We start from the raw sequence: 115,343 nt of genomic DNA, 5'->3' as shown, positions 1-115,343 counted from the left end.
CAAGCGCTGGTTGACCGACCTGCAAGAGGGAAAATGGCTGCAGGGTACTAAAAGCAACCGGCAAGCCCAGCAGGTTCTTACCGATGAGCCGGTGGCGAGCGTTGAGGCCACCAGCCTGTTATCGGCTGACGGCTATATCACCATTCTGGATCAGCAAACCTTAGATGCCTGGGTGGAGAAGCTGAAAAACAGCGAGGTCTTTGCGTTCGATCTCGAAACCGATGGGCTGGATACGTTAACGGCTAATATCGTCGGCCTCAGTTTTGCGGTAGCGCCAGGTGAGGCGGCTTATCTGCCTGTGGCCCATGATTACCTCGATGCGCCGGAGCAGCTCGACCGCGATGCCGTTCTTGCGCAACTCAAGCCGCTGCTCGAAGATCCTGACGCCAGTAAAGTGGGGCAAAATCTCAAATACGATCGTGGCGTGCTGAAAAACTACGATATTGAACTCGCCGGTATCAAATATGACACCATGCTGGAGTCATATATCCTGAACAGCGTAGTGGGCAAGCATGATATGGACAGCCTGTCTGCGCGGTGGCTGAATCATAAAACCATTACCTTTGAAGAGATCGCCGGTAAAGGGAAAAATCAGCTCACATTTAATCAAATCGCTTTAGAGCAGGCTGCACATTACGCAGCAGAAGATGCCGATGTCACTCTGCAACTGCATTTGAAAATGTGGCCTGAGCTTGAAAAAGAAGCCGGCCCTAAAAAGGTTTTTGAACAAATTGAAATGCCCCTGCTTAAGGTGATTTCACGTGTCGAGCGTAACGGCGTATTGATCGATCAAGCCATTCTGGCGCAGCACTCTAAAGAGCTGACATCGCGCCTGGCTGAGCTTGAGCTTAAAGCGCATGAGCTGGCGGGCGAGCCCTTTAATCTCTCATCGACCAAGCAGCTGCAGGTCATCCTGTTTGAAAAGCAGGGCATTAAGCCGACGAAGAAAACACCCGGAGGCGCGCCTTCTACCAGTGAAGAAGTTCTGGCTGAGCTGGCACTGGACTATCCGCTGCCAAAGGTCATTCTGGAGCACCGTGGGTTGTCGAAACTGAAGTCAACTTACACTGATAAACTGCCGCTGATGATCAATCCTGTCAGCGGTCGCGTGCACACGTCCTATCATCAGGCGGTAACGGCTACCGGTCGCCTGTCTTCAACCGATCCTAACCTGCAAAACATCCCGGTCCGTAACGATGAAGGACGCCGCATTCGTCAGGCCTTTGTTGCGGGCAAGGGGAACCGTATCGTGGCGGCGGACTATTCACAGATTGAACTGCGTATCATGGCGCATCTGTCACAGGATAAAGGCCTGCTCGATGCCTTTTCCCAGGGAGAAGATATTCACCGTGCTACTGCGTCAGAGGTCTTTGGCGTGCCGCTGTCTAAGGTCACGGGTGAACAACGTCGTAGCGCCAAGGCCATCAACTTTGGTCTTATCTACGGCATGAGCGCGTTTGGATTATCTCGCCAGCTGAACATTGGCGCAGGCGAAGCGAAAAAGTATATGGATTTGTACTTCGAGCGCTATCCTGGCGTGCTGCGCTATATGGAAAACACGCGCCAGCTTGCAGCCAGTAACGGGTATGTTGAAACGCTGGATGGACGCCGTTTGTGGTTGCCCGACATCAAGTCCAGTAACGCCATTCGTCGTAAAGCTGCTGAACGTGCGGCGATTAATGCCCCCATGCAGGGAACGGCCGCGGATATCATCAAACGCGCCATGATTGCGGTCGATGACTGGTTACAAAAGCAAACCGATGATGCGGTCAGGATGATCATGCAAGTGCACGATGAACTGGTGTTTGAAATCAAAGCTGAAGCCGTCGATGAAGCCAGCAAGCAGATTCGCGCGCTGATGGAGGGCAGTATGGCGCTGGATGTCCCCTTACTGGTCGAAGTCGGCGTAGGCGACAACTGGGATCAGGCGCATTAAGGCTCTGGCTGGTGGCGTTAATGCGCCACCGCTGGCGCATTATCACGTGATCAGGCATGAAGCCGGCACACCGTGGTACCGGCGCTGCAAAACGATGCAGTAACTTATTATGGTCTAAGCACTTTTTTTGTAATTTAACTACATGCCATCCTCATTTTTGTGACGAGCATGGTAAAAAAAGTGACTAAAAATGAAAGAGAGCAACAAAAAATCCTTTGTTGCTCACAAAAAATCAGGTAAAGTTCGAGGCGTAGGGTACAGAGGTAAGATGTTCTATCTTTCAGACCTTTTACTTCACGTAATCGGATTTGGCTGAATTTAGCCGCCCCAGTCATTCTGTGACTGGGGCGTTTTTTATTGGGCTGACGCTAAAAAACGGCAGCCTGTGAGGTTTGTCAGGCTTCAGTGCCCTGATCTTCAACAGCAGGTTCGAGTTCACTAAACCAGCTATTCAGCTTATGGCGCACTTTGTCGACGCCGATTTTTTTCAGCGATGAGAAAACCTCAACCTGCACATCACCCATAAACGCCATTGAGGCTTCTTTCACCATATTGAGCTGGGCTTTACGTGCGCCGGAAGCGAGCTTGTCAGCTTTAGTCAGCAGCAGGAGTACAGGGATCTCGCTCTCAACCGCCCACTGAATCATTTGCTGATCCAGATCTTTAAGCGGGTGGCGGATATCCATCAGTACCACCAGGCCTTTAAGCGCCTGCCTTTTTTGCAGATATTCGCCCAATGCCCGTTGCCATTTGAGTTTCATCTCTTCTGGCACTTCAGCATAGCCGTAACCCGGTAAGTCTACGAGGCGCTTGCCTTCTGCAACTTCAAACAGGTTAATCAGCTGCGTACGACCGGGTGTTTTACTGGTTCGCGCCAGGCCTTTTTGATTGGTGAGCGTATTTAAGGCGCTGGATTTACCCGCGTTTGAACGACCAGCAAACGCAACTTCAATGCCGGTATCAGAGGGCAAATGGCGGATGTCCGGTGCGCTAAGAATGAAGCGGGTGACATGGTAATTCAGTTCAGACAAGGGAATACTCCAGAAACGCATTAGGGCAATGGCGCTGATTATACGCGTTATGGCGCGAAAGTGCTCAATACCATTGGTGAGGCGCCTTTGTAAGATATTTGCCATAAATTTTGCCCGTTATGTCTCTTTTTAGTTAAATAATTAAAAAAATAAACCATTAAAATTCAGTGAATTATACTTAAGTACAGGTTTTTTCGCCTAAAGACTGACATGTGTTACTTGAGCCTTTTACCATATGGTCTACATTATTCAGCAGTGCAGGACGCACTCATCAGGATGATGCGCTCAGGAATGTTGGGATAACGAAGAGCGGCTGGAATGGAAATGGCTATGGATGGGAGCCGGAAAAGGAAAGGGATACGCTCAGGAGTTGAGCAGGCGCAGGATTAACCGGGACGTTGTGAGCCGAAACGGATTTGAAACATGATTCCTTCTGCTGAAGGTATGAAATAAGGCGACAGCTTGAGCTGTCGCCTTTTTTCTTTGTCTGGTTTCTGCTAGATTTCGCCGCAATTCTATACTGAATAAAAAACACCGGGACCGAACATCATGAAGCAACCTGCAAGCGCTGCGAAAGGTAAGCCTGTCGCCAAGGCTAAACGTAAATCGCGTGAAGATATCAATAATGAAGCGCGCGATCGTAAACGCGATAAAAAGCATCGTGGCCATGCGTCAGGCAGCCGTGCTAATCCGCAAACGCAGAGCAACAACGGCAAGCAAAGCGCCGCCGCGAAAGACCCGCGTATTGGCAGCAAGAAGCCAGTGGCATTGATCGCTGACGAAAAGGCCGCACCGGCAAAAGCGAAAAACGTCGCGGCCAAACCGGCGAGGGAGAAAAAAGTGTCTCTCGCGCCTGAAGAGGAGCTGGCGCAGCTGGAGAACAGTGAGCGCCTGGATGCGCTGCTCGATCGTCTTGAAAAGGGTGAAACGTTGTCATCAGAAGATCAGGGCTGGCTTGACGTGACGCTGGATCGCATTGATGAACTGATGGAACAGCTTGGTATTGAAATGGACGAAGAGGAAGACCAGGAGGCGGAAGAGGATATGTATCGCCTGCTAAAAGGTAACTAAGCTGTATTGATCGGCATGCGCGCATGCGCATGCCATGCTTAACAGGTAAACGACAATGTTTTGGCCTGGATCAATTTTCGTGTTGTTGATGACATGTTATCTGCTGTGGTTATTGTTTAAACTACGGCGACTGTCGCGTCTGAAGCAGCGTTTACGTCGGGTTTCCGCCCGCTCACCTCTCTTTCCTTCTGGATCGCGACCTTTACGACGGCAACGTAAGCGGAAGGAGTGAGCATGTCAGCAATGCAGATCAAGTGGGACCAGGCGTTAATTGAAAAATATAACTCTGCCGGTCCGCGTTACACGTCTTATCCCACCGCCTTAGCGTTCAACGATAAGTTTACCGATAACGACTTCAGACACGCCATTGAACGTTATCCGCAACGTGCCTTATCGCTGTATATCCACATCCCGTTCTGTCATCGCCTGTGCTACTTCTGTGGCTGCAATAAGATTGTCACGCGTCAGCTGCATAAAGCCGACCGTTATCTGAATGCGCTTGAGCAGGAGATCACTGCCCGCGCACCGCTGTTTAAGGGTCGTCAGGTTAGCCAGCTGCACTGGGGCGGCGGAACGCCCACGTTCCTTAATAAACAGCAAATCAGCCGGCTGGTGGCGCTGTTGAAGCAGCACTTTACCTTTATCGACGACGCAGAGATGTCGATCGAGGTCGATCCACGTGAAATTGAACTGGATATGATCGATCACCTGCGCGCGTGTGGTTTCAATCGCCTGAGCATGGGCGTGCAGGATTTCAATAAAGCCGTGCAGGAGCGGGTGAATCGGGTACAGGATGAAGCGGTCATTTTTGCCTTGATGGCGCGGGCGCGCGAGCAGGGATTTCGTTCAACCAGCATCGATTTGATTTACGGGTTGCCGCTGCAAACGCCTGAAAGCTTCGCTTATACCTTGCAGCGCGTTATCGCATTGGATCCTGATCGCCTCAGCGTCTTTAACTATGCCCATCTCCCCGCGCTGTTCGCCGCACAGCGTAAAATTAAAGAAGATGAGCTGCCCTCAGCACAGCAGAAGCTGGATATCCTCCAGCAGACCATTACCACGCTGACCCAACAGGGCTATCAGTTTATTGGTATGGATCACTTTGCTAAACCGCAGGACGAGCTGGCAGTCGCGCAACGTGAAGGAAAACTGCACCGCAACTTTCAGGGTTATACGACACAGGGCGACAGTGACTTGCTGGGGCTTGGCGTATCTGCGATTAGCATGATCGGCGACAGCTATGCGCAAAACCAGAAAGGGCTTAACGACTGGTACAGTCAGGTTGAAAAACAGGGCCATGGCCTGTGGCGCGGATTACTGCTGAGTGAAGACGACTGCTTACGTCGCGACGTGATTAAAAGGCTGATCTGCAATTTCTCACTTGATTTCAGCACGGTCGAAGCGCAGTGGAATATTCAGTTTGAACGCTATTTTGCGGAAGACATGGCGCTGTTAAAACCGCTGATTAGTGATGGGCTGGTGGAGCAGCATGCAACGGACCTGAGAGTGACGGGAGCCGGACGCTTGCTGATTCGAAATATCTGTATGTGTTTTGATGCGTATCTACGTCACAAGGCGCGGCAGCAGCAGTTTTCACGCGTCATATAAAAAAGCCGGAGCAGCCTGCGCTGTTCCGGCGGTGGATTTCTTATTCCATGCCCAGTTCTTTGAGCTTACGCGTCAGGGTATTTCTCCCCCAACCCAGCAAACGTGCCGCTTCCTGTTTGTGGCCCTGAGTATGACGGAGCGCCGTGGTCAGCAACGTACGCTCCATCTCCGGCTGGGCTTCAGACAGTAGATTTTGATGACCGGAACGCAAGGCGCGGTCAGCCCACTGCGCCAGCAGGGTTGCCCAGTTATCCGGCAACGACTGAGTAGGGCTTTCCGGGGTACTGGATTCAAACAGCTCTGGCGGAAGATCCTGGATCAGCACTTCCTGTCCCGCCGCCATAACGGTTAACCACCGACAGGTATTCTCCAACTGGCGCACGTTACCCGACCAGTGCAGACGTGTCAGCGCGGTTTCGGTTTCCGCGTGCAGAATCTTGGCCTCAACCCCCAGTTCCCGTGCCGCAACCTGGAGGAAATAACGGGCCAGACGCGGGATATCCTCACGGCGCTCACGCAACGGCGGCAGATGCACGCGGATGACGTTCAGACGATGGAATAAATCCTCACGGAACTTGCCTTCCTGCACCCGCAGTTCAAGGTTCTGATGCGTTGCGGCAATAATACGGACGTCAACTTTTACCGGCGCATAGCCGCCGACGCGGTAAAATTGCCCGTCAGCCAGAACGCGCAGCAGTCGTGTCTGAACATCCAGCGGCATATCGCCGATTTCGTCTAAAAACAGCGTGCCGCCATCAGCCTGTTCAAAACGGCCCTGACGGATCTGATTGGCACCGGTAAACGCCCCTTTTTCATGACCAAACAGTTCTGACTCGATCAAATCCTTGGGAATCGCGGCCATATTCAGGGCAATAAACGGCGCTTTGCTGCGAGGGCTGTGGCGATGCAGCGCATGCGCAACCAGTTCTTTACCCGTACCGGATTCCCCGTTGATCAGGACGCTGATCGACGAGCGAGAGAGACGGCCAATAATACGAAACACATCCTGCATGGCGGGCGCTTCGCCGATAATATCGGTGGTCGGGCCGCTGACAGGCTGATTACGTGGCTGCTGCTGTTCCTGATAGTGGCTGATGGCGCGCTCGACCAGCGCAACAGCCTCATCAATATCAAACGGCTTGGGCAGATAATCAAAGGCCCCTTGCTGATAGGCACTGACCGCGGCATCCAGATCGGAGTGCGCCGTCATGATGATGACCGGGAGCATGGGATGGCGCTGTTTAATCTGTTTTAGCAGCGTCAGCCCGTCCATTCCGGGCATACGAATGTCTGACAATAAAACGTCCGGCGTTTTTGTCGCTAATGCGTTCAGCACGTCGTTCGCACTGTCAAAGGTCGCACAGCTCAAACCGGCTCCAGTGAGCGCGCGTTCAAGCACCCAGCGGATGGAGCTATCGTCATCGACGATCCAGACTATCCCTCGTTGCATAGAAACCTCACTGGCGAATAGGCAGGTAAACCGAAAATTCGGTATGACCTGGCCAACTGTTAAACTCAATTTTTCCTGAATGCTGATCAATCAGGCTACGGGCAATAGAAAGACCTAAACCGGTTCCGCCTTCACGTCCGCTTACCATCGGATAAAACAGCGTATCCTGAAGCTGAGCCGGAATGCCGGGACCGTCATCTTCGATATCAATACGGGCGACCAGGCGATACCGCGTACCGTGCAGCGTCAGCTGAAAGGCGGTACGGGTGCGAATGACTATCGTGCCACCGTCCTCGCCCAGCGCCTGCAGCGCATTACGCACCACATTCAGCAGTACCTGTTCGATCTGGTCGGGATCGTGGGGCAACTCCGGCAGGCTGGGATCGTAATCGCGGACCAGAGACACATTTTCTGGCAGCTCCATCGAGACCAGGTTGACCACCCGTTCGGAGACCTGATGAATACTCTGGGTAATGTGCATCCCGGGCTGTTGCGGCCCTAATAAGCGATCCACCAGATTCCGCAGGCGATCGGCCTGTTCAATAATGACTTTGGTATATTCATTCAGCGCGGGATCGGGCAGGGCGCGAGACAGCAGCTGGGCCGCACCGCGCAGTCCGCCTAACGGATTTTTAATCTCATGAGCCAGCCCACGCACCAGATCGCGTGCCGCAACCTGCTGAGCATGCTGGAGTTGTTCCTGGCTCAGGCGACGTTGATTATCCATGGGCGCCATTTCCAGCAAAATCAGGCCATCAGGCAAGCGCTGCGCTGTCAGCGACATAATATGTGCCCGACCATCGACCACCAAGGTAACTTCACTGTCCGTAAAGCCCTGGCCCGCCTCAAGACTCTCGCGCATTACCTCGACATTCAGCGAAAAGTAGCCGGTCAGTTCAGGTAACGGCGTGCCGAATAATTTACGCGAGCTTTGCGCCAGTAATTGCTGTGCCGCGGGGTTGGCGTAGTGAATAACCAAATCGTTATCCACCAACAAAATACTGTTGATTAAGGTATTGAGAATCTGCCCGGCATCGGGCAGTGAGGCAGTTGCCATACAGCGTTCCTCTGCACTGATTTAGTGCATTGTAATCTTTAAGCCGGAATTAAAGCGAATGAACGATGAATTCGCGGAGAAAAAAGCCCATCCGAAGATGGGCTAAAGTTTCCACGGCAACAAAAAAACGTTTCAGACTATCGGTGCCGCCTTTGCAAGATCTGTCTGCGGCACCCATTTGCTTATTCTGAAATTAAACGCTGTAGTACAGTTCGAACTCAACCGGGTGCGGCGTCATGCGCACACGATCGTTTTCGGATTTACGCAGTTCGATATAGGCATCGATCGCGTCATCAGTGAACACGCCGCCACGGGTCAGGAACTCGCGGTCTTCGTTCAGGGCAATCAGCGCTTCTTCCAGTGAACCTGCAACTTTTGGAATTTCAGCTTCTTCTTCCGGTGGCAGGTCATACAGGTTTTTGTCCATCGCATCGCCAGGATGGATCTTGTTGATGATGCCATCAAGACCCGCCATCAGCAGTGCGGTAAACGCCAGGTATGGGTTAGCCGCTGGATCCGGGAAGCGCGCTTCAATACGACGTGCTTTCGGGCTGGCAACAACCGGGATACGGATTGAGGCTGAACGGTTACGCGCTGAATAGGCCAGCATCACCGGCGCTTCATAACCCGGCACCAGACGCTTGTAGGAGTTGGTGGTTGGGTTCGCCAGGGCGTTAATAGCTTTAGCATGCTTGATGATGCCGCCAATGTAGAACAGCGCCATTTCAGACAGGCCGCCGTACTTATCGCCAGAGAACAGGTTCTGACCGCCTTTAGACAGCGACATATGGCAGTGCATACCTGAACCATTATCACCAAACATCGGTTTTGGCATAAAGGTCGCCGTTTTGCCGTAGGCATGAGCCACGTTGTGAACGACATATTTGTAGATCTGAATTTCGTCAGCTTTTTTGGTCATGGTATTGAAGCGAGTAGCCACTTCGTTCTGACCTGCTGTTGCAACTTCATGGTGATGGGCTTCAACAACCAGACCCATTTGCTCCATGGTCAGACACATGGCAGAACGGATGTCCTGTGATGAGTCAACCGGTGGAACCGGGAAGTAACCGCCTTTCAGGCCTGGACGGTGGCCTTTGTTGCCGCCTTCGTATTCTTTGCCGGTGTTCCAGGCTGCTTCGATATCGTCGATAGCAACATGAGAACCCGAAGTTGAAGAACCAAAACGAATATCGTCAAACAGGAAGAACTCTGGCTCTGGGCCAAACAGAACGGTATCCGCAATGCCTGAAGAACGCAGGTAATCTTCCGCGCGCTTAGCGATAGAACGTGGATCGCGGTCATAGCCCTGCATGGTGCCTGGCTCAAGAATGTCGCAACGAATGATCAGGGTAGAATCTTCAAAGAAAGGATCCATTACCGCCGTGGTTGCATCCGGCATCAGCACCATGTCTGATTCGTTAATGCCTTTCCAGCCGCCGATGGAAGAGCCATCGAACATCTTGCCTTCTTCGAAGAAGTCAGCGTTAACCTGGTGAGCCGGAATAGTAACGTGCTGTTCTTTACCTTTGGTATCGGTAAAACGCAGGTCAACAAACTTAACTTCATGCTCGTTCATCATCGAGAGAACGTGTTCAGCGGACATACTCAACTCTCCTGGAAATGGTCATTGTCTACATGGCGAGAACCGGGTTACGGAATAGACGACTGTTAACTGTCTTTCCTGAATCTGATCCTGACCAGCTCTGTAACCGTTGTCTTACATCGTTTTCATCTGGATAATACAAAGCGAATTCTGTGCCAACTTTATTTCTTTGCACAAAATCGCGCTGTCATGCACCTTTTTGTCATAAAGGTCATGCACCATGATAGTTGCATTGCACTGTTTGTGTGCGGTTGGGTTGAAAGTGAGCACTTTTTTGGTGCAAAACATCGACGCAGTGCAAATTTTGCACGCCTATTAGTGCGATTTTGCGACAATGCAATAAACTTTCAGTGAAAAGTGTGATCGTGTTCAGTCTCCCGCTTAATCCGTGTACAATACCGCGTTATTTCTAATGCCTGAGGCAAAAAAGCTGTGATCGAAAATTTGCGTAACATCGCCATCATCGCGCACGTTGACCATGGAAAGACCACCCTGGTTGATAAACTGCTGCAACAGTCCGGTACTTTCGATGCCCGTACTGAAGCCACCGAGCGCGTGATGGACTCCAATGATTTGGAGAAAGAGCGTGGGATTACCATCCTCGCAAAAAATACCGCCATTAAATGGAACGACTACCGTATCAACATCGTTGATACCCCAGGACACGCCGACTTCGGTGGTGAAGTTGAACGCGTAATGTCTATGGTGGATTCGGTACTGTTGGTTGTAGATGCGATGGATGGCCCTATGCCGCAAACCCGCTTCGTAACCAAAAAAGCGTTCGCGCATGGTTTGAAGCCGATTGTGGTTATCAACAAAGTTGACCGTCCTGGCGCGCGTCCTGATTGGGTTGTTGATCAGGTATTTGACCTGTTCGTTAACCTGGATGCGACTGACGAGCAGCTCGACTTCCCTATCATTTTCGCCTCGGCGCTGAATGGTATTGCCGGTCTTGAGCACACAGACATGGCTGACGATATGACCCCGCTGTATCAGGCTATTGTCGACCATGTATCGCCTCCACAGGTTGAAGCGGATGCCCCGCTGCAGATGCAAATCTCTCAGCTGGACTACAACAACTACCTGGGCGTTATCGGTATCGGCCGCATCAAGCGCGGTAAAGTGAAGCCTAACCAGCAAGTCACTATCATTGATAGCGAAGGTAAAACCCGTAACGGTAAAGTCGGTAAAGTGCTGACTCACCTGGGCCTGGAGCGTATTGACAGCGACCTGGCAGAAGCAGGCGATATCATTGCGATTACCGGTCTGGGCGAGCTGAACATTTCTGACACCATTTGTGATCCGCAGAACGTGCAGGCGCTGCCAGCACTGAGCGTGGATGAGCCAACGGTTACCATGTTCTTTAACGTCAACACCTCTCCGTTCTGCGGTAAAGAAGGTAAGTACGTGACGTCTCGTCAGATCCTTGAGCGTCTGAATAAAGAACTGGTTCACAACGTAGCACTGCGTGTTGAAGAAACCGAAGATGCTGACGCGTTCCGCGTATCGGGCCGTGGTGAGCTGCACCTGTCTGTTCTGATCGAGAACATGCGTCGTGAAGGTTTCGAACTGGCGGTATCCCGTCCGAAAGTTATCTTCCGCGAATTCGAAGGCCGTAAGCAAGAGCCTTTCGAGAACGTGACGCTGGATATCGAAGAAACGCATCAGGGTTCAGTCATGCAAGCCATGGGCGAGCGTAAAGGCGACCTGAAAAACATGGATCCAGATGGCAAGGGCCGCGTACGTCTTGACTACGTGATCCCAAGCCGTGGCCTGATCGGTTTCCGTAACGAATTTATGACCATGACCTCAGGTACCGGTCTGCTGTACTCCACCTTCAGTCACTACGATGATATTCGTGCGGGCGAAGTGGGCCAGCGTCAGAACGGCGTGCTGATCTCTAACGGTCAGGGTAAAGCGGTTGCGTTCGCCCTGTTCGGTCTGCAGGATCGCGGCAAGCTGTTCCTGGGTCACGGTGCAGAAGTTTATGAAGGCCAGATCATCGGTATTCACAGTCGTTCTAACGACCTGACTGTAAACTGCCTGACCGGTAAGAAGCTGACTAACATGCGTGCTTCCGGTACTGACGAAGCGACGACGCTGGTTCCACCTATCAAAATGACACTTGAGCAGGCTATCGAGTTCATTGATGATGACGAACTGGTCGAAGTGACCCCTCAGTCAGTGCGTATCCGTAAACGTCACCTGACTGAAAACGACCGTAAGCGTGCTTCACGCGGCGGTAAAGACGCATAACTGCGCTGTAGGAAGCCCCGTTTAAACGGGGCTTTTTTTTTCCTGCGCGATTGCTACCCAGAGTTAAATCTACCCTAAACCAGCCCGTAACTTCTTCTCTCCGCCCTTTCAACGTTGTGTCGTCGTGCCTTAATTTACTGTTTCTGTTTTTCTCGTCCAGGCTGCCTGTTCAGGCTGCGCTTTTACCGCTAGAGTGAATGATCCAGGGAACCCGAGGAGGCACCATGCTGTATATCTTTGATTTGGGCAATGTGATTATCGATATCGACTTTAACCGCGTACTGGGCGTCTGGAGTGACCTCAGCCGCGTGCCGCTGGCCTCGCTTCAAAGCCACTTCCATATGGATGACGCATTTGAACAGCATGAGCGCGGCGAAATTAGTGATGAGGCCTTTGCAGAAGCCCTGTGTGAGAAGCTGGATATCGCGCTGAGCTATGAACAGTTCGCGGCAGGTTGGCAGGCGGTTTTTGTGGGTGTCCGGCCGGAGACGCTGGCCGTAATGCACCAGCTAAGACAGGCGGGACATCGGGTGGTGATTCTCTCCAACACCAACGCCCTGCACTGTACCTTCTGGCCAACGCAATATCCTGACGTACAGCAGGCGGCTGACAAGATCTACCTGTCACAGGAGCTGGGCATGCGTAAACCTGAAGCGAGAATCTATCAGCATGTGTTAGATGCTGAAGGGGTGAGCGCCGATCAGGCCGTGTTCTTCGATGACAATGCCGCGAATATTGAGGGCGCGCGGGCGCTGGGAATTAACAGCGTGCTGGTAACCGACAGCACAACCGTGCCGGACTGGTTTGCAGGTCAGCATTAAGCCATGAAGTTACGTCATTTTCGCCCCGGGCTTCATGCGTTCTGGTTGTGGCTTAAGCTGCTGTGGAAGCGCATTGATAATGATGCCATGACGACGCAGGCAGGCAACCTGGCCTTTGTCTCGTTACTGGCGCTGGTGCCGTTGATTGCCGTGGTCTTTGCGCTGTTTGCTGCGTTTCCTGTGTTCTCTGATATTAGCGTACAGCTTAAGAATTTCATTTTTACCAACTTCATGCCCGCTGCGGGTAACACGCTGCAACGTTACCTTGAGCAGTTTGTGGCAAACGTGCACCGGATGACGGCCGTGGGCGCGGTGGGGTTGATCGTAACGGCGCTGTTGCTCATGCATTCCGTGGATTCGGCGCTGAATGCGATCTGGCGCAGCGACAAAAAGCGGCCGCTGGTCTATTCCTTTGCGGTTTACTGGATGATATTAACGCTCGGGCCCTTGCTGGCGGGTGCCAGTTTAGCCATCAGCTCTTATCTGCTGTCGCTGAAATGGATCAACGTGACGGGCGTAACCAGCCTGGTCGATCAGATGCTGCGTTTCTTTCCGCTGCTCTTATCGTGGCTGTCGTTTTGGCTGTTATACAGTATTGTCCCGACACAGCGGGTTCCTTCGCGCGATGCGTTGACGGGGGCGCTGGTCGCCGGACTGTTGTTTGAGCTGGGGAAAAAGGGCTTTGCGCTCTATGTTACGATGTTCCCGTCTTACCAGCTGATTTATGGTGTGCTGGCGGTGATCCCCATTTTATTCCTGTGGGTTTACTGGACCTGGTGTATCGTACTTCTCGGTGCGGAAATTACCGTGACCTTAGATGACTACCGCCAGTTCAAACGGCAGGAAAGAGAAAAAGAACGAGAGGACGGATGATTGCTTTAATTCAACGCGTTCAGCGTGCCAGCGTTAGTATTGATAACGCTGTTGTGGGTGAAATCGGACAGGGATTGTTAATACTGTTGGGCGTTGAAAAAGGTGATGATGACAAGCGCGCCGAGCGGCTGGCGGAGCGCGTGCTGGGCTATCGTATTTTTAGTGACGACCAGGGCAAGATGAACCTGAACGTCAAACAGGCGGGCGGCAGTGTGCTGGTAGTGTCTCAGTTTACGCTGGCTGCCGATACGCAAAAGGGCATGCGCCCCTCATTTTCCGGCGGGGCTGAGCCACAAGAAGCAGAACGGCTGTATGACTATTTCAGCGCGTGTTGCCGTCGCCATGACGTGATGACCGCGAATGGCCGTTTCGCCGCGGATATGCAGGTCGCGCTGGTCAACGACGGGCCAGTGACATTCTGGTTACAGGTATGACGCCGCATACCGCGCGGCTAAACCTCCGCCATCCCGCATCAGACCGAGAGAAACATTTTATGTATCATCTTCGTGTGCCACAAACGGCGGAAGAGCTGGATGTCTATTATCAGTTCCGCTGGGAAATGTTACGAAAGCCGCTGCATCAACCCCAGGGTTCTGAACGGGATGCCTGGGATGCGTTAGCGCATCATCAAATGGTAGTGGATGAGCAGGGTAAACCCGTTGCGGTGGGGCGACTTTACATCAATGCGGATAATGAGGCGGCGATCCGTTTTTTAGCCGTACACCCAACCGTTCAGGGGAAAGGCCTGGGCACGCTGGTGGCGATGACGCTGGAGTCGGTTGCGCGTCAGGAAGGCGTCAAACGTGTGACGTGCAGTGCGCGTGAGGATGCGGTGGCGTTCTTTGCCAAGCTCGGATATGTCAATCAGGGCGAAATCACCGCTCCACAGACCACGCCGGTACGCCACTTTCTCATGATTAAGCCGGTTGTTACGCTGGATGATATCTTACACCGCGCGGACTGGTGCGGGCAGCTACAGCAGGCCTGGTACGAGCACATCCCCCTGAGTGAAAAAATGGGCGTGCGGATTCTGCAATATACCGGGCAAAAATTTATTACCACCATGCCGGAAACAGGTAATCAAAACCCGCATCATACCTTGTTTGCCGGAAGCCTGTTTTCGCTGGCCACGCTTACCGGCTGGGGGCTGATCTGGCTGCTACTGCGTGAGCGCCATCTCGGTGGCACCATTATTCTGGCCGATGCGCATATTCGCTATAGCCGTCCGATCACCGGCAGGCCGGGTGCTATTGCCGACCTTGGCTCACTGAGTGGCGATCTCGATCGCCTGGCACGGGGTCGCAAAGCCCGTGTTCAGCTGGACGTGCAGCTATTCGGTGATGATGAGTGTGGTGCGGTATTTGAAGCGGTGTACATCGTGTTGCCTGTGGATCCGGACGGGCCGCTCGAAGAGGGCGGCTCAGGGGCGCGCATCAATTAAACGACAGGGCCGCGATTGCGGCCCTGTGTGTTTTACCTCACCTGACCTGCCTGCATGGTCTGCTGCAGTTGCTGGCTGTCTGTATTCACCGACAGCGTAGCGTTAACCGACGGTGCCAGCGGCTGATCGGCCTTCAGGGAGGCATTCAGGCGCAGCTGGAAATTGCTGTCGCCTTCCAGAGGAAGGGCGGGCCAGCCCCAGTTTTGCAAGACATTGACGGGTACGCCGCGACCAGTCAGGTTAAGGCTAACCGGGCGGTCGGTTTGCTGACCTACGGTTGCCGTGCCTTCCAGTAAACCCTTAGCGCTAAACGCGCTGAGTTCCGTCACCCTGATCTGCCGATCGTCAGCCTCCAGCGCAATGGACGGATGGCGTAAATCCGTGCGGTTAAAAGTAGACTCCGCTGCATTCAGGCTCAGTTTCCCTGACCAGATCCCCCATTGATGCTGACGGGCCAACTGCAGATTCTCACCATTGCCATCCAGTGAGGTAAGCTGGAAAGGAAACGCAGGATTGATGTCGATAATCAAATTGCGGTTTGAGGTGAAACGGGTCACGGTAATCCCATCCAGCCAGTCAGGAAGGGGATCCTGCCATAACGCCCGCCAATTCTGTGGCAGCGTATATTCCAGGCCCGCGACGGCCAGGTTATTCAGTGTTAAGCGTCTGTCGTTACGTGACCAGTTACCGTCAGCCCGGATCACGCCGTTGGCCCAGCGTGAGCTGAACTGGGTCAGGGCAATCCCCTGTGGCGAGAAGTCCATATTGATAATGGGATCGTTGAGCTCGAATTTGCCATTGATAAAGTTGCCTGCGTTCATCGCCAGTGAGCCATCCTGACTCTGCCAGTCCCGGCCTTTCCAACTGATATTTTTCAATGTCAGATCGAGATCGGTTACCGCCCAGTCAGGGCCCTGCAGCCGGGCATCGGTAATATCGACGCGGTTCAGCGTAACCGAGGGCACCTCTTCAAACGGCTTCAGGAAATCGACAAGCGAGCTGGCGGTTTGCAAACGGATATCGTTCAGGCGGAGCTGATTGATCTTCCAGTTTCCCTGCGCATCGCGCTCTCCGTTACCGGTCATCGAGCCCCGGGCTAAATCCGCGCCGATGTTGCTAAACGTCATACGGCCCTGGGACACGTTGCCCTGAATCAGCACGTTTTCACCTGCCACGCTATTGAGCGTCATCTTGCCTGCACTCATCTGGAACTGTGCATCTCTACCCAGCACATCGTCGGGCAAGGGTTTCCACGGCAGAATGCCGCCATTCACCTGCAGTGCGGAAAGCGGTAAAACGGAAGCGGGACTGTCGATGCGCATGTTGTTCAGTTGCAGGCGATCGGCCTGCACGGGTAAGGCGCTATTCCTGGCCAGATTGGTCAGGTTAACCTCACCGTCACGGAGCTCTATGCTGGCAAAATGGAAGGGATCGCTGAACTGCATCAGGGCGATGCCAAGATCGACGCGTTTGGCGACCAGCACGGCCGGTTGTCCGTCATGGCCAAAACTGAAGTCATCCAGAATAATGTGTGTAGGTGATGAAAAGTTATGTTCGATTTTGCTCAGCGACAGATGCCATTCCGTTTTGTCGCTCACCCAACGGCTAAACCAGCCCGCGCCCCACTGTGTTTGCAGCAGTACATACAGCACCACTAACGCAAACAGTAGTAGTAACAATAAGGTAAGGAAAAACTTTCCTATAAATTTCATCGTATCCTTCCCGGGTTCAGTCCGCTGAAAGGTTGTTATGCCTGAATTATCGTTATAGCTCAACCGCCTGGATGTAAATCAGCATAAATAGCAGGCAGGCCGCAGCCTGCCTTAAAACGACTTTTCCGGTGGAAAGACGAGATTAAGCACAATCGCTGTGATGCCCCCTGCGGCAATGCCGGAAGACAGTAAGGTTTTCAACCAGTCCGGTGCAAACTGCAAAATCAGCGGTTGCTGTGACACGCCAAGTCCTGCGGCCAGTGAGAGGGCGATAATCATGATTGCACGCCGGTTGAGCGGCTCTCTGGAGACAATACGTACGCCGGATGCGGCGATGGTACCAAACATCACGATAGTTGCGCCGCCCAGAACCGGCTCAGGAATATGCTGCACCAGTCCACTCACCGCCGGAAACAGACCCAGCAGGATAAGCATCAGCGCTACAACAAAACCAACATAGCGGCTGGCAACGCCGGTCAGCTGGATAACGCCGTTATTCTGCCCAAAACAGGAGTTAGGAAAGGTATTAAACAGGCCAGAGACAAAGGAGTTCAGGCCGTTAGCGAGCACGCCGCCTTTCAGGCGCTTCATATAGATGGGGCCGCTCACCGGTTGTTCCGATACATCTGAGGTTGCGGTGATATCACCAATCGTTTCCAGTGAGGTCACCATAAACACCAGCATGAGCGGGATGAGCAGATTCCAGTCAAAACCCAGACCGTAATAAAGCGGAGTCGGCAACGCAACGATCGGCTGATCGGCCGGTGTGCTGATGGATGGCAGCATATTCATCGCCCAGGCCAGCAGGTAGCCCACCGCCATTGCAATCACCAGGGAGGCAACGCGGAGATAAGGATTTTTTTGACGGTTCAGAAGGATAATCACGACCAGAACGACGCCGGCCAGCAGCAGGTTTTTCGGTGCGCCGAAACTGTGATCGTTCATGGCGGCAAAGCCGCCGCCGACGGAGGTGAGGCCAACCTGAATAAGCGATAACCCAATGATCATTACGACAATACCGGACACCAGGGGCGTGATGATACGGCGAGCCAGGTGCAGCACCCGTGACAGTACCATTTCCGTGCAGGATGCGACCATCAGCGTTCCAAACAGCGCCGCCATCATCGTGGGCACATCTGCGCCGCCGTTCTTCAGCGCCATCCCACCCATAATCAGCGGTGTGACAAAGTTAAAGCTGGTGCCCTGAATAGACAGCAAACCTGAGCCAACCGGCCCCCACGTTTTAATTTGCAGCACTGAGGCTACGCCAGAGGCAAACAGGGACATGCTGATGATGTGCTGTGTGTCCTGCGCCGGTAAACCCAATGCCTGGCAGATGAGCAGCGCGGGCGTAATCACCGCAACGAACATGGCCAGCAAATGCTGACCGGCTGCAAACAGGGTTTGCGCAAGCGGCGGGCGATCTTCCAGGCGGTAGATCAGTTCACTTTTACTGACGGATGAGGAGGCTGGCTGCTGATTGGTCGACATTGTAACGGTTCCCAAAAAAAGTGAGGCGATTGTAATCTGCAACGGCTCAAAAGCAAACGTTTGCTAACGGTGGCAAAAAAAGTGTCAGGCGTTGCTGTAGCGGCCGGTTTCCGGCAGCCAGCGCTCGATTAGGGCCTGTGCCTGTTCAGGATAGTGCTGGTGGATATGCCGTGCGACGCGTTGAACTTCAGGAATCACGGCCTGATCGCGCAGGAGATCGGCAACCTTAAACTCAGCATTACCGGTTTGGCGCGTTCCCAACAGTTCACCCGGCCCCCGAATCTCCAGATCGTGTTGGGCAATCACAAAGCCGTCGTTGCTGTCGCGTAGCACCTGCAAACGCTTCTGCGCCGTTTTGCTCAGCGGCGCTTTGTACAGCAGCACACAGTGAGAGGCAACCGCACCCCGTCCCACGCGTCCGCGTAGCTGGTGCAGCTGAGCCAGCCCAAGCCGTTCCGGGTTTTCAATAATCATCAGGCTGGCGTTTGGCACGTCCACGCCGACTTCAATTACGGTAGTAGCGATTAACAGCTGGATCTCGTTCGCTTTGAAAGCCTGCATGACTGCCAGCTTTTCCGCCGGTTTCATACGACCATGCACCAGTCCCACCCGCAAATCAGGCAGCGCCACGTTGAGTTCTTCCCATGTGGCTTCTGCCGCCTGGGCTTCCAGCAGGTCCGATTCTTCAATCAACGTACAGACCCAGTAAGCCTGACGGCCCTCGTGACAGGCCTTTTGTACGCGCTCAATAATCTCACTGCGACGGCTGTCCGGAATGGCAACGGTCGTGACCGGCGTCCTGCCTGGCGGCAATTCGTCAATGGTTGATGTATCCAGATCGGCATAGGCGGTCATGGCCAGCGTGCGCGGAATGGGAGTGGCGGTCATGATCAGCTGATGGGGATGAAAACCCTGCTCCTCCCCCTTTTCCCATAGCGCGAGCCGTTGATGAACACCAAACCGGTGTTGCTCATCAATAATCACCAGCGCCAGCCCGTTGAACTTCACCTGCTCCTGAAACAGTGCATGTGTGCCAACGACCATGGCGACACTACCGCTCGCGATGGCATCCTGCTGCGCCTGACGCGCTTTGCCTTTTTGTTTACCTGCCAGCCAGCCAACTTCCAGACCCAGTGGCGCGAGCCATTGACGAAAATTGATTGCATGCTGTTCGGCCAGCAACTCTGTCGGTGCCATCATCGCCACCTGTTTGCCATGAGCAATAACGTTCAGGGCGGCGAGCGCCGCGACCAGCGTTTTACCCGATCCCACGTCGCCCTGGACGAGCCGCAACATGGGATAATCGTGCGCTAAGTCTTTTTCGATTTCCGCCACGACGCGTTTCTGAGCCGACGTGGGCGAAAAAGGCAGAGCGGCCAGTAACTGGTCACTCAATGTATGTCGGGCAGGCATGGGCAGAGCATAATGGCGCTGTGCGCCAGCCCGAACCGCCAACATACTCAGGTTATGCGCCAGCAGTTCTTCCAGAATCAGCCTGCGCTGCGCAGGATGGTGCCCGCTTTCAAGTTCGCTGAGTTTCACATCTGGCGGTGGCCGATGCAGCGTATGTAAGGCCTCGGGCAGGCTGATCAGTCCGCCGCTTAACGCCTGCGGCAACAGCTCCGTAATCGGGCAGTTTTCCAGCAAAGTTAACGCCTGGTCGGTAAGGTTGCGCAGCGTCGCCTGACGAATGCCATCAGTTGTGGGATAAACGGGCGTCAGGGTTTCTTCCAGCGTCACGGTGCTGTGCTCGCCCTGTACACGGTATTCCGGATGAATGATTTCTGCACCGCGCTGGCCACGTTTTATTTCACCATAGGCGGTGACACGTCTGCCCGGCGCGAGGCTGTTTTTCATCCCGGCATTAAAGTTGAAGAAGCGCATGCTCAGCACGCCGCTGCCGTCACTGATTTGGCACACCATCATGCGCCGGCGGCCAAAAGTAATCTCGGTATGCAGGACATCGCCTTCAACAGTTGCCCAAATGCCCGGTAACAGGTCATTAATGGCATAAAGTTGGGTACGATCTTCATAACGCAGGGGAAGGTGAAGCAGTAAATCCTGAATGGTATGCAGGCCAATTTTAGCCAGCTTTGCCGCCTGACTGGCGCCGACGCCGGTCAGGGTACTGAGCGGGATGGCATCCAGCAGACGGCCTTTCATTTCTTACTTCTGCCTGTAGATTGCATCGTTGCCCACCAGGTTTCATCGGCTTCTATCTCGCCCTGAGCATTGATATAAGGATACGGCATGCGCTTGTGCTTTGCCACGCGGGCCAGAACGGGATAGCCACCCTCAAACAGCAGGCGCTGTTGCTCTTCCGGGGCTAAAAGGCTGGCCTGACGTTGATACATACCGGCATTTTGACGCTGGCGCTGCGCTTCATAAAGAATCAGGGCAGATGCAACGGAAACGTTGAGTGACTGAACCATACCGACCATCGGAATAATGATATGACGATCGGCCAACGCCAGAGCTTCATCAGTAATACCGGTTTTTTCCTGCCCCATCAAAATGCAGGTGGGTTTGGTGTAATCAATCTCACGAAAATCCACGGCGTCAGCAGAGAGGTTGGTCGCCAGTATCTGCATGTTTTGCGTTTTAAGATGGCTAATGGCGTCGTTGATTGAGCGGTGCGTTACCACGTTCACCCAGCTGTTACTGCCGGCCGATGCCGACGCCTGGGTGCGCATGCGCTGGCTGGGCCATACGGCATGGACCTCATGAATCCCTACAGCGTCGGCGGTACGAATGACAGCGGAAACGTTATGAGGCTTATGCACCTGCTCCATGCAGACGGTAAGGTCGTGCTGGCGCAGGGCCAGCATTTCCTGGATACGAGCAAAGCGTTGAGGATTCATGCACTAGTTACGGTTGCGGTGAACTTTGATCACATCCGGCATCACACGAATCTTACGCATGATATTCGCCAGGTGGACGCGATCGCGTGCGGTCAGACGGATAAAGGCACTGTAAACGCGGCCATCGCGCTCTTCGGTATTCAGACTCTGAATATTGGATCCGGCGGTATTAATGGCTGCCGTGAGATTAGCCAGTGCACCCTGGTGGTTAAACATATCCACCTTGATCTCAGCCACAAACTCCTGTTCGGTGACTTTATCCCACTCTACCGGCATGAATTTTTCTGGCTCTTTTTGGTAGCCGCGAATATTTCGACAGGATTCATGGTGAACAACCAGGCCTTTACCGGGGCTGACGTGAGCGACAATGGGATCGCCAGGAATAGGGCGACAGCATTTCGCAAAGGTAATCAGCACACCGTCTGCACCTTTGATGGGCAGCTTGCCTTGTTTTTTGTTATTGCTGAGCGTGCTGGTGTCGGTCTGGAGCAGGTTCTTGGCCACGACCACGCTCATTGCATTACCCAGACCGATTTCCGCTAACAGATCGTCCAGTGACGTCAGTTTCATGCGATCAAGCTCATGCTTGATGTTTTCAGCCGGTACTTCCGCCAGTTTACGACTGCCGCCTATTGCATGGCTGAGCAGGCGACGTCCCAGGTTTACCGAGTCTTCGCGCTTGAGGTTTTTCAGTAGCTGACGGATCTTAGCGCGAGCTTTGGAACTGACCACGAAGTTGAGCCAGGCGGCGTTAGGACGCGCGCCGGGCGCGGTGATGATCTCGATAGTTTGGCCGCTGGTGAGCGTCTGAGACAGCGGATAAGGCTGACGATCAACGCGCGCGCCTACACAAGCATGACCAATATCGGTATGTACCGCGTAGGCGAAATCGACCGGCGTGGAGCCTGTCGGCAGTTCGACGATACGGCCTTCTGGCGTAAAGACGTAGATCTCATCCGGGAAGAGATCGGATTTCACGCTTTCGATGAATTCAAATGAACTGCCGGCGCTCTGTTGCAGTTCAAGCAGGCTTTGCAGCCAACGCTGAGCGCGGATTTGCGCCGTGGTACCGCTTTCGCCTGCCTGCTTATAGGCCCAGTGCGCGGCAACCCCCATTTCAGCCATCTGATCCATATCTTCGGTACGGATTTGCACCTCAACCGGTACGCCATGTGGCCCGATCATCGAGGTATGCAAAGATTGATAGCCGTTAGCTTTGGGGATTGCAATATAGTCTTTTACCCGGCCCGGACGCGGCTTGTACAAGCTGTGCATCTGACCCAGCACGCGATAACAGGTATCTAAATCTTTGACGATAACGCGAAAGGCATAGATATCCATGATCGAGTGAAAACGCTGCTCTTTGAGCGTCATTTTGCGGTAGATAGAGTAAAGGTGCTTTTCGCGCCCACTTACCCGGCAGGGGATACCGGCTTCCTGCAGGCGGCCATCGATTTCAGAGAGGATTTTTTGAATCATCTCTTTACGGTTGCCGCGGGCCGCTTTCACGACCTCTTTAATCACCCGAAAACGATTGGGATAGAGCGCTTCAAAACCGAGCTCTTCCAGTTCTGTTTTTAGGTGATGAATACCCAGGCGGTGCGCCAGTGGACTGTATATTTCCAGCGTTTCGAGCGCGATGCGACGACGTTTATCGGGACGTAACGACCCGAGCGTTCGCATGTTGTGGGTACGGTCAGCCAGCTTGATGAGAATGACACGGATATCCTGCACCATTGCCATAATCATCTTGCGGAAGTTCTCTGCCTGCGCCTCTTTCTTGTCACGGAATTTCAGCTTATCCAGCTTTGAAACGCCTTCAACCAGTTCGGCAACGCTCTTGCCAAACAGCTGTTCCATATCCTGATAGGTGGCTGGCGTGTCTTCAATAACATCGTGCAAAAGCGCGGCCATGAGCGTTTCATGGTCGAGCTTCATTTCTGCCAGAATACAGGCTACTGCAACAGGATGGGTGATGTAAGGCTCGCCGCTGGAGCGTGTCTGTCCCTCGTGGGCATCACGTGACACAAGATAAGCTTGCTTGAGGCGCTTAATCTGGTCCTCAGGCAAGTATTGTTCAATCAGTTGATTGAGACTTTCAAACAGATACAAGGTTGACCTGCAGCTAGCTGTTAACGACGACCTTCAGCGATAGCGGTAACGGCCTGTAACTCAGCGGCTTCCTGCTCTTGCTGCTCCTGACGATCACGCACATCTAAAATCTGATTGGTGACCAAACCTTCTTCGATTTCGCGCAGTGCGATAACGGTAGGTTTATCGTTCTCTTCCGGAACCAGCGGATCTTTTCCGCCTACCTGCATCTGACGTGCACGACGTGCAGCGACCAACACCAGGTCAAAACGATTACCAACTTTTTCTACTGCGTCCTGAACGGTTACGCGTGCCATAGGTGTGCTACTCCACAGATGAAGAAATGACTCGGCATCATACTGAAACTGGGTTCAGACTGCCAACAGTTTGCTGATTAAAGCATCATGGCGCGCTTTCTGACGGGCCATGCGCAGACGTTCTGCGCGAATAATGGTTTTCAGATCCGATAACGCCAGATCAAAATCATCATTCACAATTAAATAGTCGTATTCGGCGTAGTGGCTCATTTCTGCCACGGCCTGTGCCATCCGACGTGCAATGACCTCTTCGCTGTCCTGACCGCGACCACGCAGGCGACGATCCAGTTCTTCTTTCGAAGGCGGCAAGACAAATATGCTGCGCGCTTCTGGCATCTTAGCGCGAATTTGCTGCGCGCCCTGCCAGTCAATATCAAGAAAAACGTCCACGCCGGTCGCCAGGACCTGTTCAATTGCCTTACGCGAGGTGCCGTAATAGTTGTCGAAAACTTTCGCGTGCTCCAGAAAAGCATCTTCCGCGATCATTTTTTCGAACTCATGCTGTTGAACAAAGAAGTAATGTTCACCATGCGCTTCGCCCGGACGCATACCACGGGTGGTATGGGAAACAGACACTTGCGTATCATACAGCGGCTGCGTTTTTAACAGTGCCTGAATCAGACTGGATTTTCCTGCACCACTGGGCGCAGAAACAATATAGAGCGTACCTTGGGCCATGATTTTCTTGAATTGATTAAGTGCGGAGTCGGTTTCCTGCACAGTATACACAGCTTCCCCGCCCCACGCAGCGTTTGCGCCATCCTCAAAGCGAAAAGTTTATGCGACATGCTACGCAGCCCAGTCCGCAGCAGCTGAAAACACAACTCTTTGTTCGCCTAACCCGTTCCAGAACACCGGAACAGGGCTGGCTCAGCCTGATGTTCAGAGATTGAATGGTTCAAAATCAGGAGGTGACGAATGAGAGGGATGTTTATTGTTGGGCTGCTACTGGTATTCAGCACGTTTTCTTCCCTTGCGGCTTTGTGCCCCGCCTGGACGTCAGCGCGTGCCGTCAGTGAGATCGCGCATTTGCAACAGCAACTTCGGCAGTGGGATAAGGCGTATTTCCAGCAAGGGCGCTCGCTGGTTAGTGACGCAGACTACGATAGCTTGCAGCAGCGGCTTAACCACTGGCAGCGCTGTTTTACTCAGGCTGCGGATGAATATGTGCCTGCCTTGCCTGAGGACGGTACGCAGTGGCATCCCGTTGCGCACACCGGCGTTAAAAAAGTACGGGATAAACGTGCGCTGGGTTACTGGATGCAGGCACGAAACGATCTTTGGGTACAACCAAAAATCGATGGCGTTGCCGTCTCCCTGATCTATCGACAGGGAAAACTGGTCTCGCTAATCAGCCGCGGCGATGGGTTACACGGCGAGCAGTGGCTGGCGAAAGCCCATCATATTCCTGCCATTCCATCGGTTATCGACAGTCAGCAAGGCAGCATCGTCCTGCAGGGCGAGCTTTTTTTGAAGATGACCGGTCATCAGCAGGCTGTGGACGGCGGCAGGAATGCCAGAGCCCGTGTGGCAGGGGCAATGATGAGCCAGGCTGACTCGCCGCTGCTGGCACAACTGGGTATTTTTATCTGGAGTTGGCCTGACGGGCCGGCGAGTATGCCTGAACGTCTGGCCCGGTTGAGCTCATGGGGCTTTGACCTCGCCAGCCACTGGACTCAACCCGTTCAGGATGAAGAGGATGCGGCAAGCTGGCGCGAGCGCTGGTTTCACGCGCCCTTGCCTTTTGTTACCGACGGTATTGTTGTGCACCAGGCTGCCCGCCCGGCAGGAAAGTACTGGCAGCCCGGTGAGGGTGAGTGGGCCATCGCCTGGAAATACCAGCCACCGGAGGTGAGCAGTGAGGTACGATCCGTAGATTTCTCAATAGGACGAACGGGAAAGGTGGCGGTCGTACTGAATATTCAGCCCGTTCAGCTTGATGACAAAACCGTCAGGCGTGTCAACATAGGGTCGTTAAAACGCTGGCGAGAGCAGGATGTCATCGCGGGAGATCAGGTGACGGTTAGCCTGGCAGGACAGGGAATTCCCCGGCTGGAGCGCGTTATCTGGCGCGTGGCGCAGCGTGATTACCCTGAGCCACCGGGTTCTGAGCACTTCACTCATCTGAGTTGTTATACGTTAACGCCGGATTGCCATCGCCAGTTACTGGCTCGCCTGAGCTGGCTGAGTCAAAAGTTCGTGCTGAATATTCCCGGCGTTCAGCGCAGCACCTGGCAGCGACTACTGGATACCGGTTGTATTACGCACCTGTTTTCCTGGCTGACGATTACGCCAGAACAGATTGCCGCTGCAGCAGGCATCTCCTCTGAAAGAGCACAGCAAATCTGGCATAGGTTCGAATTGACCCGCCAGCAACCTTTGCGTCGCTGGGTTAACGCATTGGGCATCGCGTTGCCCCAAAAGGCACTTCGCGCCTTGGCCGATAAAGAGTGGGAACCCTTGCTTGCTCGTGATGTGCAAACCTGGCAAGCGCTGCCCGGCGTGGGCGCAAGGCGTGCTGAACGCATTGCCGCACAATTTCAGGATGCCGGGCTGCGGAAGTTGATTACCTTTTTGCAGCAGCAGGGCATCCCGGCATCATCAGTGTTCAGGGTGGGGATAATTGAAGATGGGCAAGCCGAGTCGAAACCGCAGTGCCAGCAGGCGGGCAAAGAAACCGAAAAGTAAGGTGATGATGATCACCAGCTCATGTGCCAGAGGCGTTTTCAGTAGCAGGATGTACATCCAGCCAGAAGCGAAAGCGATACCGGCGTAAAGCTCTTTTTGAAAAACCAGCGGGATACGATTACAAAACATATCACGCAAAACCCCACCAAATACGCCGGTGATGACGGCACTTATCGCGGCAATGATCATGGCATGACCTGAATCCAGCGCAACCTGAGCGCCAATGATGGAGAACACCACCAGACCCAGCGCATCCAGAACCAGAAATACCTTGCGCAGATGTGTCATCAACGGCGCGGCAAAGGTGGTCACCACGGCAGCCGCGGCGACGATCATGATGTACTCAGGATGCTTTACCCAACCCAGTGGATAATGGCCAAGCAGAATATCGCGTACTGAACCCCCGCCTATCGCGGTCACAGAAGCAATAATGATCACGCCAAACAGGTCCATTTTACGACGGCCGGCGGCAAGTGCACCCGTCATCGCTTCAGCGGTGATACCAATGATATAGAGAACAGTAAGTAACATAGCAGGCTCCAGGAAGACGGCGGCAAGGCTACGCCACTGAAGAGCACGGCGCGACTGAGATTTTCTGTTAGTGACGTTAAAAGTATTAGTAAAAATTATCCCGTTCGGGATAAGGCATTAATAATCAATAAGGTGCATGGGGGAAGACACCAGCAGAGATGAAATTTTTTATTGGTTTTAATTCAGACACGCCAGGGGGCGCTGACGCATTGCCCTGATCTTGCACTCTGCCATGACATTATGTTGGTCTAAACAGGGAAAGGAAACAACGCAAGAAAGCTATGCAGGGTGAAACCCTGTTGGGTTAATGGCAGCCCGCATGCAGAGGCCGGTGAAAAGCAGGACAGAATCCGCAGGAATAACCAATAACGGAAAGGGCTGTGTGTTCTCAAAAAAACGTGCTGACTGGCAGCACGTGAAGACCTTTTTTCAGATGCCTGAAGTCCAAATACCTTCTTATCGCGGTACGTTCCTGATACAAACCTGGAAAAAGGTTTTCAGATTAAATTGATACTCGGGTTGAAACCAGACCCGGCCATAACAGCAGTAAGCCAGCATCCTTACTGAAATCATTGCCAGATAGCCCCATAACGCGCATAACACTGAAGGCGTGCTCCACACAGTCAGCAGCGTAATGATCAGTCCAACGAATACGGATGATATTTCACAAAAAGCGATATCGGAATACTGCTTTTCGCGCTGCAAGATCGCGCGGTAATGTTGACCCTGAGGGATGATAATAAAGATGACCGCTGCCATCTCCAGCATCATGGTAATCTCTGGCTGGTTAAAAAGATGATCGGCAACAATGCCGGAAATAAAAAGCGCAGAAAAAATCAGGAGGCCCATTAACACATTCCCCCAATATATGACGGACAACGTATTGTCGGAGAGGGGAGAATAGCGAATCACTTTGTTTGAAAAACCGCGATCCGCCAGTGTATCTATGACTAAAAGGCCGGCAATCACGACAGCCAGAAAATTGAATGCTTCTGCCTGCAGGATTTTACCCAGCAGGGAAAGTTGCAACACGCCAATGCTTAAGATTTTTATTGATGAAAGAAAGGGCCATTTAGCGTCAATAATATTTATTTTACGTATAGCCATGGTTTTTTCCATCGTGTAAATAATTATAGTGGTAAGCGGAGGTGAAATCCTGGCTTAGCGTTTGGTCTGTTTATACAGGTTATATTAACGGTCAAGCTGATGCTGTCGCGAACGGATCTATAGTGCGCATATTTCCCCTGGTGATGCTGAATCCCTGTTGTTGTTTTAATTATCCAGACGTCATTCATAATTATAACATTCATGATGCCATAATGAACATTACTGAACGCCTTTATTATATCGTTATATAAGTATTGCTGTGTGTAGGTGATTTATAGCGCTTTTTATTAGAAATAACATCATAAGGAAAATCTGATATACGATTTGAGATAGGCGTTAATATTGAGTGGCTGCATGATTTTTTTTGACTGACAGATAAAATCTACATATTTATTTGTGCCAGAATTCGGTGTGACTATCCAGCATAAAAGAGTGTGGAATAAAAAAGGCTTTTAAACACTGTACATAGGCACGCTGTGAAAGCGTGAGCCAGGATTTTTCCGCTATAAAATGCTTAAGCAGCGGCAAAGCATAAACACGTTTGTTACGCGCGTGAGGGGTAAATACTTAAACATTCTGAACATAAAAACCAGAGCGTAAGAATGACTCAACCGCTGTACTGGCAAAACAGCCTTTGGCAGTGATTAAAGAAAGCAGGGAAAGGCGGGGCTGGATAGGGGTTTCTGCTTTCAGGCTGAACCTGCCTTGTTTGCCGTAACGGTAAAACAAATCTCGCCTGAAAAAGTAAAGCAGGCCAGAGCCTGCTTTGTCTTTATACGTAAAGAGACGCTTCACCCGGTGGGCGCGTTTTAAACCGGCGATGTAGCCAGAGGTACTGCTCCGGCGCGCGCATAATCTGGCTTTCGATCACCTTATTCATGTAAGCAGCAGCGGCTGATTCATCTTTGTGAGGATAGTTTTCCAGAATCGGTTCAATAATCAGTTTATAGCCATCGTTGCCGGGATTACGAATCAGCATGATTGGCACCATAGCTGGCTTGGCCAGGCGAGATAAAACATAGGTACCGTTCGTTGTCGCTGCTTTCTCAACGGCAAACAGTGGCGCAAATGTACTGCCTTTAGGGCCGTAATCCTGGTCCGGTGCAAACCAGACGGATTCGCCCTGCTTAAGTGCCTGCACCATGCCGCGCAGATCGCGACGGTCAATCATCGCCTTGTTGGAACGCATCCGGCCTTTGGTTTGTACGTATTCCATCGCGCGGTTGTTATGCGGACGGTACATAGCCATCATCGGCTGACACAACCCGCTGATGCGGCCACCCAGCTCTAAGGACATAAAATGGATGCCGATTAACATCACGCCACGGCCTTCATTTTGAGCTGAATAGAGGTTTGCAAGGCCAGAGACGTTGAATAAACGTTTAACCGCATGATCAGGCCAGAACCAGGCAATACCCGTTTCAACCAGTGCCATACCGAGAGAGGCAAAATTACCCGCGATCATGCTTTCTTTTTCTTCGTCGCTGATAAAAGGAAAGCAGAGTTCAATATTACGACGGGTTATGCGCTCTCGACGCTGAAGGAAATGACGGGAAAGTTTACCGGCACCTGCACCCAATCTCATCAGAACAGGATAAGGGAGTTGAACCAGAAGCCAGAGAATGCCTAGACCGAACCATGTAAACCAATAACGCGGGTGTAAAAGTGTGCTGCTGAACTGCCTGGTGTTTTTCATCATTGACCTTAAAGGATTGATGGATGTAACGCAAAAAGACCCATTCCTTAAGTTCCCAAGCGGTACGGCTGTACTAACTACGACCAGCACTTTATCAAAAAGTGCCCTCTGTCACAGTGAGCTTTCGTCATCCTGTGGAGTAAGACGATCGATGTAATGGCTTACTGAACGAACAAAACAGGGTGGTGTTTTATTTTTTAATGATTTAAAAACAACGTCTTAAGTATGCTCTTGTAAAGCCAGAACGTTAAGGGAAGCGTAGGGAAATTAAGACAGTTCTGTACTCACAAGCTAAAATCTTTTCGAAAAACTTACATTCAGAGTGGCAAAATTCTAAAAATTGGCTAAGGACGAGTATGCGCCGGGATGTGATGAAAAGCGACATGATCCGTGCGATAAGTGATTTCGGCAGATCATAAGAGGAGAGAGTAAGGACATGCGTCTTCACAGGCTATACACGTCTGTCCCTGTACGTCACATCATAGCCTGAAAGAACATGCTGTACAAAAAAGGAGCGCTAGTAGTAATTCACAGTCATCATGCGGTAATTACCGACTTTTTTTAACTGCATCGTGCCCAGCTTGAATGGCAAAGATTGCTGGCTGTCATTCAACCCTAGGGTGGCAGCTTCGGTTTTACCTCCTCTTGTGCAGCTTTGCTTAATCTGAGAATGCACAATCAGGGTATCACATCCGGTCTCCACAATAGCACCACGAAAAGTGATTTGGCCGCCAGTTGCAAATGACGAGGATGATAGTGCCATTAAGACAAATACATAAGTTAGTTTTTTCATGGCTTCACACTCTGTGTTGATTTTCATAAACAAAGAACGGCACCAAATAATAAAACTTTAGTCAATCGTGCTTTTTTATTTTTTAAAAATTATTTTATACGATAGTGTGAGTGATTTAGCACTTACAGACTCTTATTAATGCCGATTTCTGGAAGAAGCTTAGTGGATTATAGTTCAACACCTTATGGGCATTTGTTTTCTTAGTAAGATTTTCTCTTTTTTAACAAATTCGCCTGAATACTGGGCGGTCAATCACAAAACAACCCGTTTCAATAATGCGTATGAAAATTGGGGTGCAGGTAGGCTGAAATGCGGCATACAGGTCATGTATCACCCAGATGAAAACATGTTCATTATCCGTACTTGGATTGTTGTGCGTCTGGGCTTCTTCGCGTTTTAGTTTCCGGCCTGCTTATCACATCTCACTATTGGGTTAGCGAAGGTTCTTCGGTGAGGACGGTTTACTTAAGAAATAAGGAGGCCTTGCCGAGAGGGCTGCATAATACTGACGATAAAAATCAATTCCATGTTCCGTTAAAAAAGGGAGAACCGAAAATGATAAGTTAACACTAAAGGGTTACAGATTTTATCTGTCTGACCAGAAAGCATCAGTAAAACGGGCGCCCAGTGCGCTTACAGCAGGTTGTTGAGCCTTTTTACGCGCCTAAATTTGCTGAGTAGCAATGAGAAAAGTCCGCTATTACAAGGACTTAATAATGATGAGGTGACGTAGTAAACGCTATAAAGCGAAATTATCTATTACTCGATATTTTGGATTTGAATGTTGATTAAAATAAAATAAATGCTATTTATCATCATCTTAATGAGTTGATCTGTGACGGGGTTACCATTTTACTCCCCAATCAACTCCCCATTTATAACAGTGGCAAGCTGTTCAGCTCGCCAGGTTACAGATTACATCTGTCATTGAATGGTTGTCTTTGATCTTTCACCTTTCATGAGTTCACCAGAAGGTTTCCGATAGTAAGATTCGGTTCCTATCCGGTAATAGGTATAGCCATCCTTTGTCTTAGTTATGTCCATGATCCAATTAGACTTATCAATACAATTTTCTTCTGTATTCATGTCATCGAAGCATAGTAAATAATCTGTATCATGATCTGGAAAAATACCTGAATTTTTAGGGGCAAGCTTTTGATATCTTCCGTCAAACTTCCAGATTGAAACAAAGTAAGTTTCAGCGGATGAGAGGGTTTTAGCTCCATTATTATCCCACCACTCAATTTTACTACTATCACTGAAAGGCATGTTTTTAACTAAAAATTCTTTATTAGAGCCAGTGCCGTGAACGGCAAGGACCTTAGTGGAATTAAAAAAATTCAAATAGAAGAATACAAGAATAATAGCTGCTAATATAAATATTATAATTTTTCTGGCTTTCATCCATTCCTCCGGCTACTAATTTCAAACTCGGCTTTCATATTTGTAAAAAAAGGTTTAAATGCAAATTTTTCCCATCGTTGGAGCACAAACCAGATGCGGAATGCCCTAATATAGTGAAACTTCATATTCATAATGTCAGTTTTGTCGAGACCAAAATGATCTTGTCCCGTAAAAGTTACTTTCGCTACATAACCACTCTCAGTGATATCAATTTTAGTGAGTTGTATCTTTGTGGCATATATGTCATGTATAGACATTCCTAATCCATTAAAGCTATCTGCCCATCTGTTAAACTTAGGAAGTATTGAATTTCCTATTGCTTTAGTTATTGAATCTTTGTCGGCATCAGATAAGCCATTTTTTACATCAATGGCAACCTTATCGAGCATAGACTGGATTATTTTTAGCGAAGATAACGGAGAGGATTGTTCGTTTAATATCAAACTTTTATATGCACTATCAAGAAAAGGGCTGGAATAGCTTTTTCCATTGCCATGATAAAAATGCTTTACAAGATTATTAAATAAATTATGTTGCCCTAAGTAATATGTAGGCAATGACACTCGAAGAAACTCATCGAAAAGGATTTGAGCAATTACCGTTTTTGATTTTGGTTGGGATTTACGGAAGGAACTAAATATTGAGACTTCCTCTCCAGTCCACGGATCAACGACATCAGAAACATCATCAAGACCTAAGTCGCTTCTAAGCTGTTTTTCAGTAAGATCGCCACATTGCATATCATCAGAGCTGTGGTCATTGAACTGATGCTTAGTCTGATAAAGTGTGACTGGGAACACCATAGCTGACATAATAACTTCCTTATGATATTAATTTTCAGACCAAACTCTTACTTGTGAAGGTAGATCCAAATCTTTAAATATCGTCATGTCTGTAAACTCAGTTCCTTGTCATTACAAGATATTCATTTCTGACTCTTAACCTATAGCTGATTAGTGTAATAATAAACTTCATATACGGGAAAGGGAAGTGCTGAGAATCTCATCTTTTTCTCAAATTACTGTCATAGCCTGGTCTCAATACTTTGACGTGCTCACCGCTTGGATGAAACAAATTGAAACGTACAAAACAGGCTGGAAATAAAAAGCCCTGATAAATCAGGGCGTTGATAAATATTGAAAAGCTTTGGAAAACAAGAGAAAATTATTCAATATTCTGGATCTGCTCGCGCATCTGTTCAATCAGCACTTTCAGCTCAATGGCTGAATTGGTGATCTCTGCATTAATCGATTTCGAGGCCAGAGTGTTCGACTCGCGGTTGAACTCCTGCATCATGAAGTCGAGCCGACGTCCGACGGCTTCTTTTTTCTTCAAAATGTTGTACGTCTCTTTAACGTGCGCATCCAGGCGATCCAGCTCTTCTGCTACATCCACACGTTGCGCCATCATCACCAGTTCCTGCTCCAGGCGGTTGTTTTCCAACTGCACTTCGGCGTCCTCCAGTTTGGCGATCAGCCTTTCACGCTGCCACTTAATGACATCAGGCAGTTGAGCTCGCACTTTACTGACTTCATGCGTTACCGCTTCCAGACGCTGCTCGATCAGGGATTTCAATGCGCTACCTTCGCTCTCACGTGCAGCAATGAAATCATCCAGTGCGCCATCTAGTGCCTGAATCAGCTGTGTATTAATCGCGTCCAGATCCTGTTCTGGCGCAGACATCACGCCAGGCCAGCGCAAAATATCCAGTGGATTGATCTGGCCTTCGTCGCTCTGCATCTTCACCCAGTTAGCGGCCTGAACCAGCTGTTTAGCCAGCGACTCGTTCAGCATCAGCTCGCCTTGTGCGCCGGGATCGGCATCAAAGCGCAGATTACATTCGATTTTACCGCGCGTCAGACGCTGGCGAATGCGTTCCCGAATCATCGGCTCCAGTCCGCGGAACTGCTCTGGCAGACGAATATAGGTTTCAAGATAACGTTGGTTAACGGAACGCAGCTCCCAGGCGGCGCTGCCCCATTCGCCTTTAACTTCACGGCGGGCGTAGGCGGTCATACTGCGGATCATAAGCGTTACTCATTTTCAGAAAGATTAAAGTCAGTATAACGAGGCAAAGCTAACCATAACAGGTGTAAGCAGCAGCAGGATGAGAGAACAAATTATTTCCGCTTTCAGCAACAGGCACTTATGCTGTTTACTGGCTTACTCGTTGAGGACCCCGTTTATGTCTCACGTATTACGCTTTCCTGTAATGCTGACCTTACTGCTGGCTGGCTGTCATTCGCCATCACCGCCACCTGTGCCATCAACCCGACCTGTTCCCATATGTGCTGGCGGTGAGGTGATGATGCAAACCACATTGTGGTTTGGTCTCAGTAAGCCACAAGGCGGTAGCGTGAGTTCGCTGGACTGGATGAATTTTATCGATAAACAAGTGACGCCTCGCTTTAAAGCCGGGCTCTCGGTTTATGATGCGCAAGGGCAGTGGTTGGGTGAAAACGGTCAGCTTGCGCGTGAGAAAAGCAAAGCGCTGGTGCTCATCTATAACTTTGACAGCGATAACAACAGCCGTGTCGAAGCACTACGCGAGCAGTATAAAAAACAGTTTGGTCAGGAATCGGTCATGCGTGTCGATTCGCCTTCCTGCGTGAGTTTCTGATGCCATTAACGGCGGCCCAGGCCGCCGTAAGATGATCAGATAAACAGTCCGGCGAACGCAGCCGAAAGCAGGCTTACCAGGGTCGAACCATAAACCAGTTTCCAGCCAAATCGGGAGACGACGTTCCCCTGTTGTTCGTTCAGCCCCTTAATCGCGCCTGCCACAATACCAATCGACGCAAAGTTAGCAAACGAGACCAGGAATACCGACAGGATGCCTAATCCACGCGGCGTCATGCCTGCCGCCACTTTCTTCAGTTCGATCATGGCGACGAATTCATTGGCCACCAGTTTAGTGGCCATAATGCTCCCAGCCTGAAGGGCGTCGACGGCGGGGATGCCGATTAACCAGGCAAAAGGGTAAAAAACATAGCCCAGGAGCTGCTGGAAACTGTAGCCAAATAGCGCTGCGAACAGCGCATTGACGGCCGCGATCAGCGCAATAAAACCGATCAGCATTGCCAGAATGATCATCGCCACTTTAAAGCCCGCCAGGATGTACTCTCCCAGCATTTCGAAGAAACTCTGCTCCTCATGCAACTTATCCAGGGCTACAGGCTGTTCCTCGCTTTCCTTACCGGGATTAATAATCGACAGAATGATAAAGGTGCTGAACATATTGAGCAGTAGCGCCGCCACGACATAGCGAGCCTCAATCATCGACATGTATGCACCGACAATGGAAAGCGAGACGGTAGACATAGCGGTTGCCGCCATGGTGTAAAGGCGCTTCGGCGGGATATCCGCCAGAATACCTTTATATGCGATGAAGTTTTCAGACTGACCCAGTACCAGCGTACTAACCGCATTAAAAGATTCCAGCTTTCCCATGCCGTTGATTTTAGACAGGACAGTTCCCACCAGGCGGATTAGCAACGGCAGAATGCGCCAGTGCTGCAAAATACCAATCAGGGCGGAAATAAAAACAATCGGGCAAAGTACGCCAAGAAAGATAAAGGCCAGGCCCTGCTGACTCATGCCGCCAAAAACAAACTCTGTGCCTTGTGCAGCAAAACCCAGTAATGTTTCAAAGAAGCTGCCCACCGCTCCCACGAGCGCCAGTCCACTGGCAGAATGAAGGAAAAACCAGCCCAGCGCGGCTTCAACGATAATGAGCTGAATGATATAGCGCGGACGAATGTGTTTACGGTCATGACTGACCAACAGCGCAAGGGCGAAAATCACCACCAGCGCCAGCAGGAAATGTAAAATAGCGGCCATAGTTTAATCTGTTCGTAAAATGCGGCAAAAGGTAGGGCATTTAGCCATACTCCCACATGAATTTCATCCTGAGCCTTACAGCCCACTGCAAGAGACAGCGGGCCAGGAAGTCCGTATAATACGCAGCCAATCATTTGCAAGCCGGAGATAACCATGCGTCCAGCAGGCCGTAGCGCACATCAGGTGCGTCCAGTCACATTGACCCGCAATTACACTAAACACGCAGAAGGTTCCGTTCTGGTGGAATTCGGTGAAACCAAAGTGCTCTGCACTGCCACGGTGGATGAAGGTGTTCCGCGCTTCCTCAAAGGACAGGGACAGGGCTGGGTCACTGCCGAATATGGCATGTTGCCGCGTTCAACGCATAGCCGCATGGCTCGTGAAGCCGCGAAAGGCAAACAGGGCGGCCGCACGCTGGAAATTCAGCGTCTGATCGCCCGTTCACTCCGCGCAGCCGTCGATCTTAAAGTGCTGGGTGAATATACCATTACGCTTGATTGCGACGTCATCCAGGCTGATGGTGGCACCCGTACCGCATCTATCACCGGCGCCTGCGTGGCACTGGCGGATGCACTAAACAAACTGGTTGCCAGCGGTAAGCTCAAAGCGAACCCGATGAAAGGGATGGTCGCGGCGGTATCTGTGGGCATTGTTAACGGTGAAGCCCTGTGTGACCTTGAATATGTTGAAGACTCCGCTGCTGAAACCGATATGAACGTCGTGATGATGGAAGACGGCCGTATGATCGAGGTGCAGGGCACGGCGGAAGGCGAACCTTTCAGCCATGAAGAGTTGCTGGCACTGCTGGCGCTGGCCCGCGGCGGCATCGAAGAGTTAATTCAGGCGCAAAAAGCGGCGTTGGAAAAATAAAGTAACAGGCGACCGCAGAGTCGCCTTTTTTTATCTGAGGAGTAAGACATGAAAGCCTGGCAGCGGCAGTTTATTGAATTCGCACTGAATAAGCAGGTGCTTAAATTTGGTGAGTTTACGTTAAAATCTGGTCGTAAAAGTCCCTATTTCTTTAATGCCGGTCTGTTTAACAGCGGGCGAGACTTAGCGCTGCTGGGGCGTTTCTATGCGCAGGCGTTAGTGGACAGCGGCGTGGATTTCGATTTGCTGTTCGGGCCCGCTTATAAAGGGATTCCTATTGCGACCACGACAGCGGTTGCCTTAGCCGATCATCATGACCGGGATGTGCCTTACTGCTTTAACCGTAAAGAGGCGAAAGATCACGGTGAGGGCGGTCTGCTGGTGGGAAGCCCGCTACAGGGTAAAGTTATGTTGGTCGATGACGTTATCACGGCAGGCACGGCAATCCGCGAGTCGATGGATATCATTAATGCCCATGATGCGAGTCTGGCTGGCGTCATGATTTCACTGGATCGTCAGGAGCGTGGCCGGGGAGAGCTTTCCGCTATTCAGGAAGTGGAACGTGACTATTCCTGCAAGGTTACCGCCATTATCACGCTCAACGACCTGATCGACTATCTGGCTGAAAAAACGCATATGGCCGATCATTTAGCGCAGGTGCGTGCATATCAAAAAGCGTACGGCGTCTGATTACAGGCGGGCGCTGCCCGCCTGCCTGTTACACCAGCTGTGCCGCAATCAGCGGCCAGCGGGTGTCAAAGTCAGCGGTGGGACTAAAGCGGAACTCCGAGCGAACGTAACGCGACAGTAATCCTTCACACAGAGCCAGTAGCTGACTGGCTAATAATGCTTCATCGGTTTGAAAGCCTTCACCCTCTCGCATTTTCCGCTCACGCATCACCTGACGTAGCTGGACTTCAATGCGCTCAAACAGCTGGTTAATGCGCCCTTGTAAACGATCCTGTTCAAACATCAGCGCGTGACCCGTTAAAATACGTGTCAACCCCGGATTACGCTCACCAAACCCCAGAATCAGCTGCACAATAAGACGCAGGCGCGCCATTGTTTCTTTTTCATCTTTAAGAATGAGATTGATGCGGGTAATCAGACTGTCTTCAATAAATTCGATCAGGCTGTCAAACATCCGTGTTTTGCTGGGAAAATGACGATACAGCGCCGCTTCCGAAACACCGACGTTGGCCGCGAGCTTCGCGGTAGTGATTCGTTGGCTGCCATCGCTGGACTCAAGCATCTGCGCCAGCGCCTGCAAAATCTCTTCGCGACGATTCCGCTTTACGACTTTTTTTTCTGCCATGCCCTTAAAAACCCCTGAATTTCACCATAAACAGGCAACACCTACGCATCAGCCACAAGATAAACACCTATGGCGATGAGAAATAAAATGATGAGCGTAAGTGAAAATAGGTAGTGCTGGTTACTGACGACCTGAGTGACCGAAGCCGCCTTCACCGCGCAAGCTGGCATCAAACTCTTCTACCAGATTGAATTCGGCCTGAACGACAGGAACAAAAACCAGCTGGGCCATGCGGTCGCCCGGCTGTAGCGTAAAGCTTTCCTGACCCCGATTCCATACCGATACCATCAGTTGACCCTGATAATCGGCATCAATAAGCCCCACCAGGTTACCCAGTACGATGCCATGTTTATGGCCCAGTCCTGAGCGTGGGAGGATGACAGCAGCAAGGCTCGGATCGGCAATATGGATAGCCAGGCCGGTAGGGATTAATGTTGTAGTCCCGGGGGCGATTTCCATCACGTCATCAATACAGGCACGAAGATCTAACCCAGCGGAACCCGGTGTCGCATAGGTCGGCAATGGAAAATCTTTGCCGACGCGCGCATCCAGAATTTTAACGTCTATTTTTTTCATCATAACGGCTGACAATCTCGTCTATTAAAAGTTGACCAAGGAGTGACTTATCGCTGAGCGGTAAGGTCTTTTCTCCTTCCTGCCAAAAAAGGTGAAGAGCATTGGTGTCGCTATTGAACCCTTGTCCAGCTTTCGACACGTCGTTAGCACAGATCAGGTCCAGCTTTTTACGCGCGCGTTTTTTTCGGGCGTATTCTTCCACATTCTGGGTTTCAGCCGCAAATCCAACCACAAAAGGCCGGCCCTGCGTTAATGCGGCAACGCCCGCGACGATATCGGGATTTTTAATGAGCTGCAGGGTGACATTATCATCGTCATCCTGTTTCTTGATTTTCTCATCCGCAATGTCGGCTGCCCGGTAGTCTGCCACGGCTGCGCTTGCAATGAAAATATGTTGTTTATTTATCTCATCCATCACCGCAGACTGCATCTCCCGTGCCGACGTTACATCCACCCGCTTAACGCCCACGGGCGTTGCTAAGCTAACCGGGCCACTAATCAGTGTGACGCTGGCACCGCGTCTGGCGGCCGCGGCCGCAATGGCAAAACCCATTTTTCCTGAGCTGTGGTTGCTGATATAGCGCACGGGATCGAGGGCTTCACGAGTCGGGCCGGCGGTAATCATAATGTTGAGATGTTGCAGATCGTTGACGGGGCTGGCCCACTGAACCGCATGGTCAACGATAGCCAGTGGGTCGAGCATGCGGCCCGGCCCGACATCGCCGCATGCCTGGCTGCCGCTGTCAGGCCCCCAGATGAATACGCCGCGCGCCTGGAGCGTCGTCAGGTTCGTTTGCGTAATGGCTGCGCGGTACATCTGTTGATTCATCGCCGGCACAATCGCGACAGGCGACGCGGTAGCCAACACTGCGGTTGTCACTAAATCGTTCGCCATACCGGCTGTCACGCGCGCGATTAAATCCGCGGATGCGGGCGCCAGCAGAATCAGATCGGCCCATTTGGCCAGCTCAATATGGCCCATGGCGGCCTCGGCTGCCGGGTCGAGCAGATCGTCCATTACCGGGTAGCCCGATACGGCCTGGAGGCTGAGGGGCGTAATAAACGCTTTTGCTGCTTGGGTCATCATCACGCGCACATCGGCACCGCGATCGCGCAGACGGCGCACCAGCTCGGGGGTTTTATAGGCTGCGATGCCACCGCTTACACCTAAAAGCACTTTTTTACCGGCTAATCCCATCATGCAGTTGACCTCGTTTTCAGTTGCCGTACAGCCACGGCGGAATGGGCGAATTTTATCACAAAACCTTGCCGTCACCTGTTCTAAGGCTGCGTTTGCGAGAAGTGCCGAAGAATCACATTTGCTCACTGGTCGCGTGTTAACTGACAGAGGATGATACAGGGGGCGACAGGGAGAGCAGCAATGAATCATTTTCTACCACGGGAAAAACTTAAGCGACTGGGCGCAGATGCATTAAGCGATGCAGAACTGCTGGCCATCTTTTTACGTACGGGTTCAAGAGGCGTACCGGTGATGAAGCTGGCGCAGCAGATGTTGCAAGAGCTGGGGTCGCTTTACAACATCGTGAACGCCAGTGCGGAGGATTTCAAAGGAATCAAAGGGGCGGGGGAAATTAAGCTAATTCAGCTACGTGCCGTTGCTGAGCTGGCTAAACGGTTTTTCGCCAGCCAGTTGGCCCGTGAAAATACCCTCGACAGCCCGCTTGCGACACGCCAGTATCTGCAAACGCTGTTAGCAGAGCAGGAACGTGAGATTTTCGTCGTGATGTTTCTGGATAATCAACACAGGGTGATAACCGCCCGGCAAATGTTCTCAGGCTCGATTAACAGTGTGGAAGTGCATCCGCGCGAAATTGTGCGCGAGGCGCTTAAAATTAACGCCGCAGCGTTAATCATCGCACACAATCATCCGTCAGGAAGAGCCGAGCCGAGTCAGGCTGACCGCGACATTACCGTTAAAATCTGCGAAGCTTGTCGGCTGGTCAATATTCGCGTGCTCGATCATTTAGTGATTGGACGGGGTGAATCGGTCTCATTTACCGAGCGGGGATGGCTCTGAGCCTGAAAATCTGGTCCAGGTGGCGGATTTTTACACGATCATTCGGGATCTTTATCTGTTCGGGACTTGAGCACTTGGGCCGAGCGGCGTATACTACGCCACCTTTGAGAATCTCGGGTTTGGCGGTTAGGCCAGCTTAGCGGGTTCCATGGAACTCGCCTGGCGGGCTGTAAGCCTGACGAGGCGGCCAAAACCTAATTTTTAAAGCTCGAGCTGATTTGATTTTTGGAGAATAGACATGTCACGAGTCTGCCAGGTAACTGGAAAGCGTCCGGTGACCGGTAACAACCGTTCCCACGCAATGAACGCGACGAAACGCCGTTTCCTTCCGAACCTGCACTCACACCGTTTTTGGGTTGAGAGCGAGAAGCGCTTCGTTACTCTGCGTGTATCTGTAAAAGGTATGCGTATTATTGATAAAAAGGGCATTGATACGGTGTTAGCCGACATGCGTGCCCGTGGTGAGAAGTACTAAGAGTACTAAGGAACTGAATCATGGCTAAAGGTATTCGTGAGAAGATCAAGCTGGTTTCCTCTGCTGGTACAGGTCACTTCTATACCACCACGAAGAACAAACGTACTAAACCAGAGAAACTTGAACTGAAAAAGTTCGATCCGGTTGTACGTCAGCATGTGATCTACAAAGAAGCCAAAATTAAGTAATTTTGGTTTTCTGCAAAAAACCCGGCTCAGGCCGGGTTTTTTGTTTGTGTAATGCGCAGGGGAGAGGTTATGCCTGAGTTGCCAGAGGTAGAAACCAGCCGACGCGGCATTGAGCCACATCTGGTTGGTCAGACAATTCTTCACGCAGTCGTGCGCAATGCGCGTTTGCGTTGGCCAGTGTCACAAGAAATCCTGGCGTTAAGCGATCAGCCTGTGCTGAGCGTTCAACGTCGTGCCAAATACCTTTTACTCGAATTGCCGCACGGCTGGATTATTATCCACCTGGGTATGTCAGGCAGTTTACGTGTCCTTTCAGAAGAGTTGCCCGTAGCCAAACACGATCATGTCGACCTGGTCATGAGCAACGGTAAAGTCCTGCGCTATACCGATCCCCGGCGTTTTGGCGCCTGGCTGTGGAGCAGCGACCTGGCCGGCAGTAGCGTACTGGCACACCTCGGCCCAGAGCCGCTGAGTGAAGCGTTCAGTGGTGACTATCTGTTTGAAAAATCCCGCGGAAAGCGAACGGTGATTAAGCAGTGGCTAATGGACAATAAAATTGTCGTTGGCGTGGGTAACATCTATGCGAGTGAGTCACTGTTTACGGCAGGGATCATTCCTGATCGACCCGCAATGAGCCTTTCCCATGAAGATGCGGCGATATTAGCGAATACCATCAAAGCGGTACTGTTGCGCTCAATCGAGCAGGGCGGAACAACATTACGCGACTTTTTACAAAGTGATGGCAAACCGGGCTATTTTGCACAAGAGCTACAGGTTTATGGTCGCGCGGGAGAGCCCTGCAGAGCATGTGGCACACCGATTGTCAGTGGCAAGCATGGGCAACGCAGCACTTACTGGTGCCCCAACTGTCAACACTAAGGCAGTTTTGCCAGCAGAGCCTGGTGGACAGGCGCGGGCAGGAAGGCCGAGACGTCGCCGCCGTGCCGCGCCACTTCTTTTACCAGGGTAGAAGAGATAAAAGAAAAGTTTTCCGATGGCATCAAAAACACGCTTTCCAGCGTCGGCAGCAAATGCCGGTTCATACGCGCCAGCTGTGTCTCATATTCAAAATCCGACACGGCACGTAATCCGCGCACCAGAATGTTTGCCTGCTGAGTGCGGGCAAAGTTCGCCATCAGATCGCTGAAACCTGTCACCTCAACGTTCGCCAGATGCGCGGTCGCCTGACGCGCCAGCGCAACTCTTTCATCAAGCGTGAATAAGGGCTTTTTGCTCGGGCTGGCGGCAATGGCTACGACCAGTCGGTCAAACATCTGCGCAGCACGCGTCACAATATCGATGTGGCCTAACGTGATGGGATCGAAGGTGCCTGGATAAATAGCTTTCGTGGTCATGTGCGCCCTTTCGCCGAAGCATGTGTCAGCGCCCATAGCGCTGCATATTTGTTGAAGGTGTACTGGGCATTGACGACCGCCAGCAGCCAACCCTGTTTACCATCAAGAAAGCCGGCACGCAGCAGCAGCGTTTTCGCGAAGGCGCCGAGCGCATGACTGAAGACCGAAAACAGGCTGCAGGTTTTTCCGCGCTGAAATCGTTCCTGTGCCCAGGCCTCCGCATAGGCCAGCTGCTTACGCTGGAAAGCCATCAGGTTACGACAGGTCAGGTGTTGCAAATCGCCTTTGAGGGCCTGCACGGAGGCGCCTTCGGTGTTGAGTGACTCGTGCACGCTGTTATCGTTATAGCTTAACGTACGTGGGTAAAGACGCATCACTCGATCAGGGTACCAGCCGCTGTGGCGCATGAATCGCCCCAAAAAAAGATTACTGCGGCTGAAGCTGTAAACGATGTCGCCTGGCGGGGCCTCGAGCACCCGTTCAATGGCCTGACGTAACTCTGGCGTGACTCGCTCATCGGCGTCGATCATTAAAATCATGTCGCAACTGGCAAAACTCTGCGCCCGCTGGCGCTGTTTGCCGTAGCCCTGCCATTCCGTCGCCTGAAAAACCTGCGCGCCTGCTGCCCGGGCCAGCGCCATCGTGTCGTCTGTGCTGCCAGAATCCAGCACGATAATCTCATCGGCCCAGCTCACTGATGCAAGACAGTCGGGCAGCAGCTCTGCTTCATTTTTGGCAATCATCACGACTGAAAGGCGTTGGCGAGTGGATGTCATTAATGGGCTCGTGGCGGCAGGTGTGGTTCAAGTAACTGCAGCAAACGCTGAAGGGCGCCCTGGTTTTGATGCAGCACTTCTACGGCATGGCGTCCGTAGTAGCGACGATAATCATCGTCCTGCAGCAGGTTCGTCACCTCTTTTACCAGCGATGCGACATCAGTAACGGTAATCAGCCCCTGTGCCTGTTGCAGCTTGCTACAAATATCTTTGAAGTTCCAGGTATGGGGGCCCATAAGCACAGGAATAGCATGAGCGGCGGGTTCGAGCGGGTTATGACCACCGCGCTCAACCAGGCTGCCGCCAACAAAGGCCAGATCGGCAATGCCATACAGCAACATCAGTTCACCCATCGAGTCGCCAATCACAACCTGCGTTGAGCCGGATGGGATTTCACCGCTGCTGCGCAGGGTAAAACTGAAGTTGCGCTTCTGCGTCAGCTCTCGGGCATCGTTAAAACGCTCCGGGTGACGCGGCACCAGAATCAGCAGCAAATCCGGAAAGGTTTGTAATAAGCGACGGTGCGTATCCAACAGGATAGCTTCTTCACCCTCATGAGTGCTGGTGGCAATCCAGACAGGGCGACGGGGCGCCCATTGCCGGCGTAGCGTTACTGCTCTTGCGGCCAGCTCGGGCGTAACAGAAATATCAAACTTCAGGCTGCCGGTAACCGACAGATGCGAGCGCTTCAGACCGAGTTGCACAAACCGCTCACCGTCCTCGGCGTTTTGTGCGGCGATCAGCGTGATACTTTGTAAAAGATTACGCATGAACTTGCCAAGCTTGCGATAGCCTTTAGCCGATCGTTCTGAAAGTCGGGCATTAGCAATCACCAGGGGAATATGGCGCTGGTGCAGGATACGAATGATGTTAGGCCACAGCTCGGTTTCCATAATGATCACCAGGCGTGGATTGACCGTATCAAGAAAGCGATTGATGGCGTTGGGGAGATCGTAAGGCAAATAAACATGATGCACATCTTTGCCAAAAGCAGACAGCGCACGTTCAGAACCGGTTGGCGTCATGGTTGTGACGGTGATAGGTAGCGTTGGATAACGATGACGTAGCGCGCGCACCAACGGCACTGCCGCCAGGGTTTCGCCCACGGAAACCGAGTGTAAAACGATGCCTTCAGGCTTCACTTTTCCGGCGCAATAGCCATAACGCTCTGCCCAACGTTTACGGTAGGCAGGAGCTTTACGACCGCGCAGCCACAGGCGCAGCCAAATAAGTGGCTGAATGAGATAAAGCAATGCGGTGTAAATGGTCGTCATAGTTACCGTTATGACACGTTGGCGTCAAAAAAGCAGATTAAAGTCAGAATACAGCATCTTATCAGAAACAGCATAATCACTCATCCCACATCATGCGTGGCGACTCAGGACCTGCTGATAGAGCCTGTTCAGTGAATGTGCCAGGTTTTGCGGCGTGTAAGGTTCAATCCTGCGTCTTGCTGCTTCGCCCATTCTGCCGTCAACGGTTAAAGCAGAAAGGGCATTAATGGCCTGATTGAGTCCTTTTACATCCAGCGCATCACGAACAAACCCTTCCTGACCTTCGCGAATAAATTCAGCGCCGCCACACCCGGTGCTGGTGATCACCGGCAACCCGCAGGCCATGGCTTCCAGCACCACGTTGGGAAAAGGATCGTAAAGGGTGGGCAGAAGCAATCCATCAGCAGCATGGTAATAGGGCTGCACATCCTGCTGTACGCCGACAAAACGAAGCCGCTCACTGCAGTGAAGCTGACTGGCTAACTGCTGATAACGTTTTGCCTGTTTGTCCTGGCCGACCACGATCAGATAGCGGTTACTTTTGGCCAGCGCTTCAATGGCGGCTTTGAGGCCCTTACGTTCAAATCCCGAACCCACATAGATCAGAACAGTCGCGTTAGCGGGCAGGTTCAGCTCTGTCCGAACCGCATGGCGGGCGGCCTCTGTCGCAGGTTGAAAGCGCGTTGAATCAATGGCGTTGTGAATGACATGTATTTTGTCAGCCTGCAGTGCGAAGCAGCGCAGGATGTCTTTTTTTACCATCTCAGAATTACATATCACCGCTTTCAGTGCGGGGGAGTTAAACATATCGGCTTCTGCCTGCAGAACATAGCGATGATATGGGCTGAGGCTGGCGCTAAGACGCTGCAGGGGCGAAACAATACGTGCCCGTTGTTCAAGCCAGACACGATGAACGCCATCGCCTGCCCGAAAGATGTCACAACCAGCGATACGCTCATGGCTTTGAACAATATCGAACTTTTCACGTTCCCAGCAGGCCCGCGCCGCGTGGGCAAAACCGCGTTCACGTGAAACCCGTCCCAGTTTCCCTGGATTGCAGATATGCAGGTGCCAGTCCGGGTTGGGCTTTCCTTCCCAGCTTCGGGTGATGATATTGAGATCCAGTTTTTCGCTACCCAAGGCTTCCAGCGCGCGTGAAATAAAGCGTTCGGCCCCGCCATCAGGGCGGTATTTCTGCCGGACAATCGCCAGGCGTAACTTACTCATTTAGATAGCTCCTTGCTGCGGTAACGACATCCTCAACCGGGATAACGGACAAGTAACGTTGTTCGGTACGAGTATCAATGGAATCCGGAGAAGGAAGGGGGCCATAGTCACCAGCCCAGATGACCCGATTGTTGTCACCCCAGGGGCGCCAGTGCTGCAGTTTTGTCGGGCCGAAAAGCGCAATGCAGGGCGTGTCGAGCGCGGCGGCCATGTGCATCGGGGCTGAGTCAACGCCGATAAAGAGCTGAGCGCAAGCAATCAGTGCAGCCAGTTGTGGCAGAGAGAGTTTGCCTGCCAGCGAGATAACATGCGGAGACTGGCACTGCGCCAGAATCCGCTCAACCATCGCCAGCTCACTATCATCCGGTCCTGCTGTCAGGATGACTTTTCGGTCGGCTTGAGCCAGCTGGTCGATAGTGGCTGCAACCTTGTCTTCCTCCCAGCATTTGAACTGCCAGCGGGAGGTAGGCTGCAGCACGATATAAGGGGGCTTCACCTGCTGCTGAAGCAGCATATTCTGCACTTTTAACGCATCGTCCGGGCTGAAGTGCATCGAGGCTCTGGCACCGTCGGCTGAAATCTGCAGCGGTGACAGAGCGGAAAGGTTCTGTTCAACCGTATGTAAGTGCTCATGATTTTCAGTGGTAACCAAATGATTGTGGCATCCGCGCCAGAAGGCGTTATCACGCTTTTTAAACGCGAATCCAATGCGTACCGGCGCGCCAGACAGTCCGGTGAGAATGGCACTGCGCCACTGATCGGCAAGGTTAATCACCAAATCGTAATGACAGGCTCGCACTGCTGAGACCAGTGCGACTTCATGGCGAAACGTCTGCCAGCCACCTTCCTTTTTCCAGTTTCGATCGATGATGTGCAGATGACGGACAGAAGGATGTGCTTCCAGCATGGGCCGGGTTTCTTTGTAGAGCAGGACATCAATGCTGGCCTGCGGATAATGCTGATGCAAAGCATTAATGACAGGCGTAGTCAGCAGCATGTCGCCGTGATGACGTAGTTTGATTAACAGAATTTTTTTGGGTGCAAACTGGACTGGAATCGGGCTTGTCATACTCAAATGCTCTCAGAATTCAGTGAGCCGATTGTAGGGCAAACCCTTTTGAGGTTAAAGCAAGTGACGCCGCTTATTTCCTGCGCCAGTAATAAATTCGACCCAGCCATAGCAGCAGGTGATACCACTGTTTTACACCGCGCGCATTACGCAGCATACGCGTGTGTGTCTGGGTCGCGAAGATATCGGCAATCATCGCCTGTCGCGCTGATTCGTCCGGTTCGCGTCGAATACTGTGACAGACGCTCAGGGCTTCGTAAGTAATCTGATAGTGAAAGGCCGGATAAATTTTTACCTTATGGCGATAGCGGCTGTTAATTGACTCCAGCATTTGCGCAATTTTCAGATAGTGACGCTGATATTCAACGTTACGCAGGCCGGTCCGCTTGCGGTTGCTGATTGAAGCATCGTGCAGATAGTAGCGATACAGCTGTTTATCGGTATAGCGCGCGCGTTTTACATTCAGCATGAACTCTGTGGTCCACGTAATATCCTGATGGTGCAGGCCGGGTTCAAAATTTAGCTTCAGTTTTTCAATCAGTTCGCGTCGGTAAATACCAAGCCAGACAACATGTTTATAGCGATGAGTCTTCAGCGCCTTGTTAAGCCACTCAGGGCCGCTAAGGACGGATGTGCTTGAGAGTCGTTCAGGCGGTATCAACGGCTGGGTTTCATTGCTAGCCTGGAAAAACCATTCGGCATTGCATTGCGCCACATCGAGATCGTCTGCCTCTGCCATATCGACCAGTGTCTGATACATCTCTGGCTTCATGGTGTCATCAGCGTCTGGAAAGGTTACGTACTTACCGGATGCAACAGCCAGCCCGGCATTGCGTGCACGTGATACACCACCATTAGGTTGGTGAATGACCCGGATATGAGGATGACGTCGTGCGTAGTCATCCGCTCTCTCACCCGAGCCGTCAGTCGATCCATCATCGACAAGGATGATTTCCAGAGATGTCAGCGTCTGAGCCAGTAAAGACTGAATAAATGTCTCAAACATGACACCAGCGTTAAACATTGGTGTGATTATCGATAGTAAAGGCGAATTTTGTGACACAGCAGCATAACTTCAAGTGAAAAGAGACGGATTTCCGCCGACATTATTACGAATGCCGATAGAACTTTTTGTGCATTTAGGGTCAAACCTTGATAGGTAGCAGAAATTTATTTTTTCGCAACTTTATGGCGTGTGTACGCTCCAGTCCGGTCAGGTACGTTTAACCAGGTACAATATGAAAAATATCCTCGTCATCAGGCGCGACAACATTGGTGATATGGATTGTACCACACAGTTACTGGAAGGCATCAAAACGGCCTTTCCCGAAGCTAAACTGACGCTGTTGGTAAATAAAGTGGCGCAGGATGTGATACTGCATAACCCCCATGTCGATGCGCTTCATGTCTATAAGAAAGCCAAGCACCGTGGCAAGAACGAGACCGCAATTGGCGTTTACTGGCACCGTTTAAAGATCTTTTGGGCTTTACGTAAAACGAAGTTTGATGCGGCGGTACTGGCGAACCCGGTTCCCTGTAAATACAGCCTTCGCCTCGCGCGTATGGCGGGCGCAACCCACATCATTGGCGCTGGCGAAGCCGATAACGGGCTGACAAGAGTCTTTGGCAGAGACGATTTTTCTGGCAACCACCAAGTCGAACACACTTACTCGTATCTCTCAGCGCTCACTGCTCATTTGCCTGTCGTTCCCCCCGTCAGAGTCTATTTAACCCCACGAGAGCATGAACAGGCTAAAACGCATGTGCATTCACTGTTTACGGTATCGGGTCAGACATACGGTATACACATCAGTAGTCGCAGCCCAAAGCGCCGCTGGGATATAGAAAAGTATGCTGTTTTTATTCGTCATCTGTTAGAAGATGCGCAAGCCCGTGTGCTGATCTTTTGGTCGCCGCAGGGAGCGCTGGGGCCGGATGATCGGGGTGATGACGCCAGAGCCGAGCAACTCATGCAACTGGTCAATTCTTCACGAGTGGCGGCTTACACTACCACATCAGTGCGTGATCTAATGGCGGGTTTTAGTTGTTGTGACCAAATTCTGTGTAGCGATGGTGGCCAAATGCATATCGCGGCGGGTTTGCATAAAAAGCAGGTGGTGTTTTTTGGCGATACGGATGCGCCTGGGTGGCATCCATGGTCTGGTGAGTACAGGATTTTGCAGACACCTTCTGGTGAATGTAACGACGTTACTCCTCAAGAGGTGATGAGTGCGTGGCTGCAGCTTAAGGACATCTCTTGAGTGGCTACTACGTGACTGACACGCTCAATTATTTTCCGAAAATTTCTGGCTAAACGATGTCAATTACCTGAAGAACAACGCTTAAAACGTGCCGTTCCCTTGATCTGCTTATCGGTTCATGGGAACGACTGATTGATGCTATGAGCGGTCAACATGCATTCATTTGGACGCTCGGAAATCTGCCAACTGCAAGTATCGCTGACAGATAACGGAGAGGCTGTAGATACTCAGGTCAAGTTGATGCAAATCAGGCGGGTTATCGTAAATCTCTCGCATCTTTTCCGCCAGTGAGGTTGCATTCATCTCAGACAGCCCGCGACTCAGGTCACCCGTCAAAATACTCGCGGGCCCGCCGGGGCAACGTGTACTCACTACAGGTGTTCCGCAGCTCATTGCTTCGATCAAAACATTGCCAAAGCCTTCACTGTCAGAACTCAAAATCAACATCCGTGCATGATGTATCCAGGGATAGGGATTACGCTGAAAGCCTTCAAAGCGCACGCGATCTGAAACGCCCAGCTGTTCCGATAAACGATACAGTTTTTCTTTCATAGCAGGACTGCCCTGTCCCAGTAAGATTAAAGGAGCCTGAATGCCACTTTGCGCATAAGCTTCCAACAGGCGGTCATGGCGTTTAGTTTCATGGAAACGGCCAACATGAACAAGGAAATCCTCACCTGCCAGTGGGCAGGGTTCCAGTGAGAGCCTTTTGATTTCATTGAAATCAAAAGGGTTAAAGATAACATCCGTTCGCGATGCTTTTACGCCAATATGGTTGATCAAGTCATCAAGAGCATATTGGGAAACCGCGATCACCTGGCGATGGCGATAGACATGACGTATTTTCTGTCGCTTGAGCCATAATGAAAAACCCGATTTGCGAGCGAGATAAGAGGCAGAAAAAATGCCATGAATGCAATACCAGGTCCTGAGCGGATCGAGAGCACGCGAAGAAGACACTATTCGGTCCGTTTTATGCAGATGAGACAGCACAAGATCAAATTTGCCTTGGCGGGTTTCACTGTAACGGACGGCTTTATCCAGGAGCGCGGCGCGACGAGATGTTTCGGTAAGCTTACGCCATGGACTGCGACAACGGTCTTCAATCACCTGGTAATCAAGCCCTGACGGAAGGGAATAATCACAGACGTTACGCAAAGAAAAAAGTGATACCTGATGTCCACTGTTAATCAGGCCCTGTGCCAGGGTCAGTACTACTTTTTCAGCGCCGCCACCAGGCAGCCCGTCTATTATCATCAAAATACGCTTGGACAAATTATCACCTCAAAGACGCCGCCAGCACTGTGAATGGTCTAAAGCATAAAGCGCACGGCAGTAAACTCGCCATAACAGAGCAAAATAGTGGGGATCTGACGCAGTTTTTCAATAGGGAAAACACCACAACGCTATTTTATTCAAGGCGTTACAAAATAAAGGCCCCGCTGACTACGGGAATTATCTTAGGTTATCAGGCCATTGATGACTACGAATAAAAACCAAACCAATTGCAATTATATTTTTGCGCGGAATGACTACCCTGCGTAACATAGTCAGGATAATCTCTACCGATTATTGGATAAGTCATGGATAAACCGGCATTTTTAATCACTCTCGATACGGAAGGTGACAACCTCTGGCGCAACCGCAGCGGCAATGTCACCACACATAATGTCCGCTTTCTACCGCGTTTTCAGTCGCTTTGCGAGAAATACGCGTTCAAACCGACGTGGCTTACTAATTATGAAATGGCTTGCGATCCGGCTTATGTCGAGTTCGGACGAGATCTTCTTGAGCGTAATCAGGGTGAAATAGGCATGCATTTACATGCCTGGTACAGCCCTCCTGACTATGCACTTACGGAGGATGACTGGCGTTACCAGCCTTATTTGATCGAATATCCAGAGTCGATACTGCACGATAAGGTCGCCTATATGACCGACCTGCTTGAAACGGCATTTGAAACTAAAATGCGTAGTCACCGTGCAGGCCGCTGGGCCTTCAATGAAGTTTATGCACGTGCATTGATCGATCATGGCTATCTGGTCGACTGCTCTGTGACGCCGCGCGTGGACTGGCGTAGTTCTCCCGGTGCTCCCCAGGGGAAAGGCGGTACAGATTACCGCCATTTTCCTGACCAGGCCTACTATGTCGACATCAACGATATTTCCAAGCCTGGCAGCTCAACCTTACTGGAATTGCCGATGAGCATTCAGTACCGGCATGGCATGTTGAAAAACCAGTTTAAAAAAGTCTGGGACAACGTCAGGGGTAAGTCGAGAGGACCTCGGGTAAACTGGCTGCGGCCTGTGGGCGGGAATCTGGCGCAAATGAAGCATGTCGTTGAGCAAACGCTGTCGCAGGGAAACGACTATGTTGAATTTATGCTGCATTCATCGGAGTTTATGCCTGACGGCAGCCCGACGTTTAAAAACGACGCAGACATTGACCGTCTTTACGATGATTTAGAGCAGCTGTTCAGCTGGCTTCAGGAACGTACCCAAGGTATGACCTTGACCGAATATGCCCTGAAGAAAAAAACGGCACTCGGTGCCGTCACTGATTCGCTTCAGGAACAGATTTGCGGGCCTTAAATCGCAACCACGAAAAAAGCGTGTCGACTTCGGGATAGCGCATTTGCCAAAACTTTTTTGTTTTGCAATGGCCCCTACAAAGGCGTGCGGCTGACTTAATGGCCAGCCTGGTTTGTTTATCGTAATGATAATAACCAAAAACCGCTTTCGACATGCTTTTCACTTCATTAAAGCAGTTCACTATCATCCCTGCAGCCAGTCGACGCAGCTCAGTGTCAGACTGTGCCATTGCACACATTTTATTCATGGCGAATAGCATGTCCTCAATGTCACTCATACGGACATTCCGTGTGATGCCCTGCTGATTATCGCGGTAGTAGTAGAGCGTATTTTCAAGATGAGCGATACGCTGTGTTTTGAGATATTGAAATGGCGTAAAGATAACGTCTTCGTAACGTCTGCCGACTTCAAAAGCCTCACCTTCCAGCAGACTGTTTCTGTATATGCGGTTCCATAAATGCCACATCGATCGGATAAAAAGCGGACGCAGACAATTCAGCCCCTGAACGGAAAAATCGTAAGCGACACGTTGAGGCAATTCGTTTTCTGATGCTTCAGGGGGCGTGTTTTCAAAGCGTGCGTAGTTAAAATCAATCAGATCGTCTTGATCGGAGAGTAATAACGGTCGGATAACTGATAGATAATTTTTACTGAGTAGATCATCAGCGTCCAAAAAGGTAATAAATTTTCCTTTAGCTTTTGACAGGCCAACATTGCGGGTTGCGGCAACCCCCTGGTTAGCCTGCTGAATGAATTCAACACAAGCTGAAGGATAAGTCTTGAGAAATTCTTTCACACGCTGGGCTGAAAGGTCTGTCGACCCATCATCGATAATGATGACCTGAATATCAGGGTCAATTTGGGTAAACAAGGATGTCAGACAGGGAACGATATAATCCTGACTATTGTATAAAGGAATAATGATGCTTAGCAGCCAGTCACGCGTTTGCATTACTTCGCTTCCTGTAATACAGACGGTGTTTTAACTAATAAGCCACTGATGATGACGGCCAGACAATAGATGAGGGTTCCCTCAGTGCTGAAAAATATCACGTCGCTCAGGCCATAGGTGATCAAAGATACTGTGACTGCGAAGAGTGCGGGATTGCGGTAAGGCGTGAATGCGCTGCGTAATAAGCAAAGATATAAACCTGCCAACGCTAACAGACCCACAATGCCCTTAATCGAGAACGTTTCCATCACTTCATTGTGCATATGAACGGTAAGGTAGGGTAATGCCCCATAAAGCGAAGGTTCTTGTGCAACAATCACTTTTGCTTCTGCCGCTCGTTGCTCTGCAGACTCTCCCCACAGGGCTTCAAGGCTGGTGCGAAATGCAACGGTTTGCATGCTTAAGCGTGAGATGATTGAGTTTTCTCCCGTTTGCTCATGCATATGCGCAATATCCTGATTGAACTGCTGTATACGCATAGTGATGACTTTATGAAAAAGTGCAGCGCTGAGCAGGAGCATGATGGGCACCAGGATGAACAGAATAATTTTGTGACGACGATTAATCACATGTGTGCTCATGAGTACAATCATTAAAGCCAACACGGGATAAGCCAGCATAGCTGCACGAGTTCCAGTCAACAGAATGGAAGCATAGGTAAAGGCGAAAGCTGCCAAAAAAAGCAACACTCTGTGGCGGGTTTTTAAAAGTAATACGGCTTTAATGAATATCAGATTGACTGCGGTAATGATGTAGGCAGCAACCGTTGCTCGATCAAAATTCAGCTCTACACGCGCTATGTGTAAGAAAACCCCCTGATAAATGGCATAGCTATTTACCGCAAGCCCGCAAACAAGGGCTGCCAGCACGGTATTTTTTTGTAGCGCTATCTTTGTATTAAGCATCGCCAGTAGAACAAACGCTGCGGCGATTTGTAATCGTCCGGTTGATTGGTACTGCCGGTACAGACTAATGAAATCGCCAGGTTGTTTATACATGGCTGTCCAGATAATGCTGATGATCCCGACAGCAAAAAACGCACCAGGGAGAATCAGGTTTTTTTTGTCAGCAATGTAAAATCTGAGATGAAAAACGATGACCAGAAAAGCCAGATAGCTGGAAAGATAAAAAACGTTCCTGCCAAAGGCCCATCCAAATGGCGAAGTAATAAAGGCGATAGCACATCCGATAAAAATAAGCTGGCTGAAAAAGTTGGCAGGCGCTTCTTTTTTAAAGATTAAATGATTTAGTTTCATTTTTTAATTATAACATCCTTTAAAGCATCGTTGAATTCTGTCTTAAACAGCGCATAGTCGAAATGTTCTACTGTCCAGGCTTTAGCGGCTTCACTAAATCGCTGATACGTTTCAGGCACCGACAAGACTTCCACCGCGTTGGCGCAATCAATATGTGAAACCAGCCTGGCTTCTTCCATAACATCACGGACAGGTTCGTAGACCTGATAGGGGAAATCAACGCGTATACCAGTTAATTTCTCATGCTCATCAATTGTAACGGAGGGGGGTAATCCAATGCCACACTGCTGATGACCAACGACTTCAGGTTGGCCGTCAATCATGGGGAAAATAACCGGTACACCAAAATAAAGCGCTTCCATACAGGAAAGGCCAAATGGCTCAGTGACAGGTGTACTGAGATAGATATCTGTGCGATTAAAAAAGGCGCTCATATCATGCTGAAAACCGCTGAAGGTAACAAACTGACTAATATTCAAACGCTCAGCAAGCGCCACGAAGGCGTCATGATCGGGCCCTTTTCCCGCAATTTCCAACACAACGTTGTGTCCACGTTGGCGTAATTCTTTAAGCGTTAAAAGTCCTACGCTAATGCCTTTCAGGCTAACCTGGCGAGATGCCGTTCCTAGCCTGAGCGGATTTTTTAGCGTTCTGATTGCGGAATTTATCCCCTGCGGCAACATGATTCGGTTTATCACGACGTGATGCGGGCAAGGTAGGTTGAAGCGGTGATGCATCACCCGGTTTGACGCGTATGAGGCTGAAATCACGCCGTCCAGCATTGCCATAAAGTTAAGCGTTTTTTTATTTTTTGGATAACGCCATGAGCAGCCATGATCGTAATAGACCAGAGCAGCCCGCCTGGGTTTTGCTGGCAGTCCTGGAATTAAATCCCAAACCACTATTACATCGGCATCACTTGCCTCAATGCGTTTTTTTAGCAAATATTTCCGAAGAAATTGCGGGACTTTATATTTCAGGCCATTTACCCAACGATTGGCAAAGGTGATTTTTTGTTGAGGAATGTGACGACGAATATCATCGTCTATCTCATTACTGATGCATATCACATCATCATTTCCGTCAGAAAAATCATTGATGTACTGCAGGAACAGGCGTTCAACACCACCCATTTTTTCAAGGTTAATGATGTGGAGTTTCTTCATACAAGAATCTCAAAGACCATATCCGCGACGTCCTTAGCGCTAATGTCTGCTAATTTGCTGCCCTCTGCAGGCCGCAAAACATACTGATTTTGCCCATAACCCCCAATCAAACCCGGATCGGTGGGGCCATATAACGTGATATTGGGCCTGTCTAGTGCGGCGGTCAGATGGCTCAGCCCTGTATCTACCGACACTACGGCATCTGCGCCTGCCAACTGCTGTGCTACGGCTTCAAGAGAAAGCTTAGGCAAGACTTCTACGTGCTCAAAACCTTCAGCCAGACGCAGCGCACGCTGATGTTCATGTTCAGCGCCCCACGGCAGCTTTACACGCAAGCCCGCTGGCCGGACACGTTCAATCAACTCTCGCCAGTGAGCTTCTGGCCAGTGCTTGTTATCACGGGTAGTGGCATGAAGAAATACCAGATAAGGGCTCTCATGCTGTGATAAGGGCTTCAGAAAATGGCCGGCAATTGCATAATCCCCCTGAGACGGGGGTTTATCGTAACCCAGACTTTTAGCAAACAGCTCACGCGTCCTCTCGACTGCATGTTGTTGCTTGCTGATCTCGTGCTTTTTGTCATACCACCAACTGGCGAAAGGTTCTCTCGCACTACGATTGTCCAGGCCGTGCTTAACGCCTTTAGCCAGACGAGTCACAAGCGCGGCGCTCTTAATCAGCCCCTGAGCGTCGATCACGATGTCGTAGTCACGAGACTGAAGCTCACGCTTGAAACGCACGCGCTCTTCACGCTGCAGGCTGCCAAACCAGTGTTTGCGCCAGCGTCGAATGGCGACAGGCAGAACCTTATCCACTGCCGGATGCCAGGTCGGGATTTGTGCAAAATTTTCTTCCACCACCCAGTCAAAGCGTATTCCGGGCAGGGCATGCATGGCATCGGTGAGTGCTGGCAGCGTATGCAGGACGTCTCCCATGGAGGAGGTTTTGACGATCAGGACGTGCATGTCCCCTCCTGGACTTCGCGCAACAACGTGCTCAATGTTTCATGAACCTGTGCGGGCTGAATATCGATAAGACTTTGGTGATAGCCCTGCCCGGCATCGCCTTTGCGTACACGATGATAGCCGCTAATTAAACGGAGAATACGTGCCCGGTCAGACAGAGGCGGCGTAAAGTCAGGGCTGCTGGGACCATATAAGGCGACAAGCGGTCGGTTTAACGCTGCGGCAATATGCATCAGGCCCGAATCATTACTGACCACTGCGTGGCACTGAGCCAGCAGAATAACAGCCTGTTCCAGCTGCGTTTCGCCAGCCAGATTGCGGCAATGTGCACGGCTCGCTTCCGGTAGCGAAGACAGGATTTCTTCACCGGTGGAATGATCTTTAGCCGAGCCAAACAGCAGAATTTGATAACCCTCACTGATTAACTGCTGGGCAAGCGTCGCATAGTGAAAATGCGGCCAGCGTTTTGCCGGCCCAAACTCTGCACCGGGACAAAAACCAATCGTCGGCCGCTCGGGAGTCAGCTGAAACTGCGCGGACGTCTCACTTTTTTCCTGTTCACTGACCTGTAGCTGAGGCGTTAGCAGGGGTTGTGGCAGTTCCCGCGCTGAGCGGACTGGCAAGTCATAAGCCAGAGCCACATAGCGCTCAACCATCAGCGGAAACGCGGCTTTATCCAGTACCCGACAATCGTTTAACAGGCCGTAACGCATTTCTCCGCGCCAGCCAATACGGCGCTTGATCCCGGCAAAAAAGGGAACCAGCGCTGATTTAAAAGAATTGGGTAAAACATAAGCGCGATCGTAATGGCTGGCCTGGAGCGATTTGCCCAGCCGACGGCGCTCGCCAAGCGCTAACGCGCCATGACCCAGCGGCATCGCCAGCGCCTGATTCACTTCAGGCATCCGTGAAAGTAAAGGACGGCACCACGCAGGTGCCATCACATCAATCACTGCGTCAGGATGTTCGGCCTTGAGGGTACGATAGAGACTTTGCGACATCATCATATCGCCGACCCACGACGGGCCGATCACCAGAATTTTCATTACCGGTATCTATTCCTTTAGACGTTGCGATTTAACCAAACCATATATTCAGAAACGCCCTGTGCCACGGTCTTAAACGGTTTGTCGTAACCCGCTGCGCGTAATTTAGACAGGTCGGCCTGCGTGTAAGCCTGGTAGCGGCCTTTCAGCTTGTCAGGGAAAGGAATGTACTCAATCTGGCCTTTCTGGTGAAAATTAAGCACCGCATCTGCCACTTCCTGGAAGGATTCGGCGCGGCCTGTTCCGCAGTTATAGATGCCGGAAATCCCATTCTCCCAGCACCACAGATTCACCGACACCACATCATCGACATGAATAAAATCACGTTTAAAGCCGTCGCTGCCTTCAAACAGCTTTGGATTTTCATCATTGCTAATCTGCGTGTTTAAATGAAACGCCACGCTTGCCATGCTGCCTTTATGGCTTTCACGCGGGCCGTAAACGTTAAAGTAGCGAAAGCCGCATACCGGCGAGGAGGCTTCAGGCAGGATCTGACGCACGTAGTGGTCGAACAGCATTTTTGAATAGCCGTAGACATTCAGTGGCTGTTCGTACTGGCGCTCTTCAATGAAATTCTCATTGCGTCCACCATAGGTGGCGGCAGAAGAAGCGTAAAGGAACGGAATTTCACGCTCAAGACAGAAGTGCAGCAGATCTTTAGAGTACTGATAGTTATTATCCATCATGTACTTACCGTCCCACTCGGTGGTGGCTGAGCAGGCACCTTCGTGAAAAACGGCTTCAATCGGACCAAGATCTTCGCCTGACATGATATAGGTCAGGAATTCTTCTTTATCCATGTAATCAGCGATATCCAGATCGGCCAGATTCACGAACTTGGTGCCATCTTTAAGGTTATCCACGACCAGAATGTCGTTGTGACCGCGATCGTTCAGCGTTTTGACAATATTGCTGCCGATCATTCCTGCGCCGCCGGTTACGATAATCATACTGTTACCTTTAAAGTTTTGAGTTGAAACGGGACATTTCACACGTAATGCCTACATCATAACATTTCATCCCGCTCCAGACAGCCAGATGACTCTGTAAGGTCCTGCACATCCAACAGAATGGCGTGAACTATGCTGCAAAATTAACATTCTTTTGGTCGATTAAGCGTAGAAAGGCGATATGTTCAGTAATATTTGCCAGATTTCCACCTTATCAGGAGCAGGATAATGCCAGCGCATTTTTACCAACATATCCGGCAGCAACTCGACGCCGCCCAGCGTGAAGGTTTATTCAAAAAAGAACGTATTATTACCTCCGCACAGCAGGCAGAAATTGAGGTCGGGCCTGATCGTCCCGTAATTAACTTTTGCGCGAATAACTACCTGGGTTTGGCCAACCACCCAGCCTTAATTCAGGCAGCCAAAGAGGGCATGGATTCGCACGGTTTTGGCATGGCATCCGTGCGTTTTATCTGCGGTACTCAGGATATACACAAACAGCTGGAAAAAAAGCTCGCCGATTTTCTGGGAATGGAGGACGCCATTCTTTACTCCTCCTGTTTTGACGCCAACGGCGGGCTGTTTGAAACCTTACTGGGCGCGGAAGATGCCATCATCTCTGATGCACTCAATCATGCATCGATTATTGATGGTGTACGCCTGTGTAAAGCACAGCGCTATCGTTACGCTAACAATGATATGGCGCAACTGCGCGACCGCCTGAAGGAAGCCAGGGATAACGGGGCGAAGACCATTATGATTGCCACGGACGGCGTGTTCTCAATGGACGGCGTGATCGCCAATCTGAACGCCATTTGCGATCTTGCAGACGACTATTCCGCACTTGTCATGGTCGATGATTCCCATGCGGTTGGCTTTGTCGGAAGTACCGGTCGCGGAACGCATGAGTACTGCGACGTCATGGGCCGGGTCGACATTATCACCGGCACTTTGGGCAAGGCGCTGGGCGGCGCATCAGGTGGTTACACTGCTGCCAAAGCAGAGGTGGTGGAATGGCTGCGTCAGCGCTCACGGCCTTATCTGTTCTCTAACTCGCTGGCACCGGCTATTGTCGCGGCGTCTCTTCGCGTACTGGATTTATTAAGCGAAGGCGACGGTTTGCGTCAGCGCTTGTGGGACAACGCCCGTTTCTTCCGCGAAAAAATGACATCGGCAGGTTTTACGCTGGCCGGCGCCGATCATGCCATCATTCCAGTCATGCTGGGAGAAGCCAGCGTCGCGCAGGAATTTGCTCAGCTGTTACAGCAGGAGGGCATCTATGTCACCGGGTTTTTCTATCCGGTTGTGCCAAAAGGTCAGGCTCGCATCCGAACCCAAATTTCAGCAGCACACAGCCAGCAGCAACTTGAAACGGCGGTGGCAGCTTTCACGCGCATTGGTAAACAACTTGGCGTCATTGCCTGAGGATTAACCATGAAAGCACTGGCTAAGTTGAAAAAAGAGCAGGGCATCTGGATGGTGACTGATGCGCCGGTTCCCGAACCGGGTCACAACGATCTGCTGATAAAAATTCGTAAAACCGCCATCTGTGGGACAGACGTACATATTTACAACTGGGACGACTGGTCGCGTAAAACCATCCCGGTCCCCATGATTGTCGGCCACGAATATGTCGGTGAAGTGGTGGCTATTGGTCAGGAGGTTAAAGGGTTTAACATAGGCGATCGGGTTTCGGGTGAGGGGCATATCACCTGTGGGCACTGCCGAAACTGCCGCGCAGGCCGTACCCATCTCTGTCGAAATACCCAAGGCGTTGGCGTTAACCGCCAGGGATGCTTTGCAGAGTATCTGGTTATTCCCGCCTTTAATGCATTCAAAATTCCCGACAATATTTCCGACGAGCTGGCAGCGATTTTTGACCCGTTTGGCAACGCGGTACATACCGCCTTATCCTTCGACCTGGTCGGTGAAGACGTACTCATTTCCGGTGCCGGCCCTATTGGTATTATGGCGGCTGCGGTGTGCCGCCATGTGGGTGCGCGGAATGTCGTGATTACGGACATTAATGACTACCGGCTTGAACTGGCCCGCAAGATGGGCGTGACCTGCGCGGTCAATGTCGCCAGGCAAGATCTGCGTGAAGTCATGCATGCGCTGGACATGAAAGAAGGCTTTGACGTGGGATTAGAAATGTCAGGTGCACCGCCCGCTTTCCGAACCTTGCTTGAGGTGATGAATCACGGTGGGCGATTGGCCTTACTGGGCATTCCTCCGGGAGAAATGGCTATTGACTGGAATCTGGTGATCTTTAAAGGGCTGTTTATCAAGGGCATATACGGGCGTGAGATGTTTGAAACCTGGTACAAAATGGCCGCGCTGATTCAGTCAGGTTTGGATCTCACCCCGATTATCACTCACCGTTACCCGATTGATGACTTTCAGCAGGGTTTTGATGAAATGCGCTCGGGGCAGTCTGGAAAGGTGATTCTGGACTGGACGTCGCCTTGATCGCCCGAGTAGCGAGTAAGAAAGATAACGTTTGTCTGCGTAATGTGATTGCTCAGCACCAGGTTTAATACCTGGTGCTGAGTGTTTTAGAACAGTTCATCAATACGATGATAAAGCGGACTTTCTGTAACGCTTTCACCAATAACGCTCAGCGCACGGCTAGCCGGAACTGGTGCCAGCGGCTGCTTCACTTTACATTCACCAGGCGGCAGGAAGCCCTGAACTGGCTTGCTGTGTGGTGTGATCTTGGCTGGCGATGCGTTGCCGTTACGTAGCGGTTCATTCAATAACTGACCCGGCGTCACCAGAGTGATATCTGCGGGCAGCGAGGGTAACATTTGTTGCAGCACCCGCACGGTATTGGGATGCGGATGACCGATCGCAATCGCGTAACCATCACGCTGGGCCAGCCTGACTGCCCGGCTGAACTGCTGTCGAATCGCATTGATATCCTGACTGTCATCTAAAAATACACGACGCTTAAGCACCCTGACGTGCGTTCCCTGTGCGGCCTGCAGTGACTGACTGTTACTAATCGTCATGCTGTCGAGAAAGTACAGATTGTACTGATTCAGCGCCTGCATGACTTTTTGCATACCCGGCAGGCTCGATGTCATTTTGCTGCCCATATGGTTATTCAGCCCCACTGCATAGGGGACATTGTTGATCGCACTACGGATGATGCGATCGACTTCCGCGCGGCTCATTTCAGGCGTTAAGGTGTTTTTCTCAAGCGGTTGCTTACTTAACGGCGCCATAGGCAGGTGAATCAGAACTTCACGGCCGCCCTGATGCGCTTTGATGGCCATCTGACGTGCATAGGGCGCATCAGGAAGCACCGCGACAGAGATCGCCTTCGGCATTTGCAGCACTTTATTTTCTTCCGTGGGTCGATAGCCGAAATCATCAATGACGATGGCGAGCTTAGCGGCCTGGGACGCGAAACTGAGCAACAGTCCGCACAGCAAGGCGGTAATCTGGTAACGATGAACTAACACTTATTTTCCCAACCACGGAACTGGATTGACCGCTTTACCCTGACGTCGGATTTCAAAATAGAGCGAAGGCGTGCCGCGACCACCGCTGGTGCCCACCAGCGCAATGGGCTGACCGGCCTTCACCTGGGCACCTACGCTGACGAGGGCGCTTTGGTTATAGCCATACAGGCTCATATCCCCTTTACCATGCTCGATAACTACGACCAGACCATAGCCCTGCAACCAGTCGGCCATCAACACACGACCATCGGCAATGGCTTTGACCTCAGTGCCTTCCGGAGCCGCAATGACCAGGCCTTTCCAGCGTAATTCGCCTTGCAGTTCCTCACCGAACCGATGTTCGACGCGTCCGCGTACCGGCCAGATATCCTGACCGTTGGGCCGTCCCAGTCCGCCCGTTCGCGCCATCAGCTCGCGCTCGCTTTGTGTTGGCTGATAACTGGAGCCTTTCGCTTTCGCCTGCACCTGACGCTGACGCACTTTTTCTGCCTCACGTGCCTCACGGGCGGCGCGTTCACGGGCTTCTCGCTCGGCACGAGCGATTTTATCTTGCAGGCGGCTTTCGTTCTGGCGCATCTCAACCAGGTCAGCCTGATCCTTCTGCAGGGCGCTTTCCAGAGACGTGAGCGTTTTTTTACGCGCGGCGCTGGCTTGCTGGAGTTTGTCTTGTTGTTCTTGCTGCTGGGTTAACAGCGTTTTCTGCTGTTGTTGCTTTTGTTCCAGCGAGGCGCGCTGTTGGGCTAATTCCTGACGGGTGGTTTGCAGGGCGGTGATATTTTCCTGACGTGCGGTGTTCAGATAGCCAAAGTAAGCGAGGATACGTTCGCTACGCTGACTCTCTTCACCGCCTAACAGAAGTTGCAAACCTTTGTACTGCCCCTGGCGAAAGGCGGCGTCCAGCTGTTCAGCAAGCAGCTTTTCCTGCTGGGCCTGCTGCTTTTCAAGACGGGAAACCGAGGCGGTGACCTGGGTAATCTCACCCTTCAGGGCCGACAGGCTGTTACGAGTTTCCCGTAGCTGTCGACTTGCCTGAGCAATGATCTTTTCCTGACTTTGTAGCTGATTAAGTAACTGGCTGCGCTGAACCTTTTGGGCTTTTACGCTTTTTTCTTTTTCGGCAATTTCTTGCTGGATAGATTTCAGCTGGGCTTTGTTGTCATCCGCCGATAAGCCGGGTAGAGGAAACAACAATATGCCCGCATAAAGCAGGCTAAAAGACAGGACGGACAAGCGTGTAAACAACGGCAGGGGACGACCGTTGTAACGAGTCCATGTTGGTAGAACGGTTGTCTTTCCCTTCATAGGCCGATGATTATTCCACGATGAACAGTTGCTTACCAGCATTGCCGACCGGCTTTTGCTTTCTCAGTGCGATCCATTTTCATCAGGACAAGGGACAAGCGCCACGACATTTTTGCCATTCAGCCAATTTTTTTGGAAAATGACGCACAAATCGTCACTCTGTCCGCTTAGCGTCTGTACATGCGAAGTGGCGCAGGTATACTCAGAAGCCTTGTTTTAGCTTATTAGCCCGGTCTGGAGTCGTTACCCCTCATGCAAGAAATTATGCAGTTTGCAAGCAATCACCCCATCCTGAGTCTGGCATGGGTCGTCTTACTCGTACTGGTGATTGTGACTACCGTTAAAGGAATGTTCTCTAAAGTAAAAACTATCAGTCGAGGCGAAGCAACCCGACTCATTAACAAAGAGGACGCGGTAGTGGTAGACGTGCGTTCGCGTGATGATTACCGCAAGGGGCACATTTCGGGCGCGATAAATGTGGCTGCAGCAGATATCAAGAAAGGCAGTTTAGGCGAGTTGGAAAAGCATAAAGCACAGCCCATAATTGTTGTATGCGCAACCGGACAAAGCGCGGCAGATCCTGCTGCCCATCTGAGCGCGGCTGGATTTACCCAGGTTGCCGTTCTGAAAGACGGTATCAGTGGTTGGAGCGGCGAAAATCTGCCGTTGGTTCGCGGTAAATAATCATCCTGAGGTCCCTATGGCAAATGTTGAAATTTACATCAAAGCAACCTGTCCTTATTGCCACCGGGCAAAAGCGCTGCTGAGTCAAAAAGGCGTGGCGTTTCAGGAGATTCCCATTGATGGGGACATGGCAAAACGCGAAGAGATGATTAAGCGCAGTGGCCGGACTACCGTGCCGCAGATCTTTATCGACGGTCAGCATATTGGCGGCTGCGACGATCTGATGGCGCTCAACGATCGTGCAGGTTTAGATCCGTTACTTCAGGCGTAATTACGCCAGACATATTAACTTACAGGACTTAGTCACATGTCAGAACATAACACCAACGAAATGCAATTTCAGATTCAGCGCGTTTACACGAAAGACATTTCTTTTGAAGCGCCGAACGCGCCACAAGTGTTTCAGAAAGAGTGGGAACCAGACGTTAAGCTGGATCTGGACACGGCTTCTTCGCAGCTGGCTGATGAAGTGTATGAAGTGGTGCTGCGTGTGACTGTAACCGCGACCGTTGGCGAAGATACCGCTTTCCTGTGTGAAGTGCAGCAGGCGGGCATTTTCACCATCGGCGGTATCGACGGTACTCAGATGGCGCATTGCCTGGGCGCTTACTGCCCGAATATTCTGTTCCCTTATGCCCGTGAATGCATCACCAGTCTGGTTTCTCGTGGTACGTTCCCGCAGCTTAACCTCGCGCCGGTGAACTTTGATGCGCTGTTTATGAACTATCTGCAGCAGCAGCAAGGCGAAGAAGGTGCCGCGCAACATCAGGATGCCTGATGACTACTCACGCTTCGATTAGCGTCATCGGTGCCGGTTCGTACGGCACCGCTTTGGCGATTACGCTGGCCCGTAATGGCCATCCCGTGTTGTTGTGGGGCCATAATCCCGCCCACATTGCACAGCTGCAGTCAGACCGCTGCAATCTCGCTTTCCTGCCTGATGTTCCCTTTCCCGATAATCTGACGATTGAACCCGATCTCGCCAGGGCCATTGCGGCCAGCCGCGATCTACTGGTGGTCGTACCCAGCCACGTCTTTGGCGAAGTGCTGACGCAGATCAAACCTGGCTTACGTGAGGACTCGCGTATCGTCTGGGCGACGAAAGGGCTGGAAAAAGAAACCGGTCGTTTGCTGCAGGACGTCGCCCGGGAAATCCTGGGTGAGGCCATTCCGCTGGCGGTGATATCTGGCCCAACCTTCGCGAAAGAACTGGCCGCGGGTTTACCTACGGCGATTGCGCTGGCGGCAACCGATACGCAGTTTGCGGATGATTTGCAAACGCGGTTGCACTGCGGCAAAAGTTTCCGCGTGTATAACAATCCCGATTTTATCGGGGTTCAGCTGGGTGGCGCGGTTAAAAATGTGATCGCGATTGGTGCTGGGATATCGGACGGTATCGGATTTGGCGCGAATGCACGAACGGCATTAATCACCCGTGGACTGGCAGAGATGAGCCGTCTTGGCGCAGCGTTGGGTGCCGATCCCACGACGTTTATGGGGATGGCAGGCCTGGGCGATCTTGTGCTTACCTGTACCGATAATCAGTCGCGTAACCGCCGCTTTGGCATGATGTTGGGGCAGGGCGAAGAGGTCGATGGCGCACAACGCATTATCGGACAAGTTGTAGAAGGTTACAGAAATACGAAAGAAGTCAAAGCGCTGGCTGCACGTGTCGGGGTTGAAATGCCCATTACGGAGCAGATTTATCAGGTGCTCTATTGCGGAAAACCGGCACGAGATGCAGCATTAAGCCTGCTGGGGCGTTCGCGGAAGGACGAAAACAGTACAAACTAAAGCAGGAAGCCAGGCATCATCACCTGCAGCGCCGATCAAGGCGCTTTTTTATCGGGAGAAAACAGCATGTCGTCTGATGAGTTAGAACTGGTCTGGGACAATATCAAGGCGGAAGCACGCGCGCTGGCAGACTGCGAGCCGATGCTGGCCAGCTTTTACCATGCGACATTGCTTAAGCATGAGAATCTTGGCAGTGCTCTGAGCTATATGCTGGCCAATAAGCTGGCGAATCCGATCATGCCTGCTATCGCTATTCGTGAAGTGGTAGAAGAAGCATACCGTGAAGATCCCTCAATGATTGCGTCTGCTGCTTGTGATATTCAGGCGGTTCGCCTGCGCGATCCTGCGGTTGATAAATACTCCACGCCGCTGCTTTATCTGAAAGGCTTTCATGCGCTTCAGGCGCATCGTATCGGGCACTGGCTGTGGAATGAAGGCCGACGCGCTCTGGCCGTTTATCTGCAAAACGAAGTCTCAGTCTCCTTTGCGGTTGATATTCATCCGGCTGCCAAAATTGGTCATGGGATCATGCTGGATCATGCCACCGGGATTGTGATCGGTGAAACCGCCGTTGTGGAAAATGATGTATCAATCCTGCAGTCAGTAACGCTTGGCGGCACCGGAAAAACCAGCGGCGACCGCCATCCGAAAATTCGTGAAGGGGTGATGATTGGCGCGGGTGCGAAAATCCTCGGTAATATCGAGGTAGGCCGTGGTGCCAAGATTGGCGCCGGCTCCGTGGTGTTGCAATCTATCCCGCCACATACCACCGCCGCCGGGGTTCCTGCGCGCATCGTCGGCAAGCCCGGCAGTGAAAAGCCGTCAATGGATATGGATCAACACTTTAACGGTAACGGTGCAGGCTTCCAGTTTGGCGATGGTATTTAAGATTTAATCAGTGCGCCAGCATAGTCGAGTTGGCGCCACGCTTCGTAAACCACTACCGATACCGCGTTGGACAGGTTCATGCTACGGCTTTCCGCCATCATCGGAATGCGGATTTTTTGCGCTGCGGGCAGAGCCTGTAATATCTCTGCGGGTAACCCGCGGCTTTCCGGTCCAAACAGCAAATAATCCCCAGACTGATAGTTGACCGCACTGTGTGCGGGCGTGCCTTTGGTGGTCAGCGCAAACAGGCGCTCAGGCTGCTCGGTAGCGATGAAAGCCTGATAGTCAGCATGAAATTTGATCGCGGTAAATTCGTGATAGTCCAGCCCGGCGCGACGCAGGCGCTTATCGTCCCAGGCAAAGCCCAGTGGCTCAATCAGGTGGAGCTGAAAACCGGTATTGGCGCACAGGCGAATAATATTGCCGGTGTTAGGTGGGATTTCTGGTTCAAATAATACGATGTTAAGCATAAGGCCCCCGATAACGAGGGCCGAAGCATAGCAAATTATTGCCTTGCAGAGGAGTAAAGTGGTAGCCAGATAGTGAGGCGCAGTCCACCCAGCGGGCTGTCATCCGCTTTGACCCACCCGCGATGTTGCTGTATTGCCGTTTCCACGATCGCCAGCCCGAGGCCGGTACCGCCGGATTCCCTGTCCCGCGCTTCATCAGTGCGGTAGAAAGGACGAAATATCTGCTCGCGATCCTCCGGGCTGACGCCAGGACCGTCATCATCAACGTGCACGGTAATACCCGAGATATCCACGGAAAAACTGACGCTGATATGCGTGTGCGAGTAGCGCAACGCATTACGGACGATGTTCTCCAGCGCGCTTTCCAGCGCATGTGGGTTGCCGTATAGCGGCCAGGGGCCTGGAGGATAAGGAATCTCCAGCGTCTTGCCCATTTGTTCCGCTTCAAACCTGGCGTCTTCCAGCACGTCATTCCAGAGCTGGTTTGCCTTCATGGCTTCGCTGACCAGCGCGTTCTTATGCTGGGTTCTCGACAGCACCAACAGGTCATTAATCATGCCGTCAAGCCGCTGAGCTTCCATCTCAATGCGCTCCAGCTCTTTGCCTTCACCCTGACGGCGACGCAGCAGGGCGGTAGCCAGCTGAAGTCTCGTCAGCGGCGTACGCAATTCGTGGCTGATATCGGAAAGCAGACGTTGCTGACCGTTCATCATGCGCTCCAGCGCACTCACCATTTGATTGAAGCTGGAACCGGCGGCCAGAAACTCCTGCGGGCCCGATTCCAGTTCAGGATGTTGACGCAGGTTGCCGCTGGCCACTTCATCCGCAGCGTATTTGAGTTTACGTGCAGGACGCGCCAGGCTCCACGCCAGCCAGAGCAGAAGCGGTGAGCTAATCAGCATGGTAACGATAAGCAGTAGCAAAGGCCGGTCAAACAGCAGGTTGATAAAGTCCAGTTGAGAACTGCTGGCAGGCCGAATCAGGTAAAGCTGATAGTTATCCTCCCCATCCCGAACGGCGAAAGGGCCCACCATTTCGACGCGACCATACTTTTTCTTCTGTGGATGATCGGCATTGTCTGACTGACCGATGAAGTTACGGATAACCTGCATTTCATTATGCTGCGCGCCAATAACCCGGCCTTCGCTGGTGACTAACAGCAAGCGCTGACCGGGCGGTGCCCATTTCTCAATCGCGCGAAATAAGCGCCGCCACCACATCAAATCGTTAGGGGGATCGCGCATTAACTCCGCTTCAACGTGCTGCTCTATCATCGTCCCCTGACGCTGCTCACTCTCCATCAGCGACGTCATCTGACGTGAATCAAGCTTGGGTACCATGAGCACCAGCATCAATACCAGTGCCAGCGTCAGCCAGAAAATAGCAAAGATGCGGGTAGTCAAACTTCCTATCATGATGCAGAAACCATCAGATAGCCGCGGCCACGTAATGTCTTAAACCACGGATGTCCGTCACGGCGGTCAGGGAGCTTACGGCGCAGGTTAGAGATGTGCATGTCAATGGCGCGGTCAAAAGGCGTAAGGCGTTTGCCCAGCACTTCCTGGCTAAGGTGCTCGCGAGAGACAACCTGCCCAAGATGCTGTGCCAGAAGATAAAGCAGGGTGAATTCCGTTCCGGTGAGATCCAGCGTCTCGCTGTCGAAACTGGCTTCCTGACGGCCCGGATTCAGGCGCAGGCAGTCAACTTCCAGCGTGGGTGAACTATTATCGTGCTGCTGCTGCTGTTCACTCCAGTTTGAACGACGCAGGATAGCGCGAATACGCGCGACCAGCTCACGATCGTTAAAGGGTTTAGGCAGATAGTCATCGGCACCCAGTTCAAGGCCCAGCACGCGATCCAGTTCGCTTCCGCGTGCGGTAAGCATAATGACGGGCGTCTGATATTGCTGGCGTAATTCTTTCAGGGTGTCGATACCGTTTTTCTTCGGCATCATGACATCCAGTAAAAGCAGATCAATTGAGTTATCAAGCAGGTTCAACGCTTGTTCACCATCGCTGGCGACCACGACTTCAAACCCTTCCATTTCCAACAGCTCTTTCAAAAGCGAAGTTAATTCGCGGTCATCATCTACCAACAGGATTTTATTCATTTTTGTAGCCCTCCGCAGGCAAAATAGCGTGTTCCCATGATACCAATCCATCGATTTACGTACTTTTACACCCCCTGACGGATGTTTGCAGCTATCGCCGTACACTGGCTATCGTTGAATCGCAAAACAGAACGAACTGGAGTAAACGATGCGCAAATTAACCGCCGTCGTTATTGCCTCAGCGATGGTTCTCTGTAACGCCAGCGCAAGAGCAGCAGAGCCGATGGCGCCTGATGATGTGCATCACGGCGAATTTACGACAGGCAGTATGACGCAAAATTCGCAAAGTCACATGTTCGACGGCATTGAGTTGACGGAACATCAACGGCAGCAGATGCGTGACCTTATGCAGCAAGCCCGACACGATCGTCCGGCAACGAATATTGATGATATCGCAGCCATGCATGATTTAGTGACTGCAGATAATTTTAACGAAGCGGCCATCCGCAGTAAGGCAGAAGCCATTGCCAGAGTTCAGGTAGAGCAGCAGGTTGAGATGGCGCGCGTTCGTAATCAGATGTACCACCTGTTAACGCCGGAGCAGCAGGCCGCGTTACAAAAGAATTATGAGCGGCGTATAAATTCATTACGCAAGCTTTCGAATCTGCAGCCAGCATCATCGCTGCAACCCGTGAGTCGTACCAGTAGTAACCAGTAGTAAATAGTATCCCTGTTTTCCTTGCCATAGACACATCCCTGTCTTCCCCCTCATGATGAGGGGGTTTTTTTTATCAGGTACTTATCCAAAAATCCTTTAAAATCAGTGCGTGACTAAAAACACGCCAAGCATTTGCAGACAGGTATAAGCGCCGCTGGTGTAGACAATATGTAGACAACATTAGCTACACATTTAGGCCACTTTCAAGCGGATTACGCGTAATCGCATCCCTCAAATCGTTAGGTGCAAGATGGGCATAAGCTGCCGTTTGCTCAATCCTTGCATGGCCTAAAATCGCCTGTACCGATATGAGATTTCTGCCGTCTATCATGACCAACGACTGAACGTATGCCGCAAGATATGCATAGCTTGATGCCTGGGTATATCTGGCTTCGCCAGTTTCATTAATTTGCAGAATTGTTCCGGGCTCACTTTGAACCAAAGATCCCTTTTCATCTCATGATGTTTTTTTCTGCGATTTATCATTTACGATGAATTTACAATTTATCGGGTAGTTAAAAAAAATAGAAAACACCGTTGGTTTTATTCCTGTTTTTCAGGGTGCTGTTTTTCTTGCGCGTTTTTCCATCGAAGATATTTCACTTTTCTTTCATCTTTTAAATACATGATAAGTAAAACTTATTTAACTTCCTGCTTTGTTTTTATTTATATTTCAATCAGCTGCAAATATCCCGCTCCGCTTGCACGCTAATTGCGCAGTTCTACACTTAAGTTGTCTCAGCATGGAAGCCGATGTACTTACGAAATTAACGGAGAGCAGCAACCACATCATGTAGTCCGAATTAACCTATTAACGGAGTAAATTATGGCAGAGCATCGTGGTGGTTCAGGTAATTTCGCAGACAACCCGCAAAAAGCGTCTGAAGCCGGTAAAAAAGGCGGTAAGAGCAGCGGCACTGGCGGCGGCGGTAATTTTAAAAATGACCCCGAAAAAGCCTCCGAAGCGGGCAAGAAAGGCGGCAAAAAGTAACGGCTGCTAAGCACTGAACCAAATCTGCACGTTGATTTGGCGCTTACCCAAGGTAGGCAATTCGCCCCGTCTCTCTATGAGGACGGGGCGAAGTACTTTTTTTCCCTTCAGAAATGCCATTTCATCCTGTTTCTTCGCCGTTCAGACAGTCAGGCGCGACGCCTTCTGTAGTGTTAAACTTAGCCTTTCTCTCATACTGCGTTACGTTTCAGTAATATGTCTATGGAGTTTGGCATGCAGGCTTCGTACGGAAAGTTAATCCAGTCTGCGGCAGTCGCGGCGACGCTGCTGGCTTCCGTCTTGTTGGTTGTGAAGATTTTTGCCTGGTGGTACACCGGATCGGTTAGCCTGCTGGCCGCGCTGGTCGATTCCCTGGTGGATATTGCCGCCTCGCTGACCAACCTGCTGGTGGTGCGTTATTCCTTACAGCCCGCCGATGACGATCATACATTTGGGCATGGTAAAGCGGAGTCGCTGGCCGCGCTGGCCCAAAGCATGTTCATTTCGGGTTCAGCCCTTTTCCTCTTTCTTACGGGTATTCAACATCTCGCTTCCCCTAACGAACTGCGCTCGCCGGGCATCGGAATTGTTGTCACCGTCGTAGCGCTGGTTTCGACATTAGTACTGGTCACCTTCCAGCGCTGGGTCGTGCGTAAAACCCGGAGTCAGGCCATTCGCGCAGATATGCTGCACTATCAGTCAGATGTGTTTATGAACGGGGCTATCCTGGTGGCGCTGATATTAAGCAGCTACGGTTTCACGCGCGCTGATGCACTGTTTGCGTTAGGGATTGGCGTCTATATTCTTTTTAGTGCGCTGCGGATGGGCCATGAAGCCGTTCAGTCTTTACTGGACAGAGCATTACCCGATGAAGAGCGGCAACAAATTATTGCGATTTCCCTCAACTGGCCGGGTGTGCAGGGCGTACACGATGTGCGTACGCGTCAGTCCGGCCCGACAAAGTTTATCCAGCTTCACGTTGAGCTCGAAGATCAGTTACCGCTCGTCCAGGCTCATCGTATTGCCGATCAGGTAGAGAAAGCGCTGCGAAAAGCGTTTCCCGGTTCTGACGTCATTATTCATCAGGATCCCTGTTCTGTGGTACCGTTTGAAAAGCAGGATTCTTTTAACTTTTAACTTACATGAATTAAGTTAATAAAATGGAAACGGCACGTTTTTAACATTGCTGCAAAAAATTAGTGAAAAGTTGTCTGACCTGAATCAATTCAGCCGCAGGCCTTTGATATACTATCTGCCATTATATGTTGCGCTCATCACAATCGTGTTTATCAGCGTTGAACAGGCCGGATTAACCCTTAGCTTCGAACAATCCAGAGGTTGTCATGATCAAAAAAATTGGTGTACTGACCAGCGGCGGTGACGCCCCAGGCATGAACGCAGCCATTCGCGGCGTGGTTCGCTCCGCGTTAAGTGAAGGGCTGGAAGTTTTTGGTATCTATGACGGCTATCAGGGTTTGTACGAAGACCGGATGATCAATCTCGATCGTTACAGCGTATCTGACATGATCAATCGCGGCGGCACTTTTTTGGGTTCAGCGCGTTTTCCTGAGTTTCGTAACGATGATGTCCGTCAGGTGGCCATTGAAAACCTGAAAAAGCGCGGTATTGATGCGTTAGTCGTGATCGGCGGGGACGGTTCCTATATGGGCGCCAAGCGACTGACCGAGATGGGATTCCCCTGTATCGGCCTGCCAGGCACGATCGATAACGATGTTGCCGGCACCGATTACACCATTGGCTACTTTACCGCACTGGAGACGGTGGTGGAGGCGATTGACCGCCTGCGTGATACTTCTTCATCACACCAGCGCATCTCCATCGTTGAAGTGATGGGCCGTTACTGTGGCGATTTGACCCTGGCTGCCGCTATCGCTGGTGGATGCGAGTTTATCGTGTTGCCAGAAATTCCCTATACCCGTGAAGAGCTGGTGGCAGAAATTAAGGCCGGCATCGCGAAAGGTAAAAAGCATGCGATTGTTGCTATCACTGAACATATCTGTGATATCGACGATCTGGCGCGGTTTATTGAGACCGAAACGAAGCGCGAAACGCGCGCGACGGTACTTGGCCACATTCAGCGTGGCGGTGCGCCGTGCGCATATGATCGTATTCTTGCATCCCGCATGGGCGCGTATTCCATTGAACTGCTCATGCAGGGCTACGGTGGCCGCTGTGTGGGTATTCAGAACGACAAAATGGTGCACCATGACATCATTGATGCGATCGAGAACATGAAGCGTCCATTCAAGCGTGACTGGATGGATACCGCGAAGCAGCTTTACTGATTTCACCGCATTAACGGGCATGCGCTTCAGGCATGCCCTTATACCTTCCGTATATTCCCCAAAGTTATAACCGCTTATTTTTAATTCTTTTAGCTCTGAAAAAGTTTATGTCACGCTTGTCCCATAATGAACTGGGAGAGTGCGCAATGAATAAATGGGCCATCGGTATTAGCTTGTTACTGGCATCAGGCAGTGTTCTGGCGAAGGATATTCAGCTGTTAAACGTTTCTTACGATCCCACCCGTGAGCTGTATGAGCAGTACAACAAGGCCTTCAGTGCGCACTATAAACAGGAAACGGGCGATAATGTGGTGATCCGTCAGTCGCATGGCGGCTCAGGCAAGCAGGCCACATCAGTGATAAACGGCATTCGTGCTGACGTCGTGACGCTGGCGCTGCAGTCTGATATTGATGCGATTGCTGAACGTGGCCGCATTGATAAGAACTGGATTAAGCGTCTGCCGGATAACTCGGCACCTTATACTTCCACGATTGTGTTCCTGGTCCGCAAGGGTAATCCAAAAGGGATCCATGACTGGAACGATCTGATCAAACCTGGCGTTTCCGTCATCACGCCTAATCCAAAAACCTCAGGTGGTGCACGCTGGAATTACCTGGCAGCCTGGGGCTGGGCGTTGGATCACAACAACGGCGATCAGGCAAAAGCGCTAAGCTATGTCAAAGCCCTGTTTAAAAATGTTGAAGTGCAGGATTCCGGTGCGCGCGGTGCGACCAACACCTTCGTTGAGCGCGGCATTGGTGATGTTCTGATCGCCTGGGAAAATGAGGCGTACCTGGCCGTGAATAAGCTGGGCAAAGACAAGTTTGAGATCGTTACTCCAAGCGAGTCTATTCTGGCAGAGCCGACGGTTTCCGTGGTGGATAAAGTGGTTGATGAGAAGGGAACGCGCCCAGTGGCTGAGGCCTATCTGAAGTATCTCTATTCGACCGAGGGACAGACGATTGCAGCCGAGAATTACTATCGTCCGCGCAATGCTGAGGTTGCGAAGAAGTTTGCCAGCACCTTTGCCCCTGTAAAATTGTTTACTGTGGACGAGAAATTCGGCGGTTGGGCTAAGGCACAAAAAACCCACTTCGCGGATGGCGGCACCTATGACCAGGTCATGAAGCCGTAACGATCGCCTGACACAATCTAAACCAGCGGAAACGCTGGTTTTTTTATGCGTGACATTCCGGCGCTGTCAGGCGAGGATGCTGATTGATTCAGTATGGAGAGGGTAACTATGCAGGCAAATCGTCGGGCCTTCATCATCATTGCGTTTCTGCTGGTGCTTGTCGTGGCAGGAATGGGGATAGCTTCCCTTCATGTTAAAGGCAATGCCGATGCGCTTTGGCAGATCGTCAGCGAAAAGTGCGTACCCAATCAGCAGAATAACGGGCAACCCGCGCCTTGCCTGCGAGTTGATCTGCAGCATCGTTATACACTGCTCAAAGACCGTAACGGTCCCTTGCAATACCTGTTAATTCCCGTTGATAAGATAACCGGCATCGAAAGCCCGCGGTTGCTCAGCACAGCCACACCCAATTTTTTCAGCTTTGCCTGGCATGACAGAGGCGTAGTGGCGCAGAAATTCGGCTCGCCCATTAAAGACACCGTGCTGTCGCTGGCGATCAACTCCGAGTACGGCCGAACTCAGAATCAGCTCCATATTCATATTTCCTGCTTACGGCCCGATGTCCGTCAGCAACTGGATGGACTGGCACCGACTCTCAATGCGCAGTGGAAGGATGTTACCTTTCTGAACCATCACTATATTGTGCGGGTGCTCAGTCAGGCGGAACTGGATCAACAGAGTGTCTTTATCCGGTTAGCGTCTGAAGTCCCTGATGCTAAGAATGCGATGGGGAAATACGGTATGGCACTGGCAAGCTTACCCGATGGTCGTCTGGTGCTGATGGCGGTAGCGCGCAACTGGCTTTTGCTGAATAAGGGATCGGCAGAGGAGGTGCAGGATCACGACTGCGCCCTGCTGCAACCCATAAAAAAAGCGGCCTGATGAGGCCGCTTATGCTGTGCTCAATCGCCGGTTAGCGTTGTTTAGCCGCCGCAGCAGCTTTAACGATCACGGCAAACGCATCGGCTTTCAGCGACGCGCCGCCAACCAGGGCACCGTCGATGTCTGGCTGAGTAAACAGCTCGGCAGCGTTTTTATCGTTAACTGAGCCGCCGTACTGAATAATCACTTGCTCAGCGATAGCCGCATCTTTTTTGGCAATGTGGTCACGAATAAATTTGTGAACGGCCTGCGCCTGAGCAGGTGTGGCTGACTTCCCGGTACCGATCGCCCATACCGGCTCGTAAGCGATGACCGCATCTTTGAACGCTTCTGCACCCTGCGTGGTCAGCACCGCATCAAGCTGGCGTGCACAGACTTCTTCGGTTTTGCCCGCTTCGTTTTCCGCTTCGGTTTCACCGATGCACAGAACCGGCACCAGGCCAGCGGTTTTCAACACGGCATATTTTTTCGCAATGAACTCGTCACTCTCTTTGTGATAAGTGCGACGTTCTGAGTGACCAATGATGATGTATTTCGCGCCGATATCTTTCAGCATTTCAGCGGACACTTCGCCGGTAAATGCGCCAGAGAGGTTTACATCAACGTTTTGAGCACCCAGAGCGATGTGGCTACCGGAGATGGCGTGTTTAGCCTGATCAAGATAGAGCGCGGGCGGTGCAATAGCGACGCCACAACCCTCAACGCCCGACAGTTCTTTGCGCAGACCGTCGATCAGTTCGGCTGTCATATGCTTGCTGCCATTCAACTTCCAGTTACCCATAACCAGTGGATGTCGCATTCTATCCTCCGCATAACGCGATACATGAAATGGCGCTGCCCCGGGGCAACGTTGTCTGCCAGACAGTATAGAGATCAAATAACGTCGTGGCTTTGCTTTTCGTCATTTTTGCCCCGTCCATCAGGGCGCAGCCAGCGCAAGTTTTACCGGCTCAATGGCAAAGGTTAATCCTTTATCCCCGTTATCAGACACCACAAAACGCAGTGCGCCTTCAACGTGCTCGTAGTATCGTGAGCCTTTGCCCGCTTTAAGTAATGTTTCCAGCTTTTTACGCCCTTCTTCTGGCGTGAGTCCCGGCACAAAAAAACGTAATATTGCGGTCATATAATCCATGGCTCTGGCCTGGGACGCACTTTGATCCGGGCCCGGAACCGGAAGCCAGGTGACCTGCAGCGTTTTAATTTTACCTGTGCCAGGCTCAAGCGCGGTCGAGGAGTAAAGCGTTTCGTTGATCTTGGTGGCTGCCCGCGTCAGATCGGTTTTCTCATCGCGGGAGTCAATGGCGCGATACTCCAGTAGCGGCAGTTGAGGGTTCGCGAGATTATATTTTTCACGAAACTGGCCGATAGTCATATCCAGCGTGGGCGCGCCTGTTAACAGATAGGGCGCGGTAGGCATATGTTCGGCCTTGTCGAGTGGCGGCGGATCGGCAGCAAATACCGGAACCGTCAGCGCAAGACTCAGCAACAGTGCGCCTGGCAAATTCTTCATTTTGTCGGCCCTGACCAATAAACTCGGAATCAAATTAGAACGGTTTTTACCTCTAAGGTCAAAAGCGTGCAGGTAAAATTTTGTCTGGGGAGCATGCATGATATTACAGCAATGGTTTTTTTCGTTTCGTGGTCGCGTCGGGCGCCGTGATTTCTGGCTCTGGCAGGCAATCTGGTTGCTGTTAACCAGCGTCCTGTTCTTTTTAGCCGGTAACGATCTGGTGGATACGCAAATGGCTGCGTTTGGCATCGTGTGTTTATTGTGGCCGGCCAGCGCCATCGTGGTTAAGCGCCTGCACGATCGTGATCGCCGCGGTTACTGGGCGCTGTTACTCATCGCTGCCTGGTTGCTGATGGCAGGTAACTGGAGCATGACCGGCGCTGTCCTGCAGTGGATTATTGGCCGCGCGCTGCCATTTATCATTCTGGCAGGACTGATCCTGGACTTAGGCCTGTTTCGTGGCACCGCTGGCGATAACCGCTTTGGTGCCGCACCGGTGCCTTTACGTCTGAAGCGGGCGACTTACCAGTAATTCTCGCTGGTGATATGACCGGGCTTGCGCTTCAGGTGCTTGCGCATGCCGCGTGTCTCTTTCAACAGCTGCTGCGTATCTCGTACCATCTGTGGATTGCCGCAGACCATCACATGGCTGGTTTCTGCATCAATAGTCAATCCGGCCGCCCGCTCCAGCTCGCCACTTTCGATTAATGCCGGAACACGTCCGGTTAATGAGCCCATACTTTCTTCACGACTGACGACCGTGATCACCTGCAGCTTGCCGTTATAGATCTGCTGGAGCTGCTGCATTAGCGGTAAAAAGCTGAGGTCGGCTGCGTAACGTGCGGCATGCACCAGTACGATATGTTTAAAGCGATCCAGGCCTTCACCCTGCTGCAAAATGGACAAATAAGGCCCCACTGCCGTACCGGTTGCCAGCATCCATAAGGTCTGACATTCCGGGACTTCATCCAGAATAAAAAAGCCTGCAGCATCTTTGGTAATCATGACCTGCTCACCGGGGCGCAGCGCCTGTAAGTGTGGACTCAATTTGCCGTCGGGTACGGTGACTAAGTAAAACTCAAGCAGGTCGTCATTGGGCGCATTGACGTAAGAGTAAGCACGTTGCACTCGTTCACCTTCGATCTCCAGTGCCAGCTTGGCGTACTGCCCGGCACTAAACGGGGCGATAGGGGCCTTAACCCGCAAGCTAAACAGCGCGTCAGTCCAGTTTTTTACTTCCTTTACTTGAGCATTGATCCACTCGGCCATGGTTACTCCTTCAGCGTTGAATCGTCTGGCGAATAAACATCTTCTCTACTGCACTGGCAGATTACCAGTCCGTCAGGCTGCAAAGGCTCTAATCGACAAACTGTAATATTTAGTTTACATCCTGGTTGCAATTATTGACGTGAATTGCCCCGCCACTTTTTATGAATCACTCGCTTTGTCATGAAATCCTGATATTTTCCTGCCACAACGGGTTTCAGCCGTTATTTGTGCTGTTTAATCGTCCCTGTTCATATAGACCTTTCGTTAAAAGATGATGAAGAAAATAGAAAATCGTCCGTTGCTGATCATGCTCATTGCACTGGTCGCAGTCGGGCAGATGGCTCAGACCATCTATGTGCCCGCCATGGCGGCAATGGCGGATGCACTTCAGGTGCGAAATGGCATGATGCAGCATGTCATGGCGGCCTATTTAATCACCTACGGCGGATCGCAGCTGATCTACGGTCCGCTCTCTGACAGCGTGGGGCGCCGTCCGGTGATCCTGGCGGGGATGGCGATCTTTATGATCGGCGCGATTGCCGCCATGATGGCCTCGTCGCTGGATATGCTGGTCACGGGCAGTGCGATTCAGGGCGCGGGCACCGGCGTGGCCGGTGTCATGGCGCGAACCATGCCGCGCGATCTTTATAACGGTCATGCCCTACGTCAGGCGAACAGCTGGCTTAATATGGGCGTGCTCGCCAGCCCTTTAGTGGCACCGGTGATTGGCGCACTGTTAACGCAGCTGTTTGGCTGGCATGCCTGCTTTGCTTTTTTGCTGTTGCTGTGTCTGATGGTGACGGTCGCCATGGCGCGCTGGCTACCGGAGACGCGCCCAAACGGTGCCGAAGTCACGCCCTTCTTAAAACGCTATATCCGGCTGTTACGTGATGCGAATTTCGTCCGTTATCTGGTGCTGCTGATTGGCGCACTGGCCGGCATTGCCGTCTTTGAGGCCAGCTGTGGCGTGCTGCTCGGTGGCGTTCTGGGCCTGAACAGTTTCACCGTCAGTATTTTGTTTATCTTACCTATTCCTGCGGCCTTCTTTGGTGCCTGGTTCGCCGGACGTGAACAGCGCTCCTGGCATAGCCTGATGTGGTTTGGCGTCAACAGTTGCCTGCTGGCGGCGGTGTTGATGTGGATACCTGCCTGGTTTGGCATCATGACAATCTGGACGTTATTGATACCGGCGTCGCTGTTTTTCTTTGGCGCGGGAATGCTGTTTCCCCTGGCCACATCCGGTGCGATGGAGCCCTATGCCTGGCTCGCAGGAAGTGCGGGCGCACTGATTGGGGGGTTACAGAATTTGGGTTCCGGGCTGGTGGCGTCCCTGTCGGCGTTAATGCCTCAGCGCGATCAGTTCAGCCTTGGCCTGCTGATGGTTATCACGGCTCTGGTGATGTTGCTGTGCTGGCTGCCGCTTTCGCGACAGCCAGCAGGCGAGAATCAGGCTGTTACAGGATAAAGGGATGCAAAACCGGATCTTTGCGGTCCAGGTAATGCACAGACTGGATGCGGCGAATCGTGCGTGATTTGCCGCGAATTAACAGGGTTTCACTGGTGGCCATATTGCCCTGACGGGTGATGCCTTTCAGCAGATCACCACTGGTGATACCGGTGGCGGCAAAGATCACGTTATCGTTTCGCGCCATCGCCTGCAGGGGCAGGACTTTTCCTGCCTCAATCCCCATGCCAGCGCAGCGTTTCAGCTCATATTCCCCAATCCTGCGGTTCTCTTCGCTGTCACCTTTTACGTGATGTCGTGCCAGTAATCTGCCCTGCATATCACCATCCAACGCACGAATCACAGCGGCCGATACCACGCCTTCAGGCGCGCCGCCAATACCGTACATCACGTCAACTTCGCTGTCGGGCATACAGGTCAGAATGGAGGCCGCCACATCACCATCAGGGAACGCGAATAGTCTTACGCCCAGCTGTTTAAGCTGCTCGATAACGGCGTCATGGCGCGGCTTTGACAGAATGGACACGGTGAGTTGTGACAACGGCTTATTCATGGCGATGGCGATATTACGCAGGTTAATCTCAAGCGGGAGATCCAGATTGATATGGCCCCGCGCCGCCGGACCGACGATAAGCTTCTCCATATACATGTCAGGCGCATGAAGAAAACTGCCTTTGTCACCGACGGCCATCACGGCAAGCGCATTGGCCTGTCCCATGGCCGTCATGCGGGTACCTTCAATAGGATCGACGGCAATATCCACCGCGTCGCCCTGACCCGTGCCCACTTTTTCGCCGATGTAGAGCATAGGGGCTTCGTCAATTTCCCCTTCGCCGATCACTATCTGTCCATCGATCTGAATGGTATTTAAGACATGACGCATGGCATGAACGGCGGCACCGTCCGCCGCGTTTTTATCGCCGCGCCCTAACCACTTATAACCAGCCAGTGCGGCAGCCTCAGTTACGCGGGAAAATTCAATGGCAAGTTCTCGTTTCATTGCATGTACCTGACAAAAAACAGGCTGGCAGTGTAGCGGAGGGAGAAGGCGGGGAAAAGGCCCGTGACGGAGGAGGTCACGGGCGCAGTGCGGATTACTCTTGTTCTTCCCACGCTTGCGCGCGCGCGACAGCTTTCTTCCAGCCGGCATAACGGACGTTACGCTCTGTGGTTTCAAGTGTTGGACGGAATTCGCGCTCAATCACGGCTTTGGCACGGACTTCTTCCAGATCCTGCCAGAAACCTACCGCCAGACCTGCCAGGTACGCGGCACCCAGCGCAGTGACTTCACGCACTTCAGGTCGCTCAACGCGTGTGCCAAGAATGTCTGACTGGAACTGCATCAGGAAGTTGTTAGCTACTGCTCCTCCGTCCACACGCAGAGCCTGCAGGCGCGTGTTGGCATCATTCTGCATGGCTTCCAGGACATCACGTGTTTGATAAGCGATGGACTCCAGCGTTGCACGGATGATGTGGTTCGCATTCGCACCACGTGTCAGGCCGAACAGCGCGCCACGTGCATAGGGATCCCAGTAAGGTGCACCCAGGCCAGTAAAGGCAGGAACCATATATACACCGTTTGAATCTTTCACTTTCATCGCGAAGTATTCTGAGTCAGCCGAATCGCTGATCAGCTTCATCTCATCGCGTAACCACTGAATGGCCGCGCCGCCGATAAAGACCGCCCCTTCCAGTGCATAGTTGACTTCACCACGTGGCCCGCAGGCGATAGTGGTCAGCAGGCCGTGCGTTGAGGTGACAGCTTCGGTACCGGTGTTCATCAGCATAAAGCAGCCGGTGCCGTAGGTGTTTTTCGCCATACCCGGCTGAACGCACAGTTGACCATACAGCGCAGCCTGCTGGTCGCCTGCGATACCCGCGATAGGAATACGCGTACCGCCTTTACCACCAATGTTTGTCTGACCATACACTTCAGACGAAGATTTCACTTCTGGCAGCATCGCACGCGGGATATCCAGGATTTCCAGCATGCGCTCATCCCACTCAAGCTTGTGGATGTTGAACAGCATGGTACGTGAGGCGTTGGTGTAATCGGTGATGTGCACGCGCCCCTGGGTCATTTTCCACACCAGCCAGGTGTCGACTGTACCAAACAGCAGTTCGCCACGTTTTGCACGCTCGCGCGCGCCTTCTACGTTATCCAGGATCCACTTAACTTTGGTGCCAGAAAAGTAAGGGTTAATCACCAGACCGGTGGTGTGCTGGATATACTCTTCCAGTCCCTCTTTCTTCAGCTTATTACAGTAGTCAGCAGTACGGGGATCCTGCCAGACGATGGCGTTATAGACTGGCTTACCGGTTTCTTTATCCCAGACGATCGCGGTTTCACGCTGGTTAGTAATCCCAATCGCCGCGATTTCATCGGAGCGAATATCAGCATGTGCCAGCACTTCAACCAGCGTAGAACTCTGTGATGCCCAGATATCCATTGGGTCATGCTCTACCCAGCCCGCTTTCGGATAGATTTGGGTAAATTCGCGTTGCGATACCGCCACAATGTTAGCGTCGTGATCCAGCACCACAGCACGTGAACTGGTTGTGCCCTGATCGAGAGCGACGATGTATTTTTTATCGGTGGTAGTCATAAATTCATTCCTGATGATAAAAAGTGGAACTTACGCTTTACGTTCATGCGCGGACGCAATCGGTTTGTCACTGGTCGGTGGGGAAATCACCGCACCGGGTAAATGGCGGCCAATCAGGGCGCGATAACCAAAGGCTCCCAGGCAAGCACCGACCAGTGGGCCAAAAATTGGCACAAGGAAATACGGAATCTGATGACCGCCAGTGAAGGCAACGGTGCCCCAGCCAGCCAGCCACTCGAAGACTTTCGGTCCGAAGTCACGTGCCGGGTTCAGGGCAAAGCCGGTCAATGGGCCCATAGAGCCACCAATAACGGCAACCAGCAGGCCAATCAGCAGCGGTGCCATCGGGCCACGCGGGACGCCATTGCCATCGTCGGTCAGTGCCATAATCACGGACATCAGGACTGCAGTGATCACCATTTCAACCAGGAAGGCCTGACCTACGCTAATTTGCGGATTCGGGTAGGTAGAAAAAATGCCCGCCAGGCTCAGGCTTTCAACTGAACCCCGTACCATGTTATGACTTTGTTCGAAATTGATAAACAAGCTGTAGTAAAGTCCGTAGACCAGCGCCGCGCCACAGAAAGCACCGGCCACCTGAGACAGAATATAAGGGAGGACTTTACGGCCTTCGAAATTGGCGAACAGGCAGAGTGCGACAGTCACTGCCGGGTTGAGATGGGCACCTGACACACCTGCGCTGAGGTAGACCGCCATAGAAACGGCCAGCCCCCAGACGATACAGATTTCCCATTGGCCAAAAGTGGCACCAGCCAGCTTAAGCGCGGCAACGCAACCCGCGCCAAAAAACAGGATCAAACCGGTACCCAGAAATTCGGCAATACACTGACCTTTGAGTGTGGTTGTAGTCTGACTCATGATAGTTGTTCCTGAAGCGAGGTTAAATTTTATCAGTTTTTGTTCTCATTCCGTGAGTCACCCATCTTTGATGTAGGGCTGTTGTTAATTTATCGTTAACGAGCATAAACGAGAAATAGCGAAATCGATTTTTGTGTAGTGTGTCAAAAAAATGCGCGTTTTCGCGTGTTTTGATTTTCCTTAAGCGCCATTTGGGCCGTTTTCCTCCGCGTGATACCGGCTTCGCTATGCAAACAGGTGGGAAAGGAACATTTTAGGGATAGGCTGAAAAATGTTACTGACGGCGGTCTGCAGGCCCGCGTTGCTGGACTTGCGTGATGAGGCTACATACAATCGGGACAACGTTGCTGGTAAACGCCTTGTGCGCGAAAGCTGGCATCATCAACGCCTTGCAGGATTTTAGGAGAGGTCAGAAAGATGTCATTTGAAGTGTTTGAGAAACTGGAAGCAAAAGTACAGCAGGCGATTGATACTATCACCCTGCTGCAAATGGAAATTGAAGAGCTGAAAGAGCAGAACAACAACCTGCGTCACGACGCGCAGAATGCTGCTGGCAACCATGAAGCACTGATGCGCGAAAATCAGCATCTGAAAGAGGAGCAGCATGTCTGGCAAGAACGCCTGCGTGCGCTGTTGGGAAAAATGGAAGAGGTATAAGCCTCAACTAATGCGAAAAACGGGTGCCTGGCACCCGTTTTCGTTTGCTGACATTATTCAATGTCGAGCGGATCTTCCGATAAAATCATCCCGGTGTTATCCGCATAGAGATGGTCGCCAGAGAAGAAGGTGACGCCGCCGAAATTCACGCGCACATCGCTTTCGCCAATGCCTTCACCGGCCGCGCCTGCCGGAATAGCGGCGATAGCCTGAATGCCGATTTCCAGTTCTTCCAGTTCGTCTACCTGACGTACCGAACCGTAAACCACGATGCCTTCCCACTCATTCTGCGCTGCCAGTCGGGCAAGCTGCGCATCAACTAAAGCGCGGCGTACTGAGCCACCGCCATCAATCAGCAACACGCGGCCACGACCGTTCTCTTCCAGCAGATCGTAAAGCAGCCCGTTGTCTTCAAAACATTTCACTGTGGTTATCTGACCGCCGAATGAGGTCCGCCCACCGAAATTTGAGAAAAGCGGTTCAACAACGTTCACTTCTTCGTGGTAGATGTCGCAGAGTTCAGAAGTATCGTATTTCATAAGGGTTTCGTCTGTTTGCCACAGGAGCGCTAAGTATATCGCTTTATGCCAATTGTTGGCAAAATCATCAGCGGTAAAAAACCGGTACCGCATCAAGCGCATGCAGAAAAAAGCCCAGCCAAACTGGCCGGGCTTTGATACAGCACATAGACAGGTGAACGTTACAGGATGAAGCGGCTCAGGTCTTCGTCTGCAACCAGCTCATCCAGATGTTTACCCACATATTCGGCATCAATGGTGACGGATTCACCGCTCCGATCGCTGGCATCATAGGAAATATCTTCCATCAGACGTTCCAGCACGGTATGCAAGCGACGCGCACCGATGTTTTCTGTGGTTTCGTTGACCTGCCATGCGGCTTCCGCGATGCGACGAATACCATCGTCAGTAAAGTGAATGTTCACGCCTTCGGTATTCATCAGCGCTTTGTACTGCACTGTGACTGAAGCATTAGGTTCGGTCAGGATGCGCTCGAAATCATTCACCGTCAGGGCCTGGAGTTCAACACGGATCGGTAAACGACCCTGCAACTCAGGAATCAAATCGGACGGGCTGGCAACCTGGAACGCACCTGAGGCGATAAACAGAATATGGTCAGTCTTGACCATGCCGTGCTTGGTCGACACGGTGCAGCCTTCTACCAGTGGCAGCAGGTCGCGCTGAACGCCTTCGCGTGAGACGTCCGGGCCGCCCGCGTTTTGTCCGCCGCGCTTACAGATTTTGTCTATCTCATCGATGAACACGATGCCGTGCTGTTCTACCGCATCAATGGCATCCTGCTTCAGCTCTTCCGGATTCACCAGCTTGGCGGCTTCTTCTTCAATCAACAGCTTAAAGGCTTCTTTGATTTTCAGCTTGCGCGGTTTCTGTTTCTGCCCGCCCAGGTTCTGGAACATGGACTGCAGCTGGCTGGTCATCTCTTCCATGCCCGGCGGTGCCATGATTTCAACGCCAGGGCCTGTTGCGGCTAAATCGATCTCAATTTCTTTATCGTCGAGCTGGCCTTCACGCAGCTTCTTGCGGAAAGACTGACGTGCAGATGAAGGCTCGCTGGTTTGTTCAGCCTGTCCCCAGTTATTTTTCGCCGGTGGGATAAGCACATCAAGAATGCGCTCTTCCGCCATTTCTTCTGCGCGATATTTGTTCTTCTCAATGGCCTGGCTGCGCACCATTTTGATCGCGGAGTCCGTCAGGTCACGAATAATGGAGTCGACTTCTTTGCCGACATAGCCCACTTCGGTGAACTTGGTGGCTTCAACTTTGATGAACGGCGCGTTGGCCAGTTTTGCCAGACGGCGAGCAATTTCTGTTTTACCCACACCGGTTGGGCCGATCATGAGAATATTTTTAGGTGTCACTTCGTGACGCAGCTCTTCGTCAAGCTGCATACGGCGCCAGCGGTTACGCAGGGCAATAGCCACGGCGCGCTTGGCACTGTCCTGGCCAATAATAAAGCGGTTCAGCTCGCTGACGATTTCGCGTGGAGTCATCTCAGACATGTTTAGATCCTTACGACTTGGACGTTAATTCTTCGAAATTAACGTTGTGGTTGGTGTAGATGCAAATATCGCCAGCGATATTCAGCGATTTCTCAACGATGTCGCGCGCACCCAATTCAGAATTTTCTAACAGGGCACGGGCAGCGGCCTGGGCATAGGGACCGCCAGAACCGATAGCAATAAGGTCGTTTTCAGGCTGGATGACGTCACCATTACCGCTAATGATCAGCGATGCCGATTCGTCCGCCACCGCCAGCAGCGCTTCCAGGCGGCGTAACATTCTGTCGGTGCGCCAGTCTTTCGCCAGCTCAACGGCCGCTTTCACCAAATGGCCCTGATGCATTTCAAGTTTGCGTTCGAAGAGTTCAAACAGGGTAAAGGCATCTGCAGTGCCGCCAGCAAAGCCAGCAATCACTTTATCGTTGTAAAGACGACGCACTTTTTTGACGTTGCCTTTCATTACGGTATTACCGAGCGTAGCCTGGCCATCGCCGCCAATCACTACCTGGCCGTTGCGTCGAACACTTACTATTGTTGTCACGGGCAGACCCCTTTTACTGTCGGAAAAAAGCTCCGCGCCCAGGGCGCGGAGGATCATGCAGACAGATATGGGGCAGATTTGACGGGTTTCAACCCCCAACGGCGAGCGGAATGCAGCCGGAATGTCCTGAAGCGCGCAGACGTTTCAGCGTGCTGTCTGCGCTGGCGCGGTCTTTGAAGGGCCCTACCACGACACGATTCCATCCACCGCCGGAGGTCAGACGGCTTTCAAACCCTTCAAACGCCAGCGCGGCGCGCACCGATTCAGCCTGCTCTGTTCCCTTAAACGAGCCACACTGAACCATCCAGCGTTGCGAGGCTGCTTTTTCAGCCGGTTTCGCTTTGGCGGTGTCCTGTGTTTTAGGCTGAGCAGTAGGTTCACGCGTAACAGGTGCGGGTTGTGTCTGCTGCACACTCTGCTGTTGCTGAGTATGCTGCTCCTGACGCTGCTGCTGTATTTGTTGCTGACGTTGCTGCTGCTGTTGTGCCTGCTGCTGACGTTGCTGCGACTGCAATTGCTGTTGCTGGAGCTGTTGCTGTCGCTGAAGTTGCTGTACCTGCTGCTGATGCTGCAGCGTTTGCTGGCGTTGAGCTGGCGTCTGCTCGTTCCACGGCACTTCATTTAATTGGGTGGGTTGCTGACGCATATCCGCCTGCATTTGCTCAAGCAGCTGGCGTTGCTCATCGGTCAGTTGCGTATGTGACTGCACTTCGCCACCGGAGGTAGGCTCGCTTGGGGTCGGCACAGTGACCTGACGGTTTTCCAGCTCTTTGATGTATTTCCAGCGTTCTTCAGGCTTTGGCGGTAAGCCATTCCCGTTGGCTTTATGATCCGTAATAACCGGCACGTCTTCTTTCTTGTGGTGCGCCAGGAACCATAAACCACCGGCAAAGGTCACCAATACAGCAACCGCCAGTACAATCATTAATTTAGAGGTGCCTGAACCGCTTTTTGTTTTTTTGCCACGGCTTGGGCTTTTCTTGCGACGCGTCCCTGTTGAACGCCCGCGGCCTACATAATCTTTTTGTGCCACTCTCGTCCTGATACCCTTGAAAATATGATGCCACGTAGGCGAATCCGTTGTTACCACACGCCCGGCAAGGAGCCCGCCATGTTACTTAAGGGCCGGAACTTTGACCAGCAATGATAGCCCTAAGAATCCCCTGAAAATAGCGGAACTTTTCGCTTATCTCTCATCCTTTTTTGCCAAAGTTGTGCTACCACGCACCACCAGTTCGGCATCCAGCAGCGTTGAACCGTTATGAATGCTATTACCCTGTAATTCATTCAGTAACAGCCGCACGGCTTCGCAACCTATCTCAAAACAGGGCTGTTTCACCGTGGTGAGCGGCGGCTCGCAGTAACGCGAGAGTTCGATATCGTCGAACCCCACAACCGACAGGTCTTCCGGTATGCGCAGGCCCAATCGTTTTGCCTGGCTGATAGCGCCGATGGCCATGATATCGCTATGACAAAACAGGGCTCGTGGCGGCTGTGGTAAAGCCAATAGCTGATTTATGGCATCAACGCCGGATTCAAAGGTGAAGTCACCCCGAACGATATAAGTGGGATCCACGCTGATGCCGCTGCGACGTAAGGCCTGCACATAACCCTGAAGGCGGTACTGGCACAGTGCAACGTCTTCCGGTCCGGTCAGGCAGGCAATGCGTTTATGACCCAACTGCAGCAGGTGATTGACCGCGACAAACGAGGCCGTCAGGTTATCGATATTGACGGTGGGCAACGACATTTCTGGCGAGAACTCAATCGCCATCACCATCGGCGGAAGATTGCGCTGCTCTTCAGGACTCACATCAAAGGGTAACTGGGCGCCCAGCAGCACGATGCCATCGATCTGCCGGGTCAGCATCAGGTTTAAAAACGTCCACTCCTGCGGTTTTTGGTGTGCGCAGTCGCCGATAAGCACCAGATAACCAGCCTTTGAGGCGGCGACTTCAACGCCGCGGATAATTTCACTGAAGAAGGGATCGCAGATATTGGGGACGATCAGCAGCAGCGTCTGCGTGTCATTGCGTCTGGCATGGCGGGACATGCTCTGGGCGGCATAGCCGACGTCAGCCACGGCCTGTTCGACTTTCTGACGCGTGGCCGAAGAGACTTTTTCCGGGTTCATGAGTGCACGCGACACGGTAGCGGTCGAGACGCCGGCTTTTTCTGCGACGTCTTTCATCGTGGCGGCAGCCGACGGTTGATTCTGATCCAACACATGCTCCTGATGCGTAATCGCGCATTCAACGTTCGTATTGTCTGAGGTAAAAACAAGCCAGGCACCATTGTTATCGATTGCGATGCCGGGCCGTTACTTAATTTGCATAAAAATTGTGACTTATGCGACGTTTTTCGATCCCTCTCACAACCTGCCAGGTCCTAGCTTTCGGTAGGATCCACGTCCAGCGTCCACTTTACCTTGCGCGAGGCCGGTAAAGTGCCAGTCAGCGGTAACGAACTACTCAGCAGCTGTTGCAGACGTTTGCGTGACGGATGCTGCACCAGCAACTGCCAGCGCCAGCGACCGCTTCGCTTTGGCTGCAGAGCAGGCAGTGGCCCCATGAACCACATTGCCGTGTCGTTAAGCGGGCTGGCTTCCAGCATATTACGCAGCTGTTGCAGAAATTCTGCAGCCTGATGGTTGTCCATGTCCTCCGCACGAAACAGCGCATGATGTGTCCACGGAGGGAGAAAAACCGACTGGCGCTCCAACAGCGTTTGCTGGGCAAAAGCGAAGTAGCCCTGGTGGAGCAGCGTTTGCAGAAGCGGATGCTCAGGATGGTGTGTTTGCAGCAAGACTTCGCCTTGCTTACCGGCCCGACCGGCGCGGCCGGCAACCTGAGTATAAAGCTGAGCGAAGCGTTCTGCGGCACGGAAGTCAGCGGAAAACAAGGCACCGTCGACGTCCAGCAGTGACACCAGCGTCACATCAGGAAAATGATGCCCTTTTGCCAGCATCTGGGTTCCCACCAGAATACGCGCGCCGCCGCGATGGACATCCGCCAGATGCTGCTCCAGCGCGCCTTTGCGGCTGGTGGTATCCCGGTCGATGCGCGATACCGGCACACCGGGAAATAACGTGCCCAGCTGCTGTTCAAGCTGTTCCGTCCCTACGCCCACCGGTAACAGGTGAGTTGAACCACATTGTGGACACTGGTTGGGCAGCGGTCGCTGGCTGTCACAATGGTGGCAGCGCAACTGACGATGATGTTGATGCAGAGTGTAATAGCGATCGCAGCGCTGGCATTCGGCAATCCAGCCGCAGTCGTGGCAGAGCAGCGCAGGTGAAAAACCACGGCGGTTCAGGAACAGCAACACCTGGTTATCTGCTTTCAGATGCTGGCGCATTTTGAAGATCAGGGCAGGCGCCAGGCCGCCTGTCAGCTGTACGCCTTTCAAATCGATTAGCTGCTGCAGAGCGGGTTTAGCGTTACCCGCTCGTTTCATCAGGTCGAGCTGACGATATTTGCCGTTACGCACGTTGTGCAGGCTTTCCAGCGCCGGGGTCGCGGAACCCATGATGACAGGAATATTCTCTTCATGGGCGCGAAACACGGCCAAATCGCGGGCCTGATAGCGCCAGCCTTCCTGCTGCTTGTAAGAACTGTCGTGCTCTTCGTCGATAATAATGACGCCCGGACGCGCCATAGGGGTAAACAGGGCCGAGCGAGTGCCGATGATGATGGCATTCTCTCCTCTGCGCGCCCGTAGCCAGACAGAAAGGCGTTCGCTGTCATTCAGCGCTGAGTGCAGCACATCAACCGGCGCATCAAAACGTTCGCGGAAACGGGCAATGGTTTGTGGCGTCAGGCCGATTTCGGGCACCAGCACCAGGGCCTGTTTTCCTCTGGCCAGGACGTTTTCCAGAACGCTGAGATAAACTTCAGTCTTGCCTGATCCGGTAATTCCCGCCAGTAGCCAGGCCGCATAATGCTCATCTTCACTGCGCATCGCCCCGACTGCCGTCGCCTGATCGGTATTGAGGCGCAAGCGTTCACCTTTGACCGCGAAGCTGCTGCGCCAGTCATGCCTGTGTGGCTGATGCTCATGTAATTCGCATAACCCTTTGGCACGCAGCGCCTGCATGGCGGCATCGGTGAGATCGTGCTCAGTGACTTCATGACGATAAAGCGGCCGCTGTCGCAGCGTTGCAAGCCCTTGCTGCTGTTTGGGGGCCCGCTTCAGGCTCTCGGGGGCAGTAGCCCGGCCCTGCTCGGTAATTTCCCAACGCCATAAGGGATTATCCTGGGCAGGTTTACCTTGTCTGAGCAGCACCGGTAGCGCATGGCTCAGTACCTCGCCGAGAGGTGAATGATAGTAGTTCGCCGCCCAATGGAGAATGCGCCACAGAGACGGGGGAAAGAGCGACTCGCTGTCCAGTACCGATATCACCTGTTTGAGCTGGGTTGCGGGCAGGTCGCTGGTGTCAGGTAATGCTACCACGATACCGGTCATTTTTCGGTTACCAAAAGGCACGATCACCCGACCGCCAATGACCGGCTGCACGCCGACAGGAGGCAGGTAGTCAAACAGGCGAGGAAGGGGAACGGGCAGGGCAACCTGAACAACGGGCATAACAGTCTCTTTCCGGTTCATCTAGCAGGGCGGTTAGTGTACACGCACACGCACACGGCGTGTATCTCAGGCGACATTTGCAGCATTAAACATTAGCCTGTATAATATGCCGCCTTCGGTAAGAAAGACCTTGCCGGAGTTCACCATTAATGTTCAATCGCGTGTGGTGCTGCGCAGGTTCACGTCCTGGCGCGGAGAGCGACACGGCCTTATATGAGGTTTCCCATGAAACAAGGTATTCACCCAAAATACGAAGCAGTTACCATCAACTGTACTTGCGGTAACGTGATTCACACTCGCTCTACGCTGACTCACGAACTGAACCTGGACGTTTGTGGTAAGTGCCACCCGTTCTACACCGGTAAGCAGCGTGAAGTTGCAACTGGTGGCCGCGTTGACCGCTTCAACAAGCGTTTCAGCGTGCCAGGCACCAAAAAATAAGAAACGGCATTCGAACATCTGTTCGGCGGCAAGAAAAACCCAGCTCAGGCTGGGTTTTTTTATGTCTGAAAATCAGTATTCCCAGGTATCCGGGTCGATGCCCATGTCACGCATAATTTTTTTCGCGGCTTCCGGTATTTCGTCGTTACGTTCTTTACGCAGGTCGACATCATTAGGTAACGGTTGTCCGGTAAAAGCATGCAAGAAGGCTTCGCACAGGAGTTCACTGTTTGTCGCGTGGCGCAGGTTGTTAACCTGACGACGTGTCCGTTCGTCTGTCAGAATTTTCAGCACGCTTAACGGAATTGATACCGTGATTTTTTTAACCTGTTCGCTCTTTTTGCCGTGCTCAGCGTACGGGCTGATATATTCGCCGTTCCATTCAGCCATGGGATACCTTAATCAATAAAAGTTAAAAGTTACGAAATCAGCCGATTATGCCTGATTTTCTTCTACCTGACCCCTTCTCTGGCGGGTTTCTTCGTTCAACGCACAGTGCTAATGGAGTTGAACGCCAGGTATGGGCGCATAATTTTAGCGGTTATTGCGACGATGCTCAATCTATACGCAAAGACATTTGGATGTCCAGATGTATTGACGTCTAAAAGCAAGATGATATCCTGTTGGCAAATTATTTCATACTTCAGGAACAGTTAGCCCTATGACGCGTAAACAGGCAACCATCGCAGTGCGCAGCGGTTTGAATGACGACGAGCAATACGGCTGCGTTGTCCCGCCCATCCACCTTTCCAGCACCTATAACTTCCATGATTTCAATGAGCCCCGTGCGCATGACTATTCCCGTCGTGGTAACCCCACGCGTGATGTGGTGCAGCGTGCCCTGGCAGAGCTGGAAGGCGGAGCGGGAGCGGTGCTGACCAATACCGGCATGTCCGCGATTCATCTGGTGACAACCGTGTTCCTGAAGCCTGGCGATCTGCTGGTTGCGCCGCACGACTGTTATGGCGGCAGCTATCGGCTGTTCGACAGTCTGAGTAAGCGGGGCGCTTATCGGGTGAAGTTTGTCGATCAGGGTGATAAAGCTGCGCTGCAGGCGGCACTGGATGAGAAGCCTAAACTGGTGCTGGTTGAAAGCCCCAGTAACCCGCTATTGCGCGTGGTGGATATCGCCGCCATTTGCGCAGCGGCGCGTGCGGCGGGCGCCGTCAGCGTCGTGGACAACACCTTTATGAGTCCGGCACTGCAAAATCCTCTGGCACTGGGTGCGGATCTGGTCATTCACTCCTGTACCAAATACCTGAATGGCCACTCTGACGTGGTAGCCGGTGCCGTGATTGCTAAAGATCCGCAGGCGGCGACCGATTTAGCCTGGTGGGCCAATAATATTGGGGTCACCGGCTCCGCTTTTGACAGCTATCTGCTGCTGCGCGGAATGCGCACGCTGGGCCCACGTATGGCCGCTGCGCAACGTAATGCGTTAGCCATTGTTGATTATCTCAAGCAACAGCCGCTGGTGAAAACGTTGTATCATCCTTCACTGCCGGAAAACGCGGGACATGAATTCGCTGCACGCCAGCAGCGTGGATTCGGTGCCATGCTCAGTTTTGAGCTGGACGGCGATGAAGCCCGGTTGCGCCGTTTCCTTAAAGCGCTTGAGTTGTTCACGTTGGCGGAGTCGTTGGGCGGCGTTGAAAGCTTGATTTCACACACGGCGACCATGACCCATGCAGGTATGTCTGCAGAGGCCCGGGCCGCAGCAGGCATCTCTGAAACATTGCTACGTATTTCAGTAGGTATTGAAGACCACGAAGATTTAATTGCCGATTTGGATAATGCATTCCGGATCGCAGCCGAGGATTGATGATGACGAGTTCAGCTGGCGCAGGAACGCCAAACAACAGACAGCTCCACAAGTTTGGTGGCAGCAGCCTTGCAGATGCACGCTGCTACCAGCGTGTCGCCAGCATTATGGCGGATTACAGCCAGCCAGGTGACATGATGGTCGTATCGGCCGCGGGCTCGACGACCAATCAGCTGATTAGCTGGCTGAAGCTGAGCCAGAGCGACCGACTGTCCGCACATCAGGTGCAGCAGACATTACGTCGCTATCAGAGTGAGCTCATCAGTGCACTGTTACCTGCCGAAATAGCCGAACCCTTAATTACTGCCTTTATTCGCGACCTCGAAAAACTGGCGGCGTTACTGGATGGTGACGTCACAGAAGCGGTCTATGCGGAAGTGGTGGGCCATGGTGAGATCTGGTCTGCACGTTTAATGTCAGCGGTGCTGAACCAGCAGGATCTTCATGCCTGCTGGCTGGATGCACGCGATTTTCTGCGCGCGGAACGGGCCGCCCAGCCGCAGGTAGATGAAGGCAAATCCTGGCCGTTGTTACAAACGCTGCTGGCCCAGCATCCGCATAAACGCATCGTGGTAACCGGCTTTATCTGCGGCAATGACGCGGGCGAAACGGTACTGCTGGGGCGTAACGGTTCTGACTACTCTGCCACGCAGATTGGTGCGCTGGCAGGTGTGGGACGTGTGACGATCTGGAGCGATGTGGCGGGCGTTTACAGTGCCGATCCCCGCAAAGTCTCTGATGCCTGTCTGCTGCCCTTGCTGCGCCTGGATGAGGCCAGTGAGCTGGCGCGTCTGGCAGCCCCGGTACTGCATACCCGCACCTTACAGCCGGTCTCGGGCAGCGATATTGATTTGCAGTTACGCTGCAGCTATCAGCCGGAACAGGGCTCTACCCGTATCGAGCGCGTCCTCGCGTCCGGTACGGGCGCCCGCATCGTCACCAGCCACGACGACGTGTGCCTGGTAGAGATCCAACTTCCTGAGCAGCACGATTTTACGCTGTTTCAAAAAGAGATCGACCAGCTGCTGACGCGCGCGCAGATGCGTCCGCTGGCGATGGGCATTCATCCCGATCGTCAGCTGCTGCAACTGTGCTACACCTCTGAAGTGGTGAACAGTGCCTTTACTTTATTGCAGGACGCCGGCTTACCTGGACATTTGCAGTTACGTGAAGGTTTAGCGCTGGTCGCGCTGGTTGGCGCTGGCGTCACGCGCAACCCGTTGCACACGCACCGTTTCTGGCAGCAGCTAAAAGATCAGCCGGTCGAATTTATCAGCCAGTCGCCAGAGCACATTAGCGTGGTTGCGGTGCTGCGCGTTGGCCCTACTCAGCATCTCATTCAGGGGTTGCACAGTTCCCTGTTTCGGGCAGAAAAGCGCATTGGCCTGATGTTGTTTGGCAAGGGCAACATCGGTTCTCGCTGGCTGGAGTTGTTTGCCCGCGAGCAGGAAACGTTGTCGGCGCGCACCGGTTTCGAGTTTGTGCTAGCGGGCGTGGTGGACAGCCAACGCAGCCTGCTGAGCTATGAAGGTCTGGACGCCAGTCGCGCACTGGCATTCTTTGACGATGAAGCGGAAGCGCGCGATGAAGAGTCGCTGTTTCTGTGGATGCGTGCGCACCCTTACGATGATCTGGTTGTGCTGGATGTGACGGCCAGTAAGCCGCTGGCACAGCAATATCTTGATTTTGCCAGCCATGGGTTTCATGTCATCAGCGCCAATAAAGTGGCGGGAGCATCGGATACGCAAACCTGGCGCGAGATTCGGGATGCCTTTGAAAAAACCGGCCGCCACTGGTTGTATAACGCCACCGTGGGCGCAGGTCTGCCGATAAACCATACGGTGCGCGATTTACGGGAAAGCGGCGACACGATTTTGTCGATCAGCGGTATTTTCTCCGGAACGCTGTCCTGGCTGTTTCTGCAATTTGATGGCACGGTGCCCTTTACCGAGCTGGTGGATCAGGCGTGGCAGCAGGGATTGACGGAACCGGATCCTCGCGTCGATCTGTCGGGTCAGGACGTGATGCGCAAACTGGTGATTCTGGCACGTGAAGCAGGCTATAACATCGAGCCGGATCAGGTGCGCGTCGAGTCGCTGGTGCCGCAGAGCTGCGAAGATGAATCAATAGATCACTTTTTCGAGAATGGCGACGAGCTTAATGAGCAGATGCTGCAACGGCTTGAAGCCGCGCAGGAGATGGGGCTGGTGCTGCGCTATGTTGCGCGCTTCGATGCTAACGGCAAAGCACGTGTTGGCGTCGAAGCGGTACGTCCGGAGCATCCTCTGGCCGCCTTACTGCCTTGTGACAACGTGTTTGCCATCGACAGCCGTTGGTATCGCGATAATCCGCTGGTGATCCGCGGACCTGGTGCAGGCCGGGACGTTACCGCCGGCGCTATCCAGTCTGATATTAATCGCCTTGCCCGACTCCTCTGACGTTGCTTTTCTCCAGGCGCTTCGGCGCCTGTCCTGCCCTAACATCCTCATATAAAAAGCCCTTTCACATCGACTGAATATTTGTCACTTCCTGGGATGATTTATCAGTTGACGCTTGCGGGAAAATGGTTCACTTTGAGTGTCTGGACGTCTAAACGTATAGATGTTTACAGGTTAACAGATAACCGATGTGGGCGGAGGTAGCAGGATGAGTTTCTTTCATGCCAATCAGCGCGAGGCGCTCAATCAGAGCCTGGCAGAGCTAAACGGGCGAATTAGTGTCTCTTTTGAGTTTTTCCCGCCGCGCACCAGTGAAATGGAAGAAACGCTGTGGAACTCCATCCATCGTCTGAGCAGCCTGAAGCCCAGTTTTGTCTCTGTAACCTACGGGGCGAACTCGGGTGAGCGTGACCGCACACACAGCATCATTAAAGGCATTAAAGAACGTACGGGGCTCGAAGCTGCGCCGCATCTGACCTGTATTGACGCTACCCGGAATGAGCTGCAAGCCATTGCACAGGATTACTGGAATAACGGTATTCGCCATATCGTGGCGCTGCGTGGCGATCTGCCACCCAATAGCGGTAAGCCGGAAATGTACGGCAGCGATCTCGTTTCGCTGCTTAAAGAGGTCGGTGACTTCGATATCTCCGTCGCGGCCTATCCGGAAGTCCACCCCGAAGCAAAAAGTGCCCAGGCTGACCTGATTAACCTGAAACGTAAAATTGATGCTGGCGCTAACCGTGCCATTACCCAGTTCTTCTTTGATGTTGAAAGCTATCTGCGTTTTCGTGATCGCTGCGTTTCCACCGGCATTGATGTTGAGATCGTGCCGGGCATTTTGCCGGTATCAAATTTCAAACAGCTGCAGCGTTTTGCCGCCCTGACCAATGTACGCGTTCCGGGCTGGATGAATGCCATGTTTGCAGGGCTGGATGAGGATCCTGAAACGCGCAAAATGGTGGGGGCGAACATCGCCATGGACATGGTGAAAATCCTGTCGCGTGAGGGCGTAAAAGATTTTCATTTCTATACTCTGAACCGGGCAGAAATGAGCTATGCCATTTGTCATACCTTAGGTGTGCGTCCGGGAATTGCCGCCTGAAGATGGCCATAAAAAAACCGACGTGTCCGCGTCGGTTCTGAATGTCTCATCCATTGCATATACAGGGCTGACAGCAGCCTGATGTGCCACGCATTAAAAATGTGTCCAGCCTTCATGGGTCAAGGGTTGAGCCGGTTTCACTCGCGAGGGGTTTTTGAGCGTCGGTACGCTATGCACCTGCTGTGTCGTGTTATTAAAGCGAAAGACTGAGACCGCCTGCAGCAGCTGTCGTGCCTGTTCCCGGAGGCTGTTCGCGGCCGAGGCGGATTCTTCCACTAATGCGGCGTTTTGCTGTGTGGCGCTGTCCATCTCGGTTACCGCGATGCCCACCTGTTCTACGCCTCTGGCCTGCTCGGCGCTGGCTGAGGTAATTTCCTCAACGGTATCACTCAGGTGACCTACAGCCGTGACGATGCTCTGCATCGTCGCGGTGGCATGTGCAACCAGTTCGTCACCTTGCCCCACGCTGCGGGCGTTGGCGTCAATTAACTGGCGAATTTCACCTGCGGCCGTGCTGCTACGTTGCGCCAGGGTTCTGACCTCGCTGGCAACCACCGCAAAACCTTTACCGTGTTCGCCCGCGCGCGCGGCTTCTACTGCTGCGTTCAGCGCGAGAATATTGGTCTGGAAGGCAATACTGTCAATAACGGCGGTGATGTCGGCGATTTTCCCTGAGCTGTCTTTAATGGTGCGCATCGTGCTGGTAATCGCTGCCGTGGCATCATTGCCTTCGTTGGCGACATTACGCACATTGACCGCAAGCTGACTGGCCTGCTGCGCATTGCTGGCGTTATTTTTCACCGTCATGCCAAGCTGCGTCATGGTGGCTGCCGTCTGCTCCAGCGCGCTGGCCTGCTCTTCGGTTCTCTGTGACAGGTCGGCATTTCCCTGCGCTATCTGACTACTGGCAGAGGCGACGCTTTCCGCATTGGATCTCACCAGGCTGACCGTTTGAACCAGTGCCTCCTGCATCTCCCGGATTGCCACCAGCAGTTTGCCGGTTTCATCGGTGTGAGTGACCTGCACAGGCTCGCTGAGGTCACCTTTTGCCACGCGCTGTGCGGCAATCAGGGCCTGATTAAGGGGCCGGGTGATGCTGCGCGTAATAAGCCAGGCAGACAATCCCGCCAGAAATAGCGCAACGGCACCGGCGCCCGCCAGTAAACGCAACGCATTGGTTCGATCGCTATGGGAAGTTTGCTCTGCAACCTGCATCCGCGCTTCCTGGTGATCTTTTAATGCCTGAAGGGAGGCTATATAGCCCGTTTGAATGTTGTCTCCCGAGGCCTGTAACAGCTGGTCGGCCTCCTCTTTTTTACCTTGCTGAGCAAGTGCAACGACCTTATCCATTAGCGGCAGAAAAAGCGCCGCGTGAGACTGGATGTTGGAAAAAAGTTGTCTGCCAGTGACGGAGGCAACCTCTTTATCCAGCACCTGCATCAGGCTGTCGGCCTGGCTTCTGACCTGCTGATAGCTGTTAAGCGCTTTTTCTGTTTTTGCCGGATCCGGCTGGAGTACGGCAATGCGCGCCAGACGACTCATATCTTGCGCATAAAATGACAGCATGGCCGATTCGGATGCCTTGGCGTAAAGGCCCCCGGCGATCTCACTGTTAGCGTCGGCCAGAGAACGTGTTTTGGTAATACCGATCAGGACCATGAAAATGACAAGCATACCCATGAAGCCAAAAGCCGCCACGAGCCGTATTCCTATTCTGATGTTATTCATACTGTTACCCTGATGTTAATGATAAGCACGAAGGCCTCACTGCCTTCTGTCAGTGTGGTTTGTGAATCAGTGTGTGGCTTTTTAACGATCAATCCGGGTGATTTTTGACCCGTATAAAGAGTAACGACCACAAAGGCATAAGGTTTATAGGCTAACTGTAATCAAACTGTAATAATTTCTGAGGTAATGCACTTGACCAGATGAAATGGTCTCAAGGACGCTGTGGGTGAAGGGGTAAAACATTAGATAAAACAGCAGGCAATCATCAGAGGGTGCGTATTTGAGACGGGCAAACTCACCCGAGCGCGGGTGGGTTAAGGACGGCCGCACAGGCTGAGCGGACCGTCCTGACGAGAATGGACTTAACCCGTGTTACGCATGCCAGCAGCGACACCGGCAATCGTCACCATCAGCGCCTGTTCGACGCGCGCATCCGGTTCGTCACCGCGGGCTTCTTGAGCACGTGAACGGTGAAGCAGTTCAGCCTGCAGTACGTTCAGGGGATCGGTATACACGTTGCGCAGGGCAATGGATTCGGCAATCCACGGCTGATCCGCCATCAGGTGTGAATCGTTGGCGATGGTCAGCACGGCTTTGATATCGGCATCCAGCTGGTCACGCAGCTGTTGACCTAATGGCCACAAGGATTTATCCACTAGCCGTTGGTCGTAATATTCCGCCAGCCACAGGTCTGCTTTAGAGAACACCATCTCCAGCATACCGAGGCGGGTTGAGAAAAACGGCCAGTCGCGACACATCGCTTCGAGCTGATCCTGATGGCCTGCCAGCATCGCCTGCTGCAGCGCCGCACCTGCACCCAGCCATGCCGGGAGCATCAGACGGTTTTGGGTCCAGGCGAAGATCCAGGGAATGGCGCGCAGGGATTCCACACCGCCGGTAGGACGGCGTTTGGCCGGGCGTGAACCCAGTGGCAGCTTGCCCAGTTCCTGCTCTGGGGTGGCTGAACGGAAGTAGGGCACAAAGTCGGCGTTTTCGCGCACGTAGCCCCGGTACATGGCACAGGAATCCGCAGAAAGCTGATTCATAATACTGCGCCATTCCGGTTTAGGTTCCGGCGGTGGCATCAGGTTAGCTTCCAGTATCGCACCGGTATAGAGCGACAGGCTGGCGATAGTCACTTCCGGTAAACCGTATTTAAAGCGGATCATTTCGCCCTGCTCGGTAACGCGCAGGCCGCCCTTCAGGCTGCCTGGCGGCTGAGACAGCAGCGCAGCATGTGCCGGCGCGCCGCCGCGACCGATAGTACCGCCACGTCCGTGGAACAAGGTCAGTGACACTCCGGCTTTTTCGCAGGTTTTAATCAGCGCATCCTGCGCCTGATACTGCGCCCAACTGGCCGCCATGACGCCGGCATCTTTCGCCGAGTCGGAATAGCCAATCATGACCATCTGTTTGCCCTGAATAAAGCCGCGATACCAGTCAATGTTGAGCAGCTTGCTCATCACATCGTTGGCATTGTTGAGGTCATCAAGCGTTTCAAACAGCGGTGCAACCGGCATCGCAAAAGGTATACCGGCTTCTTTCAGTAACAGGTGGACGGCCAGCACATCCGACGGCGTTTTTGCCATCGAAATCACATAGGCGGCGATAGAGCCCTGAGGCGCTTCCGCTACCACTTTGCAGGTTTCCAGCACTTCGCGGGTTTCATCGCTCGGTTCCCAGCTGCGCGGCAGTAAAGGGCGCTTAGAGTTCAGCTCGCGGATGAGGAACGCTTGCTTGTCGGCTTCTGACCAGCTCTCATAATCGCCCAGCCCAAGGTAGCGGGTAATCTCTGCAATGGCTTCGGTGTGACGGGTGCTTTCCTGACGAACATCAATGCGGACCAGCGGCACGCCGAAGCATTTGACGCGGCGCAGCGTATCCAGCAGTTGGCCGTTGGCAATGATGCTCATGCCACACTGCTGCAGGGATTGATAGATCGCATACAGCGGGTCCCAAAGCTGAGCGTTAGAGACCAGTAGGTCAGCCGGACGTGGTAAACGTTCGCCTTTAAGGCGACGTTCCAGATAAGCCTGCGTGCTCATTAGCTGGCTGCGCAGACGCTTCAAAATCACGCGATAAGGTTCGAGCGCTTCAGGATCGCCACTGAGATCGGCCACTTCCTGGCTGCATTCAGACATCGACAGTTCTGAAATCAGTACGCCAATGTCACGCAGGAACAGGTCGGTGGCTTTCCAGCGGCTGAGCTGCATGACGTGGCGGGTGATGGAGGCCGTGACATTGGGGTTGCCGTCACGGTCACCGCCCATCCAGGAGGTAAACTGCACCGGAACGAAATCGACCGGCAGCTTAATGCCAAACGTCTCTTCTACCTGTTCATTCAGCTCACGCAGAAACGCAGGTACGCCTTCCCACAGGCTGTTTTCAACGACGGCAAAGCCCCATTTGGCTTCATCCACGGGCGTAGGACGGTATTTACGGATCTCATCCGTATGCCAGGCCTGAGCGACCAGTTGGCGCAGGCGGCGCATAATCTGGTTACGCTCGTAGTCAGAAATATCGCTGTGATCGAGCTGTTCAAGACAGCTGTTAACTTCGCCCAGTTTATGAATCAGCGTACGACGCGTAATTTCTGTGGGATGGGCGGTCAACACCAGTTCCAGCGACAGGGATTCAATCGCCGCGTGAATAGCACTTTCACTAAGATTGTTTTGTTTGAGCGTTTCGAAGGTCTTTTTTAACAACTCGGGATGATTCGCGCCATCGCCGCTGCGGGAAATGGTTTGATACTGTTCAGCCACGTTAGTGAGGTTCAGGAACTGACTGAAAGCACGTGCGACGGGCAACAACTCGTCATTTGACAGGTTCTGCAGCGTATTCAGCAACGCCTTACGATGCGTGTCATTGCCAGCACGGGATGATTTAGACAGCTTACGGATGGTTTCCACCTGGTCCAGGATGTTCTCTCCCAGCGCATCCTTAATCGTATCCCCGAGCAGTTTGCCGAGCATACTGACATTACTTCGCATTGCGGAATATTGTTCGTTCATGTGACCCTGACACCCTTATCGTCTTGATAAACCTCTATACCCGGTCTTTTCAGGCAGCACAAAAGCCAGCAACGTTGTCCTCTCGGTACTGCCCGAGGTTCTTCAGTTGCTGCCTGTCGCAAGCTGAATAAAGTGGGATGATTGCCCCGTAGGTATAACATCGTCTTTTATCTAGCCACGTAATCATCCGTTCGTCAATTGACTTAAAGTGAAGGAAACATGCAGCTAACTGCTGGAAATTCATGGAATTTGATAGGGGAGAAGCGGGATAAGTTATTCTTATTATCAAATCCCGCAGAATGGCGGGGCATTTTGCTGTTAATTCAGTGAAATGCCCCGATTAATGATAATTAGTGACAGAAATGCTGCACAACCTGGCTTATCAGCGCACGGGTAGGCTTAATAAATGCGGTATCGATAAACTCGTCTGGCTGGTGCGCCTGATTGATCGATCCTGGGCCCAGTACCAGGGTTGGGCAGAGTTGCTGAATAAAAGGCGCTTCAGTGCAGTAATTCACCACTTCCGTCTGAATCCCCAGCAGCGTTTCTACCACTTTAACCAGTTCATGATCAGCGGGGCACTCGTAGCCGGGAATCGGTGGATGCAGTTCTTCAATGGTGATCCGTCCCGGCCAGCGTTCGCTTACCGGTGCCAGTGCTTCATTTAGCAGCCCGTCGAGATCGCTCAGCGTAAGGCCCGGCAGGGGCCGGATATCCATATGCAATTCGCAGCAGGCACAGATACGGTTTGCCGCATCGCCGCCGTGAATATGACCAAAGTTCATGGTCGGATAGGGGATGGCAAAGCCATCGTGGTGGTAACGTGATTTGAGTGTGTTACGCAACTGCATGAGTTCGGTAATCGACTCATGCATTAGCTCAATGGCATTGACGCCGCGTCCGGGATCGCTGGAGTGGCCCGATTGTCCCTGAATGCGAATCGCATTAGATATATGGCCTTTGTGCGCCCGCACCGGCTTTAGCGAGGTCGGTTCGCCAATAATGGCGCAGTCGGGGCGAAGCTGGGTGGACTCTGCAAAATATTTCGCACCTGCCATCGTGGTTTCTTCATCGGCGGTCGCCAAAATGTACAGCGGCTTACTCAGGGTTGTCACATCCACATCACGTAGCGTGTCCAGAATAAACGCAAAGAAGCCTTTCATATCGGCGGTGCCCAGACCGTACAGCTTGTTGTCATGTTCGGTCAGGGTAAAGGGATCGCGAGTCCAGCGACCATCATCGAACGGAACGGTATCGGTATGCCCGGCAAGCAGCAGGCCGCCCGCGCCGTTTCCGGTGCGCGCCAGCATATTAAATTTATGACGTGTTCCGGGTACGGGCTGTACTTCCACAGCAAAACCCAGGTCGCGGAACCAGCCAGCCAGTAAATTGATTAAAGTTTCATTGCTCTGATCGAGTGCGGCATCGGTTGCGCTGATTGACGGCGTAGCGATCAACTGGCGGTATAGTTCGATAAAAGGCGGTAATTTTGTCTTCACTGTTGACGGTCCTTGAGTTAGGATGTATCAATATTCATGCATTAATAGTGAATAAAAATACATTAACGTCGTGTGCATGTGAACCTTAAATCGCTGCAAACGACATCGTGGGCAACGGGGCAAGGCCGCGACCCGGAACGTGTGACTGTAATAAAGGTATACAGCCTGATGTTGAATACGCTGATCGTTGGTGCCAGTGGTTACGCTGGCGTAGAGCTTGCCACCTTCCTTAATCGCCATCCACATATCAACATAACCGCTTTGGCGGTATCTGCGCAAAGTCCCGATGCGGGCAAGCGCCTGTCCGATCTTCATCCACAGCTTAAAGGCGTGGTGGATTTGCCGCTGCAGCCGTTGAGTGATGCCGCCGAATGGGCAGACAAAGTGGATGTGGTGTTTCTGGCGACCGCCCACGAAGTCAGCCATGACCTGGCCCCTGAATTTCTTAAAGCCGGTTGTGTGGTGTTCGATCTGTCAGGCGCGTTTCGCGTCAACGATGGCGATTTTTACACCCAGTTTTATGGCTTTACGCATCAGCACGGTGACTGGCTGGATAAAGCCGTTTACGGTCTTGCTGAGTTCCAGCAGGAAAAAATTAAAGAAGCACAGCTGGTGGCCGTACCGGGCTGCTATCCCACTGCCTCCCAGCTGGCGTTGAAGCCCGTGTTAGATGCGGGTTTGCTGAATGACGCGCAGTGGCCGGTAATTAACGCCACCAGCGGCGTGAGTGGGGCGGGGCGCAAAGCGAATGTCGGCACCAGCTTCTGCGAAGTCAGCCTGCAACCTTACGGTATTTTTAATCATCGTCATCATCCTGAGATTGTGGCGCACCTGGGAACGCCGGTGATTTTCACCCCGCACCTGGGCAGTTTTCCGCGTGGGATTCTGGCGACCGTTACCTGCCGCCTGAAGGCCGGCGTAAGCCGTGATGATGTTGCTGAAGCTTTTCATAACGCCTACCACGATAAGCCGCTGGTACGCGTGTACGAACAGGGCGTGCCGGCTCTGAAAGCGGTTGTCGGGCTACCCTACTGCGATATCGGGTTCGCCGTTCAGGGCGAACACCTGATTGTGGTGGCTGCAGAAGATAACCTGCTCAAAGGCGCGGCCTCCCAGGCGGTGCAGTGCCTTAATATTCGTTTCGGTTTCCCTGAAACGCAGTCACTGATTTAACGGACGAGTAAACCATGACCAATCCATTGATTATCAAGCTGGGCGGTGTGCTGTTAGACAGCGAAGAAGCGCTGGCCCGTTTATTTGACGCGCTGCTGGCCTATCGCTCCGCGCATCAGCGCCCGTTGATCGTCGTTCACGGCGGCGGCTGTCTGGTCGATGAACTGATGAAAAAACTGGCGCTGCCGGTGCAGAAAAAGAACGGCTTACGCGTTACGCCTGCCGACCAGATCGACATCATTACCGGCGCACTGGCGGGTACCGCGAACAAAACCCTGCTGGCCTGGGCGAAAAAATATGGCATTCACGCGGTAGGCCTTTGCCTGGGCGATGCAGGCCTGGTTAATGTCACGCAGCTGGATGAAGCACTCGGTCATGTGGGCCACGCCACGCCGGGTAATCCCGCGTTGGTCAATACATTGCTTGCGGCGGGTTATATGCCTGTTGTCAGCTCAATTGGCATTACCGATGACGGCCAGTTAATGAACGTCAATGCGGATCAGGCCGCCACGGCGCTGGCATCAACGCTGGGTGCTGATTTAGTCTTGTTGTCGGATGTCAGTGGCATTCTCGATGGCAAAGGCCAGCGCATTGCAGAGATGACGGCTGACAAAGCTGAACAGTTGATTGCGCAGGGCATCATCACCGATGGCATGATTGTGAAAGTGAACGCAGCGCTGGATGCTGCGCGCACGCTGGGCCGCCCGGTTGATATCGCCAGCTGGCGTCATGCCGAGCAACTGCCCGACCTTTTTAACGGTGTGTCCATTGGCACCCGGATTCTCGCTTAACGACTCAGATTCAAGGATTACGAAATGCAAACGCAAAACATCAAAAAAATCGTTCTGGCTTACTCTGGTGGTCTGGATACTTCCGCCATTATTCCCTGGCTGAAAGAAAACTATGGCGGCTGTGAAGTGGTCGCGTTTGTGGCTGATATCGGCCAGGAACGTAGCGATCTGGAAGGCGTTGAGAAGAAAGCGCTGCAGTCGGGTGCATCAGAATGCCACGTGGTTGATCTGCGTGAAGAGTTTATCAGCGACTACGTTTATCCGGTTCTGCAGACCGGTGCGCTGTATGAAGGAACTTACCTACTGGGCACCTCCATGGCGCGTCCTATCATCGCTAAAGCGCAGGTTGAGCTGGCGCTGAAAGTCGGTGCTGATGCCCTGTGCCACGGTGCGACCGGTAAAGGGAATGACCAGGTACGTTTTGAAACCACCTATACCGCGCTGGCACCCCAGCTGAAAGTGGTTGCGCCATGGCGCGAATGGAACCTGCGTTCACGTGAAGCGCTGCTGGATTATCTGAAAGAGCGCAATATCCCGACCACCGCTTCGCTGGAAAAAATCTACAGCCGTGATGAAAACGCCTGGCATATTTCTACCGAAGGCGGCGTGCTGGAAAGCCCGTCTAATGCGCCGAATAAAGATTGCTGGGTCTGGACCGTTGATCCGCTGGAAGCCCCGGATCAGCCTGAAGACGTGACGGTAACCGTTGAAAAAGGGCGCGTTGTCGCGGTGAACGGCGAGAAACTGAGCCCGTTCCAGTGTCTGGAAAAGTTGAACGTGCTGGGTGCTAAACACGGCGTAGGTCGTATCGATATCGTTGAAAACCGTCTGGTGGGCATTAAATCACGCGGCTGTTACGAAACTCCCGGCGGCACCATCATGGTTAACGCACTGCGTGCGGTTGAGCAACTGGTTCTGGATCGCGACAGCTTCAAATGGCGTGAGCAGCTGGGCCATGAAATGTCCTATGTGGTTTACGATGGTCGCTGGTTTGCACCGCTGCGTAAGTCTATCCAGGCGGCGGCAGAGTCGCTGGCAGAAGAAGTCAACGGTGAAGTGGTCCTGCAACTCTACAAAGGCCAGGCCACGGCGACGCAGAAGCGTTCAGCCAACAGCCTGTATTCCGAAGAGTTTGCAACCTTCGGCGAAGACGAAGTTTACGATCATCGTCATGCCGGCGGCTTTATCCGTCTGTTCTCACTCTCTTCACGTATTCGTGCATTGAACGAGCAGAAGAAGTAATCGCAGGCGAGGATCGCCTCGCCTCTCAGTATGACCTCAGGGGCGGCTTTCAGGCCGCCCCTGGTTTAACGACTTGAAGGAGATTCACATGGCACTTTGGGGTGGACGCTTTACCCAGGCAGCAGATCAACGTTTCAAACAGTTCAACGACTCGCTGCGTTTTGATTACCGCCTGGCTGAGCAGGACATCATTGGCTCAGTGGCCTGGTCCAAAGCGCTGGTGACGGTAAATGTTCTGACCGGTGATGAGCAGCAGCAGCTGGAAGCCGCATTGAATGCATTGCTGGAAGAGGTTCGTGCCAATCCTGAGCAAATTCTGCAAAGTGATGCCGAAGATATTCACAGCTGGGTTGAAGGCCAGTTGATCGAGAAAGTCGGCGCGCTGGGCAAAAAACTGCACACCGGCCGTAGCCGTAATGACCAGGTAGCCACCGACCTGAAGCTGTGGTGTAAGGAGCAGGTCGCCGCACTGCTGGGGGCCACACGTGAGCTGCAGCAGGCGCTGGTCGCTACCGCCGAAGTGAACCAGGACGCGGTGATGCCGGGCTATACGCATTTGCAGCGGGCGCAGCCGGTGACCTTTGCGCATTGGTGCCTCGCCTATGTTGAAATGCTGGCGCGCGATGAAAGCCGTTTGCAGGATACGTTGAAGCGTCTTGATGTTAGCCCACTGGGTTGTGGCGCGCTGGCAGGAACGGCGTATGACATCGATCGTGAGCAGCTGGCTGGCTGGTTAGGTTTTGCTTCTGCCACACGTAACAGCCTGGACACCGTTTCCGATCGTGACCATGTTCTGGAACTGCTCTCGGATGCGTCAATCGGTATGGTACATCTGTCGCGCTTTGCTGAAGACATGATTTTCTTCAACACAGGCGAAGCCGGCTTTATCGAACTCTCAGATAAAGTCACCTCGGGTTCATCCCTGATGCCACAGAAGAAAAACCCGGATGCGCTAGAGCTGATTCGCGGCAAGTGTGGCCGTGTACAGGGCGCGTTAACCGGAATGATGATGACGCTGAAAGGCCTGCCGCTCGCCTACAACAAAGACATGCAGGAAGACAAAGAAGGGCTGTTCGACGCGCTGGATACCTGGCTGGACTGCCTGCATATGTCGGTTCTTGTCCTGGATGGCCTGCAGGTGAAACGTCCTCGCTGCCAGGAAGCGGCAGAGCAGGGCTACGCTAACTCAACCGAGCTGGCTGACTACCTCGTTGCCAAAGGCGTGCCGTTCCGTGAGGCGCACCACATTGTCGGTGAAACGGTCGTTGAAGCGATAAAACAGGGCGTGGCGCTGGAAGCACTGACGCTGGCGCAGTTAAAGCACTTCAGTAGCGTGATAGAGGACGATGTCTATCCTGTTCTGGCCCTAAAATCCTGTCTGGATAAGCGTAATGCGCAGGGTGGGGTTTCGCCCGGTCAGGTTGCCCGTGCTATCGCGGATGCCAAAACACGCTTAGCGTAAACGGCAGGCAAAAAAAAAAGCGGGCATCAGATGCCCGCCAACCTCTAGCTTCAGAAACTACTTTTATTTTAGGCACATCATCAGAGCCGCGGCGCTCCCGGCCGATGCTAAGATTCGTAGCGTTTACCCTCTACGCGTTTTAGGGAAGCCTGACAGCGCTTCTCGTCTTTTTTTTGGCGAAGGGCTCACGACTGTTGAAAACAGGGAGAACACCGTTTTCAACGTTCAGAAAACATTTCCCTGGGTGGCAATGAATCTGAATTGATGTGGGCATTATTCCCATCCGCTCTTGATAGGGCCAATCGTTGGTTGCTATTCTATCTATCGCCACGAGCTATCGTGGAATGGAGGGTAATAATGAATATCCGTGATCTTGAATATCTGGTTTCGCTTGCTGAACATCGTCATTTCCGACGTGCTGCGGATGCCTGCCATGTCAGTCAGCCCACGTTGAGCGGACAGATCCGTAAATTAGAAGACGAATTAGGTGTCATGCTGCTGGAGCGTACCAGCCGCAAAGTGCTGTTTACTCAGGCCGGCCTGTTGCTGGTCGACCAGGCGCGTACCGTTCTGCGTGAAGTCAAAGTGCTGAAAGAGATGGCCAGTCAGCAAGGCGAAGCGATGTCAGGGCCACTGCATATTGGGCTTATCCCCACGACCGGCCCTTATTTGCTGCCGCAGATCATTCCAATGCTGCATCAGACCTTTCCAAAGCTGGAAATGTATCTGCATGAAGCGCAGACGCAGCAACTGCTGGCGCAGCTCGACAGCGGCAAACTGGACTGTGCGATTCTGGCGTTGGTGAAAGAAAGCGAAGCCTTTATCGAGGTCCCGCTGTTTGATGAGCCGATGAAGCTGGCCGTCTATGAAGATCACCCATGGCGCGATCGTGACCGCGTGCCGATGTCCGATCTGGCGGGCGAAAAGCTGCTAATGCTGGAAGACGGTCATTGCCTGCGCGATCAGGCGATGGGCTTTTGCTTTGAAGCAGGTGCAGACGAAGATACGCATTTCCGCGCGACCAGCCTGGAAACCTTGCGCAATATGGTTGCGGCGGGAAGCGGGATCACGTTACTGCCTGCACTGGCCGTACCGGATCAGCGTATTCGTGACGGCGTTTGTTATCTCCCGTGCTACAAACCGGTCCCCCAACGCACTATCGCACTGGTATACCGTCCCGGTTCACCCCTGCGCAGTCGTTATGAACAACTGGCAGAGGCAATCCGAACGCACATGCAAGGCTATTTCGATACGGCGTTAAAACAGGCGGTTTAAGCCGTTTAACGCCGCAACACGATAGGCTTCGGCCATGGTGGGATAGTTAAAGGTGGTATTCACAAAGTACTCGATTGTGTTGCCACCATTTTTTTGCTCCATAATCGCCTGACCGATATGGATGATCTCCGCCGCGCGCTCGCCAAAACAATGAATGCCTAAAATTTCTTTGGTTTCGCGATGGAACAGGATCTTCAGGCTACCCACATTCATCCCAACGATTTGCGCACGCGCCAGATGTTTGAACTGAGCACGACCCACTTCGTATGGCACTTTCATTGCCGTCAGCTGCTGCTCGGTTTTCCCCACAGAACTGATTTCCGGAATGGTATAGATCCCGGTTGGGATGTCTTCTATCAGATGCGCTGAGGCTTCACCTTTCATAATGGCCTGCGCGGCAATACGGCCCTGATCGTAAGCAGCGGATGCCAGACTTGGATAACCAATCACGTCGCCTACCGCATAAATGTGCGGCTGAGCTGTCTGATACATGCTGTTCACTTTCAGCAGGCCACGTCCGTCTGCTTCCAGACCGACATTTTCCAGCGACAGCGAATCAGTGTTACCGGTACGACCATTCGCATACAGCAGGCAATCCGCTTTTACTTTCTTGCCGGATTTAAGGTGCATGATCACGCCGTCATCTACGCCTTCAATTTTCTCGAACTCTTCATTGTGACGAATCACAACGCCGCTGTTCCAGAAGTGATAGGACAGCGAGTCGGACATCTCCTGGTCAAGAAATGCCAGCAGCCGGTCACGGGTGTTAATCAAATCAACTTTGACGTTAAGTCCACGGAAAATAGAAGCATATTCACAGCCAATGACACCGGCGCCGTAAATGATCACGTGGCCAGGTTCATGGTGCAGGTTGAGAATAGAATCGGAGTCGTAAATGCGTGGATGGGTAAAGTCGACATCGTGGGGATGATAAGGGCGTGAACCGCAGGCGATGATAAACTTCTCGGCGGTCAGTTTTTCGCGCGTACCGTCATGATGTTCTACCTCGACCGTGTTGGCATCAACAAAATGGGCATCGCCCTGAAAGAGTTCGCAGCGGTTACGCTCGTAAAAACCCTGACGCATCGCCGTTTGCTGGTTGATCACGCTTTCCGTGTGATTAAGGATATCGGCAAAGGATGAACGAAGCAGTCGGGTGTGGTCGCTGTAAAGGGGATTTTGATTGAATTCGATGATGCGGCTAACAGCGTGACGGAGGGCTTTTGAAGGGATGGTTCCCCAGTGAGTACAGCCGCCGCCGATGTTGTGATAGCGTTCGATAACCGCGATGCGTGCGCCTTGCTTGACCAGTCCCATCGCCGCACCTTCGCCGCCGGGTCCTGAACCAATCACTATAACATCGTAATCGTAAGACTTTTGCATACCGATACGTCCTATTATTTATACATTTTTACAACGAGATTCTAACATCTCACCGCGCACTTCTGAATTCTAACAGCGATTTTCATCACGTTTTGCCTTTCAGTGGTGTTTAACAAGCCGTCACAAAGTTTGCCCGACTGTACGCTGAATATTTTGTTATAGTGCTGTTTCAGAACCTCACAAGGCAGAGAGAATGGGTGTCAGAGCGCAACAAAAAGAACGTACACGGCGTACACTCATCGAAGCTGCATTCAGTCAGCTCAGCGCCGAACGCAGTTTTGCCAGCCTGAGCCTACGTGAAGTTGCCAGGGAAGCCGGCATTGCGCCTACGTCTTTTTATCGGCATTTCAAAGATGTTGATGAGTTAGGTCTGACGATGGTTGACGAAAGTGGACTGATGTTGCGCCAGTTGATGCGCCAGGCACGCCAGCGTATCGCAAAAGGTGGCAGCATTATTAAAACCTCTATCGCCACATTCATGGAGTTCATCGAGAATAACCCCAATGCGTTTCGCTTGTTATTGCGCGAACGTTCAGGAACTTCTGCGGCCTTTCGCGCTGCTGTTGCACGTGAAATTCAACATTTTATTGCTGAACTGGCTGACTATCTTGAGGTCGAAAATCGCATGCCGCGCAGCTTCACCGAAGCGCAGGCTGAAGCGATGGTGACGATTGTTTTTAGCGCGGGTGCTGAAGCGCTGGACATTGATATCGAGCAGCGACGTAAGCTGGAAGATCGTCTGGTATTACAGTTACGCATGATCGCCAAAGGCGCTTATTACTGGTATCGCCGGGAACAAGAACGCCTGGCGGTAACCCTGGATAAACCTGAAGAGATATGAATAAGGACCCTGCCATGACCCACCCAAGCTCCCGTGATAAAGGCACGATGTTGCTGGCTTTTATTACCGGCCTTGCTATGAACGGCTCGTTCTCCGTGCTGTTTAGTGCTTTTGTTCCTTTTTCTATTTTTCCACTGATTGCGTTGGGGCTGTCGGCCTGGTGCCTGCATCAGCGTTATCTGAACAAAAACATGCCGGATGGCGTTCCCGGCCTTGCTGCCGCCTTTTTCCTGCTGGGCATTTTGGTTTACAGCGCGCTGGTCAGGGCAGAGTACCCGGATATTGGCTCTAATTTCATCCCGACCATTTTGATGGTTGGGCTGGTGTTCTGGATTGCCCTGCGTTACAAGCGCAACCGCAATCGGTAATTAAAAACGGGAACCTTCAGGTTCCCGTTTTTTTACGCTTTACGCGTCAGCAGCACGCCGCATTCCATATGGTGGGTGTACGGGAACTGGTCAAACAGCGCCAGCCGCGTGACGTCGTGCGTTTGCGCCAGTATCCGCAGATTGTCGCACAGGGTTTGCGGATTGCAGGAAATATAGAGAATGGCAGGATAAGCCTGCACCATCTTAACGGTTTCCTCATCCAGCCCGCTGCGCGGCGGATCGACAAAGATCGTCTCGCAGTCATAACTCTTCAGATCGATCCCTTCCAGCCGGTTAAAGCTGCGCACGCCATTCATCGCCTGCGTAAACTCTTCGGCCGCCATGCGAATAATCTGCACGTTATCAACCTGGTTGGCGGCAATATTGTACTGCGCTGACGCTACGGAAGGTTTGGCGATTTCTGTTGCCAGTACCCGGCGGAAATTTCGGGCCAGCGCCAGCGAGAAGTTGCCATTACCACAGTAGAGCTCCAGCAGATCGCCGCGAGAACCCGTGGTGACGTCCAGTGCCCATTCCAGCATTTGAATGTTCATGGCGGCGTTAGGCTGCGTAAAGCTGTTTTCTACCTGACGGTAAATCATCTCTTTTCCGGCCACTGGCAAACGCTCATCGACATAATCCCGATCAAGGCAGATTTTGGTCTTGGTCGCGCGGCCAATCAGCTGGACATCAATACCTTCGGCCCGCAATTGATCGCGTAACATGCTGGCGGCCTGCTGCCATTCCTCATCCAGTTTGCGGTGGTAGAGCAGCGAAATCACGATCTGATGACTCATCGTGGACAGGTAGTCGATCTGAAACAGCTTGTGGCGCAGCAGACGATTGTCCCGAATGGCCGCCATCATTTTTGGCATGACCTGATTGATTAACTCACTGGCCGCAGGAAACTGATCGACGCGTATGCGCTGTTTCGTCTCCTGATCGAAGATAATATGGTAGAGGTCATCACCCTCGTGCCAGATGCGGAATTCTGCTCGCATGCGGTAGTGACTGACGGGTGAACGAAACACCTCCACGGCGGGCGCAGCGAATGGCGTCATCATCGTTTCTAACCGACTGACTTTTTCCGCCAGCTGCGCGTCATACTGTTCAACAGGGAGATGTTCGGGTGTCATGTTTAATCCTGGTTAAGAGCTTACTTGCCGGGCGATTGTAGGCATTCACCTGCCGATGTCCAGTCTTGTACACTGGCGCAGAAAGACGACGTGCGGAAGTCTGGACTTGCTCATGCGCTCTTCGTAGACTGCTGGCACCGGCCTCAGCCTTGAGTTAATAGGGAATCCAGTGTGAATCTGGAGCTGACGCGCAGCGGTAAGGAATGTCAGGGTGATTGCAATTGCAGACACTGTCCTGCGGGATGGGAAGTCATCACCTGCTATGATTCCCAGCCCGAAGACCTGCCGGTGTGACGTCGCCACTCTTACAGTCATCGCGTGCTATCGATTGTATGCCTGCGGCATCCTTTTTCTTTTGGATGCGATAAAAAATGAGTAAAACAAAAGCCTCGCTGTTTGCCTTCAGCGCAACGGCGATTTCCCTCTGGGCGCAAAATGGCTTTGCGCAGGGTAATGATGATACGCAAATCGTGACCGCCAATCGTTTTCAACAGCCAGTGTCGTCGGTGCTGGCCCCGACGACCGTGGTTACGCGTGAAGAGATTGATCGCTGGCAGTCCAAAAGCCTCATTGATGTCATGCGGCGTTTGCCGGGGGTGGATATTGCTCAAAACGGTGGACTGGGGCAGTTAAGCTCCATGTTTATTCGTGGAACCAATTCCAGCCATGTTCTTGTACTGATCGACGGTATTCGTCTTAACCAGGCTGGGATTTCGGGTTCTTCCGATCTCAGCCAGATCCCGCTGTCGCTGGTGCAACGAATCGAATACATCCGGGGTGCACGTTCGGCGGTTTATGGTTCAGATGCCATCGGCGGCGTCGTGAATATTATTACGGGCCGCGATAAGCCCGGTACCACGCTGACCGCAGGTGTGGGTTCTAACGGCTATCAGGCATACGATGGGTCCACCCAGCAGCGGCTGGGTGAGGCGACCACAGCCACTCTGGCGGGGAATTATACCTATACCAAAGGGTATGATGTGGTGGCTAACCTGCCTGATGCCTTTAGCGCGGCCCAGCCCGATCGTGATGGTTTTATGAGTAAAACCCTCTTTGGCACGGTGGAGCACCAATTTAACGATCAATTTAGTGGTTTTGTCCGTGGCTATGGTTTTGACAACCGCACTGCCTACGATGGACAGCAGGTATCTTTCGATCCCAATGCGTTTGTTGATACTCGCCAACTCTACAGTCAAAGCTGGGATAGCGGCTTGCGCTTCAATCAGGGCATCTATTCAACGCAGTTGGTGGCCAGTTACAGCCATACCAAAGACATTAACTACAGCCCTCAACTGGGGCGATATGACAGTACCGCGACCTTTGATGACATTGAGCAGTATAACGTGCAATGGGGCAACACATTGCAAGCAGAGCACGGCACCTTCAGCGGCGGCGTCGACTGGCAAAAAGAGGCGACTCAGCCTGGTACAAACTTCCTGAGTGAGGGCTACGAACAGCGCAACACCGGCCTTTACGCGACGACCCAACAAAAATTTGGCGATGTGACGCTGGAAGGCGCACTTCGTGGGGATGACAATAGCCAGTTTGGCTGGCATACCACATGGCAGACAGCCGCAGCCTGGGAATTTGTAGAAGGTTATCGTGTCTTTGCCAACTATGGCACGGCATTTAACGCCCCTAATTTTGGACAGTTATACAGTGGCTTTGGCGGTAACCCGGATCTCAACCCAGAGAAAAGCAAACAATGGGAAGGGGGTTTTGAAGGCCTGACAGGCCCGGTTAACTGGCGAGTGTCGGGATACCGCAATGATATTGATGATTTGATCTCCTATACCAATAATCGCTATTACAATGTCAACCAGGCCCGGATAAAAGGCGTTGAAACAACGGCATCTTTTGATACTGGCGTGCTCTCTCATTCATTATCTTTTGACTATCTTGATGCTCGCGATGCGACGACAAATCAATGGCTGGCTCGTCGGGCAAAAGAACAGTTTAAATATCAGCTGGATTTAACGCTGTATGATTTCGACTGGTCAGTGAGTTATCAGTATCTTGGCCAGCGTTACGACACCAATTTCAACACGCTTGAAACGGTAAAGCTGGGCGGTGTCAGCCTGTGGGATCTCGCCGTATCGTATCCGGTCACATCACATCTGACCGTTCGTGGTAGAATCGCCAACCTGTTCGATAAAGATTACGAGACAGCGTATGGCTATCAGACTCCAGGAAGAGAGTATTACCTCAGCGGAAGCTACAGCTTCTGACCTGCGCCCGACTGTGCTGGTGTTTGACTCCGGCGTCGGCGGGCTTTCAGTCTATGATGAGGTTCGGCAACTTCTGCCGGACCTGCACTATCTTTATGCGTTCGACAACGCGGGCTTTCCCTACGGAGAGAAAACCGAGACCTTTATTGTCGAGCGTGTGGTCGCGATTGTTGATGCCATTACCCGCCGTCATCCCATTTCCCTGGTCATCATCGCCTGCAATACCGCCAGCACCGTGACACTGCCCGCATTACGTGAGCGATTTGCCTTTCCTGTCGTCGGCGTAGTGCCTGCGATTAAACCTGCTGCGCGTCTAACGCGTAATGGTGTGGTGGGGCTGCTTGCAACGCGCGCGACGGTTCGTCGCTCGTATACGCATGAGCTGGTGTCGCAGTTTGCCAAAACCTGCAAGATTGAAATGTTGGGTTCAGCCGAACTGGTTGAGCTGGCTGAGGCCAAACTGCATGGCGAAGAGGTGGCGATAGATGAAATCAGGCGCATTGTGCAACCCTGGTTACGTATGGCAGAGCCGCCGGACACAGTGGTGTTAGGATGTACGCACTTTCCTTTGCTGCGCGATGAGCTGCAGCAGATCCTGCCGGAAGGGACGCGTTTAATTGATTCTGGGGCAGCTATAGCCAGACGAACGGCCTGGCTACTGGAAAATGAAGCCCCTGAAGTCCGATCGTCACTGCAAAACGTGGCGTTTTGTACCGAGCTGGATGGCGAAGCGGTGCAATTGTCACCGGTTTTGCAGCGTTATGGCTTCCCATTGCTTGAAAAACTGGCGCTTTAGAAGGTTTTCGTTGAAAAAAACAGCACTCGGAAAATTTATTGAAATTAGCCCTTGTCAGCCGAAAAGAACTCCCTATAATGCGCCTCCACTGACACGGCACAACGGAATACGAAGCGCCGGGTTAAGTAAGGTTCAGAACGATTCGAACCGGTCAGTTAAGCAAAAATAAGTGCTTGACTGATAAAGCGGAAAGCGTAATATATGCAGCCCGCGCCACAGAGAAGTGTGGCACTGCTCTTTAACAATTTATCAGACAATCTGTGTGGGCACTCGCAGGATTGATATCAGCGTCTCCGGACGTAAAAAATATCAAAGCCTCACGAGTGAACACATAATGAA

Annotated in this window: 105 protein-coding genes and 1 riboswitch (1 of these 106 running past the window's edge); of the genes, 47 read left to right on the top strand and 58 right to left on the bottom strand. The window is 52.3% G+C overall.

Features of this window, described 5'->3' with window-relative positions; translation table 11 throughout:
• A protein-coding gene (gene polA / locus ACPXSQ_RS22060) for a DNA polymerase I (RefSeq protein ID WP_014332985.1) crosses the window boundary here: on the top strand, positions 1-1,936 show its 3' portion. 851 nt of this gene lie to the left of the window's left edge; the window shows 1,936 of its 2,787 coding nt (coding positions 852-2,787); the start codon falls outside the window, past its left edge; its stop codon occupies positions 1,934-1,936.
• Between the two features lie 395 nt (positions 1,937-2,331).
• Here the strand turns inward: polA and yihA are convergent, their stop codons facing one another.
• Positions 2,332-2,967: a ribosome biogenesis GTP-binding protein YihA/YsxC gene (gene yihA / locus ACPXSQ_RS22055; protein WP_033774673.1), complete on the bottom strand. Its 636-nt coding sequence runs from the start codon at positions 2,965-2,967 to the stop codon at positions 2,332-2,334.
• A gap of 549 nt (positions 2,968-3,516) precedes the next feature.
• Between yihA and yihI the strand changes: the two genes are divergently transcribed.
• Positions 3,517-4,038 carry a Der GTPase-activating protein YihI gene (yihI, locus tag ACPXSQ_RS22050; RefSeq protein ID WP_210454675.1) on the top strand — a complete coding sequence of 174 codons (522 nt, stop codon included), beginning with the start codon at positions 3,517-3,519 and terminating at the stop codon, positions 4,036-4,038.
• A gap of 234 nt (positions 4,039-4,272) precedes the next feature.
• The gene (hemN, locus tag ACPXSQ_RS22045; protein WP_019105380.1) at positions 4,273-5,646 is read left to right on the top strand and encodes an oxygen-independent coproporphyrinogen III oxidase; all 1,374 of its coding nucleotides are present in this window, start codon (positions 4,273-4,275) and stop codon (positions 5,644-5,646) included.
• A 40-nt stretch (positions 5,647-5,686) separates the two neighbouring features.
• Here the strand turns inward: hemN and glnG are convergent, their stop codons facing one another.
• The 3 genes from glnG to glnA all read right to left on the bottom strand — a co-directional run bounded on the left by glnG (position 5,687) and on the right by glnA (position 9,756).
• Positions 5,687-7,096 (bottom strand): nitrogen regulation protein NR(I), encoded by a 1,410-nt coding sequence (gene glnG, locus ACPXSQ_RS22040; RefSeq protein WP_014332989.1) that lies wholly within the window; start codon positions 7,094-7,096, stop codon positions 5,687-5,689.
• 7 nt (positions 7,097-7,103) lie between these two features.
• Positions 7,104-8,153, bottom strand: a complete 1,050-nt coding sequence (gene glnL, locus ACPXSQ_RS22035; RefSeq protein ID WP_024471403.1) for a nitrogen regulation protein NR(II) — start codon at positions 8,151-8,153, stop codon at positions 7,104-7,106.
• A gap of 193 nt (positions 8,154-8,346) precedes the next feature.
• Positions 8,347-9,756 carry a glutamate--ammonia ligase gene (gene glnA / locus ACPXSQ_RS22030; RefSeq protein ID WP_014332991.1) on the bottom strand — a complete coding sequence of 470 codons (1,410 nt, stop codon included), beginning with the start codon at positions 9,754-9,756 and terminating at the stop codon, positions 8,347-8,349.
• 432 nt (positions 9,757-10,188) lie between these two features.
• On the opposite strand from glnA, the gene typA reads away from it, so the two are divergent.
• The 5 genes from typA (at position 10,189) to fabY (ending at position 15,147) form a co-directional block, all read left to right on the top strand.
• The gene (typA, locus tag ACPXSQ_RS22025) at positions 10,189-12,012 is read left to right on the top strand and encodes a ribosome-dependent GTPase TypA (protein WP_014332992.1); all 1,824 of its coding nucleotides are present in this window, start codon (positions 10,189-10,191) and stop codon (positions 12,010-12,012) included.
• A gap of 224 nt (positions 12,013-12,236) precedes the next feature.
• A complete protein-coding gene (yihX, locus tag ACPXSQ_RS22020; RefSeq protein ID WP_014332993.1) occupies positions 12,237-12,833 on the top strand; it encodes a glucose-1-phosphatase in 597 nt (198 codons plus the stop codon).
• Between the two features lie 3 nt (positions 12,834-12,836).
• Positions 12,837-13,706, top strand: coding sequence for a virulence factor BrkB family protein (locus tag ACPXSQ_RS22015; RefSeq protein ID WP_013027778.1), 870 nt, complete (start codon positions 12,837-12,839; stop codon positions 13,704-13,706).
• Positions 13,703-14,140: a D-aminoacyl-tRNA deacylase gene (gene dtd / locus ACPXSQ_RS22010; protein ID WP_013027777.1), complete on the top strand. Its 438-nt coding sequence runs from the start codon at positions 13,703-13,705 to the stop codon at positions 14,138-14,140. The genes ACPXSQ_RS22015 and dtd overlap by 4 nt, the downstream gene beginning before the upstream one ends.
• A 59-nt stretch (positions 14,141-14,199) precedes the next feature.
• Complete coding sequence (gene fabY / locus ACPXSQ_RS22005) at positions 14,200-15,147, top strand: fatty acid biosynthesis protein FabY (protein ID WP_026020958.1); 948 nt, start codon at positions 14,200-14,202, stop codon at positions 15,145-15,147.
• Between the two features lie 32 nt (positions 15,148-15,179).
• On the opposite strand, the gene ACPXSQ_RS22000 is transcribed toward fabY, so the two are convergent.
• The 7 genes from ACPXSQ_RS22000 to gmk all read right to left on the bottom strand — a co-directional run bounded on the left by ACPXSQ_RS22000 (position 15,180) and on the right by gmk (position 24,297).
• Positions 15,180-16,859, bottom strand: a complete 1,680-nt coding sequence (locus ACPXSQ_RS22000) for an AsmA family protein (RefSeq protein ID WP_028715919.1) — start codon at positions 16,857-16,859, stop codon at positions 15,180-15,182.
• 111 nt (positions 16,860-16,970) lie between these two features.
• Positions 16,971-18,350 (bottom strand): nucleobase:cation symporter-2 family protein, encoded by a 1,380-nt coding sequence (locus ACPXSQ_RS21995; RefSeq protein ID WP_022622395.1) that lies wholly within the window; start codon positions 18,348-18,350, stop codon positions 16,971-16,973.
• An 84-nt stretch (positions 18,351-18,434) separates the two neighbouring features.
• Positions 18,435-20,513, bottom strand: coding sequence for an ATP-dependent DNA helicase RecG (gene recG / locus ACPXSQ_RS21990; RefSeq protein ID WP_426144395.1), 2,079 nt, complete (start codon positions 20,511-20,513; stop codon positions 18,435-18,437).
• On the bottom strand, positions 20,510-21,211 hold the full coding sequence (gene trmH, locus ACPXSQ_RS21985) for a tRNA (guanosine(18)-2'-O)-methyltransferase TrmH (RefSeq protein ID WP_014332997.1): 702 nt from the start codon (positions 21,209-21,211) through the stop codon (positions 20,510-20,512). Before trmH ends, recG begins: the two co-directional genes overlap by 4 nt.
• A 3-nt stretch (positions 21,212-21,214) precedes the next feature.
• Complete coding sequence (gene spoT / locus ACPXSQ_RS21980; RefSeq protein ID WP_426144394.1) at positions 21,215-23,323, bottom strand: bifunctional GTP diphosphokinase/guanosine-3',5'-bis pyrophosphate 3'-pyrophosphohydrolase; 2,109 nt, start codon at positions 23,321-23,323, stop codon at positions 21,215-21,217.
• Between the two features lie 20 nt (positions 23,324-23,343).
• On the bottom strand, positions 23,344-23,619 hold the full coding sequence (gene rpoZ / locus ACPXSQ_RS21975; RefSeq protein ID WP_003851346.1) for a DNA-directed RNA polymerase subunit omega: 276 nt from the start codon (positions 23,617-23,619) through the stop codon (positions 23,344-23,346).
• Between the two features lie 54 nt (positions 23,620-23,673).
• Positions 23,674-24,297, bottom strand: coding sequence for a guanylate kinase (gmk, locus tag ACPXSQ_RS21970; RefSeq protein ID WP_014332998.1), 624 nt, complete (start codon positions 24,295-24,297; stop codon positions 23,674-23,676).
• A gap of 240 nt (positions 24,298-24,537) precedes the next feature.
• Here gmk and ligB point away from each other — a divergent pair, with 240 nt between their 5' ends.
• A complete protein-coding gene (gene ligB, locus ACPXSQ_RS21965; protein ID WP_426144393.1) occupies positions 24,538-26,307 on the top strand; it encodes an NAD-dependent DNA ligase LigB in 1,770 nt (589 codons plus the stop codon).
• Here the strand turns inward: ligB and ACPXSQ_RS21960 are convergent.
• The 7 genes from ACPXSQ_RS21960 to ACPXSQ_RS21930 all read right to left on the bottom strand — a co-directional run bounded on the left by ACPXSQ_RS21960 (position 26,221) and on the right by ACPXSQ_RS21930 (position 33,866).
• Complete coding sequence (locus ACPXSQ_RS21960) at positions 26,221-26,838, bottom strand: trimeric intracellular cation channel family protein (RefSeq protein ID WP_013027768.1); 618 nt, start codon at positions 26,836-26,838, stop codon at positions 26,221-26,223. The two genes, ligB and ACPXSQ_RS21960, sit on opposite strands and share 87 nt — an antisense overlap.
• A 456-nt stretch (positions 26,839-27,294) precedes the next feature.
• Positions 27,295-27,957, bottom strand: a complete 663-nt coding sequence (locus tag ACPXSQ_RS21955; protein ID WP_014594911.1) for an oligosaccharide flippase family protein — start codon at positions 27,955-27,957, stop codon at positions 27,295-27,297.
• 760 nt (positions 27,958-28,717) lie between these two features.
• On the bottom strand, positions 28,718-29,641 hold the full coding sequence (lpxP, locus tag ACPXSQ_RS21950) for a kdo(2)-lipid IV(A) palmitoleoyltransferase (RefSeq protein ID WP_014333004.1): 924 nt from the start codon (positions 29,639-29,641) through the stop codon (positions 28,718-28,720).
• Between the two features lie 517 nt (positions 29,642-30,158).
• Positions 30,159-30,434: a hypothetical protein gene (locus tag ACPXSQ_RS21945; RefSeq protein WP_019105388.1), complete on the bottom strand. Its 276-nt coding sequence runs from the start codon at positions 30,432-30,434 to the stop codon at positions 30,159-30,161.
• Between the two features lie 924 nt (positions 30,435-31,358).
• Positions 31,359-31,838 (bottom strand): DUF943 family protein, encoded by a 480-nt coding sequence (locus ACPXSQ_RS21940; protein WP_013027764.1) that lies wholly within the window; start codon positions 31,836-31,838, stop codon positions 31,359-31,361.
• A complete protein-coding gene (locus ACPXSQ_RS21935) occupies positions 31,835-32,650 on the bottom strand; it encodes a DUF3289 family protein (protein WP_013027763.1) in 816 nt (271 codons plus the stop codon). The genes ACPXSQ_RS21940 and ACPXSQ_RS21935 overlap by 4 nt, the downstream gene beginning before the upstream one ends.
• A gap of 352 nt (positions 32,651-33,002) precedes the next feature.
• Positions 33,003-33,866, bottom strand: coding sequence for a YicC/YloC family endoribonuclease (locus tag ACPXSQ_RS21930; protein ID WP_013027746.1), 864 nt, complete (start codon positions 33,864-33,866; stop codon positions 33,003-33,005).
• 157 nt (positions 33,867-34,023) lie between these two features.
• On the opposite strand from ACPXSQ_RS21930, the gene ACPXSQ_RS21925 reads away from it, so the two are divergent.
• Complete coding sequence (locus tag ACPXSQ_RS21925; protein WP_014333006.1) at positions 34,024-34,458, top strand: DUF3574 domain-containing protein; 435 nt, start codon at positions 34,024-34,026, stop codon at positions 34,456-34,458.
• Between the two features lie 35 nt (positions 34,459-34,493).
• Here the strand turns inward: ACPXSQ_RS21925 and ACPXSQ_RS21920 are convergent, their stop codons facing one another.
• On the bottom strand, positions 34,494-35,678 hold the full coding sequence (locus ACPXSQ_RS21920; protein ID WP_014333007.1) for a NupC/NupG family nucleoside CNT transporter: 1,185 nt from the start codon (positions 35,676-35,678) through the stop codon (positions 34,494-34,496).
• 153 nt (positions 35,679-35,831) lie between these two features.
• Here ACPXSQ_RS21920 and rph point away from each other — a divergent pair, with 153 nt between their 5' ends.
• Both rph and pyrE read left to right on the top strand, forming a co-directional pair.
• Entirely contained in the window at positions 35,832-36,548 is a 717-nt protein-coding gene (gene rph, locus ACPXSQ_RS21915; protein ID WP_013027743.1) for a ribonuclease PH, read from the top strand.
• A 48-nt stretch (positions 36,549-36,596) separates the two neighbouring features.
• The gene (pyrE, locus tag ACPXSQ_RS21910) at positions 36,597-37,238 is read left to right on the top strand and encodes an orotate phosphoribosyltransferase (RefSeq protein WP_013027742.1); all 642 of its coding nucleotides are present in this window, start codon (positions 36,597-36,599) and stop codon (positions 37,236-37,238) included.
• A gap of 28 nt (positions 37,239-37,266) precedes the next feature.
• Here pyrE and slmA read toward each other — a convergent pair whose 3' ends face one another.
• From slmA to coaBC, 3 genes are all read right to left on the bottom strand, one after another.
• Positions 37,267-37,863, bottom strand: coding sequence for a nucleoid occlusion factor SlmA (gene slmA / locus ACPXSQ_RS21905; RefSeq protein ID WP_013027741.1), 597 nt, complete (start codon positions 37,861-37,863; stop codon positions 37,267-37,269).
• 120 nt (positions 37,864-37,983) lie between these two features.
• Positions 37,984-38,442 carry a dUTP diphosphatase gene (gene dut / locus ACPXSQ_RS21900; protein ID WP_014333008.1) on the bottom strand — a complete coding sequence of 153 codons (459 nt, stop codon included), beginning with the start codon at positions 38,440-38,442 and terminating at the stop codon, positions 37,984-37,986.
• Positions 38,420-39,640, bottom strand: coding sequence for a bifunctional phosphopantothenoylcysteine decarboxylase/phosphopantothenate--cysteine ligase CoaBC (coaBC, locus tag ACPXSQ_RS21895; protein ID WP_145033199.1), 1,221 nt, complete (start codon positions 39,638-39,640; stop codon positions 38,420-38,422). The genes dut and coaBC overlap by 23 nt, the downstream gene beginning before the upstream one ends.
• Before the next feature lie 180 nt (positions 39,641-39,820).
• Here coaBC and radC point away from each other — a divergent pair, with 180 nt between their 5' ends.
• From radC to mutM, 4 genes are all read left to right on the top strand, one after another.
• Positions 39,821-40,477, top strand: a complete 657-nt coding sequence (gene radC / locus ACPXSQ_RS21890) for a RadC family protein (protein WP_033774669.1) — start codon at positions 39,821-39,823, stop codon at positions 40,475-40,477.
• A gap of 238 nt (positions 40,478-40,715) precedes the next feature.
• Complete coding sequence (gene rpmB / locus ACPXSQ_RS21885; protein WP_006121249.1) at positions 40,716-40,952, top strand: 50S ribosomal protein L28; 237 nt, start codon at positions 40,716-40,718, stop codon at positions 40,950-40,952.
• Between the two features lie 20 nt (positions 40,953-40,972).
• Entirely contained in the window at positions 40,973-41,140 is a 168-nt protein-coding gene (gene rpmG, locus ACPXSQ_RS21880) for a 50S ribosomal protein L33 (RefSeq protein WP_001051798.1), read from the top strand.
• 69 nt (positions 41,141-41,209) lie between these two features.
• Entirely contained in the window at positions 41,210-42,019 is an 810-nt protein-coding gene (gene mutM, locus ACPXSQ_RS21875) for a bifunctional DNA-formamidopyrimidine glycosylase/DNA-(apurinic or apyrimidinic site) lyase (protein ID WP_089517728.1), read from the top strand.
• On the opposite strand, the gene coaD is transcribed toward mutM, so the two are convergent.
• The 6 genes from coaD to ACPXSQ_RS21845 form a co-directional block, all read right to left on the bottom strand.
• On the bottom strand, positions 42,016-42,495 hold the full coding sequence (gene coaD, locus ACPXSQ_RS21870; protein ID WP_014604743.1) for a pantetheine-phosphate adenylyltransferase: 480 nt from the start codon (positions 42,493-42,495) through the stop codon (positions 42,016-42,018). The two genes, mutM and coaD, sit on opposite strands and share 4 nt — an antisense overlap.
• Positions 42,492-43,271 carry a glycosyltransferase family 2 protein gene (locus ACPXSQ_RS21865; protein ID WP_110286967.1) on the bottom strand — a complete coding sequence of 260 codons (780 nt, stop codon included), beginning with the start codon at positions 43,269-43,271 and terminating at the stop codon, positions 42,492-42,494. Before ACPXSQ_RS21865 ends, coaD begins: the two co-directional genes overlap by 4 nt.
• The gene (gene waaA, locus ACPXSQ_RS21860; protein ID WP_013027734.1) at positions 43,271-44,545 is read right to left on the bottom strand and encodes a lipid IV(A) 3-deoxy-D-manno-octulosonic acid transferase; all 1,275 of its coding nucleotides are present in this window, start codon (positions 44,543-44,545) and stop codon (positions 43,271-43,273) included. Before waaA ends, ACPXSQ_RS21865 begins: the two co-directional genes overlap by 1 nt.
• A 90-nt stretch (positions 44,546-44,635) precedes the next feature.
• Positions 44,636-45,772 (bottom strand): glycosyltransferase family 4 protein, encoded by a 1,137-nt coding sequence (locus ACPXSQ_RS21855; protein WP_089517730.1) that lies wholly within the window; start codon positions 45,770-45,772, stop codon positions 44,636-44,638.
• Positions 45,765-46,841: a putative lipopolysaccharide heptosyltransferase III gene (rfaQ, locus tag ACPXSQ_RS21850; protein ID WP_128391685.1), complete on the bottom strand. Its 1,077-nt coding sequence runs from the start codon at positions 46,839-46,841 to the stop codon at positions 45,765-45,767. The genes ACPXSQ_RS21855 and rfaQ overlap by 8 nt, the downstream gene beginning before the upstream one ends.
• 73 nt (positions 46,842-46,914) lie before the next feature.
• The gene (locus tag ACPXSQ_RS21845; RefSeq protein ID WP_426144392.1) at positions 46,915-47,904 is read right to left on the bottom strand and encodes a glycosyltransferase; all 990 of its coding nucleotides are present in this window, start codon (positions 47,902-47,904) and stop codon (positions 46,915-46,917) included.
• Between the two features lie 175 nt (positions 47,905-48,079).
• Between ACPXSQ_RS21845 and ACPXSQ_RS21840 the strand changes: the two genes are divergently transcribed.
• Positions 48,080-49,102 (top strand): glycosyltransferase family 9 protein, encoded by a 1,023-nt coding sequence (locus ACPXSQ_RS21840; RefSeq protein WP_072139127.1) that lies wholly within the window; start codon positions 48,080-48,082, stop codon positions 49,100-49,102.
• Between the two features lie 159 nt (positions 49,103-49,261).
• Here ACPXSQ_RS21840 and ACPXSQ_RS21835 read toward each other — a convergent pair whose 3' ends face one another.
• Positions 49,262-50,359, bottom strand: coding sequence for a glycosyltransferase (locus ACPXSQ_RS21835; RefSeq protein ID WP_014594900.1), 1,098 nt, complete (start codon positions 50,357-50,359; stop codon positions 49,262-49,264).
• Positions 50,360-50,685: 326 nt separating this feature from the next.
• Here ACPXSQ_RS21835 and ACPXSQ_RS21830 point away from each other — a divergent pair, with 326 nt between their 5' ends.
• The gene (locus ACPXSQ_RS21830; RefSeq protein ID WP_013027728.1) at positions 50,686-51,693 is read left to right on the top strand and encodes a deacetylase; all 1,008 of its coding nucleotides are present in this window, start codon (positions 50,686-50,688) and stop codon (positions 51,691-51,693) included.
• Here ACPXSQ_RS21830 and ACPXSQ_RS21825 read toward each other — a convergent pair.
• Genes ACPXSQ_RS21825 through rfaD form a run of 6 tightly spaced genes read right to left on the bottom strand, consistent with a single transcriptional unit; the run spans position 51,656 to position 58,028 of the window.
• Positions 51,656-52,645, bottom strand: a complete 990-nt coding sequence (locus ACPXSQ_RS21825; RefSeq protein WP_013027727.1) for a glycosyltransferase family 2 protein — start codon at positions 52,643-52,645, stop codon at positions 51,656-51,658. The two genes, ACPXSQ_RS21830 and ACPXSQ_RS21825, sit on opposite strands and share 38 nt — an antisense overlap.
• Entirely contained in the window at positions 52,645-53,901 is a 1,257-nt protein-coding gene (locus tag ACPXSQ_RS21820) for an O-antigen ligase family protein (RefSeq protein ID WP_014594899.1), read from the bottom strand. The genes ACPXSQ_RS21825 and ACPXSQ_RS21820 overlap by 1 nt, the downstream gene beginning before the upstream one ends.
• The gene (locus ACPXSQ_RS21815; RefSeq protein WP_019105397.1) at positions 53,898-55,067 is read right to left on the bottom strand and encodes a glycosyltransferase family 4 protein; all 1,170 of its coding nucleotides are present in this window, start codon (positions 55,065-55,067) and stop codon (positions 53,898-53,900) included. The genes ACPXSQ_RS21820 and ACPXSQ_RS21815 overlap by 4 nt, the downstream gene beginning before the upstream one ends.
• Positions 55,064-56,032: a lipopolysaccharide heptosyltransferase RfaC gene (rfaC, locus tag ACPXSQ_RS21810; protein ID WP_014594897.1), complete on the bottom strand. Its 969-nt coding sequence runs from the start codon at positions 56,030-56,032 to the stop codon at positions 55,064-55,066. The genes ACPXSQ_RS21815 and rfaC overlap by 4 nt, the downstream gene beginning before the upstream one ends.
• On the bottom strand, positions 56,020-57,078 hold the full coding sequence (gene rfaF, locus ACPXSQ_RS21805; protein WP_014594896.1) for an ADP-heptose--LPS heptosyltransferase RfaF: 1,059 nt from the start codon (positions 57,076-57,078) through the stop codon (positions 56,020-56,022). The genes rfaC and rfaF overlap by 13 nt, the downstream gene beginning before the upstream one ends.
• A 17-nt stretch (positions 57,079-57,095) precedes the next feature.
• Complete coding sequence (gene rfaD, locus ACPXSQ_RS21800) at positions 57,096-58,028, bottom strand: ADP-glyceromanno-heptose 6-epimerase (protein ID WP_014594895.1); 933 nt, start codon at positions 58,026-58,028, stop codon at positions 57,096-57,098.
• A 228-nt stretch (positions 58,029-58,256) separates the two neighbouring features.
• Here rfaD and kbl point away from each other — a divergent pair, with 228 nt between their 5' ends.
• Both kbl and tdh read left to right on the top strand, forming a co-directional pair.
• Positions 58,257-59,453, top strand: a complete 1,197-nt coding sequence (gene kbl / locus ACPXSQ_RS21795; RefSeq protein ID WP_014594894.1) for a glycine C-acetyltransferase — start codon at positions 58,257-58,259, stop codon at positions 59,451-59,453.
• A 9-nt stretch (positions 59,454-59,462) separates the two neighbouring features.
• Positions 59,463-60,497 carry an L-threonine 3-dehydrogenase gene (gene tdh / locus ACPXSQ_RS21790; protein ID WP_029569273.1) on the top strand — a complete coding sequence of 345 codons (1,035 nt, stop codon included), beginning with the start codon at positions 59,463-59,465 and terminating at the stop codon, positions 60,495-60,497.
• Positions 60,498-60,583: 86 nt separating this feature from the next.
• Here tdh and ACPXSQ_RS21785 read toward each other — a convergent pair whose 3' ends face one another.
• Both ACPXSQ_RS21785 and envC read right to left on the bottom strand, forming a co-directional pair.
• Positions 60,584-61,495, bottom strand: a complete 912-nt coding sequence (locus ACPXSQ_RS21785) for a divergent polysaccharide deacetylase family protein (protein WP_426144391.1) — start codon at positions 61,493-61,495, stop codon at positions 60,584-60,586.
• Entirely contained in the window at positions 61,496-62,797 is a 1,302-nt protein-coding gene (gene envC, locus ACPXSQ_RS21780) for a murein hydrolase activator EnvC (RefSeq protein ID WP_426144390.1), read from the bottom strand.
• Positions 62,798-63,049: 252 nt separating this feature from the next.
• Between envC and ACPXSQ_RS21775 the strand changes: the two genes are divergently transcribed.
• From ACPXSQ_RS21775 to cysE, 5 genes are all read left to right on the top strand, one after another.
• Positions 63,050-63,481: a rhodanese-like domain-containing protein gene (locus ACPXSQ_RS21775; RefSeq protein WP_013027717.1), complete on the top strand. Its 432-nt coding sequence runs from the start codon at positions 63,050-63,052 to the stop codon at positions 63,479-63,481.
• 16 nt (positions 63,482-63,497) lie between these two features.
• A complete protein-coding gene (grxC, locus tag ACPXSQ_RS21770; RefSeq protein ID WP_013027716.1) occupies positions 63,498-63,752 on the top strand; it encodes a glutaredoxin 3 in 255 nt (84 codons plus the stop codon).
• A gap of 36 nt (positions 63,753-63,788) precedes the next feature.
• Positions 63,789-64,259 carry a protein-export chaperone SecB gene (gene secB, locus ACPXSQ_RS21765; RefSeq protein ID WP_013027715.1) on the top strand — a complete coding sequence of 157 codons (471 nt, stop codon included), beginning with the start codon at positions 63,789-63,791 and terminating at the stop codon, positions 64,257-64,259.
• On the top strand, positions 64,259-65,275 hold the full coding sequence (gene gpsA, locus ACPXSQ_RS21760; protein ID WP_181135657.1) for an NAD(P)H-dependent glycerol-3-phosphate dehydrogenase: 1,017 nt from the start codon (positions 64,259-64,261) through the stop codon (positions 65,273-65,275). Before secB ends, gpsA begins: the two co-directional genes overlap by 1 nt.
• 66 nt (positions 65,276-65,341) lie before the next feature.
• Entirely contained in the window at positions 65,342-66,163 is an 822-nt protein-coding gene (gene cysE / locus ACPXSQ_RS21755) for a serine O-acetyltransferase (protein ID WP_013027713.1), read from the top strand.
• Here the strand turns inward: cysE and trmL are convergent.
• Genes trmL through cpxR form a run of 3 tightly spaced genes read right to left on the bottom strand, consistent with a single transcriptional unit; the run spans position 66,160 to position 68,743 of the window.
• On the bottom strand, positions 66,160-66,633 hold the full coding sequence (gene trmL, locus ACPXSQ_RS21750; RefSeq protein ID WP_013027712.1) for a tRNA (uridine(34)/cytosine(34)/5-carboxymethylaminomethyluridine(34)-2'-O)-methyltransferase TrmL: 474 nt from the start codon (positions 66,631-66,633) through the stop codon (positions 66,160-66,162). The two genes, cysE and trmL, sit on opposite strands and share 4 nt — an antisense overlap.
• A gap of 35 nt (positions 66,634-66,668) precedes the next feature.
• Positions 66,669-68,048 carry an envelope stress sensor histidine kinase CpxA gene (gene cpxA, locus ACPXSQ_RS21745; protein ID WP_013027711.1) on the bottom strand — a complete coding sequence of 460 codons (1,380 nt, stop codon included), beginning with the start codon at positions 68,046-68,048 and terminating at the stop codon, positions 66,669-66,671.
• Complete coding sequence (cpxR, locus tag ACPXSQ_RS21740) at positions 68,045-68,743, bottom strand: envelope stress response regulator transcription factor CpxR (RefSeq protein ID WP_014604760.1); 699 nt, start codon at positions 68,741-68,743, stop codon at positions 68,045-68,047. Before cpxR ends, cpxA begins: the two co-directional genes overlap by 4 nt.
• Before the next feature lie 148 nt (positions 68,744-68,891).
• Here cpxR and cpxP point away from each other — a divergent pair, with 148 nt between their 5' ends.
• From cpxP to ACPXSQ_RS21710, 6 genes are all read left to right on the top strand, one after another.
• On the top strand, positions 68,892-69,401 hold the full coding sequence (gene cpxP, locus ACPXSQ_RS21735; RefSeq protein ID WP_013027709.1) for a cell-envelope stress modulator CpxP: 510 nt from the start codon (positions 68,892-68,894) through the stop codon (positions 69,399-69,401).
• 826 nt (positions 69,402-70,227) lie between these two features.
• Positions 70,228-70,392: a general stress protein gene (locus ACPXSQ_RS21730; protein WP_161611134.1), complete on the top strand. Its 165-nt coding sequence runs from the start codon at positions 70,228-70,230 to the stop codon at positions 70,390-70,392.
• Positions 70,393-70,626: 234 nt separating this feature from the next.
• Entirely contained in the window at positions 70,627-71,529 is a 903-nt protein-coding gene (gene fieF, locus ACPXSQ_RS21725; RefSeq protein WP_014604761.1) for a CDF family cation-efflux transporter FieF, read from the top strand.
• 206 nt (positions 71,530-71,735) lie between these two features.
• Entirely contained in the window at positions 71,736-72,698 is a 963-nt protein-coding gene (pfkA, locus tag ACPXSQ_RS21720; protein ID WP_006121288.1) for a 6-phosphofructokinase, read from the top strand.
• A 146-nt stretch (positions 72,699-72,844) separates the two neighbouring features.
• Positions 72,845-73,834, top strand: coding sequence for a sulfate ABC transporter substrate-binding protein (locus tag ACPXSQ_RS21715; RefSeq protein ID WP_015699313.1), 990 nt, complete (start codon positions 72,845-72,847; stop codon positions 73,832-73,834).
• 108 nt (positions 73,835-73,942) lie between these two features.
• On the top strand, positions 73,943-74,716 hold the full coding sequence (locus ACPXSQ_RS21710; RefSeq protein ID WP_210452362.1) for a CDP-diacylglycerol diphosphatase: 774 nt from the start codon (positions 73,943-73,945) through the stop codon (positions 74,714-74,716).
• A 31-nt stretch (positions 74,717-74,747) separates the two neighbouring features.
• Here ACPXSQ_RS21710 and tpiA read toward each other — a convergent pair whose 3' ends face one another.
• Positions 74,748-75,515: a triose-phosphate isomerase gene (tpiA, locus tag ACPXSQ_RS21705; RefSeq protein ID WP_014594889.1), complete on the bottom strand. Its 768-nt coding sequence runs from the start codon at positions 75,513-75,515 to the stop codon at positions 74,748-74,750.
• 120 nt (positions 75,516-75,635) lie between these two features.
• Positions 75,636-76,226 (bottom strand): DUF1454 family protein, encoded by a 591-nt coding sequence (locus tag ACPXSQ_RS21700; RefSeq protein ID WP_014604764.1) that lies wholly within the window; start codon positions 76,224-76,226, stop codon positions 75,636-75,638.
• A gap of 97 nt (positions 76,227-76,323) precedes the next feature.
• Here ACPXSQ_RS21700 and ACPXSQ_RS21695 point away from each other — a divergent pair, with 97 nt between their 5' ends.
• Positions 76,324-76,758 (top strand): DUF805 domain-containing protein, encoded by a 435-nt coding sequence (locus ACPXSQ_RS21695; RefSeq protein ID WP_426144389.1) that lies wholly within the window; start codon positions 76,324-76,326, stop codon positions 76,756-76,758.
• Here the strand turns inward: ACPXSQ_RS21695 and fpr are convergent.
• A complete protein-coding gene (gene fpr / locus ACPXSQ_RS21690) occupies positions 76,749-77,495 on the bottom strand; it encodes a ferredoxin--NADP(+) reductase (RefSeq protein ID WP_013027699.1) in 747 nt (248 codons plus the stop codon). The genes ACPXSQ_RS21695 and fpr overlap by 10 nt on opposite strands.
• Positions 77,496-77,766: 271 nt before the next feature.
• Here fpr and emrD point away from each other — a divergent pair, with 271 nt between their 5' ends.
• Entirely contained in the window at positions 77,767-78,960 is a 1,194-nt protein-coding gene (gene emrD, locus ACPXSQ_RS21685; protein ID WP_013027698.1) for a multidrug efflux MFS transporter EmrD, read from the top strand.
• Here emrD and glpX read toward each other — a convergent pair.
• From glpX to ACPXSQ_RS21670, 3 genes are all read right to left on the bottom strand, one after another.
• Positions 78,950-79,960, bottom strand: a complete 1,011-nt coding sequence (glpX, locus tag ACPXSQ_RS21680; protein WP_014604766.1) for a class II fructose-bisphosphatase — start codon at positions 79,958-79,960, stop codon at positions 78,950-78,952. The genes emrD and glpX overlap by 11 nt on opposite strands.
• 94 nt (positions 79,961-80,054) lie before the next feature.
• Positions 80,055-81,566 carry a glycerol kinase GlpK gene (glpK, locus tag ACPXSQ_RS21675; protein ID WP_014594886.1) on the bottom strand — a complete coding sequence of 504 codons (1,512 nt, stop codon included), beginning with the start codon at positions 81,564-81,566 and terminating at the stop codon, positions 80,055-80,057.
• A gap of 30 nt (positions 81,567-81,596) precedes the next feature.
• The gene (locus tag ACPXSQ_RS21670) at positions 81,597-82,445 is read right to left on the bottom strand and encodes an MIP/aquaporin family protein (RefSeq protein WP_013027695.1); all 849 of its coding nucleotides are present in this window, start codon (positions 82,443-82,445) and stop codon (positions 81,597-81,599) included.
• 417 nt (positions 82,446-82,862) lie between these two features.
• Between ACPXSQ_RS21670 and zapB the strand changes: the two genes are divergently transcribed.
• A complete protein-coding gene (gene zapB, locus ACPXSQ_RS21665; protein WP_014594885.1) occupies positions 82,863-83,102 on the top strand; it encodes a cell division protein ZapB in 240 nt (79 codons plus the stop codon).
• 53 nt (positions 83,103-83,155) lie between these two features.
• Here zapB and rraA read toward each other — a convergent pair whose 3' ends face one another.
• The 6 genes from rraA to priA all read right to left on the bottom strand — a co-directional run bounded on the left by rraA (position 83,156) and on the right by priA (position 90,265).
• Positions 83,156-83,641, bottom strand: coding sequence for a ribonuclease E activity regulator RraA (gene rraA, locus ACPXSQ_RS21660; protein WP_013027693.1), 486 nt, complete (start codon positions 83,639-83,641; stop codon positions 83,156-83,158).
• 161 nt (positions 83,642-83,802) lie between these two features.
• Positions 83,803-85,140 carry an HslU--HslV peptidase ATPase subunit gene (gene hslU, locus ACPXSQ_RS21655; RefSeq protein ID WP_013027692.1) on the bottom strand — a complete coding sequence of 446 codons (1,338 nt, stop codon included), beginning with the start codon at positions 85,138-85,140 and terminating at the stop codon, positions 83,803-83,805.
• 10 nt (positions 85,141-85,150) lie between these two features.
• Complete coding sequence (hslV, locus tag ACPXSQ_RS21650; protein ID WP_024471414.1) at positions 85,151-85,681, bottom strand: ATP-dependent protease subunit HslV; 531 nt, start codon at positions 85,679-85,681, stop codon at positions 85,151-85,153.
• A gap of 88 nt (positions 85,682-85,769) precedes the next feature.
• Positions 85,770-86,714 carry a cell division protein FtsN gene (gene ftsN / locus ACPXSQ_RS21645; protein WP_014604767.1) on the bottom strand — a complete coding sequence of 315 codons (945 nt, stop codon included), beginning with the start codon at positions 86,712-86,714 and terminating at the stop codon, positions 85,770-85,772.
• Between the two features lie 153 nt (positions 86,715-86,867).
• Positions 86,868-87,905 carry a DNA-binding transcriptional regulator CytR gene (cytR, locus tag ACPXSQ_RS21640; RefSeq protein WP_014604768.1) on the bottom strand — a complete coding sequence of 346 codons (1,038 nt, stop codon included), beginning with the start codon at positions 87,903-87,905 and terminating at the stop codon, positions 86,868-86,870.
• Positions 87,906-88,069: 164 nt separating this feature from the next.
• Positions 88,070-90,265, bottom strand: coding sequence for a primosomal protein N' (gene priA / locus ACPXSQ_RS21635; RefSeq protein ID WP_019105407.1), 2,196 nt, complete (start codon positions 90,263-90,265; stop codon positions 88,070-88,072).
• 225 nt (positions 90,266-90,490) lie between these two features.
• Here priA and rpmE point away from each other — a divergent pair, with 225 nt between their 5' ends.
• Positions 90,491-90,706, top strand: coding sequence for a 50S ribosomal protein L31 (gene rpmE / locus ACPXSQ_RS21630; protein WP_006121308.1), 216 nt, complete (start codon positions 90,491-90,493; stop codon positions 90,704-90,706).
• Between the two features lie 72 nt (positions 90,707-90,778).
• Here the strand turns inward: rpmE and metJ are convergent, their stop codons facing one another.
• Entirely contained in the window at positions 90,779-91,096 is a 318-nt protein-coding gene (metJ, locus tag ACPXSQ_RS21625) for a met regulon transcriptional regulator MetJ (RefSeq protein WP_013027687.1), read from the bottom strand.
• A 271-nt stretch (positions 91,097-91,367) separates the two neighbouring features.
• Between metJ and metB the strand changes: the two genes are divergently transcribed.
• The 3 genes from metB (at position 91,368) to metF (ending at position 96,071) form a co-directional block, all read left to right on the top strand.
• Entirely contained in the window at positions 91,368-92,528 is a 1,161-nt protein-coding gene (metB, locus tag ACPXSQ_RS21620) for a cystathionine gamma-synthase (RefSeq protein WP_013027686.1), read from the top strand.
• 2 nt (positions 92,529-92,530) lie between these two features.
• Positions 92,531-94,966 carry a bifunctional aspartate kinase/homoserine dehydrogenase II gene (locus tag ACPXSQ_RS21615; RefSeq protein ID WP_015699320.1) on the top strand — a complete coding sequence of 812 codons (2,436 nt, stop codon included), beginning with the start codon at positions 92,531-92,533 and terminating at the stop codon, positions 94,964-94,966.
• A gap of 208 nt (positions 94,967-95,174) precedes the next feature.
• Positions 95,175-96,071, top strand: a complete 897-nt coding sequence (metF, locus tag ACPXSQ_RS21610) for a methylenetetrahydrofolate reductase (protein WP_426144388.1) — start codon at positions 95,175-95,177, stop codon at positions 96,069-96,071.
• A 93-nt stretch (positions 96,072-96,164) separates the two neighbouring features.
• On the opposite strand, the gene ACPXSQ_RS21605 is transcribed toward metF, so the two are convergent.
• The 3 genes from ACPXSQ_RS21605 to argE all read right to left on the bottom strand — a co-directional run bounded on the left by ACPXSQ_RS21605 (position 96,165) and on the right by argE (position 102,309).
• Positions 96,165-97,799, bottom strand: a complete 1,635-nt coding sequence (locus ACPXSQ_RS21605; RefSeq protein WP_014594876.1) for a methyl-accepting chemotaxis protein — start codon at positions 97,797-97,799, stop codon at positions 96,165-96,167.
• A 362-nt stretch (positions 97,800-98,161) separates the two neighbouring features.
• The gene (ppc, locus tag ACPXSQ_RS21600) at positions 98,162-100,810 is read right to left on the bottom strand and encodes a phosphoenolpyruvate carboxylase (RefSeq protein WP_013027682.1); all 2,649 of its coding nucleotides are present in this window, start codon (positions 100,808-100,810) and stop codon (positions 98,162-98,164) included.
• Positions 100,811-101,160: 350 nt separating this feature from the next.
• The gene (argE, locus tag ACPXSQ_RS21595) at positions 101,161-102,309 is read right to left on the bottom strand and encodes an acetylornithine deacetylase (protein ID WP_013027681.1); all 1,149 of its coding nucleotides are present in this window, start codon (positions 102,307-102,309) and stop codon (positions 101,161-101,163) included.
• A 168-nt stretch (positions 102,310-102,477) separates the two neighbouring features.
• On the opposite strand from argE, the gene argC reads away from it, so the two are divergent.
• The 5 genes from argC (at position 102,478) to oxyR (ending at position 108,252) form a co-directional block, all read left to right on the top strand.
• Positions 102,478-103,482 (top strand): N-acetyl-gamma-glutamyl-phosphate reductase, encoded by a 1,005-nt coding sequence (gene argC / locus ACPXSQ_RS21590; protein WP_014594874.1) that lies wholly within the window; start codon positions 102,478-102,480, stop codon positions 103,480-103,482.
• Positions 103,483-103,496: 14 nt separating this feature from the next.
• The gene (gene argB / locus ACPXSQ_RS21585) at positions 103,497-104,273 is read left to right on the top strand and encodes an acetylglutamate kinase (RefSeq protein ID WP_013027679.1); all 777 of its coding nucleotides are present in this window, start codon (positions 103,497-103,499) and stop codon (positions 104,271-104,273) included.
• A gap of 24 nt (positions 104,274-104,297) precedes the next feature.
• On the top strand, positions 104,298-105,515 hold the full coding sequence (locus tag ACPXSQ_RS21580; RefSeq protein ID WP_013027678.1) for an argininosuccinate synthase: 1,218 nt from the start codon (positions 104,298-104,300) through the stop codon (positions 105,513-105,515).
• An 88-nt stretch (positions 105,516-105,603) separates the two neighbouring features.
• The gene (gene argH, locus ACPXSQ_RS21575) at positions 105,604-106,977 is read left to right on the top strand and encodes an argininosuccinate lyase (RefSeq protein ID WP_126843331.1); all 1,374 of its coding nucleotides are present in this window, start codon (positions 105,604-105,606) and stop codon (positions 106,975-106,977) included.
• Positions 106,978-107,334: 357 nt separating this feature from the next.
• Positions 107,335-108,252, top strand: a complete 918-nt coding sequence (gene oxyR / locus ACPXSQ_RS21570) for a DNA-binding transcriptional regulator OxyR (protein ID WP_064352934.1) — start codon at positions 107,335-107,337, stop codon at positions 108,250-108,252.
• Here the strand turns inward: oxyR and sthA are convergent.
• On the bottom strand, positions 108,235-109,635 hold the full coding sequence (gene sthA, locus ACPXSQ_RS21565; protein ID WP_013027675.1) for a Si-specific NAD(P)(+) transhydrogenase: 1,401 nt from the start codon (positions 109,633-109,635) through the stop codon (positions 108,235-108,237). The genes oxyR and sthA overlap by 18 nt on opposite strands.
• 193 nt (positions 109,636-109,828) lie before the next feature.
• Here sthA and fabR point away from each other — a divergent pair, with 193 nt between their 5' ends.
• Together fabR and ACPXSQ_RS21555 are read left to right on the top strand one after the other, a co-directional pair.
• Positions 109,829-110,476: an HTH-type transcriptional repressor FabR gene (gene fabR, locus ACPXSQ_RS21560; protein ID WP_013027674.1), complete on the top strand. Its 648-nt coding sequence runs from the start codon at positions 109,829-109,831 to the stop codon at positions 110,474-110,476.
• A 14-nt stretch (positions 110,477-110,490) separates the two neighbouring features.
• Positions 110,491-110,844 (top strand): YijD family membrane protein, encoded by a 354-nt coding sequence (locus ACPXSQ_RS21555; protein ID WP_014604773.1) that lies wholly within the window; start codon positions 110,491-110,493, stop codon positions 110,842-110,844.
• 32 nt (positions 110,845-110,876) lie between these two features.
• Here ACPXSQ_RS21555 and trmA read toward each other — a convergent pair whose 3' ends face one another.
• Positions 110,877-111,980, bottom strand: a complete 1,104-nt coding sequence (trmA, locus tag ACPXSQ_RS21550; protein WP_064352932.1) for a tRNA (uridine(54)-C5)-methyltransferase TrmA — start codon at positions 111,978-111,980, stop codon at positions 110,877-110,879.
• Between the two features lie 121 nt (positions 111,981-112,101).
• Positions 112,102-112,284, top strand: a riboswitch (cobalamin riboswitch).
• 67 nt (positions 112,285-112,351) lie between these two features.
• Between trmA and btuB the strand changes: the two genes are divergently transcribed.
• Complete coding sequence (btuB, locus tag ACPXSQ_RS21545) at positions 112,352-114,208, top strand: TonB-dependent vitamin B12 receptor BtuB (RefSeq protein WP_013027671.1); 1,857 nt, start codon at positions 112,352-112,354, stop codon at positions 114,206-114,208.
• Complete coding sequence (murI, locus tag ACPXSQ_RS21540; RefSeq protein WP_028715911.1) at positions 114,153-115,004, top strand: glutamate racemase; 852 nt, start codon at positions 114,153-114,155, stop codon at positions 115,002-115,004. Before btuB ends, murI begins: the two co-directional genes overlap by 56 nt.
• Positions 115,005-115,343 lie beyond the last annotated feature (339 nt).

The sequence above is a fragment of the Pantoea sp. EEL5 genome (genome assembly GCF_049892805.1).
Classification (GTDB): domain Bacteria; phylum Pseudomonadota; class Gammaproteobacteria; order Enterobacterales; family Enterobacteriaceae; genus Pantoea; species Pantoea ananatis.
This window is presented reverse-complemented; position numbering and strand designations above follow the sequence as displayed.

Coding starts and splice junctions, on each gene's coding strand:
- btuB (WP_013027671.1), top strand. CDS start 112,352: ATGAGTAAAACAAAAGCCTCGCTGTTTGCCTTCAGCGCAACGGCGATT.
- rfaF (WP_014594896.1), bottom strand. CDS start 57,078: ATGAAAATTCTGGTGATCGGCCCGTCGTGGGTCGGCGATATGATGATG.
- ACPXSQ_RS21955 (WP_014594911.1), bottom strand. CDS start 27,957: ATGGAAAAAACCATGGCTATACGTAAAATAAATATTATTGACGCTAAA.
- glnA (WP_014332991.1), bottom strand. CDS start 9,756: ATGTCCGCTGAACACGTTCTCTCGATGATGAACGAGCATGAAGTTAAG.
- ppc (WP_013027682.1), bottom strand. CDS start 100,810: ATGAACGAACAATATTCCGCAATGCGAAGTAATGTCAGTATGCTCGGC.
- tpiA (WP_014594889.1), bottom strand. CDS start 75,515: ATGCGACATCCACTGGTTATGGGTAACTGGAAGTTGAATGGCAGCAAG.
- rfaQ (WP_128391685.1), bottom strand. CDS start 46,841: ATGACAAGCCCGATTCCAGTCCAGTTTGCACCCAAAAAAATTCTGTTA.
- hslU (WP_013027692.1), bottom strand. CDS start 85,140: ATGTCTGAGATGACTCCACGCGAAATCGTCAGCGAGCTGAACCGCTTT.
- ACPXSQ_RS21960 (WP_013027768.1), bottom strand. CDS start 26,838: ATGTTACTTACTGTTCTCTATATCATTGGTATCACCGCTGAAGCGATG.
- cpxP (WP_013027709.1), top strand. CDS start 68,892: ATGCGCAAATTAACCGCCGTCGTTATTGCCTCAGCGATGGTTCTCTGT.
- coaBC (WP_145033199.1), bottom strand. CDS start 39,640: ATGATGGGATTAGCCGGTAAAAAAGTGCTTTTAGGTGTAAGCGGTGGC.
- zapB (WP_014594885.1), top strand. CDS start 82,863: ATGTCATTTGAAGTGTTTGAGAAACTGGAAGCAAAAGTACAGCAGGCG.
- ACPXSQ_RS21700 (WP_014604764.1), bottom strand. CDS start 76,226: ATGAAGAATTTGCCAGGCGCACTGTTGCTGAGTCTTGCGCTGACGGTT.
- dut (WP_014333008.1), bottom strand. CDS start 38,442: ATGATGAAAAAAATAGACGTTAAAATTCTGGATGCGCGCGTCGGCAAA.
- priA (WP_019105407.1), bottom strand. CDS start 90,265: ATGCCCGTTGTTCAGGTTGCCCTGCCCGTTCCCCTTCCTCGCCTGTTT.
- rraA (WP_013027693.1), bottom strand. CDS start 83,641: ATGAAATACGATACTTCTGAACTCTGCGACATCTACCACGAAGAAGTG.
- slmA (WP_013027741.1), bottom strand. CDS start 37,863: ATGGCAGAAAAAAAAGTCGTAAAGCGGAATCGTCGCGAAGAGATTTTG.
- ACPXSQ_RS21920 (WP_014333007.1), bottom strand. CDS start 35,678: ATGGCCGCTATTTTACATTTCCTGCTGGCGCTGGTGGTGATTTTCGCC.
- sthA (WP_013027675.1), bottom strand. CDS start 109,635: ATGCAAAAGTCTTACGATTACGATGTTATAGTGATTGGTTCAGGACCC.
- glnG (WP_014332989.1), bottom strand. CDS start 7,096: ATGCAACGAGGGATAGTCTGGATCGTCGATGACGATAGCTCCATCCGC.
- ACPXSQ_RS21930 (WP_013027746.1), bottom strand. CDS start 33,866: ATGATCCGCAGTATGACCGCCTACGCCCGCCGTGAAGTTAAAGGCGAA.
- ACPXSQ_RS21815 (WP_019105397.1), bottom strand. CDS start 55,067: ATGAAGAAACTCCACATCATTAACCTTGAAAAAATGGGTGGTGTTGAA.
- ACPXSQ_RS21670 (WP_013027695.1), bottom strand. CDS start 82,445: ATGAGTCAGACTACAACCACACTCAAAGGTCAGTGTATTGCCGAATTT.
- rph (WP_013027743.1), top strand. CDS start 35,832: ATGCGTCCAGCAGGCCGTAGCGCACATCAGGTGCGTCCAGTCACATTG.
- oxyR (WP_064352934.1), top strand. CDS start 107,335: ATGAATATCCGTGATCTTGAATATCTGGTTTCGCTTGCTGAACATCGT.
- argH (WP_126843331.1), top strand. CDS start 105,604: ATGGCACTTTGGGGTGGACGCTTTACCCAGGCAGCAGATCAACGTTTC.
- trmL (WP_013027712.1), bottom strand. CDS start 66,633: ATGCTTAACATCGTATTATTTGAACCAGAAATCCCACCTAACACCGGC.
- ACPXSQ_RS22015 (WP_013027778.1), top strand. CDS start 12,837: ATGAAGTTACGTCATTTTCGCCCCGGGCTTCATGCGTTCTGGTTGTGG.
- radC (WP_033774669.1), top strand. CDS start 39,821: ATGAATCATTTTCTACCACGGGAAAAACTTAAGCGACTGGGCGCAGAT.
- yihI (WP_210454675.1), top strand. CDS start 3,517: ATGAAGCAACCTGCAAGCGCTGCGAAAGGTAAGCCTGTCGCCAAGGCT.
- rpmG (WP_001051798.1), top strand. CDS start 40,973: ATGGCTAAAGGTATTCGTGAGAAGATCAAGCTGGTTTCCTCTGCTGGT.
- glpX (WP_014604766.1), bottom strand. CDS start 79,960: ATGAAACGAGAACTTGCCATTGAATTTTCCCGCGTAACTGAGGCTGCC.
- cpxA (WP_013027711.1), bottom strand. CDS start 68,048: ATGATAGGAAGTTTGACTACCCGCATCTTTGCTATTTTCTGGCTGACG.
- ACPXSQ_RS21605 (WP_014594876.1), bottom strand. CDS start 97,799: ATGAATAACATCAGAATAGGAATACGGCTCGTGGCGGCTTTTGGCTTC.
- ACPXSQ_RS21730 (WP_161611134.1), top strand. CDS start 70,228: ATGGCAGAGCATCGTGGTGGTTCAGGTAATTTCGCAGACAACCCGCAA.
- secB (WP_013027715.1), top strand. CDS start 63,789: ATGTCAGAACATAACACCAACGAAATGCAATTTCAGATTCAGCGCGTT.
- argC (WP_014594874.1), top strand. CDS start 102,478: ATGTTGAATACGCTGATCGTTGGTGCCAGTGGTTACGCTGGCGTAGAG.
- ACPXSQ_RS21615 (WP_015699320.1), top strand. CDS start 92,531: ATGACGAGTTCAGCTGGCGCAGGAACGCCAAACAACAGACAGCTCCAC.
- ACPXSQ_RS21935 (WP_013027763.1), bottom strand. CDS start 32,650: ATGTCAGCTATGGTGTTCCCAGTCACACTTTATCAGACTAAGCATCAG.
- cysE (WP_013027713.1), top strand. CDS start 65,342: ATGTCGTCTGATGAGTTAGAACTGGTCTGGGACAATATCAAGGCGGAA.
- gmk (WP_014332998.1), bottom strand. CDS start 24,297: ATGGCCCAAGGTACGCTCTATATTGTTTCTGCGCCCAGTGGTGCAGGA.
- kbl (WP_014594894.1), top strand. CDS start 58,257: ATGCCAGCGCATTTTTACCAACATATCCGGCAGCAACTCGACGCCGCC.
- hemN (WP_019105380.1), top strand. CDS start 4,273: ATGTCAGCAATGCAGATCAAGTGGGACCAGGCGTTAATTGAAAAATAT.
- lpxP (WP_014333004.1), bottom strand. CDS start 29,641: ATGAAAAACACCAGGCAGTTCAGCAGCACACTTTTACACCCGCGTTAT.
- metJ (WP_013027687.1), bottom strand. CDS start 91,096: ATGGCTGAATGGAACGGCGAATATATCAGCCCGTACGCTGAGCACGGC.
- ACPXSQ_RS21835 (WP_014594900.1), bottom strand. CDS start 50,359: ATGATAATAGACGGGCTGCCTGGTGGCGGCGCTGAAAAAGTAGTACTG.
- recG (WP_426144395.1), bottom strand. CDS start 20,513: ATGAAAGGCCGTCTGCTGGATGCCATCCCGCTCAGTACCCTGACCGGC.
- ACPXSQ_RS21715 (WP_015699313.1), top strand. CDS start 72,845: ATGAATAAATGGGCCATCGGTATTAGCTTGTTACTGGCATCAGGCAGT.
- ACPXSQ_RS21940 (WP_013027764.1), bottom strand. CDS start 31,838: ATGAAAGCCAGAAAAATTATAATATTTATATTAGCAGCTATTATTCTT.
- murI (WP_028715911.1), top strand. CDS start 114,153: ATGGCTATCAGACTCCAGGAAGAGAGTATTACCTCAGCGGAAGCTACA.
- ACPXSQ_RS21830 (WP_013027728.1), top strand. CDS start 50,686: ATGGATAAACCGGCATTTTTAATCACTCTCGATACGGAAGGTGACAAC.
- metB (WP_013027686.1), top strand. CDS start 91,368: ATGACGCGTAAACAGGCAACCATCGCAGTGCGCAGCGGTTTGAATGAC.
- ACPXSQ_RS22000 (WP_028715919.1), bottom strand. CDS start 16,859: ATGAAATTTATAGGAAAGTTTTTCCTTACCTTATTGTTACTACTACTG.
- cpxR (WP_014604760.1), bottom strand. CDS start 68,743: ATGAATAAAATCCTGTTGGTAGATGATGACCGCGAATTAACTTCGCTT.
- trmA (WP_064352932.1), bottom strand. CDS start 111,980: ATGACACCCGAACATCTCCCTGTTGAACAGTATGACGCGCAGCTGGCG.
- yihX (WP_014332993.1), top strand. CDS start 12,237: ATGCTGTATATCTTTGATTTGGGCAATGTGATTATCGATATCGACTTT.
- ACPXSQ_RS21925 (WP_014333006.1), top strand. CDS start 34,024: ATGTCTCACGTATTACGCTTTCCTGTAATGCTGACCTTACTGCTGGCT.
- rpmE (WP_006121308.1), top strand. CDS start 90,491: ATGAAACAAGGTATTCACCCAAAATACGAAGCAGTTACCATCAACTGT.
- ACPXSQ_RS21580 (WP_013027678.1), top strand. CDS start 104,298: ATGCAAACGCAAAACATCAAAAAAATCGTTCTGGCTTACTCTGGTGGT.
- ACPXSQ_RS21855 (WP_089517730.1), bottom strand. CDS start 45,772: ATGAGTAAGTTACGCCTGGCGATTGTCCGGCAGAAATACCGCCCTGAT.
- metF (WP_426144388.1), top strand. CDS start 95,175: ATGAGTTTCTTTCATGCCAATCAGCGCGAGGCGCTCAATCAGAGCCTG.
- rfaD (WP_014594895.1), bottom strand. CDS start 58,028: ATGATTATCGTAACCGGCGGCGCAGGAATGATCGGCAGCAATATTGTC.
- ACPXSQ_RS21865 (WP_110286967.1), bottom strand. CDS start 43,271: ATGACATCCACTCGCCAACGCCTTTCAGTCGTGATGATTGCCAAAAAT.
- ACPXSQ_RS21820 (WP_014594899.1), bottom strand. CDS start 53,901: ATGAAACTAAATCATTTAATCTTTAAAAAAGAAGCGCCTGCCAACTTT.
- mutM (WP_089517728.1), top strand. CDS start 41,210: ATGCCTGAGTTGCCAGAGGTAGAAACCAGCCGACGCGGCATTGAGCCA.
- ACPXSQ_RS21775 (WP_013027717.1), top strand. CDS start 63,050: ATGCAAGAAATTATGCAGTTTGCAAGCAATCACCCCATCCTGAGTCTG.
- rpmB (WP_006121249.1), top strand. CDS start 40,716: ATGTCACGAGTCTGCCAGGTAACTGGAAAGCGTCCGGTGACCGGTAAC.
- ACPXSQ_RS21945 (WP_019105388.1), bottom strand. CDS start 30,434: ATGAAAAAACTAACTTATGTATTTGTCTTAATGGCACTATCATCCTCG.
- rpoZ (WP_003851346.1), bottom strand. CDS start 23,619: ATGGCACGCGTAACCGTTCAGGACGCAGTAGAAAAAGTTGGTAATCGT.
- envC (WP_426144390.1), bottom strand. CDS start 62,797: ATGAAGGGAAAGACAACCGTTCTACCAACATGGACTCGTTACAACGGT.
- rfaC (WP_014594897.1), bottom strand. CDS start 56,032: ATGCACGTCCTGATCGTCAAAACCTCCTCCATGGGAGACGTCCTGCAT.
- dtd (WP_013027777.1), top strand. CDS start 13,703: ATGATTGCTTTAATTCAACGCGTTCAGCGTGCCAGCGTTAGTATTGAT.
- ligB (WP_426144393.1), top strand. CDS start 24,538: ATGAGAGGGATGTTTATTGTTGGGCTGCTACTGGTATTCAGCACGTTT.
- glpK (WP_014594886.1), bottom strand. CDS start 81,566: ATGACTACCACCGATAAAAAATACATCGTCGCTCTCGATCAGGGCACA.
- pyrE (WP_013027742.1), top strand. CDS start 36,597: ATGAAAGCCTGGCAGCGGCAGTTTATTGAATTCGCACTGAATAAGCAG.
- ACPXSQ_RS21840 (WP_072139127.1), top strand. CDS start 48,080: ATGAAAAATATCCTCGTCATCAGGCGCGACAACATTGGTGATATGGAT.
- grxC (WP_013027716.1), top strand. CDS start 63,498: ATGGCAAATGTTGAAATTTACATCAAAGCAACCTGTCCTTATTGCCAC.
- tdh (WP_029569273.1), top strand. CDS start 59,463: ATGAAAGCACTGGCTAAGTTGAAAAAAGAGCAGGGCATCTGGATGGTG.
- ACPXSQ_RS21695 (WP_426144389.1), top strand. CDS start 76,324: ATGATATTACAGCAATGGTTTTTTTCGTTTCGTGGTCGCGTCGGGCGC.
- fieF (WP_014604761.1), top strand. CDS start 70,627: ATGCAGGCTTCGTACGGAAAGTTAATCCAGTCTGCGGCAGTCGCGGCG.
- coaD (WP_014604743.1), bottom strand. CDS start 42,495: ATGACCACGAAAGCTATTTATCCAGGCACCTTCGATCCCATCACGTTA.
- trmH (WP_014332997.1), bottom strand. CDS start 21,211: ATGAATCCTCAACGCTTTGCTCGTATCCAGGAAATGCTGGCCCTGCGC.
- waaA (WP_013027734.1), bottom strand. CDS start 44,545: ATGACGACCATTTACACCGCATTGCTTTATCTCATTCAGCCACTTATT.
- ACPXSQ_RS21995 (WP_022622395.1), bottom strand. CDS start 18,350: ATGTCGACCAATCAGCAGCCAGCCTCCTCATCCGTCAGTAAAAGTGAA.
- glnL (WP_024471403.1), bottom strand. CDS start 8,153: ATGGCAACTGCCTCACTGCCCGATGCCGGGCAGATTCTCAATACCTTA.
- pfkA (WP_006121288.1), top strand. CDS start 71,736: ATGATCAAAAAAATTGGTGTACTGACCAGCGGCGGTGACGCCCCAGGC.
- argB (WP_013027679.1), top strand. CDS start 103,497: ATGACCAATCCATTGATTATCAAGCTGGGCGGTGTGCTGTTAGACAGC.
- fabY (WP_026020958.1), top strand. CDS start 14,200: ATGTATCATCTTCGTGTGCCACAAACGGCGGAAGAGCTGGATGTCTAT.
- fpr (WP_013027699.1), bottom strand. CDS start 77,495: ATGGCCGAGTGGATCAATGCTCAAGTAAAGGAAGTAAAAAACTGGACT.
- ACPXSQ_RS21825 (WP_013027727.1), bottom strand. CDS start 52,645: ATGCAAACGCGTGACTGGCTGCTAAGCATCATTATTCCTTTATACAAT.
- gpsA (WP_181135657.1), top strand. CDS start 64,259: ATGACTACTCACGCTTCGATTAGCGTCATCGGTGCCGGTTCGTACGGC.
- ACPXSQ_RS21555 (WP_014604773.1), top strand. CDS start 110,491: ATGACCCACCCAAGCTCCCGTGATAAAGGCACGATGTTGCTGGCTTTT.
- emrD (WP_013027698.1), top strand. CDS start 77,767: ATGATGAAGAAAATAGAAAATCGTCCGTTGCTGATCATGCTCATTGCA.
- ACPXSQ_RS21710 (WP_210452362.1), top strand. CDS start 73,943: ATGCAGGCAAATCGTCGGGCCTTCATCATCATTGCGTTTCTGCTGGTG.
- fabR (WP_013027674.1), top strand. CDS start 109,829: ATGGGTGTCAGAGCGCAACAAAAAGAACGTACACGGCGTACACTCATC.